The organism is Rhizobium lentis, assembly GCF_014200175.1.
Lineage (GTDB): Bacteria > Pseudomonadota > Alphaproteobacteria > Rhizobiales > Rhizobiaceae > Rhizobium > Rhizobium mulingense.
In genome coordinates this window covers 1-112,738 of sequence record NZ_JACHBD010000007.1, presented here as the reverse complement: position 1 = coordinate 112,738, position 112,738 = coordinate 1, and the positions used below count along the sequence as shown (strand labels likewise).

The window sequence follows — 112,738 nt, the reverse complement described above, 5'->3', positions numbered from 1 at the left end:
CGGCTCGATACTCTGCGCCGCTGAGGCCGTGCGCCGCATGTCGCGCCGATATAGTGGGCAGGGCGGGGCCATCGTCAACCTCTCCTCGATGGCGGCAGTCCTCGGTTCGGCGACGCAGTATGTCGATTATGCGGCATCGAAAGCGGCGATCGACACCTTCACCATCGGACTTGCGCGCGAGGTCGCCGCGGAAGGGATTCGCGTCAATGCCGTCAGGCCCGGCATCATCGAAACCGATCTCCATGCATCCGGTGGGTTGCCGGACCGGGCGCGCGAAATGGCGCCATCGGTCCCGATGCAGCGGGCCGGCATGCCGGAGGAGGTGGCGGACGCAATCCTCTATCTGCTTTCACCATCGGCGTCCTATGTCACCGGATCGATCCTCAATGTGAGCGGCGGCCGTTAGGACAGGGCGAAAACACCATGACTTACATCATCGAATTCCTTGGTCTGATGGCCGTCTTCTCGATCTTCATCGTCGCGCCGGGCGCCGATTTCGCTGTCATCCTGCGCCAGAGCATCGTGCATGGGCGTCGCGCCGCCATAATGACCGGGCTCGGCATGGGCATCTCGCTGCTCTTTCATATCAGCTACACGATCCTTGGCCTCGGTCTGATCGTCTCCAAGTCGCTGATGCTGTTTGCAGCAATCAAATGGGCGGGTGTCGCCTATCTCGTCTATCTCGGCATCAAGTCGTTCCGCGAACCTGGATTCAAGGTGCAGGAGATCGACGTCACGGCCGAAGACCGCAAGTCGGCCCCAATGCTGACATGCCTCGGCATGGGATTCATCACCAACGCGCTGAACCCGAAGCCGGTGCTGTTCTTCCTGTCCTTGTTTTCGACGCTCGTCCATCACGACACGCCCGCACTGATCCAGTTCTCCTACGGCATCGGCATGGCGACGGCGCTGGTCGCCTGGTTTGCCGGCGTTTCCTATTTCTTCACGGTCAAGACGATCCGTGACCGCTTCATCGCCAGCGGCAAATGGTTCAACCGCATCACCGGAGCGGCACTCGTCGGCTTCGGCTTCCGCCTCGCGCTGTCGCGCGCAGCCGACTAATTGAAAAATCCAAAGGGAAAGAAGCAATGTCTTACGATGTGATCGTTATCGGAACCGGCCCGGGCGGCTATGTCTGCGCCGTCAAGGCAGCCCAACTCGGCCTCAAGGTCGCCGTCGTCGAAAAGCGCGCGACCTATGGCGGCACCTGCCTGAACGTCGGTTGCATCCCGTCGAAGGCGCTACTGCATGCCTCCGAAATGTTCCATCAGGCCGGCCACGGCATGAGCGCGCTCGGCATCGACATTCCGGCGCCGACGCTCAACCTCGCTAATATGATGGCGCACAAGGATGCGACGGTGAAGGCAAATGTCGACGGCGTCGCCTTCCTCTTCAAGAAGAACAAGATCGATGCCTTCCAGGGCACCGGCAAGATCGTCTCGGCCGGCAAGGTTGCCGTCACCGCCGAGGATGGCCAGGTGCAGGAGATCGAGGGCAAGAACATTGTCATCGCCACCGGCTCGGATGTCGCTGGCATTCCCGGCGTGCAGGTGGAGATCGATGAAAAGACCGTCATTTCCTCCACCGGCGGCATCGCGCTGGAAAAGGTGCCGGAAACGCTGATCGTCGTCGGCGGCGGTGTCATCGGCCTCGAGCTGGGCTCGGTCTGGGCACGCCTTGGTGCCAAGGTCACGGTCGTCGAATATCTCGACACCATCCTCGGCGGCATGGACGGCGAGGTCTCCAAACAGTTCCAGCGCATGCTTGCCAAGCAGGGCATCGATTTCCATCTCGGCGCCAAAGTCACCGGCGTTGAAAAGGGCGGCACGGGCGCCAAGGTCACCTTCGAACCAGTCAAGGGCGGAGATAAGGTGACGCTCGACGCCGAGATCGTTTTGATCGCGACCGGCCGCAAGCCTTATACGGCAGGTCTCGGCCTCGAAGGGGCCGGCGTTGCGCTCGACAATCGTGGCCGTGTCGAGATCGACGGTCGCTTCAAGACCAATGTCGCAGGCATCTATGCGATCGGCGATGTGGTCAAGGGTCCGATGCTGGCGCACAAGGCGGAAGACGAGGGCGTGGCGCTTGCCGAAATCCTCGCCGGGCAGCATGGCCATGTGAACTATGATGTCATTCCGAGCGTTGTCTACACGCAGCCCGAGATCGCCTCGGTCGGCAAGACCGAGGAAGAGCTGAAGGCGGCGGGTATTGCCTACAAGGTCGGCAAGTTCCCGTTCACTGCGAACGGCCGCGCCCGCGCGATGCTGGCGACCGACGGCTTCGTCAAGATCCTCGCCGACAAGGAAACCGACCGCGTGCTTGGCGGCCATATCGTCGGCTTCGGCGCCGGCGAGATGATCCACGAGATTGCCGTGCTGATGGAGTTCGGCGGTTCGTCGGAAGATCTCGGCCGCAGCTGCCACGCGCATCCGACGATGTCGGAAGCGGTCAAGGAAGCTGCGCTCGCGACCTTCTTCAAGCCGATCCACATGTAATCTTGATCGTCACAAAGCAAACAGCCGCTTGCTGCGAGGCAGGCGGCTGTTTTGGTTCTATTACGGCGCCCGACAAGCTGGCCGCGACAGGCGGAGGGAGGTTCAGTCGAAAAAGCCCGCATCCTCTTCCCTGAGATATCTCCCGGCCGCTTCAGCGTCGATGTCGAGACCCAGCCCGGGTGCTTCCAGTAGGTCCACCATGCTGTCCTTCACGATCTGCGGCGGCAAACCGATAACCAGATCCTCCCACCAGGGGTCCGAAGCAGTCGGATATTCGAACGCGACGTAATTCGCCGGCAATGTCGCGCAGACATTGATCAACGCACCGAGGCCGAGCAGGCCGTTGGCCGTGCCGTGCGGTGCCATCAGGATCGAGTGCATGTAGGCGTGTTCGGCGACCCATTTGAGCTCGGCAATGCCGCCAATATCGGCTGGATCGGGGCCGATGACGCGGACTGCCTGTGTCTCGATCAGTTCCTTGAAATTGTGCCTGAGGTAGATCTGCTCACCAGTGTGGATTGGCGTCGAGGTGGAGGTCGTCAGCTCCCGATAGGCCTGCGGATTGACCCACGGCACGTAGTCGCCAGTCAGCATGTCCTCGAGCCACATCAAGTTGTACTTCTCGACGGCGCGAGCGAACCTGATCGCATCCGGCAGCATCCAGCCCGGGCCGCAGTCGAGCGCCAGGCTGACCCTGTCGCCCAGCACTTCCTTCATCGCGATCACGCAGTCGAGCATGTGGTTGAAACCGCGCTCGCTGATCACGCCCTGATCCATGGCACCGTGATAGCCGGCCTTCTTCTGGGTCACGCCGTAGTGGAAACCCTCGATGGTGTCCTTCATGTTGGAATGGAAGGAGATGCCCTGCTTGATCATGAAGAAGTTCTGCGGCTGCTCCATCATCCATTTGACGTCAGCGGCGTAATCTTCCGGCCGGTCGCCGGTTCGCTTCTGGCGGACCGAGCCGTTGTAGACGCGCACCTTGTCCCGCACCTTGCCGCCGAGGAGTTTATAGACGGGCACGCCCGCGGCCTTGCCGGCAATATCCCAAAGCGCATGCTCGATCGCGCTCACCGCCGCGCCATACGGCTTGAAAGAGCCGCGTTGGCGGATCTTCAGCATCACTCTCTCGACGTCGGTCGGGTCCTCGCCGATCAGCGCCTCGCGGAAATGCAGCACAAAGGGCTTGAGGTAGGATTTGGTGAATTCGACTTCGCCCAGGCCATAAAGGCCCTCGTCGGTAGCGATGCGGACGATCGGGTGTCTGCCGATAACGGCACAGCGCAGGTCGGTGATCTTCATCTTAGGTCCGTCCGTTCAACTCCAGGTGCGATCCCAGGAATACTCATCGTCCCAATGATCCGTAGGCTGCCAGATGCCGGCAACGCCCGGCTGCAGATGCTGCGAGATCACCTCGTCGACCACGTCGTCAATCCCGAGGCCAGGCTTGTCCGGAACAGTGATAAAGCCGTCCTTTACCAGCGGCTTGGGAAGGCCGGTGACAATATCGTCCCACCAGTCCACGTCAGCGGAATGGTATTCGAGCGCCATGAAGTTTTCGGTCGCCGTCGCGACGTGTGCGGCGGCCATCGCGGCGATTGGGCTTTCTGCCATGTGTATGGCCATGGCGACACCATGGTCCTGCGCCATGTCGCCGATCTTCTTGGTCTCGAGGATGCCTCCGGTGGTGAGCAGGTCCGGGTGGATCACGGAGACGCCGCCGCTCTTGAGCAGAGGCTCGAAGCCCTCCTTGAGGTATATGTCCTCGCCGGTGCAGATTGGCACAGTCGTGGAGTCCTGCAGTTGCCGGTACTGCTCGGTGTACTGCCATGGGATGACATCCTCGAGCCAGGCCGGCACGTATTTTTCAATTCGCCTGGCAAAGCGAATGCCATTCTGCATTGAGATATGGCCGATGTGGTCGATCGCCAGCGGCACATCCATGCCGATGACCTCACGGACCTCGGCGATGTATTGCTCAAGCAGATCGAGGCCCTTGTCTGAAAAGTGCAGGCCGGTAAACGGGTGCGGCACGTTATGCAGATCGTACGCAGCGTTGCGCATACGCCGCTCATCTATGGTTTTCAGCGGCCCCCGAACGGGAACGTTTCGGTATCCTTCGAGTGAACCGGCAGGAAAGACGACCGCACCGGGCACATCGGCGATCTGCATCAAACCCAGATCCATCTTGAGGAAGGTGAAGCCGAGCTCCATGCGCTGCTTGAGGCGCTTGCCCGTTGCGGTGCCGCTCGCCACCGCTGCGTCGGTATCGCAATAGACGCGCACTTTCTCTCGAAAACGGCCGCCGAGCATCTGGTAGACGGGGACGCCATAGGCCTTTCCGGCAAGATCCCACAAGGCGATTTCAACCGCCGATACGCCGCCGCCTTGCCGGCCGTGGCCACCGAACTGCTTGATCCGGCGAAACAGGCGGTCGATGTCGCAAGGGTTCTCGCCAAGCAACCGGCTCTTCAGCATCAGCGCGTAGGTGGCGCTGGCACCATCGCGCACTTCCCCAAGCCCGATGATGCCCTGGTTCGTGTAAATCTTCAGCAGCACCGAGGCGAACGGCGCTCCGGTGATTTCGGCCACCCGCATGTCGGTGATGCGAAGGTCTGACGGCTTGGAATGCGTGTTCACCCGATTGAGCGCCTCGTCGGCTCCGTATGCTTCGGGCATGATTTATCCTCGCTTCGGTGGGCGGGCTCGTCAACGCGCACGGGGCGGCAGAGAGCGTTGCTAGTCCAGTTCTATCTCGTGGCTTTGAAGGTACTCGCGGTTCATTTCAACGCCGAGACCGGGCCTCGGTGTAAGCTTTAGGCTGCCGTTCGAAACATCGAGCGGTCTGTCGATCAGGTGATCGTATTTGCCGAGGTTCCACTCTGACGTTTCGAGTCTGTAGAAATTGGGAACGGTCATCATCACCTGGGCTCCGGCAACTACGTTGATCGGCCCTGCGGCGTCATGCGGCGAGACCGGGATGTAGTAGGCTTCGCACAGGGCGGAAATCTTCTTGAGTTCGGTAATGCCGCCGGTCCAGGTGACGTCAGGCATGATATAGTCGGCGAGCCGGTTTTCGAGCACCGGCACGAAATCCCATTTCGTGTGGCCGCGTTCGCCCCAGGAAATAGCGGCGCTGACCTTCTCGCGGACCTGCCTGAGAGCGTTGAGGCTCTCCGGTGGACAGGGCTCCTCGAACCAATCGATCTGGCCGGCTTCGTCGAGGCTTCGGCAAAGGCGAATGGCGGTGGGAACGTCGAACCGGCCATGCGCATCGATGAGGATGTCGACGTCAGCACCCGCCGTTTCGCGGATCAGGGCCGTGAGTTCGGCGGCTTCGCGTTCATCCTTGCGGGTCATGCTGCCATCGAGGTAGCCGTTTCGTTGTTCGCGAGCCTGTCCATCAACGGCGCTGCCCTGGTAGGGGAAAGGATCGAACTTGAGCGCTGTGTGACCGGACTCGACGATGTCTCGAATTTCGCGGACCACCGCCTCCTTGCTGGTAAACTTGGCCTGGTTGGGATGGGTGTAGAGCGCGATTTCATCGCGCACGGGTCCGCCCAACAGCTCGTATATCGGCTTGCCAAGCACTTTGCCTCGGATGTCCCAAAGGGCTATGTCGATGGCGCTGACGCATTCGACGGCGGCGCCGCGGCTGCCCATGTAGGTGAAGCTGCGGAAGATCTTGTGCCACAGATATTCGATACGCGCCGGGTCCTCGCCGGTCAAAGAGGCACCGATCTGCCGCAAGATCGTGCAGAGGGCGCGATTGGCGAGCCTTGTCGTCGTGGTGATCTCTCCCCAGCCGCTCACGCCCTCGTCGGTCGTCACTTCGACAAATAGAAACTCTCCCCAATAAGAAGCATCCGATCTGATGAGCCACGGCCGAACGCTGGTGATTTTCATCTCAACTGCCTTTACCTGAAGTGTTCCGGGTAACGATATTCATGCCCAAGCATTTATCCTGCCCGAGCGGCGTTGCGCGCGCGCATGTGTTCGAGGATGTGCCGCCCCGAGCCTTCGACATGGCGCGCAATAAGTTCGCCTGCCTCGTTCGCCCTTCCGGCTTTGACATGCGCAATGAGCTCGCGATGCTCGCTCAGGATCGCTGCACGCCGGGCAAGCGTAAAATCGAAGCGGCGGCTCACGGCTCGAAGCACTTCGCGATGCTTCCACCAAAGCTCGGCGGCATGGCGATTGTAGTGCTTCCGGTACATGATGGTATGAAAGGCGGTGTCCAGTTCGCTGTGCCTTACCGTGTCGGAAAAGTTGTTCTCTTCAATGAGGCTTTGGATGCGTTCGAGCTCAGCAATGTCCTCCACCGTCGCCATATTCACGAACCAGCGCGTGAGTGACGGCTCGATCAAAACGCCTATTTCGTAAATATCCCGAACAAAGTCCTGATCGATGGGTCGCACGCGCGCTCCGCGGTTGGCAACGAAGGTGACAAAGCCCTCCCCGCGCAACAGTTGCAAAGCTTCCCGCACGGGGTTGGTCGAGGTGCCGTGGCGCCGGGCGAGATCGGTGACGACGAGCCGCTCGTTGGCCGCGAGCCGCCCTTCGATGATGTCGTCCCTGATCAGTTGGTAAACAGACGCACCCTCGCTCGACGCCCCTGTAGCGTCGATCCCCTCGGGCGGCTGCGCTTTGAATTCACTTGTTTCGGTCAAGACCGTCCCCAATCCATACACACATTCAGGGGATATCATGCAAAACCTCTCAAAACAATGTACGATTTTCTTTAGTTGACAGACAATCCTTGACATGAAAACGTACGATAAGGTCGAAGGGATACATTAAGTGGGAGAATCCCACGACCTGGGAGCAAGATCGCCTCAATGCAGAGCGGCTTGGGAAAAACCTGGGAGAATACCTATGATGAGTCTTTCGCTCGGCGGTGTCGTTGTACGCGGCACTGTATCCACTGCTTTGATGGTAACGTTGATGTCCGTGCCTGCGTTCAGCGCGCCGGTCGACTTGAGCCAGTGGTCACCGCAATATGTGCGCTCCATTGCCGGCACGCAGGAGTTCGATACGGCGGCCGATTGCGGCAAGGTCACCCCCCTCGACTATAAGGGGCGGTTGACATTCTGGTATCAGGGCGTGTTCGAGGGCGACCCCGACCTCCTGCGCCAATATTACAAGGAGTTCTTCGAGACCTTCCGCAAAACCTATCCAAACATTCAGCTTGAGGAACAAGCCCTCACCTATAACGACCTGCTGGACAAGTTCCGGACCGCGCTCCTTGGCAATGCAGCGCCCATGGCGGTCCGCCTGCAAATCCTGGGCGGCACCGAGTTCGCCTCAAAGGGTTATTTGGAGCCGCTCAAACCCGAGGATGTTGGATATTCGACCGAGGATTTCTGGCCCGGCGCAATGAAGGCGGTGACTTGGGAGGGGGTGACATACGGCATTCCCACGAACAACGAGACGATGGCGTTCATTTGGAACGCCGACATCTTCAAGCGTGCAGGTCTCGATCCGGACAAGGCACCGGCAACCTGGGACGATGTGGTCAAGTATTCGAAGCAGATCCACGACAAGCTCGGCGTTGCCGGTTACGGCCTCGTGGCTCGCAAGAATGCCGGCAATACACCATACCGCTTCATGCCGCAGCTGTGGGCCTATGGCGGCGGCGTCTTCGACGAAGCGACCGCGAACCCGACCTATAAGGAGGTCCAGCTCAATAGTTCGCAGAGCAAGGCGGCATTGCAAGCCTCCTACGATATGTATGTTCGCGATAAGTCGGTTCCCGTTTCGGCGCTGACCAACCAGCAGGCCGACAACCAGCCGCTCTTCCTCGCTGGCCAGCTCGGCATGATGATCTCGCACCCGTCCGACTACAACGTCATGCTCGACCTGCAAAAGAAGACGACGGGCAGCGATAAGGAAAAAGCGCAGACCGTCATCGACAACATGCGCTACGGCCTGATTCCGACTGGTCCAGACGGCAAGCGTGCCGTCGTGTTTGGCGGCTCCAACATCCACATTCTGAAGCCCGAATATGTCGAAGGCGGCAAGGTAGACGAGCCGGCTGCAAAAGCCATTATCTGCATGTGGACAAGCCCCGAATGGTCGCTGAAGATGGCCTATGCCGGCTCGAACCCCGGCAACCTTAACGGCTTCAAGACCAAGTGGATGAAGGAACGCCTCGATAACATCAAGTTTCTTGATGTCACGACTTCGATGCTGCCCTACGGCATCCCGTTCCCGGCGCTGCCGCAGTCGCCGGAGATCATGAACATCATCGTCCCGGACATGCTGCAGAATGCCCTGACCGGGGCCATGACAGTCGACCAAGCAGCGGACGACGCAGCCAAGAAGGTAAAAGACCTGATGGACGGCGGACTCTAGATCATCCTGACGATCTGACCGGCTGCACCTTTGATTGCAGCCGGTTTGTTCCGAAGAATAAGGGCACCGCACAGTGACGATCTTGACTGGCAAGGCCGAGGCTCACCGAAGACTGCGACCCGACGGGTCAGGCGCACTGCGAAACATCTGGGAGCATCGCGCTGATTATGCGTACGTGCTTCCCGCGATCGCCGTGATGCTCATCGTCATCGCCTACCCGATCTACTACACAATCGAACTGTCGTTCTTCAATACGCCGCCTGGCCTGCAGCTCCGGGACAAGATTTTTGTCGGCCTCGACAACTACACCGCCATCCTGACAAGTCCGGTGTTCTGGAAAGTCACCTCGAACACTCTCATCTGGACACTGGGGTCCACTCTCATTTCATTTGTCCTGGGGTTCGCCTGCGCACTGGCGCTCCATCGCGACTTTGTCGGCCGCGGCATTTTGCGGGCCATCCTGATCATTCCCTGGGTCATCAGCGCGGTCGCTGCGTCCTATATCTGGAAGTGGATCTACCATTCGGACTTTGGGATAATCGGCGCGGTGCTGGTCGGCCTCGGATGGGCCGATCGGCCGCCGAATTTTATCGACAGCGTCAGCACCGTGCTGCCCTCGCTGATCGTCGTCAATATCTGGCGAGAGTTTCCGTTTGCCATGATCATGATGATGGCTGGCCTGCAGACGGTTCCTGACCAGTTGTTGCGCGCCGCAAAAGTCGACGGCGCCAATGCATGGCAGCGGTTCTGGCACGTCACCTTTCCGCACTTGAGAAATGTCTCGACGGTGACAATCCTTCTGCTGGCAGTGGCCAACTTCAATTCTTTCATCATCCCCTGGATCATGACCGGCGGCGGACCGTCGAACGCATCGCATATCTGGATCACCCATATTTATGAGCTCGCCTTCGGCCGCCAGCGCTGGGGGGTAGCATCGGCCTATTCGGTGCTGCTGTTCCTGATCCTGATGTCGCTCGGCTACTTCTACGTTCGTGCGCTCAGCGGCAACGAGCAGAAGGATGGGAGCGCATGAGCACAATTGCCGAGGCCACTCATAGAAGCCGGTCCCATCGCCGTATCCGCATCGATGGATGGCGGTGGGGTGGGCGCATCTTCCTGGTGTTCATGCTGCTTTACACTGCATTGCCGATGGTCTGGATGCTGATCACCTCGATCAAGTCCGGCTTCGCGGCCATGCAATTCCCGCCGCAATGGTGGCCGGACCAACCCACCCTTGCCAGCTACCAGAAGCTGCTCGATCCGCAAAACAGCGTCGGCCAGGACTTCCTACGCTTCTTCTGGAACAGCCTTTTCGTCTCCACCGCCACGACCATTCTTTCGGTGATTGTTGCAGTTCCTGCGGCCTACGCGTTTTCGCGTTTCACCTTCCCTGGCCGCAACTTTCTGTTCTTCACCGTTTTGCTTCGCAATATGTTCCCGGCAGTGATCTTTCTCGTTCCGCTCTTCATCCTGATGCGCGCGATCGGGCTGGTGAACACGCATGGGTCGCTCGTCCTCACCTACCTCACTTTCGGTCTGCCGCTGGCAATCTGGCTCCTCAAGGGCTTCTACGACAACATCCCGGTGCAACTCGAACAGGCGGCGCGCATCGACGGGGCAACGCGGTTCCAGGCTTTTTTCCTGATCGTGATGCCGCTCTCGGCGCCTGGAATCATCGCCACCGCGATCTATTCCTTCATCGGCGCGTGGAACGAGTACATCTACGCCTACACCTTTCTCTCCAAGAACGAACAGTTGACACTGCCGGTCGGCATCCAGCGCTTCTTCTCTGAAAATACAACGGACTTTCCGGGCCTGATGGCGGCCAGCTTCATGATGAGCGTGCCCGTCGTGGTCCTGTTCCTCGTCCTGCAACGATACTTCGTACGGGCGCTTACGGAAGGCGCAGTCAAGCACTAGGGGAGTTGGCGGTGGCCCACGTGGTCCTTAAAGATCTGGTCAAGACTTATGGCAGCTTCAAAGCTGTCAACAATGTTTCGCTGACGGTCAACGACGGCGAATTCGTTGCGCTCGTCGGCCCTTCAGGCTGCGGCAAGACAACCACGCTCAATCTTGTGGCGGGGCTCATCCCCATCACATCTGGCGACATCGTCATCGGCGACCGGGTGGTCAATGACCTCGACCCCAAGGACCGGGACATCGCAATGGTGTTCCAGAACTACGCGCTCTATCCGCAGAAATCGGTTTACAAAAACCTGGCGTTCCCGCTGCAGATGCGCAAACTGCCAAGGGACGAGATCGACAAGAAGGTCAAGGAAGCAGCGCGCGTGCTCGACATGACGCAGCTGCTGGAGCGCAAGCCGCGCGAACTTTCGGGCGGGCAACAACAACGCGTGGCGCTGGGCCGTGCCCTCGTTCGCGATCCGGCGGCATTCCTGATGGATGAACCCCTCTCGAACCTCGACGCAAAGCTGCGCGTCCAGATGCGGTCTGAGATCAAGCGTTTCCATCAGGACCTCAAGGCGACGATCATCTACGTGACGCACGACCAGCTCGAAGCGGTCACCATGGCCGACAGGATGGCCGTGATGAACGGCGGCTACCTGCAGCAATATGATTCACCGGCGCAGGTCTTTGCCCATCCGGTGAACATGTTCGTCGCGAGCTTCGTCGGCAGCCCGGCGATGAGCCTAGTTCCGCTGGAGGCATCAACGGCAGGTGGCAACACCGTGTTGACCAGCGCGGAGGGCTGGCGCCTCGAGCTCTCGCCAACCAACGCCCGGAAGGTCGAGAGGGCGACCACCAGGAAAGTCGTGCTCGGCGCACGTCACTCGACGATCAAGCTGCACAAGAGTGCGATGCCTGGAAGCATCCCCGCCAAGGCCTATACGGTGGAGCCGACCGGCGACGTCACCTTCGTACAGGCGTTCCTGTCAGGCGCCATCGTCAATGTCAGTGTCCCGCCGACCATTGCCGTCGCGCCCGATGAACAGATTTGGCTCGAGTTCGATCAGGAGCGGATGCACCTGTTCGACGGCGAAACAGAAATGGCCCTCAAGACCAACTGAGATCAGGGGTGCATGCGAAAACGAGGCATGAATGACTACGAAGCTTAAAATCACGGCGATCAAACCCTATCCAGTATGGGTCGGAACGCGCAACCAGATGCTGGTCAAGATCGAGACCGACAGCGGCATCTTCGGCTGGGGCGAGAGCGGCTTGAGCGGTCGCGAGAAGGCGGTGGCCGGCGCGATCGAGCACTATCGCGAGTTTCTCATCGGCCGCGACCCGATGCAGATCGGTCGGATCTGGCAGGAGCTTTATCGCAGCCAATATTTCGAAGGCGGGCGCGTTCTGCAGGCGGCGATCTCCGCCATCGATATTGCCCTTCACGACATCAAGGGCAAGGCGCTGGGCGTGCCGGTCTACGACCTGCTGGGCGGCAAGCAGCGCGACCGTATTCCGACCTTCGCCTCGACAGGCGACGAGGCCGAGGGCGATGTTGCCATCGAACGAGCCCGCGAACTGCACGCAGAGGGGTGGCTGGCGATACGATTCTTCCCCATCGGGCAAAGCAGCAACGACATCTTTGAGCCACGAGAGTCGATCGGCGCTACCGCAACTATGTTGAACAAGGCGCGCGAGGCGCTCGGCGACGAGGTCGTCCTCGGCATCGACTACCATCATCGGCTATCGGTGGCAGAGGCGGCGAGCTTCTGCAACAAGCTGAGCCGCGGCGTGCTTGATTTTCTCGAGGAGCCGATAAGAGACGAGACACCCGAGGCTTACGAATCCCTGCGCACGATGACCGACATCCCGTTCGCTGTCGGCGAGGAATTTGCCAGCAAGTGGCAATTCCTGCCCTACATCGAGCGTGGCATCCATCAGTTCAACCGGCTCGATGTGTGCAATGTTGGCGGGCTCACCGAAGCGATGAAGGTCGCCGGTTGGAGCGAGGCGCACTATGTAGACCTGATGCCGCACAATCCTCTCGGCCCAGTCTGCACGGCCGCGACCATCCATCTCGCCGCCGCGGTGCCGAATTTCGCTTGGCTCGAGACCAGGGCGCCCGAAGCGAAGCTCGGCTTCGATAATTCCGACTTCTTCCCCGTGCAACCACGACTCGACGGCCCGAACTATCCGGTCAGCGATCTGCCGGGTCTCGGCGTCGAGGTCAACGAAGAGGCGGTCAAGGCGGAGAGCTTTCGTTTCTGGGAGGCGCCCCACCTGAAACGCCGCGACGGTTCTGTCACAAACTGGTAGTTTCATTTACCGGAGCCCAAAATGACGAATACGCCCGACATTACGCGACCGCCCAAAGAGCTGATCGAAGCACTGAGGGAAATCGGCGCCGCGACGGTTTCCGGCACGCTTGGCCACATGGGCTTCCGCAATCCGCACATGGTCGGTCCCGTGCCGCAGAATCACGGGAAGTCGATCGTCGGACCGGCCCTGACGCTTCAATTCTTGCCGCAGCGGCCGGATCTCTTCACCGAGGGGGAATATGCAGATCCGGAGACGCAGTTACACCGCCATGTGCTTTATCACGTGCAGGAAGGCGATGTGGTTGTGGTCGACGCGCGCGGTGACATGAGCTCGGGTGTCTTCGGCGATATGATGTCGACATATTTCAAGGGCAGAGGCGGCGCCGGCATCGTGATCGATGGGTGCATGCGCGATCGGCCCAATGTCGAGAAGCTAGATCTCCCTTTATGGCTGCGCGGCTGGACGCCCAATTATCATGTGCAGACCGGCATCTTTCCGAACGCCGTCAACGTTCCGATAGCCTGCGGCGGTGTCACGGTAATCCCCGGAGACATCATTATCGCCGACGATGACGGGGTGGTGGTGCTTCCAGTCGCAATGGCCCCGAAGGTGATCGAAGAAGCGCAAAAGCATCACGATTGGGAGGAGTTCTCGCGAGCGAAGCTGATGGAGGGAGGATCGTTGCAGCGCTACTATCCGCTGCATAACGATGCCCACGCAGAGTACGAAGAGTGGCGCAAAACCAACCGCTTGGGAACAACTTAGCCACGGATTACTCTTAGTCCAGTTGTAGGAATCGCAGAGATGAACATTTGAAAACGGTCAAGAGAATGCAGCAGCCGTCCACCATGGCTTACAGTCTCAACCACCCTTCCTTCATTGGATGATCGCGCTGCTGGTTTTCTTCAATCCGTGCGGACGTCCTGAAGATCATTCTCTCGGCGCTGATCATGGTGCATGTCGCGGCCCTCGTCCGTCAGTTCTGTAGGAAAACCAATGTGCTGCGGCGGATGACGCTCGGCTTGGCGCCTACTCGACTCAGTTTACGGCGGTCACCTTAAAACCCTGCTTGCGCAGCAGTTCGATAACGCCGCCCTGGCCGGGCAGGTGCAGGGCGCCGACGGCCATGAAGACGTTGCCGCCGTCGAGAATGGGAGCGGCGCGCTCGGCCATCACCTTGTTGCGATCGAGGATGACGCGCTGTTCGAAGGCGGCGTAGTCGCCGGCCTCGTCTTCATTCGGCGGCGTCACGGTCTTCAGCATCGGCATTGTCATGCCGATATCGCCGGAAAGGTAGAGATCGGTCATCGTTTCGACGACGTCGCTCATCTTGTCGCCGAGTTCCAGCGTCTCGATCAACGACTTCATATGGAATTCGACCGGCAGGTCGGCCATCGCCTGGATCTGTTCGGCGAGGGTCTCCAGCCCCTTGACCTGCTTGCCTTCGGCAACGGCGTCGGTGGCGATCTTCTGGTCGAGGAACTGCACGCCCTTGGCCTTGCGGGCGAGTTCGCAGGCCGGAAGCGCGACGGCGCTTGATATCATCCATGGCCGCATGCGGGAGACGGCGCTGAGCGGGATTCCGCGCTGCTTGAGGCCGGCTTCCAGCCGCTTGTAATCCTCGGTAGACAGCAGCTTGTCGATCGTCGTCCCATCGGTGAACATCGTCAGCTCCGGCCGCGCCAGCAGGGCGGCGGTCGCCTTGCGTTCATCGAGGATTTCGTCGGATTCGATGATGATCGTATCGGCGGCGTCGTGGGCTGCCTTGGCGCGCGGCGGCAGGGCCAGCACGCGAGGATCGGTGACATGCATGCTGCCGAGCAACCATGACGGCGCAAGCCCTGCCTTTTCGATCTTCCAGAAGATGCCCTTGCCGTTCGGCACGGCCTCGGCTTCCTTTACCGCCTCGGCGTAGCGGGTGGGGTCGCTCTGCTGCAGATCGATCATCAGATTGCGGCCGGTGCAGGCACCGTCTTCGGCCGACGCCGGCCGCGCGGCCAGGAAGGCGACGAACAGCGCCGCAAGAAGCAGCATGTGGAAGGCTGCAATCAACCAGAGCAGCAGGTTGCCGGATGCTGCGAGGAAAGAGGTCCGGCGGCCGATTGATGTTGTCATGGTGATGTTCCGGTCACATGCCCTATGCTTCATGCTCTACGCTCGGCTTGCGCATAATCCTTTAAGAGAATGCGTTAACGAAAACTTAGCGCATCGCATTACGTCAGATTCATGGGCGCTGAGCTTGCTGATAGGCCGCGTGCTGCTGTTGCAACCATGAATCAAGCGCGCGGATGGGCCCGATCATACACCTCAAGCAGGCGCGACGCATCGACGCCGGTATAGACCTGTGTCGTCGAGAGGCTGGCATGGCCGAGCAATTCCTGGATGGTGCGCAGATCGCCGCCGCCGGCAAGCAGGTGGGTGGCGAAGGAGTGGCGAAGCGCATGGGGTGTTGCCGTCTCCGGCAGACCGAAGGCACCGCGCAGCTTCTGCATGGCGCGCTGGATGATCGCCGCCTGCAGCTTGCCGCCGCGGGCGCCGCGAAACAGCGGAGCGCCGCTTTCGAGATGATAGGGGCAGAGCGCGCGATATCTCTCGACCGCGTCGAACACAACGGGTAGCAGCGGAACCAGCCGCGTCTTGTTGCCCTTGCCGGTGATGCGCAGCGTCGCCGCACCGTTCGGCAGGTCGGCAGGAACGAGATCCAGCGCCTCGGAGATGCGCAGGCCGCAGCCGTAGAGCAGCGTCATGACAGCCGCATCGCGCGCGGCGATCCAAGGTTCGTCATGCAGCTGGGCCTCGCTGCTGACGACGGTGACCGCCTGCGTGTCCGACAGCGGCTTGGGAAGCGACTTCGGCTGTTTCGGCGAGCGGATCGCGGCAGCACCCGCGGCATTGACCAGGCCCTTCTTTTCGAGATGGCGCAACAGTGAGCGAAGGCCGGCCAGGTTGCGCCCGAGAGAACGGGCGCCGGAGCCCTGCTTGCGCCGCGCGGCAAGGAAGGCGCGGAAGTCGGCAGGACGCAGTTCCCTGATGTCGCCAAGTGTCACCGGGCCGGCGAGATGGCCGGTCAGGAAGGTCAGAAACTGGCGGGTGTCGCGCTCATAAGCATCGAGCGTATGCTCGGAAAGACGGCGTTCACGCGCGAGGTTTTCCAGCCACGCGGCGCGTTCCGCCATCAGGCGCGGGTCGGCGATAACAAGCAGTTCATTCACGTCGCTGGCCTTGAATTTGCCTTCAAGTCCGCCAATTTGAAGCAGGAAGGGTTATGGAATTGCTAATGCCGGCCGAACCTTGTCATCCCTAGATCATATTCTACTGCGATAGCTTTATACCCCATAGACAGGATCTTTCATGGCACGGCGCGATTCCATGACGGCTTTCGGACAACTCGCGGAAGCGATCGCTCTTGTTTCACAGGGAAAGCCCGGTCATATCGTCGACACGCTGATTGCCGAACGCGGCCAGAGGATCGTCAAAAATCCGCTCTGGCCCGTCATGCGGCCGTTCCTCTACACGCTCCTGCGCTACAACAAGGCGATCGAATTTGCCAATGCGGTCGCCAAGATGCCGGGCTTCCAGTCGTTCGAATATCTGAGCGGCGTGCTGAAGCTCGATATCGGCATCGCCAATGGCGAGCGCATCCCCGAGACTGGCGGCTTCATCCTCGTCAGCAACCATCCGACTGGCATTGCTGACGGTGTCGCCGTATTCGACCTCCTGAAAACGCGCCGGCCCGACATGATGTTCTTTGCCAATCGCGATGCGATCCGCGTCAATCCGCGGTTCGCAGAGATGGTCATCCCGGTCGAGTGGCGGGAGGAGCACAAGAGCAAGCTCAAGGCGCGTGAGACGCTGCAATTGACCAACCACGCCGTGAGGGAAGGCAAGGCGACGGTGCTCTTTCCATCAGGGCGTATCGCCTACTGGGCGAACGGTCGGCTGAACGAGCGTCCATGGAAGACGTCGGCGGTCGGGCTGGCGCGCAAATACAATCTGCCGATCCTTCCGGTCCACATGACGGCGCGCAATTCCGGCCTGTTCTACTGGCTGGCGAAATGGTCGACGGAACTGCGCGACATGACGGTCTTTCATGAACTGTTGAACAAGCGCGGCGACCGTTTCGATTTCGTAATCGGTAATCTCATTCCCGCCGAACATCTCGATGGCGATCTCAACGAGGTGACGAAGGCACTGGAGAAACACACGGTGCACGATATGGCGGCGGATGCCGACGCGACCTTCGTGCCGGTCAGCCTTCCGGCTGCGACAACGTCTCGCGAGCTTGCCGTTCCTGCGGTCTAAATAGGTTTTTGCCATGTCGGTCGACATCCGCGTGATCCGAGATCGATTGCCGCGGGAGATCGCCGACCTCGAAAGCGAGGCCCGGCGGGAGGGCCATCTCCATATCGCCCGCCTTATCGACGAATGGTCGGCCGGCGACATCAGATTCGAACGTGACGGCGAAATTCTGCTTGGCGCCTATGTCGGGCAGGCGCTTGCCGGCGTCGGGGGTGTGACCGTCGAACCCGCCCTATCCCAAGCGTTGCGGATGCGGCGTTTCTACGTCAGTCCCGAAATGCGCGGGCACGGCATCGGCCGGCTGCTGGCCCTGGCGCTGCTCAATCACGCGCGGGATTTCTGCAGTGTCGTCATCGTTCATCCGGGTAATCCAGACGCAGCCAAATTCTGGGCGGCTCTCGGGTTTCGACCTTACGCGCCGGACGGCGATACGCTTTATCTCGAAATTGCCCAGATTCCCTCCGGTCAGGATGTTTCAGGCTCGTTCTCTACGCTTTAAGCTTCAGGCCCCGATCTCCTTGAGACGAATGGCCTGGCGGGCCAGCAGCCGCTCGACATCGGCAATATCGAGCGCCGAAAGCCTGGCGCCCGGCTTGCGCAGGGTGGCGGACTTGATGACGCCGCGCTTGGCAAGAACGTATTTGCGGGAGGCAAGCCCGATGCCCTGCTGCTGTTCGTAGCGGGCGAGCGGCAGATAGGCGTCGAAGATCTCGTGGGCGCGATCGAGATTTCCGGCTGCATAGGCGGCGACGACGCCGACCATCATCTCAGGATAACAGAAGCCGGTCATGGCGCCATCGGCGCCCCGGCCCATCTCTTCGGGCAGAAAAAGCCCGCCATTGCCGCAAAGGATGGAGATGCGCCGCATGGCGCCGCTATCGCTGGCGGCGCGGAGCGCAGTGATCTTTAAAAGGCCCGGCCAGTCCTCGTGCTTGAGCATGACGCAATTTTGCACCTCGTTGATGATGCGCTCGATAACCTTGGGCGCAATCGTCACATTGGTGGTGAGCGGATAATCCTGCAGCACGAAAGGTGTCTCGCCGAGGGCTTCGCCGACCGACTGGTAGAAGGCGAAAGCCTGGTCGTCGGTCTTGACGGTCCAGGGCGGCGCGACCATGACACCGGCCGCACCTTCGCCCATGACGGCTTCGGCGAGTTCGCGCATCGGCGCAAGCCCTGGCGCCGACACGCCGACAACGACGGGAAGGCGCCCGTCGAGGCGCTTCAGCACACGCTCGACCACGGTCCGCGATTCCTCAGCGGTCAGCTTCTGGGCCTCGCCGAGCTGACCGAGCACCGTCAGTCCGGTGACGCCGGCGCCCTCATAGAAGTCGACCATGCTGTCGATGCTGTCGAGATCGAGCGTGCCGTCGTCGGTGAATGGGGTTACGGCGATCACATAGACCCCCTTGGCGTCTTCGGTCAGTCTGGCCATTCGCGCGCTCCAATTCAGCGGCCGAAGAACAGCGCTTCGGCATTTCCGATTGAACCTCTCCGGCAATCTATGCGGCCAATCGTTCGTCCGGCAACCTTTTCTTGAGGATACGGGGCGATCCTGGCGAAACCGTCGCAATCCGCATTCCGCGCAAGATGTGCGGTTCCAATTGCATCGATTTGCGGGCATGGTCTCGCCCGATGAGCACAGATTCGTCCGATCTCTTTGGCGCGCTCTTCGAAGCACCCCCCCTGAACCGAACGGTTCCGGTGCTGGTGCCGATGCCGGCGCCGAAACCCTATTCCTACTCGGTGCCGGATGGCATGGCGGTCGAGCCCGGCTCGGTCGTGCAGGTGCCGCTTGGGCCGCGACAGGTGATCGGCGTCGTCTGGGACGGCGGCGAGGATGGCGTCGATCCGAAGAAGCTCCGCCCGATCAGCCATGTCTTCGACTGCCCGCCGCTTTCCAAGGAGATGCGGGATTTCATCGACTGGGTGGCGGCCTATACACTCTCCCCGCCTGGTCTAGTCGCGCGCATGGCGCTGAGGGCGCCGAACGCCTTCGAGCCCGAGCCGATGATCGAGGGGCTGAAGTTCGTCGGCGGCGAGCCGGAGCGGCTGACGCCGGCGCGCGCCCGGGTGCTCGAGACCGCTTCCGACGGCTTGTCCTGGACGCGCAGCGGCCTGGCGCATGCCGCGGGCGTTTCGACCAGCGTCGTCGACGGGCTGATCACGCTCGGTATCTTCGAGACGATATTCCTGCCGCCGCCGCCTGTCGTGGCGATGCCGGATCCCGATTTTGCCGCCGCACGTCTCGAAGGGCCGCAGAAAGAGGCGGCCGCAGAGATCGTCTCCGACGTTCGCAAGGGCGAATTTGCCGTGTCGCTGATCGACGGCGTCACCGGCTCCGGCAAGACCGAGGTCTATTTCGAGGCGATCGCCGAGACGCTGAAACGTGGCAGGCAGGTGCTGATCCTGCTGCCGGAAATCGCGCTGACGGCCAGTTTCATGGAGCGTTTTCAAGATCGCTTCGGGGCAAAACCCGCCGAATGGCATTCTGACCTCGCCCCGCGCATGCGCGAAAAAGTCTGGCGTCAGGCGGTGACCGGCGAAGTGCGCGTCGTGGCCGGCGCCCGCTCGGCGCTCTTCCTGCCTTTCGAGGATCTCGGCCTCATCATCGTCGACGAGGAGCACGATCCCGCCTACAAACAGGAGGATCGGGTGTTCTACAATGCCCGCGACATGGCCGTGGTGCGCGGCCGTATCGGCGATTTTCCGGTTGTGCTGGTGTCAGCGACGCCGTCGGTCGAAAGCCAGGTCAACGGCCAGAACGGGCGCTACACAACCGTGCATCTGCCGACGCGCTTCGGCGATGCGGCGCTGCCCGACCTGCATCTCATCGATATGCGCAGGCACGCGCCGGAGCGGGGCGGCTTCCTGTCGCCGGTGCTGATCCGGGCGATCGGCAAGACAGTGGAGCGGCGCGAACAGGCGCTGCTCTTTCTCAACCGACGCGGTTATGCGCCGCTAACGCTCTGCCGGGTCTGCGGCCACCGCTTCCAATGCCCGCAATGTTCCAGCTGGCTGGTCGAGCATCGTTTCCGCAAGCAGCTGCAGTGCCATCAATGCGGTCATGCCGAGCGCACGCCGGAAGCATGCCCGGAATGCGGCACGCTCGACCATCTCGTTGCCTGCGGGCCTGGCGTCGAGCGGATCGCCGAAGAGGTGGAGCGGCATTTCCCCGAGGCGCGCACGATCGTTCTATCCTCGGATATCATGGGCGGGGTGAAGCGGCTGCGGCTGGAGCTCGATGCCATCGCCAAGGGCGAGGCCGATATCGTCATCGGCACCCAGCTCGTCGCCAAAGGCCATAATTTTCCGCTGATGACTCTCGTCGGCATCATCGATGCCGATCTCGGCCTTGCCAATGGCGATCCGCGCGCGGCCGAGCGTACCTTCCAGCTTCTGTCGCAGGTGACCGGCCGGGCCGGGCGTACCGGCCTCAAGAGCCATGGGCTGCTGCAAACCTACCAGCCGCAGCATCCCGTGATGCAGGCGATCGTATCAGGCGATTCCGATGCCTTTTACGAGCGCGAGATCACCGAGCGCGAACGCGCGGCGCTACCGCCCTTTGGCCGGCTGGCCTCGATCATCGTCTCGGCTGAAACTCGCCACGACGCTGAAAACCATGCGCGCGGCATGCGCAACGCAGCGCCCCAAGTGTCCGGAATCACGGTGCTCGGCCCAGCGGAGGCGCCGCTTGCGCTGGTGCGCGGCCGCCACCGCTTCCGGCTTCTGGTGCACGGACGGCGCAACTCCGACATGCAGGGCTTCCTGCGGACGATGCTGTCGCAATCGCCGAAGGAGCGCGGATCGGTGCAGGTGCAGCTCGATATCGATCCGCAGAGCTTTCTGTAGATCGTTCCGCGCGCCGCGTTTCCGGATCCGGCCGATCATGGCATAAACGCAGAATCAGCGGATGATTTGGGGTCGAGGCATGGAATTTGAGTTTCCGACGGAATTTGGTGAGCAGCTTGCCTTCGGCGCAGCCACTTTTACGGCCTTTGCCGGCTTCGTCATCATGTTTGCGCCGGGTCTTGCGATGAGGGTCTTCGGCCTGGCGCCGCGCGGCGAGCGGCGTGAAGGCTTCAGCGAGGTCCGATCGATGGGCGGCTTCTATCTCGGTCTTGGCCTCGGTGCCGTCGTGCTGGCTCAGCCGCTGATTTATACCGCCTTCGGAGCGGCGTTCGCCATGGCCGCGTTTGCCCGCATCGTCTCCATCCTGTCAGATAAGGGGAGTACGTACCTCAACTATTTACTTCTGGTTGTGCAAGCGATTATCGCGGCACTGCCGCTGCTGTATGTTTTCGGCTTCGTCCAGACGTAAATTTTTCCGGCGATGGCGGCTTGCGCGGCCCGCGTTCAGGCCATTGCGCAATTTTGCGAACAGAAATTCATGCGAAAGGCGTATTCGGCCATTACGCGTGTTGCGAGTCCGAACATCCTATGTTAGACGGACCCCGAATTTCGGAAGAAGCAAGAGGCTTCTCTTGTGATTTCTGGGGGAAATCAAAACGAATTCAAGATCATAGGTTCGGCGCCCGCCGAGAGCCGGATTTTGGATTGAAATCAGGGAAATTTGTGCCAGTGGCAGACACGTCCCAGCTTACTTCTGGTGTTGCCGAGCGCTATGCCTCGTCGCTTTTCGAGCTGGCGCTCGAACAGGGCGTCGTCGACAGCGTCACCGCCGATCTCGACCGTTTCCAGGCGATGCTGGATGAGAGCGCCGAACTGAAGCGCTTCGTCGCAAGCCCGGTTTTTTCCGCTGAGGACCAGTTGAAGGCGATTGTCGCCATCAGCGAGAGGGCCGGCATCAGCGGTTTCTTCGCCAATTTTCTGAAGGTCGTGGCGCGCAACCGCCGCCTGTTCGCCCTGCCGGGCATGATCAGGGCCTTCCGTCTCATCGCCGCGAATCATCGCGGTGAAATCTCCGCCGAGGTCACCTCGGCGCATGCGCTCTCCCAGGCGCAGGAAACCGAATTGAAGGCGGCACTCAAGAGCGTCACCGGCAAAGACGTGACGATCTCAGTCACGGTTGATCCGTCAATTCTTGGTGGTCTGATCGTGAAGGTCGGGTCCCGTCAGATTGATACGTCTCTTCGTACCAAACTCTCTACCCTTAAGCTCGCATTGAAAGAGGTTGGCTGATGGATATCCGCGCCGCGGAAATTTCCGCAATTCTCAAAGACCAGATCAAAAATTTCGGCAAAGAGGCAGAAGTCTCGGAAGTCGGCCAGGTTCTCTCCGTCGGTGACGGTATTGCTCGCGTTTACGGTCTGGACAATGTCCAGGCTGGTGAAATGGTCGAGTTCCCCGGCGGCATCCGCGGCATGGCCCTGAACCTTGAATCCGACAACGTCGGTGTCGTTATTTTCGGCTCCGACCGTGACATCAAGGAAGGCGACACCGTCAAGCGGACTGGCGCCATCGTTGACGTTCCGGTCGGTCCGGAACTACTCGGCCGCGTCGTCGACGCGCTCGGCAACCCGATCGACGGCAAGGGCCCGATCAATGCGACCCGCCGTTCGCGCGTCGACGTCAAGGCACCCGGCATCATTCCGCGCAAGTCGGTTCATGAGCCGATGTCGACCGGCCTCAAGGCCATCGATGCGCTGATCCCGGTCGGCCGCGGCCAGCGCGAGCTCGTCATCGGCGACCGCCAGACCGGCAAGACCGCCATCCTGCTCGACGCCTTCCTCAACCAGAAGGCCATTCACGACAATGGTCCGGAAGGCGAGAAGCTTTACTGCGTTTACGTTGCCGTCGGTCAGAAGCGCTCCACCGTTGCCCAGTTCGTCAAGGTTCTCGAAGAGCGCGGGGCACTGAAGTACTCCATCATCGTTGCCGCCACGGCTTCCGATCCGGCGCCGATGCAGTTCCTGGCTCCGTTCGCCGGCTGCGCCATGGGCGAATATTTCCGCGACAACGGCATGCATGCGCTGATCGGCTATGACGATCTGTCCAAGCAGGCCGTGTCCTACCGCCAGATGTCGCTGCTGCTGCGCCGCCCGCCGGGCCGCGAAGCCTATCCGGGCGACGTTTTCTACCTGCACTCGCGCCTCCTCGAGCGCGCAGCCAAGATGAACGACGACAAGGGCGCCGGTTCGCTGACCGCTCTGCCTGTCATCGAAACGCAGGGCAACGACGTTTCCGCCTTCATTCCGACCAACGTTATCTCCATCACCGACGGCCAGATCTTCCTTGAAACCGACCTATTCTACCAGGGTATCCGTCCGGCCGTTAACGTCGGTCTGTCGGTTTCCCGCGTCGGTTCTTCGGCTCAGATCAAGGCCATGAAGCAGGTTGCCGGCTCGATCAAGGGCGAGCTCGCCCAGTATCGCGAAATGGCCGCCTTCGCCCAGTTCGGTTCGGACCTCGACGCTGCGACGCAGCGCCTGCTGAACCGCGGCGCACGCCTGACCGAGCTCCTGAAGCAGCCGCAGTTCTCGCCGCTGAAGACGGAAGAGCAGGTCGCCGTGATCTTCGCAGGCGTCAACGGTTACCTCGACAAGCTGCCGGTCGCATCGGTCGGCAAGTTCGAACAGGGCCTGTTGTCCTATCTGCGTTCGGAAGGCTCCGCCATCCTCGACGCGATCCGCACGGAAAAGGCTATCAGCGACGATACCAGGGGCAAGCTCACCGCTGCTCTCGATAGCTTCGCAAAGTCTTTCTCGTAATCAGGCCCTAAGTTAGGACGGATCACGGATGCCTTCACTTAAGGATCTGAAAAACCGGATCGCCTCCGTCAAGGCGACGCAGAAGATCACCAAGGCGATGAAAATGGTCGCCGCGGCGAAGCTTCGGCGTGCGCAGGAGGCGGCCGAGGCCGCCCGGCCCTATTCGCAGCGCATGGGTGCGGTTCTGGCGAACATCGCCAAGGCCGTCACCGATGCGGACGGCGCGCCGGCGCTGATGACCGGCACCGGCAAGGACCAGGTCCATCTGCTGGTGGTCTGCACGGCGGAGCGCGGTCTTTGCGGCGGTTTCAACTCGCAGATTGCGCGCTTTGCGCGTGACCATGTCCGCAAGCTGCTGGCCGAAGGCAAGACGGTGAAGATCTTCACCGTCGGCAAGAAGGGCTACGACATCCTGCGCCGTGAATATGCTTCGCTGATCATCGAGCGCAAGGAACTGCGCGAAGTCAAGAAGATCGGTTTCGAAAATGCCGACCAGATCGGCAAGCGCATCATCGACATGTTCGCCGCCGGTGAGTTCGACGTCTGCACGCTGTTCTATTCCGAGTTCAAGTCGGTGATCAGCCAGGTTCCGACCGTGCAGCAGCTCATCCCGGCCAAGGCTCCCGAGGCCGTTGCCGAAGATGCCGCCCATGCCGGTGCCGTCTACGAATACGAGCCGGATCCGGCGTCGATCCTCAACGATCTGATCCCGCGCAACATCTCCGTCCAGATCTTCCGTGCTCTCCTTGAGAACGTCGCGGGCGAGATGGGCGCCAAGATGAGCGCTATGGACAATGCGACGCGCAATGCCGGTGAGATGATCAACAAGCTGACGCTGAGCTACAACCGTCAGCGTCAGGCTCAGATCACCAAGGAACTGATTGAAATCATTTCGGGCGCGGAAGCGCTCTGAGTTAGGGAAAGAGGGTAAGAATATGGCTGAGGCAGCTACCCGCTCTGTCGGCAAAGTCACCCAGGTTATCGGCGCCGTCGTCGACGTCGCTTTCGAAGGCGAACTGCCGGCGATTTTGAACGCGCTTGAAACCGACAACAACGGCAACCGCCTGGTTCTCGAAGTCGCTCAGCATCTGGGCGAAAACGAAGTCCGCACCATCGCCATGGACTCGAGCGAAGGTCTCGTCCGCGGCCAGCAGGTCGTCGATACTGGCGCCCCGATCTCGGTTCCTGTCGGTGATGAAACGCTCGGCCGCATCATGAACGTCATCGGCGAGCCGGTCGACGAAGCAGGTCCGCTGACCACGGCTCACAGGCGCGCCATCCACCAGGACGCTCCGGCTTACGTCGAGCAGTCCACGGAAGCGCAGATCCTCGTCACCGGCATCAAGGTCGTCGACCTTCTTGCGCCTTACGCAAAGGGCGGCAAGATCGGCCTGTTCGGCGGCGCCGGCGTCGGCAAGACCGTTCTGATCATGGAACTGATCAACAACGTCGCCAAGGCGCACGGTGGTTACTCGGTTTTCGCAGGCGTGGGTGAACGTACCCGCGAAGGCAACGACCTCTACCATGAAATGATCGAATCGGGCGTCAACAAGCATGGCGGCGGCGAAGGCTCCAAGGCTGCGCTCGTTTACGGCCAGATGAACGAACCGCCGGGCGCGCGTGCTCGCGTCGCTCTGACCGGTCTGACCGTCGCAGAACATTTCCGCGACCAGGGCCAGGACGTTCTGTTCTTCGTCGACAACATCTTCCGCTTCACGCAGGCAGGTTCGGAAGTGTCGGCTCTGCTCGGCCGTATTCCTTCGGCCGTGGGCTATCAGCCGACGCTGGCAACCGACATGGGCCAGATGCAGGAGCGCATCACCACGACGACCACGGGTTCGATCACCTCGGTGCAGGCCATCTACGTTCCGGCCGACGACTTGACCGACCCGGCGCCGGCAACCTCGTTCGCCCACCTTGACGCAACGACCGTTCTGTCGCGCTCGATCGCCGAAAAGGGCATCTACCCGGCCGTCGACCCGCTCGACTCCACCTCACGCATGCTCGACCCGATGGTCGTCGGCGAAGAGCACTATGAAGTCGCTCGTAAGGTTCAGTCGACGCTGCAGCGCTACAAGGCCCTGCAGGATATCATCGCCATCCTAGGCATGGACGAGCTCTCCGAAGAGGACAAGATCGCCGTTGCCCGCGCCCGCAAGATCGAGCGCTTCCTCTCGCAGCCGTTCTTCGTCGCCGAAGTCTTCACCGGTTCGCCGGGCAAGCTCGTTGCCCTCGAAGACACGATCAAGGGCTTCAAGGGTCTCGTCAACGGCGAATACGACCACCTGCCGGAAGCCGCCTTCTATATGGTCGGCTCGATGGACGAAGCTGTCGAGAAGGCCAAGAAGCTCGCGGCTGCCTGATGAGCGATGCTCAGGACGAGATATTCTGCTGCGACTCCCTGAAAGGGGTCGTGGCGGAACTTCCGGAACCGGCAGCACCCACCGTCTACCGTGCCGATAACGGCGTGATCATGATGGTCGTGGGGTTGGTTCAGACCGAGGAGGGCCTCGAATATCTCGACCAGGCGATACTGCACTGCCCGTTCTGCGGGACCAAATTGCAAGATGCAAAAGCCATAGCCGAGAAGGTAAGTCACTGATGGCTGACAATTTCAACTTTGAGCTCGTTTCGCCGGAGCGTCTGCTGCTGTCGGAGATGGTGACCGAGGTCGTCATTCCCGCGACCGAGGGCGAGATGACCGTCATGGCGCACCACGCGCCGACGATGACGACCATCAAGCCGGGTGTGGTGAGCGTGCGTTCGGCTTCCGGCAAGAAGCAGGACTACGTGGTGTTCGGCGGTTTTGCCGATATCCTGCCGACAGGCTGCACTTTGCTTGCCGAATCCGCCGTTCCGGTCGAGGAACTTCATAAGGACGAGCTCACCCGTCGTATCGAGGCTGCCCGCAAGGAGCTCGAACATGCCGAGCTGCACGAGCACAAGTCGAAGCTCGAGCATTTCATCATGGAACTGACGCATCTGCGCGGCATTGTCCAGCAGGACTGACCGGGTACGACAGCTTCATTGAAAGGCGGCCTCAAAGGCCCGCCTTTTTTGTGTCTGGCTTCTTCCTTGAGTACGGACAACAGCGTTGTCATGCGGCTTCAAACGAACGCGGCCGGCTGTTTCGGTTGGGCAAACAGACGGCTTCAGTCAGCTCAGGGAAAACTCCAAAAGTGGCTACAATCTTTTGCAGCGGCCTGCGCCGCTGACGGATTATGCAGCCGCAGTTTTGCCGCAGCGTCTCAGAAGCCGGTGCCGCCGCGCAGCTCGATGATCAGTGTCTTGAACAGGATCTTCAGGTCGAGCAGCAGGCTGAAATTCCTGACATAATAGATATCACAGGCGATTCGGGCCCGGGCTTCCAGCGGCCTTGTCGTCGGGCCGCGCCAGCCGCGTGTTTGCGCGAGACCGGTGATGCCGGGGCGCATGATGTGTCGATGGTGGTAGTTCGGCACCACTTCCTCGTAGAGCCTGCCGGCTGCGCGCATGTTGATGGCATGGCAGCGTGGGCCAACCAGGGACATCTCGCCCTTGAGGACGTTCAGGAGCTGCGGCAGTTCGTCGATATTGGTCCTGCGGAGCATTGCGCCGATGCCGGTCATCCTGGCGTCGCCCTTGACAGTCTGCTGGACGCCGCTGGGATCGCAAACCTCCGCCCGCATCGAGCGGAATTTGAAGACGTTGATCTTCCGGCCGTTCAGCCCCCAGCGGATCTGGCGGAAGAACACCGGACCGCCATCGTCGAGCTTGATGAAAAGAGCGATCGCCAGAAAAAGCGGCGCCAGCACGAGGAGAGCGTTGGCCGAGATGACGATGTCGATCAGCCGTTTCACGGCCAATCGCAGCGTCGCCTTTTCTTCGCCATTGGAAAAGCTCTCCGGCTGGCGAATGTTGGAGTTCGCTATGACCAGGGTCCTGATTTTGATCTGACGCTGAGACGGATCGAAGCGTGAATTCGTCTTCGAAGTAAAAGCATTCATTACACAAGGCCCGTAAGTTTAGATGCAATACTGAACTGTAGGGAGACAAATACATGCTCACGTAAGGTTTGTCATCGGGTTAAATAAGAAATTGCTAACCCTAAAGACACCAAAAATGGGAGTATTCCCTGTTAACCTTAATGCCTGTAGTTGAAGTGGAAACGAATTTATACTTTAAAAGGAGTAGCCCGATCGGGTGAGTGCGATGTCAGACGGTTTCCCAAGTCGATCGCCGGTCGTTCCAGCAGGTGATGGCTGAGAGTTGCCACCAGAAGGACGAGCACCATTGTCAGCCCGCAGGATTGCAGCCAGCCGGTAACGACATTGTCCGAGGAGGCGCCGAACGAACTGGGGTCGAGTCTCTGGATCAATGTCAGGATGATCTCCTGCCAGATATAAATGCCGAACGAGATCTTGGCGACGTAGCGGACGGGAGCATTGTCGAGCAGCCTGCCCAGGCGATGCGAATGGCAGAGCGATACGAGCGCGGTTGCGATCGCCAGCGGAAAGACGGGAAATCCGTAGGGTATGTCGAGCGAGCCGTACCCCTCGGCCGAACCGCCGGGCGATATGGCGAGGCGGTAGCCGGCAATCGAAAAGGCGAGAAGCGCTGCGGCATCGAACCAGAAGGAGTGCCTTGCAGGCAGCATGACGTCGATGCCGGCGGCAAGCGCGCCGAGCGCGAAGACCGCGAAGAAGCCGATCGGATTGTAGTTGGGCATCCATTCCTTCGCCCCGCCCTGCAGGCCATAGGCCCAGCCGCGCCCGATGTCGTCGAGCGCAAAGAGTTTCAGGATTGCCAGATGGGCAATGAGGACGACGGCAATGACGCAGAGCCAGGCGGAACGGGCCAGCAACCGGCGCTGCCGCACCCGCGGCAGGCGAAACAGGAGGAGAAAGCAGGCCGGCAGGAGCACATAGCTGGTGACCTCGAAGGGGATGGACCAGAGCGGTCCGTCGGCTTCGACAGGAAAAAACGTGCGCCAATGCCATTGGCTCATGAACAGCAGTCCGGCAACGTAGCGAAGCGCAAGCTCTGGTGTCAGCGGCACGGCAAGCAGCGTCAGGCTGACAACGAAGCTGACGGTGGCGGCGACCCAGAAGCCGGGGGCAATGCGTGCGGCCCTGCGGATGGCGTAGGTCCCGAGGCTCGGCATGTCGCTGCCGCCATCGAGCGCGCGCCAGAAGGGACGGGCCAGAAGAAAGCCGCTGAGCACGAAGAAAATGGCGACGCCGAAATTGCCGAAGCGGAGGATGTGCGCCGTCGACGCCAATTCATCGGGAATTCGGCGCATATCCAGCCGGAGCGCGAGATGATGAGCAAGCACCAGCAGGCAGGCTGTCGCGCGCAGAAAGTCCGCTCCGACCAGTCTCTCCTGTGGTCGCATGTTATTCCCCACCCTGCCCGATCAGGCTCAAACCGTCTCGATCCAAAGCTTGCCGTGGAACGCTGCGGCGGGCAAGGCCGGGCGGGTTCAGCCGAGGAGTTCGTTGGTATAATAGGTGGAAAAGTCCGGCTTCTCCTTGAGTGCTGCGCCATTCGCATCGACCAGGATGCCGTTGTCGAGCAGGAAGGCGCCGATGGCATCGGCCTTCGCCGGGTCGATTGTGCCGATCACGCCGGCCTCGGATTTGAGGAAATGCCCGTCGATCAATGCCTTCTGGGACGCCTTTACCAGTTCCGTATTCATCAGAGCACCGTTGCTGTTGGAAATCAGCAGGTCGCAGGCTTCGTCAGGATGATCGACGGAATAGGCATAACCCTGGCGCGTGGCCTGGATGAAGGCGCGGGCGTGTTCCCGGCTCACCGCGAGATAGGCGTCGCTGGAAACGATGACGGTCGTCTGCTCGTCGGGAATGCCATAATCGGAATAGCGGAAGCGGCCGAGCTTGCGGTTTTCCAGCTCGGCGGCGATGCCTTCCCAGGTGTAGATCTCCAGCGTGAAATCGACCGAGCCATTGTCCAGCGCCTCGTAGGCGGAAGTGCCGAGGGTGACGGTCTTGACGTCGCCCGTGCCACCGTCGTTGCGGATCATCGCGGAAATCAGGGCGCTCTCCCAGGTGCCGCCAAAGCCGCCATAGGTCTTGCCATCGAGATCTTTAGGGCTCTTGATGTCGTCGCGTCCGCCCTTGTAGATCAGGCGCGCGGTTTCGGTCTGGACGACGCCGTAGACCATCTTCACGTCACCGCCGCCGGCGCGCTGCGTCATGGCCTCGATCTCGCTGCTGATGCCGAAATCGGCGACCCCGTTCGACACCAGCGTGCCGGCGCTGGTGTCGGTAAAGGGTAGAATTTCGACGTCGAGGCCGGCGGCTGCATAGAAGCCCTTCGCCTTGGCGACATAGATGCCGATATGGTTGGTGTTGGGCGTCCAGTCGAGCGCAATGCGAACCTTTGCCGACGCCGACTGGGCGAGGGCTGTGCGGCCGGCGAGGCTTGTCGCGAGGGCGGCGAGGATCGTCTGTCGACGGGTGAGAAGCAGCATGGTGACCTCCTCAGGTCTTAAGAGCATGGTGCCGAAAAGTGTGAGCGGTCTTCGGACGACATCATGCTTTAACTCTTTAAATTGGAACAGGATTCTGATTTAGGCCGACCGGCCTAAAATCATCCTGTTCTAGCGGATGAAGCAGGGTTTGCAGGATTTCGGTCTCGATCGCCTGGGCCGCCGGCGAGCCGAGATCGGCGATGCTTCTCGGGCGGGGCAGGGGAACGCGGAATTGGCGGATGATACGCGCCGGGCGGGCCGATAGCACGTAGATCCGGTCGGAGAGGAACACCGCCTCGCGAACATCGTGGGTGATCAGCAAGGCCGTCCAGCGATGTTGCGTCCACATGCCCTGCAGCCATTCCTGGATTTGCGTGCGTGTCAACGCATCCAGCGCGCCGAAAGGCTCGTCGAGCAGCAACATGTCCTGGCTCTGGACGACGGTGCGCAACAGCGCGGCGCGCTGGCGCATGCCGCCGGAGAGTTCGGCGGGATAATGGTGTTCGAAGCCGGCAAGGCCGAAATGCTCGAACAGCGGCGCCACGGTGGCGCGGGCGTCGCGGCGGCTCATGCCGCCCACCTCCAAGCCGAGGGCGGCATTGTCGATGATCCGGCGCCAGGGCATCAGCGCATCGCGTTGCGGCATGAAGGCAAAAGAATGCGGCGCCTGTTCCAGCGGGGCGCCCTTGAAGAGCAAGGCGCCTGAATCGGGTCGAAGCGCCTGGGTCAGCAATCGGAGCACCGTCGATTTTCCGGAGCCGGAGGGGCCGACGATCGAGACGAACTCGCCGCTTGCGACAGCGAGCGAAATGTCGCCGAGCACCTGCATGCCGTCGAAGGATTTCGAAATCTTGCGCAGTTCGACCAGTTCAGCGGTCATCGACGGTGCTCCCCGGACGGTTGCCACGGCATGACGAGGCGCTCGATCATCAGCGTCACTCCGAAGAGGCAGAGTGTCAGCACGGCGCTGACAACGACGGCTGCGAGGACCAGATCCGGCCGGAAATTATTCTTGGCGTTGAGGATATAGATGCCGAGGCCGCGCGCGGCTCCCGCATATTCGGCAAAGATCGCGCCAACGACGGCATAGGTGATCGAGATCCTGAGGCCGGCGAAGAAATAGGGTAGCGAGGAGGGAAGCCGGGCCAGGCGGAAAATGCACCAGCGGCTTGCCTTCATCGAGTTCAAGAGTTCAGCGATGTCGCGGTCGGTCGCCTCATAACCCTTCAGCAAAGCGACGAGCAGCGGGAAGAAGGTGACGAGCGCCACCAGCAATATCTTCGGCAACAGGCCGAAACCGAACCAGAGGACGACGAGGGGCGCGATCGCCACCAGCGGCAGGGTCTGGCTGGCAATGAAGATCGGCAGCAATGCCCGGCGCATGAAGGGCATGAAATCCATCAGGATCGACGAGACGAAAGCGAAGGCGAGCGACAGGGCGAAGCCGCCGAGTGTGGCGCCGAGCGTCGGCCAGGTGTTAGACATCAACGCTTCGCGGTTCAGCCAGCCCTGGTTCAGGATGCGCGAAGGCGCCGGCAGGATGGACGGTTTAATGCCGGAGAGATCGACATAAAGTTCCCATGCGGCCAGAAAGGCAAAGCCGGCGAGCAGGGCGGGGATCGCCCGGTACAGGGCGGCACCGAGCGCGGCAAGACGCGAATCCGATGGGGGTGGCGATGTCATCAGCGTCGATTTCAGGCTTTCGTCCGGCTGCATGCTTCTTCAGGTCGGAATCGATCCAAGGATAAAACCACGCAGCAATTCAAGGTGCCGCGGCGCCCTTGGCGCACTTGAAAAATCGCGCGGCGTCGCAGATGCGCAAACCTGTCGAAGACATCGGGAATGGTGCCGGCGAGACTGCCGGATATCGTAAAGGATGACACTTGTGCGCCGGAAAACATCTGAACCTCGCTCCGCTGGCATTACCCAGATCAGCTTTGAAGGGTCCGGAGGCTTGCGCTTCTCATCTCAGCCCCGGCGACACGGAGCTCCCCTGTTATTTCAGCGGAAACTATCATCGGGGTGTTCTTACCGCAACCGCAAAATCACACACCCCGTCCGTCTGGTCGGAACCGAACCGCGAACGCGAAAAAACACCCGGGCGGAGTCCTGCCCGGGTGTTTTCCGAGGTCCCGTACCTGCCGGGAACGGAACCGGAGCTCGTCTCAGGCCGCTATATCGGCAGGACGCGGTCGTCGCGAGAGTGGCAAATGCCGGCGCCATGATTTCAGTCCGTTATCGACCGGGTGATCTCACTGTCGCTCCTTCCTGCACCTGGGCTTTACGCTTGGGGGAGCAGGCGTTATACAACCTCAACTAATATTGAGGTCAAGAGGCGATGGATACGATCACCGTTACGCCGCTCGGCAGGCTTTTGACGGTCGGCGAGGTGGCGGAACGCAGCGGTCTTGCCGTCTCGGCGTTGCATTTCTATGAGGCCAAGGGGTTGATCTCCAGCATCCGAACGCGCGGCAATCAGCGGCGTTACGGACGTGACGTGCTTCGCCGGCTCGGCATCATCAAGGTGGCGCAACGTGTCGGCATTCCGCTTTCGGAAATCCAGACGGCGTTTGCCTCCCTGCCGCAGGGGCGCACACCGACGGTTGCCGACTGGCAGACGCTGTCAGGGCGCTGGAAGAATGAACTCGACGAGCGAATCAGACGCCTCAGCCTGCTGAGAGACCGTCTGACTGGCTGCATCGGCTGCGGCTGTCTGTCGATCGAAAGCTGCCCCTTGCGCAATCCCTGCGATCGGCTTGGCGAGGAAGGGCCGGGTGCGCGGCTTCTGGAGAGCGAGAACGAAAGCTGAGCCTCCCGGAGCTCTCTCCTGCGGCGGAAAGATCGATGCGTGCCTTTCTTTCGGCCGGCGCGTTCATATGTTAAGGGCGAATGACGCAACCGGCGGCATCGTCCGCGAGGAGGACGGCTTCGTGTTCCATCCGAGACTATTTGAAAATCGCAATGTCGTCGTCACCGGCGCCGGGCGGGGCATCGGCCTCGAGGTGGCCCGGCAGTTCCTGGACTGCGGCGCGAAGGTGATCGTCCATACCGGGCGCAAACCGGGACGGGATCTGCCGGATTTCCTGCTTACGGCTGAATCGGAAAGACGGGCGCTGTTGCTGAACGCCGATTTCACCGCCGCCGGCGGCGCTGCGCAATTTGCGGAGGACGCTCTCGCCTTCTTCGACAAGGTGCATGTGCTCGTCAATAATGCCGGCACCATGCTCGGCCGTTTTCCGGCTGCGACGCTGACCGACGCAGACTATGAAGCGATCGTACGGCTGAACCAGACGTCGGTGGTGGCGCTGACCCGGGCGCTGTTGCCGGCATTGAAAGCGGCGGAAGGCGCGGCCATCGTCAACACGGTTTCGATTTCAGCGCTGACCGGCGGCAGTCCCGGTTCTTCGGTCTATTCGGCCTCGAAAGCCTTTGTTTCCACCTATTCCAAGGCGCTTGCCCGTGAGCTGGCGCCGGATGGCATCCGGGTCAATTGCGTCTCGCCGGGAACGATCGAGACGGATTTCCATGAGCGCTATTCCTCCCGCGAAAAGCTGGAGCAGACGAGAAAATCCATTCCCTTGCAACGGCTCGGCACGGCCGAGGATTGCGCTCCCGCCTATCTGTTCCTCGCGGCTCCTTCTCTCTCCGGATACATTACGGGCCAAGTCCTCGAGATCAATGGCGGTCAGCTTATCTGCTGATTTACTTGGACCTTTTTTGGCATTTCATCACATTTGACGAATTCGCTTGTGCGAATATGCTATTGTGCTGATCTACCTTTTGCTTCCCTTCCGAGATGCCGAATGCCGTTGCCTAAACCGGAGCCGGGGATGACCGGCCAGGAATTGCAGAAACTCGCTGCAAAAGCCCATGAAGCGAGCGATCTGCTGAAGGCGCTGGCACATCAGAGCCGACTTCTGATCCTCTGCATCCTCGCGAGTGAGGAGCGGACGGTGGGTGAAATCGAGAGCATTCTCGGCATACAACAGGCAATGGTCTCGCAACAGCTCGCGCGTCTGAGGCTCGAAGGGCTGGTCAATACGCGCCGTCAGGGCAGGCTGGTCTATTACAGTATCGGCAATCTCAGCGTGCCTGCCTTCCTCGAATCGCTGTTCGATCTTTTTCCGGCTGTCGAAAACGGTTAAAGCATGACTGGTCGCACGGTGGCTGCGCAGAAGATGGGCTGGATCCGGATGCTGTCATACCGGGTCGGGAGACCGCATGATCGACAAGCTGGAATTCTTCATCGCGCTTGCCAATGAAAAGCATTTCGGCCGCGCTGCGGAGGAATGCGGGATTTCGCAGCCGACGCTCTCGGCCGCCATCCGCCAGCTGGAGGATCAGCTCGGCGTCATGCTGGTGCAGCGCGGGTCGAGGTTTCAGGGGCTGACGCCGGAGGGGCAGCGTGTGCTCGAATGGGCGCGGCGCATCGTCGGCGATGCCCGCACCATGCGCGAGGAAATGCGCGCGGCGCGGCGCGGTCTTTCCGGCCACATTCGTCTCGCCGCCATTCCGACGGCCCTGGCCATGCTTTCGCGCATCACCACGCCCTTTCAGGAACGACATCCCGGCGTCACCTTCTCGATCGTCTCGCGTAATTCGCTGCAGGTGCTGAGCATGCTCGAAAATCTCGAGATCGACGCCGGTATCACCTATCTTGAAAATGAGCCGCTCGGGCGTGTCACCAGTGTTCCCCTCTATGCCGAGCGCTATCATCTGATCACGGCTGCGGGCAGCCCGCTATCTGATCGCGACAGTGTGACCTGGAAGGAGGTCGGCGATCTTCGGCTTTGTCTATTGACCGCTGACATGCAGAACCGACGCATCATCAACCGCCACTTGACGGAAGCCGGGGCCACGGTGCATCCAACACTCGAATCCAACTCGATGATCGTGCTGTTCTCGCATGTCAGAACCGGACGCTGGGCAAGCATCATGCCGCGCAACGTCGCGAAATCATTTGGATTCCCAATAGAAATCCGAATGATTCCGATCGTTGAGCCGGAGGCCCACCATCTGGTCGGCCTCGTCGCGCCCTACCGCGAGCCTTTCACGCCGCTCGTGTCTGCCTTGCTGCATGAAGCGCGCGTGCTCGTGCGCGATGAAGAGCTCTGATAGAAAAAACCTATCAATCCACGAGATAGCTTTATTGATCGGCAACGGCTTCCCTGAGATGCTGTATGACGAATGGCCTCATGCTGGGGAGGGCGCCATTCCGCAACGAGCCAGCGGCTGGGAGGGCTGCCTTATGACCATCCATATCGCCGAAGGCGATATCGCAGCGCGCACGCGTTCCATTGTCGCCGACCTTCGCTTCCTTGAAGGGCCGCTGCTTCCCATTCTTCATCAAGTTCAGCAGGAATTCGGCTATGTGCCGCAGCAAGCCCTGCCCGTGATCGCGGAGGAACTGAACCTTTCGCGTGCCGAGGTGCATGGCGTGATGACCTTTTATCACGATTATCGCGACCACCCCGCTGGGCGGCATGTGCTGAAGCTCTGTCGCGCCGAGGCCTGTCAGTCGATGGGTGGTGACGCGCTGGCTGAGCGCATCAAGGCGCTGCTCGGCATCGATTTTCACCAGACGACGCTGGACGGCAGCGTGACGCTGGAGGCCGTCTACTGCCTCGGGCTCTGCGCCTGCGCGCCGTCGGCAATGCTCGACGGCGAGGTGTATGGCCGGGTCGACGATCAGATGGCGACAGAACTCGTTGCGGAGGCGCGCCGATGACAGTCAAGATATATGTTCCGCGCGATGCCGCTGCGCTGGCGCTCGGGGCCGAAAAGGTGGCAAAGGCGATTGCCCAGGAGATCGTCGCCCGCGGCCTCGATGCCGAGATCGTGCGCAACGGCTCGCGCGGAATGTTCTGGCTGGAGCCGCTGGTCGAGGTCGAGCTTGCCGGCAAGCGCATCGGCTACGGACCGGTGAAGACAAAGGATGTGTCCGGTCTTTTCGACGCCGGGATCGTCAACGGCGGCGATCACCCCCTCTGTCTCGGGGAGGTTGAAGACCTCCCGTTCCTGAAGCAACAGACCCGCCTGACATTCGCCCGCTGCGGCGTTATCGATCCGCTCTCGCTTTCGGATTATGAGGCGCATGGCGGCCTTGCCGGCCTCCGCCGCGCCGTTTCGATGGCGCCCGCCGAAATCGTCCAGGAAGTCACCGATTCCGGCCTGCGTGGACGCGGCGGCGCGGGTTTCCCCACCGGCATCAAGTGGAAGACCGTTCTCGATGCGGCCGGCGAGCGCAAATATATCGTCTGCAATGCCGATGAGGGCGACAGCGGCACCTTTGCCGACCGGATGATCATGGAGGGTGATCCCTTCGTGCTGATCGAAGGCATGGCGATATCAGGACTTGCGACCGGCGCCACGAAGGGCTTCATCTACACGCGTTCGGAATATCCGCATGCGATTGCTGCGATGAGCGAGGCCGTCGGCATCGCGCGACAGGCTGGGATTCTTGGCCCGTCGGTACTCGGCTCGGGCCGCGCTTTCGATATCGAAGTGCGCACCGGCGCCGGCGCCTATGTTTGCGGCGAGGAGACGGCCCTTTTGAACAGCCTCGAAGGCAAGCGCGGCGTCGTGCGTGCCAAACCGCCACTGCCGGCGCATAAGGGACTGTTCAACTGTCCGACCGTCATCAACAACGTGATCTCGCTCGCTTCCGTGCCGGTAATCATGGAGAAGGGCGCCGCCTTCTATCGCGATTTCGGCATGGGCCGGTCACGCGGCACCATCCCGCTGCAGATCGCCGGCAATATCAGATATGGCGGTCTTTATGAGACAGCCTTCGGTCTTTCGCTCGGCGATATCGTCGACAGGATCGGCGGTGGTACGGCGACGGGACGGCCGGTCAAGGCCGTGCAGGTCGGCGGGCCACTCGGGGCCTATTTCCCGCGGGCGCTGTTCGACACGCCGTTCGATTACGAAGCCTTCGCCGCCAGGGACGGGCTGATCGGCCATGCCGGCATCGTTGTCTTCGACGACACCGCCGATATGCTGAAACAGGCGCGTTTCGCCATGGAATTCTGCGCCGTCGAAAGCTGCGGCAAGTGCACCCCCTGCCGCATCGGCTCGACGCGCGGCGTTGAGACGGCCGACAAGATCGCACATGGCATCGAGCCGGAGAAGAACCGAGCGCTGCTGGCCGATCTCTGCAACACGATGAAATTGGGCTCGCTCTGCGCGCTCGGCGGATTCACGCCCTATCCCGTCATGAGCGCGATGACGCATTTCCCGGAGGATTTTTCGCCGGCGCCGATCGCGGAGGCGGCTGAGTGATGACTTTCCACCCGTTAACTTCCTGCGAATTGCTCATTTCCACGTCCATACAGGAGGCCGACCATGTCTCTCATCCATGAAATCGACTACGGCACTCCCGCTTCGAAATCGGAAACCATGGTGACGCTGACCATCGACGGGCAGCAGATCATCGTGCCGGAGGGCACGTCGATCATGCGCGCCTCGATGGAGGCAGGCATCACCGTGCCGAAGCTCTGCGCCAGCGACATGATGGAAGCCTTCGGCTCCTGCCGGCTCTGTCTCGTCGAGATCGAGGGCCGGGCCGGCCTGCCGGCCTCCTGCACGACGCCGGTGGCGGCCAATATGGTGGTGCACACGCAGACGGATCGGCTGAAGGATGTCCGCCGCGGCGTGATGGAACTCTACATATCCGACCACCCGCTCGACTGTCTGACCTGTGCTGCCAACGGCGATTGCGAATTGCAGGACATGGCAGGCGCCGTCGGCCTGCGCGACGTGCGCTACGGCTATGACGGCGACAACCATGTCAGGGCGCGCAACAATGGCGAGATCAATCTGAAATGGGCGCCGAAGGACGAGTCCAATCCCTATTTCACCTTTGATCCCTCCAAGTGCATCGTCTGTTCGCGCTGCGTGCGCGCCTGCGAGGAGGTGCAAGGCACCTTCGCGCTGACGATCGAGGGGCGCGGTTTCGGCTCCAAGGTTTCCGCGGGTGCGCATGAAGCCTTCATCGATTCCGAATGTGTCTCCTGCGGGGCCTGCGTCCAGGCCTGCCCAACGGCGACGCTGACCGAGAAGTCGGTGATAGCGATCGGCCAGCCCGAGCATTCGGCCATCACCACCTGCGCCTATTGCGGCGTCGGCTGTTCCTTCAAGGCGGAAATGCGCGGCGAGGAGCTGGTGCGCATGGTTCCCTGGAAGGACGGCCAGGCCAATCGCGGGCATTCCTGCGTCAAGGGTCGCTTCGCTTACGGTTATTCCAACCACAAGGAACGCATCCTCAACCCGATGATTCGCGAAAAGGTCAGCGATCCCTGGCGCGAGGTGAGCTGGGACGAGGCCTTCGCGCATGTGGCGTCGGAGTTCCGCCGCATCCAGTACCAGTATGGTCGCGAGGCGATCGGCGGCATCACCTCGTCGCGCTGCACCAACGAGGAAACCTATCTGGTGCAGAAGCTGGTCCGTGCCGGTTTCGGCAACAACAATGTCGATACCTGCGCCCGCGTCTGCCACTCGCCAACCGGCTACGGCCTCGGCCAGACATTCGGCACCTCGGCCGGCACGCAGAATTTCGACAGCGTCGAACAGTCCGATGTCGTCGTCATCATCGGCGCCAACCCGACCGACGGCCATCCGGTGTTCGCTTCACGGCTGAAGAAGCGGCTGCGCCAGGGGGCCAAGCTCATCGTCATCGATCCGCGCCGCACCGATATCGTCCGGTCGCCGCATGTTGAGGCTTCCTATCATCTGCCACTGAAGCCCGGCACCAATGTGGCCGTGATGACGGCGCTTGCACATGTGATCGTCACCGAAGGCCTGTATGACGAGACCTTCATCCGCGAGCGCTGCGATTGGTCGGAATTCGAGGACTGGGCGGCCTTCGTCGCTGAACCGGCGCACAGCCCCGAAGAGACCGAGATCTTCACCGGCGTGCCGGCGGCGGATCTGCGCGGCGCGGCAAGGCTCTATGCCAAGGGCGGCAACGGCGCGATCTATTACGGTCTCGGCGTCACCGAACACAGCCAGGGTTCGACCACGGTCATCGCGATCGCCAATCTGGCGATGGCGACCGGCAACATCGGCCGTCCCGGCGTCGGCGTGAATCCGCTGCGCGGCCAGAACAACGTGCAAGGCTCCTGCGACATGGGTTCTTTCCCGCACGAGCTGCCGGGCTACCGGCACATTTCCGACGATGCGACGCGCGACATCTTCGAAAAGCTCTGGGGTGTGAAGCTCGACAACGAGCCGGGCCTGCGCATTCCCAACATGCTGGATGCGGCGGTCGACGGCTCGTTCAAGGGCCTCTACGTCCAAGGTGAGGACATTCTCCAGTCCGATCCCGATACCAAACATGTCGCGGCCGGGCTGGCGGCGATGGAATGCGTCGTCGTTCAGGACCTGTTCCTCAACGAGACCGCCAACTACGCCCATGTCTTTCTGCCGGGCTCGACCTTCCTCGAGAAGGACGGCACCTTCACCAATGCCGAGCGGCGCATCAATCGCGTGCGTAAGGTGATGTCGCCGCGCAACGGTTATGGCGACTGGGAGGTGACGCAGAAGCTTGCCCAGACGATGGGACTCGGCTGGAACTACAGCCATCCGTCGGAAATCATGGACGAGATTGCCGCGACGACGCCGAGTTTCGCGTTGATCTCCTACGACTATCTCGACAAGCTGGGCTCGGTGCAGTGGCCCTGCAACGAGAAGAACCCGCTCGGCTCGCCGATCATGCATGTCAACGGCTTCGTGCGCGGCAAGGGCAAGTTCATCCGCACCGAATATGTAGCGACCGATGAACGCACCGGCCCGCGCTTCCCGCTACTGCTCACCACCGGCCGCATCCTCAGCCAGTACAATGTCGGGGCGCAAACGCGGCGGACAGAGAATGTCGTCTGGCATGCGGAAGACCGGCTGGAAATCCATCCGCACGATGCCGAACAGCGCGGCGTCCGCGACGGCGACTGGGTGAAGCTCATGAGCCGCTCCGGCGACACGACGCTCCGGGCGCTGATCACCGATCGCGTAGCGCCCGGCGTCGTCTATACGACCTTCCATCATCCCAATACGCAGGCGAACGTCATTACCACCGACTTTTCCGACTGGGCGACGAATTGCCCGGAATATAAGGTGACGGCGGTGCAGGTCTCGCCTTCCAACGGGCCGAGCGACTGGCAGATGGAATATGATGAGCAGGCACGGCAATCGCGCCGCATCGCCGGCAAGCTCGAGGCTGCGGAGTGACGATGGCGGTACGGTTCGGCGTTGTCGGCCGGCGGCTCGAGCCCCGGGTGGTGCCTAAAGGGCGGATGAGGGCGCGTAAGCCATGACTTTCCCCACCACCGCTCACGCCCCCGAAACCGCGCGCCGCAACGGCCTGATGCACAGCGGCTCTCGTATCGTGCCGGAAGAAGTGCCGATCGCCTTTTCCTATGGCGGCAGCTCGCATGCGGTGATGATGGCGACGCCCGCCGATCTCGAAGATTTTGCCGTCGGCTTCAGCCTGACCGAAGGGATCATCGCCGAGCGGGCGGAGATATCGGGCATCGAGGTCGTTGCGGGCGAGCGGGGGATCGACGTGCAGGTCAACCTTGTCGACGACGTCGCCGATCGGCTGCGGGCGCGGCGCCGCAGCATGGCGGGGCCGGTCGGCTGCGGGCTCTGCGGCATCGAATCGATCGAACAGGCAGTGCGGCCGGTGCCGGATGTCTCGACGTCACCGCTGTCGCTCTCGCATGCCAATATCGTGCGCGCCGTTTCGCTTCTGAGCGAGGCACAGCCGCTGCATCGCGAGACACGGGCGGTGCATGGCGCCGCCTTCTATCTTCCCGATAGAGGTCTGATTGCCGTGCGCGAAGATGTCGGCCGGCACAATGCGCTGGACAAACTTTGCGGCGCCGTTATCCGCGCGGGCGAAAACGGCGGGAGCGGCGCCGTCGCCGTTACCAGCCGGCTTTCGGTCGAGATGGTGCAGAAGGCGGCGATCCTCGGCTCCCCCGTGCTCATCGCCATTTCAGCGCCCACGGCTCTTGCCATCCGCACGGCCGAAAAGGCCGGCATGACGCTCGTCGCCCTGGTGCGCGGCGAGGACTTCGAGATTTTCACTCACCCGCACCGCATCTCGCCCGGAAGCATTGCCGATGTCGCATGATACCAAGACCAAACTCGTCTATATGGCAAACCAGATCGCCACCTTCTTCAAGAGCCAGCCGGCCAGCGAGGCCGCTGAGGGGGTCGCCAACCATATCAACAAATTTTGGGAGCCGCGTATGCGGCGGCAATTGTTCGAAATTCTGGAAAAGGAGGAAAACGGCTTGGATGCCCTCGTGCTGCAGGCCGCTCCCCTGATCCGCAAACCGGCGGCGGAAACACACCGGATCCGGTAATCCAACTGGCTCATGCCTGCGGAGGCAGCAGCATGCTGCCTTTCGCATTCCCGCAAAATTTAGATCTCTGGGGTGTATGGGTGACGCTACGGACGATCTTCGCGTTGTTCGGATAACCGATTGAAGCGCGCCGAGGCGGTATGCGCCGGCGCGCTTCATCTTAGGTCCCACGGCGTAATCCCGGAATCGATTCTATAGGATGCGGGTCCGTTCAACGTGATGCAGCTTGGGATCAGAATTGTTCCCAACTGTCGGCGCTTGCCGCGGCAGCGCCGTGCGCCCTGGCGACGCGTGAAACGAGATGCCGCGCCGGTGAGCCCGCTGGAGATGGCGTCAAGAATGTATTGCGGAATCCGAAGATTGGTTGCCGTGCGCAAATAAAAAACCGCCCGGACGGGCGGTTCTCGATGGGCGAATTCTATTGGCGGATCAGGCTGCCAGATCGTCCGTTTCGTTTTCCTTGAACATCTTGGAGAGGTTCAGGAAGCAGATCATGCCGTTTTCCGACGCGATGATGCCTTCGCAATAGGCGCGGTCGAAGGAGGCGGTCACCTCGGGCACCGGCTGGACCTGGCTGGAGGAGATGGTGAGGATATCCGAGACGCGGTCGACCAGCATGCCGATGACCATGCTGTGAACTTCGGCAACGACGATGGCGCTGCGCTCGTTGGCGACGGTGCTCTTCATGCCGAGCTTGTAGGCGAGATCGATAATCGGAATGACCGAGCCGCGCAGGTTCATGACGCCGATGACATCGGCCGGCGCATGCGGGATTGGCGTCGACGGCGCCCAACCGCGGATTTCGCGGATGGTCGTGGTCTTGACGCAGAATTCCTGATCATGCAGGCGGAAGGCAATGATCTCGAGCGTATCGCCGCTGAAGCTAGTGGAATTGATCGTAGCCATTAGAATTCTTCCCAACTGTCGTAAGCCAAAGCAGAAGCGAGTGCGCCCCCATTGGCGCTGACGAGCTTTGCCTTCACACCACGCGATGGCTTTGCGTCCGGCGAAGCATCGTTACGGTTACGACGACATTAGCGAAAGAGTGTTGCCCAAATCTAAATCGGAAACCGGATTACCCAGGTTTTCAGTCTCGATTTCCGTCAGCCGATCGTCTTTTCGATCTGCGAGACTGCCCAGTCGACCTGTTCCCTTGAGATGATCAGCGGCGGGGCAAGGCGGATCGTATGGTCGTGGGTGTCCTTGGCGAGAAGGCCGCGCTCCTTCAGCGCATGGCAATATTGGCGTGCCCCGCCGGCCTCGGGTTCCAGCTCGACGGCCATCATCAGACCGCGGCCGCGCACATCGCGGACGATGTTCGAGCGCATCGACCTCAGGCCTTCGAGGAAATAGTCGCCCATCGCTGCGGCGTTTTCGATCATGCCTTCTTCCGTCAACACCTTCAGCGCGGTGCGCGCAACCGCGCAGGCGAGCGGGTTGCCGCCGAAGGTCGAGCCGTGCTGGCCGGGCTTCAGCACCCCCAGCACCTCGGAATTCGAAAGTACCGCGGATACCGGGTAGAAGCCGCCGGACAACGCCTTGCCGATCAGCGTCACATCGGCCTCGATGCCCTCGTGCTCTTCGGCCAGCAGCTTGCCGGTGCGGCCGAGGCCGGTCTGGATCTCGTCAAGGATGAGGGTGACGTTGTTTGCCGTGCAGAGCTCGCGGATGCGGGAGAAATAACCGGCCGGTGGAATGATGACGCCGGCTTCCCCCTGGATCGGCTCGATCAGCGCCGCCACCGTATTGTCGTTGATGGCGGCGGCGAAAGCCTCGGCATCGCCGAAGGGAATGATGCGGAAGCCCGGCGTGTAGGGGCCGAAGCCGTTGCGAGCGTCGGGGTCTGTGGAGAAGCTGATGATGCTCAGCGTCCGGCCATGGAAATTGTCGGCGCAGACGATGATCTCCGCCTGGCCTTCCGGCACGCCCTTGACCTCGTAGCCCCATTTGCGCACCGCCTTGATGGCGGTCTCCACCGCTTCGGCGCCGGAGTTCATCGGCAGGATCTTGTGCGAGCCGGTCAGCTCCGCGAGCTCCTCATAGAGATGGGCGAGCTGATCGTTGCGGAAGGCGCGGGAGGTGAGGGTTAGCCGGCCGGCCTGCTCCACCATGGCGGCGAGGATCTTCGGATGGCAATGGCCCTGGTTGACGGCGGAATAGGCAGAGAGGCAATCAAGATAACGGTTGCCATCGGTATCCCAGACATACACGCCTTCGCCGCGCGTCAGCACCACGTCGAGCGGCTTGTAATTATTGGCGCCGAGCCGCTGTTCCGTGGCGATCAATTTTTCCGAAGTGGTCATGGCTCTTTTCCCTCTAAGCCTGATCTATGCGGCACGGGTTGGACGATCGAAGATGCGGCGGCCGAAGAGACTGGCCGTCAATTCCACCAATATGCGGGCGCTCTTGCCACGATCGTCGAGAAACGGATTGAGCTCGACGAGATCGAGCGACGAGACGAGACCGCTGTCGGACAGCATCTCCATGACAAGATGGGCCTCGCGGAAGGTCGCGCCGCCCGGCACCGTCGTGCCGACGCCAGGGGCAATATCGGGATCGAGGAAATCGAGATCGAGACTGACATGCAGCAGGCCGTCGGCCTTGGCGACGACATCGAGAATATGGCGCATGATGGCGCCGATGCCCTGTTCGTCGATGGCACGCATATCGAAGACGTTGACACCGTGTTCGTGGATTTCCTCGCGCTCGCGCGCATCGACCGAGCGGATGCCGACCTGGAAAACATGCTTCGGATCGACGAAGGGACGGCCCTTCGGCAGGATCTCGGCGAACTCCGCCTCGCCGCAGAAGAAGGCGACAGGCATGCCGTGAATATTGCCGGAGGGGGAGGTGGCCGGAGAATTGAAATCGGCATGGGCATCGAGCCAGAGAACGAAGAGCGGACGACCCTTGCCGGCGGCATAGCGGGCCATGCCGGAGACGCTGCCCATGGAAAGGCTGTGGTCGCCGCCGAGAATGAGCGGAAAGCGGCCGGAGGCGGCGACATCATAGACGCTGCTTTCGAGTGCGCGGGTGAAGGCGCCGACGATCCTCAGATTATGGGCCTTGGAATGATTTGGCAGGTCCATCGCCGGCACAATCCTGAGGTCGCCATTATCGGCGACATCGTGGCCGAGATCGATCAGTGTCTGGTCGACGCCGGCGATGCGCAGCGCCGCGGGGCCCATGGCAGCACCTCTGCGGCCGGAGCCTTCCTCCAAGGGTGCGCCGATGAGGGTGACAGATCGCGATTGGACATTCATGCGAGGGCTCCGCGTTGAGGCCTGTTTAGGCCGATAGTGGGATAAAGGGCTGCCGGCAAAAAGATGGAAAAGTGTCAGAAATGGAATATGATTGCGCAGAATGATAAAGCTATCTTGACAGAGTGATCAGCGTGGACGATCTCGATACCGAACTCTTGAGCGCGCTTCGCCACAATGCCCGGATGTCCGTTTCCTCGCTTGCGGCTCAGACCGGTGCGTCGCGGGCAACGGTCGCCGCCCGCATCGACCGGCTCGTTGCCAGTGGCACCATTGTCGGCTTCACCATCCGGACCGGTCACGAGACGCGATCCGCCGGCGTGCGCGCCATCGTCATGATCGAGGTGCTCGGCAAACTGGCCGACAGGGTAGCCGATCAGTTGCGGGGTCTGCCGCAGGTCCGCGCCCTTCACAGCACCAACGGCAAATGGGATTTCGTCGCCGAACTCGAGGATCGCGACCTTGCCTCCTTCGACGAGACGCTACGCCGCATTCGGCTGATCAACGGTATTAACTCGACCGAGACCAACATCCTTCTCAAGACGAGCAAGACCGGCTTCTAGGCCGCCTCAATATTCCCGCTCATAAACGATGCCCGCTTCGCCCGCCCCGTTGCCGCCAGCGGCGCCGCGCAATTTGACTCCGCGGCCGACATCGAGATTAATGATTGCCTTGGCGCCGGCCGCGCCGCCCTGTTGCAGTTCGAAATAGGTGCGGTCGTTGAGGTAGCGGCCGACGCTGACGCTCGTTTGGCCCTTCTCATCGGTGCTGACGTCGAAATCGTCGACGCCGAGCTGGTTGCGCAGGCCTTCGAAAAGCGAGGTGGAGCGGTTGCCGGCCAGCTGGCTGACGGCATCGGCGAGCTGGGCGATCTGCACCGGCGAGAGTTTCGACATCGACTGGCCGAAGATCAGCTGCGCCAGCACCTCGTCCTGCGGCAGCTGGGGCGAGGAGGAAAAGGTGATCGAAGGATCGGTGGCGAGGCCGGCCACATCGACCGTCAGGGTCGTCGTGCCGGAGGTTGAGCTAGCTTCCATGTCGAGCGCCGGCGTTAGATCGCCGGCAAAGGTGATCCTGCTCTTGTCGGAGAAATTCAGACGGCGGTTGAGAATGGTCAACCGGCCGCGGCGCATGGTGAACCCGCCGGTGACGACGGGTACTGCCGCCGTTCCGCGGATCGTCACGCGGCCTCCGAGTTCGGCATCGATGCCGCGGCCACGCACGAAGATGTGCGAGGGCGCGTCGAGTTCGAGATCGAGGGTGATCACGGAGGATTTCTCGCCGGTTTTCCGCTCGCCGTCCTCCCGCAGCTGCGCAACTACGGCCCGCGGCGCGTTCTTGTGCCTTATGTCGATTTCGCTGAGCGAAGTCGGCAATTTTTCCGGGACGGTGATCGAGGTCTTGTCCAGCCGCAGCTTGCCGCTCAGTGTCGCGCTCATGATCGGCCCGCGCAGGCTCACGGTGCCGTTGACGGTCGAGACGACGAGGGTTCCGTCGACATAGACTGCCTTGTCGAGCTTGATCGAAATGTTGGCGGGAAAGCCGCCGGCCGGCTGGATACCGATGGTGCCGCTCGCCGAAATCGTGCCGCCGCCGCCAAGATTGCCGCTGAGACGCGATATCACGGCCTGGGTGCCATTGAAGGTCACGGTGGCTGCGAGATTGTTGACAGCAAGATTGCGTCTGACGTCGACGAGCTTGGCGCCATTGGTCGAGACCGTGCCGTTGATGACAGGTGCTGCGGCTGTTCCGCCGATCGCAAGATTGACGGTGGCGACCCCCTCGGCGACCAGGCCCTGCTGCGCAAGCGGGGTGCCGAGCACTGCGAAAGGAACATTGCCGTTGAAGCGCAGGTCGAGAGCCCGATTGCCTGACATCACGACACTGCCGCCGCCCTTCAGCGACATGCCGGCGTCACCGGCAAGACTGGTGTCGACCGTCAGCTTGTTGTCGGCCAGCTTGCCCGATGCGCCGATGGTGAACGGCGAAAGACCGGCGCCCTTTGTCTGGCTCGTCGCGGCGTTCTTCCAATCGACCCTGAAATCGACGGCGGGCGCGGACAGCGTGCCGGTCGCCTTGGCGGTCGCCGAGATCGTACCGTCAGCGCCAATACCCGGAACAAAGCCGTTGGCGAGGGCAGCCGGAACATTGGCGGCATTCGCGGTGACGTCGATCGATCGGATCGAGGTGCCTGCAATGGAAAGATTACCGACGGCTTTCAGCGCAATGCCGCCGCCGCCGCGGAGGTCCGCATCAAAATCGAGCCTGTCGCCGGCATATTTTCCTGTTGCCGCCAGCGCAAGACGGGAGAGGCCGGCAACCTTGGTGTGGCTGGTCGCCGCATCCTTCCAGTCAAGCTTGAAATCGACGACCGGATTGGCCGGCGTTCCCGATGTGACGGCGCTGGCCGATAGCGTGCCTTCGGCCCCGAGCCCGGGAACAAAGGCATTGGCGATATTTGCCGGCAGGGCGGGAATATCGGCATTGACCGAAAGGTCGCGGATGGCCGTTCCGGCAATCGTGACGCCGCCGGTCGCCTTGGCCAGCACGCCGTCCTTGCCGGCGAGACTGGCATCGAAATCGACCCTGTCATTGGCCAATTTACCGGATGCCGCGGCGCTGAGGCCAGAAAGACCACTGCTCCTGGTCTGGGCGGTGGCGGCGCTTTTCCAGTCAAGTTTGAAGTCGACGGCGGGTTTGGGAAGCGCGCCGGAGGCGGATGCCGTTCCCGACACCGTGCCCTCTGCCGCAAGGCCGGGAACGAAGCCGTTGGCAAGGCTCGCGGGCAGATTGGCGAGATCGGCCTTGACGTCAAGGTTGCGGACCGAGGTGCCCGATATCGCGACACTGCCCGCAGCTTTCAGCGAGAGGCCGTCCTTGCCGCCGAGATTGGCGTCGAAATCAAGCTTATTGTCGGCAAGGTGGCCCGATGCGGTAAGCGCGAGGCCGGAAAGTTGGGCGGTCCTGGTGTGGCTGGTTGCGACATCCGTCCAGTCGAGCTTGAAATCGGCCTTCGGTGCGGCGGGTGTGCCGGCCGCAGACATGGTGCCGGATATCGTGCCGCCGGCCGCCAGCCCGGGAACGAAGGCGTTGGCGAGGGCGGCGGGGACCTTGGCGATCTCGGCATCGAGCTTCACGCTGTCGATCGTCGTGCCGGCGAGGGCGACATTGCCCATGGCCCTTAGTGAGAGGCCTTGATCGCCAAGCGCTGCTGCGTTGAAATCGAGCTTGTTCTCGGCATATTTTCCCGATGCGGTAATGCCGAGAGCGGTAAGCCCGGCACGCCTGGTGTGGTTCGTTGCAGCACCTTTCCAACTGAAATCAAAATTGGCGGTCGGCGCGGAAAGTGAGCCTGCCGCCAAGATCTTTCCCGAGACTGAGCCTTCGGCAGCAAGATCGGCGACGAAGCTGTTTGCAATGCTTGCCGGGATATTTGCCAGCGTCGCATCGACCTTGGCGGCACCGAGCGTCTTGCCGGTGATGGCGACATCGCCGTTTGCCTTGAGCGAGAGCCCGTCGGCGCCGCTGACCGCGGCGTCGAAATCGAGATTGTTGTCGGCGAATTTACCGGATGCCGTCACGCCGAGACCGCCGAGGCCGGCGCGTTTCGTCTGGCTTGTGACGGCATTTTGCCAATGGAGATCGAAATCGGCGGTCGGGGCGGCAGGTGATCCGCTCGCCGAGACCGTTCCGGAGACAAGGCCTGCCGCTGCGAGATCGGGGACGAAACCGTTTGCAACAGCTGCGGGGACATTGGTCAGTGTTGCGTCGATCTTGACGCTACCGATCGTCGTCCCTGTCATGCCGACAGCGCCATTTGCCTTAAGAGACAGGCTGTCGGCGCCGTTGACCGCGGCATTGAAATCGAGCGTGTTGTCGGCGAATTTGCCGGACGCGGTCACATCAAGCCCGGTAAGGCCAGCGCGCCTGGTGTGGCTCGTCGCGGCACGCTTCCAGGCGAGATCGAAATTGGCGGTCGGAGCCTTGAGCGAGCCGGCGGCGCTCACCCTTCCCGTAATCGCGCCTTCGGCGGCGAGATCGGGAACAAAACCATTGGCGAAACGGGCGGGCAGGTTGCGGATATCGGCGTCGATATCGAGCACCGGCGCCGTCGGGTCGGCGAGGCCGACATCGCCGGCCGCCTTGAGCGAGAGGCCGTCGGCGCTGCCGATCGTCGTGACGAAATCGAGCTTCTTGTCGGCAAATTTGCCGCCGGCGGCGATCGCGAACGGCGCCAACCCGGCCCCCTTGGTCTGGCCCGTCGTCGCATCCTTCCAGTCAAGCTTGAAGTCGGCGACGGGCGCGGCCGGCGTTCCCGTCACGGCGATCGTTCCGGAGATCGTGCCGCCAGCGGAAAGGTTGGGCACGAAACCGTTGGCGAGCGCTGCCGGCAGCTCCTTGATGACGGCATCGAGCTTCAGCGTCTCGCCAGCCGAACCGGTAACGCTCACCGAGCCGGTGCCTGTTTTCAGCGTCAGTCCGCCCAGACTGGCGGCGCCGCCGGCGATTTTGACCTGCGTCGCTGCGGCAAGCTCGATCGGGATATTGCGCGGGGCTGCCGAGAAACGATCGAGATTGACGTCGACCGTGCCCTCTGTCGTCTGGATATTGCCGGCCGCCAGCACCGGATTGCCATCATAGGCGGCATTGAGATCGAAGTCGGTCTGATTCTGCTGCTTGGTGAAAGCGAGCGAAAGGCCGGCCAGCCTGTTTGCGCCGGCATTCACCTCATCCGCCCGGACCGTGCCGTTTGCCGCAAGGGCGCTGAGATCGCTCACCGTGACATCGATCTCAGGTTTGACGATGGCGAGTGTATCGCGGCGGAGCGAATTGCCGGTCGCTTGCAACTTCAGGGCAATCCTGGCGCCGTCGCCGGCGATGCCGAGCGATCCCTTGAGATCGCCTTCGGCTTTCTGTCCGCCGAGGGCGGCGAGCAGGCCGATATTGGGAAAATCGAAAGTCAATGCGCCCGAGGGTGTCAGGGAGGGCGAAAATTCCAGATTGCCGGTCAGCCGGTTGCCGCCGATGTCGGCGGTCAGCGCTGGAATGCTCATCCTGCCGTCCTCGGAGCGGAAATCGCCATTGACGCCGATCGGATGGCCGTCGATCGTGCCGCTCGCGGCAATCTTACCCTGTGGCGCCTTCGGATCGGCGACGCCGGTGAGATCGATATTGAGGTTGGCAAGCATGCGATCGGCCATCTGCAGGCTGGCAGCCTTGATATTGGCTGTCACGGAGAGGGCCGGCAATTCGCCCCCGATCCGCAACGCGTAAGCGGCCCCGCCGCTTGCGCCCGCCATCAGCTTGCTGACGTCGGGCAGCCGGCCCGAGAGATCGGCGTTCAAGGTCGAGCCGTCGAGCGCGACGTTGCCGGCGGCTTCGAGCGTTCCGGATTTGACGACGAGGTTGGACAGCGCGAATTTCGACGGGATGGCACCCGCGACCTGGCTCTCGAGCGAGATTGGCCCGTCGAACCTGCTTGTCGCCGCGGCCGGCAGAGCCGCCGGTTCGACGACCAGCTTGATATTGCCGGTCAGAGCGCGGTCTGTTAGCTGATAGGAGCCGTTGAGGCTGCCGTTGATATTGGCGCTCTCGACGGTGGTGCCATTGAAACCAATGCCGCCGGCCGTGATCTGCAGCGGCGCGGCGATCGTGACCGGGCCTTTGACCGCACGGTTGAGGTTCGGCTCGGCAAAGGTCACGTCGCCGGCGACAAGGCGCAGTTGGATGCTGCCGGCGCGGGCGGCAAGATTGAAGGCGTCGCTCTTTGCCGTCAGCTTGACGTTGCCGATATCCGCCTGCGGGAGGGTTGCACTGTCCAGCGAGCCACTGACACTTAGTCGCGCCGCCTGCGCATCGCCGGTCAGCGCCAGATTGAGGCCGGATATCAGGAAGCGCGCTTCGCCTTCGGCGAGCGGCCAGCGGAAATCGACAGGTCCGGATGTGCCGAGCAGGTTGGCGTTGAGACTGTTGTTGCCGGCCGGATCAAGCGTGCCCGATGCGGCGATGACGACGCTGCCGGTGGCGATATTGCCCGTCTGGATATCGATCTTGCGATGATCGTCGAAGGTGGCGGCAAGGTCGATATTGGTCTGGCCGGCGAAAAGCGGTCGGAATGCTGCGGGAAGAAGCGAGCTCAGGTCACCGCCACCCTTGAGATCGAGATGGTGCAGCCCGTCTGCGCTAATCGAGTGCCGGCCCTCGATTGCAGCGCGCTGCTGTCCGTCGAGTGCAGCCTGCATTTTGCCTGCCCAGTCGGATATCGGTCCCTGGCCGTCGAGGTCGATGTTAACGGCAGGATTGCCGGGCAGGCCGAGGAAATCCGCCAACAGCCCACCCTTCGGCTCGGCAAGCTGCGCCTTCAGCCGCAGCCGGTTTTCGGCCGGCGCGTAGGCGATATCGGCAGTTAGGCGCGCATCCGGAACCGCGTGGCGGCTGACATTGACCATCGCTTCGCCGCCGTCGCCATCCGCCGAAAGGCTGCCTTCGGCGGCGAGCGCGAAAGCGCGTCCGGCAAAAGCTTCGGCCAGTTTGATATCGGGCAGGGCCACATGGTCGACATCGACCTTGACCGGAAGTGCGAAGCCGCCGGAATTTTCTGCGTTGGGCCGGGAGGGCAGGGTGCGCACCGGCTTGCGCAGCACGCTGATCGTGTCGATCTGGAAACGCTTGGCGTGGAATGTTCCCGTCAGCAGCGCCAGCGGGTTCCAATCGATCGCCACGCCATGAATTTCCGCAAAAACGCCCCGCGTGTCGGACAGGGAGATTTCGGCGGCGCGAAGCCCGCCGGTCAATAGCCCTTCCGGTTCGCGCACCTCGATCGTCATGTCGCGGTTGGAAAGAGTGGAGGCGATCCTTTCGGTGACGATGCGGGCGCCAAAGGAGGTGAAGCCGAAGATCGCAAGTGCCGCGACAGCGAGAATCAAAATGGCGCCGACGGCATAGCCGGTGACCCGCACGACCCAGTTGATGATTTTTGTCAGCGTTTGCATCGGCGCGGACTACCCCGTTTTCATGCGGCCCATCGATCGGAAGGAACCCGAATCGGCAACCCTAGAAGGATTGGCCGATGCCGGCATAAATTCCATAATCTGTGCCATCTTCGTACTTGTTCAGCGGCACGGCAAAATCAAGCCGCAGCGGCCCGAAAGGTGTGGCATATCGTATTCCCGCGCCGGCGCCGGCGCGGATATCGGAAAAACCCGGGAAGGTGCTGTCCGATACGGTCCCGACATCGATGAAGGGCACGAGGCCGATCGTATCGGTGATCTTGAAGCGGGCCTCCAGCGACCCGGTCACATATGAGCGGCCGCCGGTAGCGTCGCCATTATCGTTGTAAGGTGAAATTTCCTGGTAGCTGTATCCGCGCACCGAACCGCCGCCGCCGGCGAAAAAGCGCTGTGTGGCAGGAATATCCTCGATCCCGCCGCCGCCGATCAGCACGCCAGCGGCAAGCTTACCCGCCAGAACCAAGCGGTCCTCGGCGCCGAACGGCAAATAGCCGGAGATCGAACCCTCGAACGCCGCATAGGGGGTGGCGTTGAAGATCTCGTAGCCGGGCTTTGCTGATACTGTGGCCCGATAGCCTTCGGTCGGATTGAACTTGTCGTCGCGAGCGTCACGATCATATTGGAGTGGTAGCGCGATGGTCAGATAGTCATTGGTGCCGAAGGCGTCGTCATCGCGCTCCCAGCTGACTTCGCCGCTCGCCGATACCGTGTCCTTGTCGGTCAATTCGTAGGAAAGGCCGAGCGAGGCGGTGACCAGCGTCGCGTTATACGCATCCGGATTCTGGGTCTTGGCGACGATGCCGGCCTTCAGGGTGGCAGCAGGGAAGAAGGCGCCGGGCTTGGTAAAGAGGATGCCGGCGGAATAGTCGAAGCTGCCGACATCGGTGGCTTCGCCGAGCCGCGAGACTGAGCCTTCAATCCGCAGCGTCTCGGCCTCGCCGAACAGGTTGCGGTGGCCCCAATAGCCCTGGATGCCGAGGCCGTCGGTGGTGGAATATTGGGCGCCGACGCCGAAATAGCGCCTCTTGCCCTCGGAAACCTCGATCGTCATCGGCAGGGTGCCGTCGGGCGCCAGCGCATCGCCCTCATGAATGGTGACGCTCGAAAAGACGCCGAGCGCGCGAAGGCGCTCGCCGGCCTTCTTCAGCCTTTCCGGCGAATAGGCGTCCCCTTTGTTCAGCCGGGAATAACGCTGGATGAAACCTGGCCGCACGGTTTTTTCGCCGGTGACTCCGACATCGCCGATCGGGGCGACAGGTCCGCCTTCGGCTGCGAGCACGATGTCGACCGTATCGCTCCTGTGATCGGCGACGACCTTGCGTTCGGTCAATTTGGCGAAGGGGCGGCCTTCGCTTTTCAACTGCTCGACTATTTTGTCGCCGGCCTTGATGATGGCGAGCGAACCGGCCTCGGCGCCCGGGGAGAGGTCGTAATCGGCAGGATTATGGCCTGCGGCGTCGCCACCGAACTGCACTTCCCTGACCCTGAAAACGGGGCCAGGTGTTATGTCGACAGTGACGGGGATCGGCCCGGAGCGGTCGAAGGTCGGATTGGGCGGCAGGTCGTCGATGTTTTTGCCATCGATGGTGATCGTGACCACGCCGCCGTAGCGGGCCTTTTCATATAGGGCGGCGATCAGCCGCTCACGGTCATCACGCGCCTTGATGACGATGCCGAGGTCACCGGAGACTGGCCGTTTCTGGTCGCTGACAAGGCGGGAGCTGTTTTCCAGCGCTTCCTTAAGATCCGGATCGGCGGTGTCGGCCTTGAGGTCGACGTGATAGCGCACCGGATCGGGCACCTGTTCGCCTTCATCCTCCTCCTTGCCGAATATGGTAATGCCGAAAAGCTTGAAGGCGTAAGCGTCGCCGATCAGGACCGGTGAGAAAGCAGCTGCCGCCGCGACCACCATCATGGTGCCTGTTCGCCGATACGCAGTACCTATTTTCGGACTTGTCCCTCTAATCCGCATCCGCTGCTTTTGGTTACGCCTACATGAAGCTTCGTTGCCCAGCTGTGAACAGCTTAGCGGCAAAATCGCGCAGGGTGTACCATTTTAAATTGCCCACGCGCTAATTCAGCACAAAAAATCCCGGATGTGTGTCCGGGATTTTTTGTTTTTGCCGTTCTGCGTACGCTCAGCGTGGGCAGGCGTCGATGTAGCGGCGGCCGTAGCGGTCGCGATAATAGCACTGGCCAGGCTGTTCCGCGACGCTTCCGATTAGAGCGCCTGATACGCCGCCGATGGCGGCTCCGACGGCCGCGCCGCGGACATTGCCGGTGACCGCACCACCAATGACGGCGCCGGATGCAGCGCCGATACCGGCGCCCTGCTGGGTCGGCGTGCAGCTTGCGATCGACAGGCCGATCAATGCGAGTATGACAGCTTTTTTCATCTCTTTTCTCCGAGGTTGTCGTCCAGTGGGCATAGGCCGTCCCTTTTGTTTTTTTGTCAGGCTAGCTGGAAAACTATGTCGGAAGAAAGGGTTGTCCACTCTTGTCTTGATTTTTTTGCATCAAGGATGTTGTTGCGGGCCGTGCGGATTTTGCGCCTATGTCAGGCGCTTTTGCCGCACCGATCCCACTGATTGTGGTGCAGGCATTTTTTTGTCTGGAATCATTCAAAAATCTGGGCCTTTTGCCGCAGTTGATGTTAAAGCAAAGGGTAAGCATTGACGCGCGGACGTCCGGTCGGCAAGAACGGCCGCGTGATACTGGAGCATAAGATGGACTTCGAAGCATTTTTCAAAAACGAGTTGGACGGGCTTCATGCCGAGGGCCGCTACCGCGTTTTTGCCGATCTCGAGCGTCATCGCGGCAACTTCCCGCGTGCTACGCGTCATACGGCCGATGGCGAGAAGGAAGTCACGGTCTGGTGCTCCAATGACTATCTCGGCATGGGCCAAAACCCGAAGGTGATCGAGGCGATGAAGGCCGCCATCGACCACTGTGGCGCGGGTGCGGGAGGCACGCGGAATATTTCTGGCACCAACCACTATCATGTCCTGCTCGAGCGTGAGCTCGCCGATCTGCACGGCAAGGAATCGGCACTGATCTTCACCTCGGGCTATGTCTCCAACTGGGCAGCACTCGGCACGCTCGGCGCCAAGATCCCCGGCCTGATCATCTTCTCCGATGCGCTGAACCATGCCTCGATGATCGAGGGCATCCGTTACGCCAAATGCGGCAAGGTGATCTGGAAGCACAATGACGTCGCCGATCTCGAAGCCAAGCTGAAAGCCGCCGATCCGAAGGCGCCGAAGCTGATCGCCTTCGAGAGCGTATATTCGATGGATGGCGATATCGCCCCGATCAAGGAGATCTGCGACCTCGCTGACAAATACGGGGCGATGACCTATCTCGACGAAGTGCATGGCGTCGGTATGTACGGCCCGCGCGGCGGCGGCATTGCCGAACGCGAGGGGCTAATGGACCGGCTGACCGTCATCGAGGGCACGCTCGGAAAGGCTTTCGGGGTGATGGGCGGCTATATCGCCGCGTCGGCAGCCCTTTGCGACTTCATCCGCTCCTTTGCCTCCGGCTTCATCTTCACCACGGCGCTGCCGCCGGCGCTAGCCGCCGGTGCGGTCGCCTCGATCCAGCACCTGAAGGTCAGCCAGTTCGAGCGCGCCCGCCATCAGGACCGGGTGCGCAAGCTCAGGGCCATGCTCGACCAGCGCGGCATTCCGCATATGCACAATCCCAGCCACATCGTGCCGGTCATGGTCGGCGATGCCGCCAAGTGCAAGTGGATCTCCGACCTGCTGCTCGACAATTGCGGCGTCTACGTCCAGCCGATCAACTATCCGACCGTGCCGAAGAAGACCGAGCGGCTGCGCATCACCCCGACACCGCTGCATTCCGACGCCGATATCGCGCATCTGGTCGACGCTCTGCATTCGCTCTGGTCGCGCTGCGCGCTGGCAAGGCACGTCGCCTGATTCTCTAAGATTGCCCTTTTGGAATCGCGGCCAGAATCCTCCATCGGAGGTTCTGGCCGCGATTGGTTTTGCGGCCGTTAGACTTCGCCCCTAAACCTTTTCTGGCTAAACAGTACCATCCGGCGCTGGTGCGTTGGGACGCGTGCCTATCGGTCCCAGATCCCGTGCGCTCCCTTTTCGCCGTGCAGCACCTCTTCGACGCCGGCCTTCCGAATTGCATGAGAAAACCTTTTCTCACTTGACAGTGGACTTGGTAAAAGCTTTTCTCAGGCGACTTCAGAAGGAGGAAGCGCTGAACCTAGCGGGAGGAAAAAGAGGCAGGATCACCATCCATGAGGTGGCGTCGGCGGCAGGGGTGAGCATTTCGACGGCGTCGAAGGCGCTCAACGATACGGGTCGGATGGGAGCGGAAACACGCGAGAGAGTGAAACGGATCGCCAGCGAAATCGGCTATCGGCCGAATGCGCTGGCAAGGGGTCTGCTCAGCAAGCGCAGCTTCACCATCGGACTGCTGACGAACGACACTTACGGCCGTTTTACGCTGCCTGTGATGGCAGGCATTTCGGACGCGCTCGTCGATCATGGAGTTTCGGTTTTTCTGTGCGCCATCGAAGACGATCCGGCGCTCGCCCAGACCCATGTCGATGCGATGCTGGACAAGCAGGTCGACGGCATCATTGCGACCGGCAAGCGGCTGGACAGACGTCTGCCCGTCGATCTGTCGAATTTGCATGTGCCCGTCGTCTACGCCTTTACGGAGGGGACGCAGAACAGCGTTACCTTTCGTTCGGACGACGAGCAGGGCGCGAAACTGGCGGTCGAATGGCTCGCGAAGATCGGGCGGCGGCGGATCGCACATATCACCGGGCCGGAGGAGTTTTTTTCGGTGCGGGAACGGGCCGGCGCCTATCATGACGTGGCGGGCCACCGCGAGCCGGTGCTCTATGGCGTCTGGTCGGAAAGCTGGGGCCATGAGGCGATCGAGCAGCTGTGGAAGAGGCCGGGGGAAAAACCGGACGCGCTCTTCTGCGGCAACGACCAGATCGCTCGCGGTGCGGTGGATGCGCTACGCGAGCGCGGCATCAAGGTGCCGCAGGACGTCTCGGTCATCGGCTTCGACAATTGGGAGATCGTCGCGGCTCAGACGCGGCCGCCGCTGACGACGGTGGATATGGAGCTCAAGGAGCTCGGGCGACAGGCCGGATTAACGGTGCTGGAGCTTGCGGAAGGACGGCCTGTCGAGCCGGGCGTGAGGAAATTGCCGTGCCGGCTCGTCGTCCGGCAGTCATGCGGGGGTAAAACCTCGAGGGAATGAGCGAAGGCGCGAGGAGATGCGCCATATTGGGAGGAATGTCATGATCAAGCGTCTATTGGCGGCGACCGGCATCGCTACCTTATGCCTGTTTTCGGCTGCGTCGGCTGCCGAAAATGTCGAAATGTGGGTTCGCTCGGGGATCGGCGACGCCTTCAAGAAGGTTGTCGAAGCCTATAATTCCAGCCATGAGAACAAGGTCGTCATGACCGAAGTGCCGTTCTCCGAACTGGTGCAGAAATATGCGACGGCGATTGCCGGCGGGCAGGCGCCCGATGCGCTGTCGATGGATCTCATCTATAACCCGGCTTTTGCCGCGGCCGGCCAGCTGGAAGACCTAACGGACTGGGCAAAGTCGCTGCCTTATTTCAATTCGCTTTCGCCGTCCCATGTCCGCCTCGGCACCTATCAGGACAAGATCTACGGCCTGCCGCTCTCGGTGGAGACTTCGGTCTTCGCCTGGAACAAGGATCTCTACAAGAAGGCCGGTCTCGACCCGGAGAAAGCGCCGGCGAGCTGGGATGAAATCACCGCCAACGCCGAGAAGATCCGGGCCCTGGGTGACGACACTTACGGCTTCTATTTCTCCGGCGGTGGCTGCGGTGGCTGCATGATCTTCACCTTTACGCCGCTCGTCTGGGGTGCGGGCGCCGACATCCTGTCGGCCGACAGCAAGACGGCGACGCTCGATACGCCTCAGATGCGCAAGGCGGTCGACATCTACCGCAATATGGTCAAGAAAGATCTGGTGCCGGCGGGCGCGGCCAGCGACAACGGCACGAACTTCCTGACCTTCACCAACGGCAAGATCGGGCAGCAGAGCCTCGGCGCCTTTGCAATCGGAACTTTGGTCACCCAGCATCCGGAGATCAATTTCGGCGTAACCCTCATTCCGGGGGTTGACGGCAAACCTTCGTCCTTCGCCGGCGGCGACAACTTCGTCATCACCAAGGGAACGAAGAAGATCGACGCGGTGAAGGAGTTCCTCGAATATATCTATTCGATGGACGGCCAGAAGATCATGGCGAAATATGGCAGCCTGCCGACACGCGGCGATATCGCCGACAAAGTGCTGGAGGGCCTCGATCCGCGCATGCAGGTCGGCCTCAAGGCGATCAGCGTCGCCAAGACGCCCTATACGCTGCAGTTCAACGACCTGATCAACAGCGCCAACGGCCCATGGGCAAGCTTCACCAACGCCGCCATCTTCGGCGACGATGTCGATGGTGCGTTTTCCAGCGCCCAGTCGGAAATGCAATCGATCATCGATAGCGGCCAATAAACTCTCCCACGGCCGCGGCCGGGGAGCGGTGGCAGCTTCCCGGCCAATTCCAATTCAAAGATGCGGAGCGTTTCGATGACCGGTTCCGGCTCAGAGATTCTATTGCCTCGGCGCAGGCGACGGCGCAGATCGAACTGGCGCGGCCTTGCCTATATCGCGCCGGCCATGGCGCTGGTCATCGTCTTCTTCATCATGCCGGTTCTCTTCACGGGATGGATGAGCCTGCATAACTGGCCGCTGATGGGCGCGTCGCGCTGGATCGGCTTCAACAACTATTACCGCATGGTCAACGACACGCGGTTCATGACGGCGCTGAATTTCACCGCCTATTATACTGTCATCGTCACCATCGCGATCTTCGCCGTTGCCTTTCCGCTGGCGATCTTCGTCGAAAAGGAACGGCAGTTCGTCAGCGCCTATCGCACGATCATCTTCCTGCCCGTCGTCGTCGGACTTGCGACGGCCTCGCTGCTCTGGGTCTGGCTTGCCAATGTCGATAGCGGCTTCATCGGCCCAGCCCTGAAAGCGCTCGGCCTCGTCGAAAAGAGCCCGAATCTGCTGGCGACCTTTGACACTGCCTTTCTCACTGTCGTGGTGATGGTCGTCTGGAAGATCGCTGGCTTCACCATGATCATCCTTCTGACCGGGCTGCAGGCCATTCCGTCCGAACTGACGGAGGCGGCCCGCATCGACGGCGCCGGCCGCTGGCAGCGTTTCCGACACCTGACGCTGCCGCTGATGCGCAAAACGATCGCCTTGGCGCTGATCGTCTCGGTCACCGGCTCGATCCTCGCCTTCGACCAGTTCTACATCATGACGTCGGGCGGACCGCAGAACAAGATGATCTCGGTGGTCTACTATATCTTCAACCAGTCCTTCGTGTCGTTCAACCTGGGTTATGGCGCAGCGCTCTCGATCGCCCTTCTCGCCATCCTGGTGGCGATCAGCATCGTGCAGCTCTGGCTGCTGCGCGTCGGGGAGGAGCGTCCATGACGACGTCAAGGGAACGCCGGACGCGCAAGGCGATCCGCGTGAAGTCCGTCTATCATCTCACCGGCATCGCCATTTCGATCTTCTTTCTGGCGCCCTTCGCGATCACGCTGCTCGCCTCCTTCCGGCAGGGCACGGAGGCCAGCCTGCCGCCTCTGCCGCCCTGGCCGACATCGGGCGTCAGCTTCGATGCCTATGCGCTGCTCGATACGTTCGGCGCCGGCATCTGGCGGCATATGATCAATTCGCTGTTCGTGTCGGTCGCCACCGTCGTGCTGACCGTCCTCGTCAGCCTGCTCGCCGGCTACGGCTTCTCCCGATATCGCTTCCCGATGAAGAATGCGCTCTTCGTGCTGATCATCGCCACGCTGATGATCCCGTTCCAGTCGATCCTGACGCCGCTCTTCATCATCCTGGCAAAGCTCGGCCTCAACAATTCGCTCATCGGGCTGACACTCGTCTATGTGACGCTGCAACTGCCCTTCTCGGTCTTCATGATGCGCAACGCCTTCGACGCCGTGCCGAAGGAGATCGAGGAGGCCGCCCGCATCGACGGGGCCCGAGACCTCCGGCTTCTTGCCCGCGTTCTCTTGCCGCTGGTGCTGCCCGGTGTCGCTACGGTGGCGATCTTTGCCTTCCTCAATGCCTGGAACGAGTTTCTCGCCGCTCTCGTGCTGCTCTCCAGCAACGAGAAATACACCCTGCCGGTGCTGATGACGGCGGTCCGCGCCGGGCGCCTCGGCGCCATCAACTGGGGAGCGGTTCAGGCCGGCGTCATCGTCATGACGATCCCATGCCTGATCGTCTTCCTGCTACTGCAACGCTACTACATGCGCGGGCTGATGGCCGGCGCGGTGAAATGAGAGAAAGTCGAGCCCATGACCAAATCAAGCAATGACCGCCAGTTTCGTCCCGTCGCCGTTCCCGATGTCGATCTCGGCGGCTTCTGGGGCAAATGGCAGGATGCCGTCTGCAACTCCACCGCCGAGACGCTGCTCGACCGCTGCGTCGAGGCCGGCATGCTCAAGGCGATCGATGTCAATCAGCCTAGCCCCGGTGTCGTCATTCCCATTCAGCCCTGGGGCGGGACGACGCAGATGTTCTGGGATTCCGACCTCGGCAAGTCGATCGAGACCATCGCCTATTCACTCTACCGCCGGCCGAACCCGAAGCTCGAGGCGCGCGCCGACGAGATCATCGATATGTATGAGCGGATGCAGGACAAGGACGGCTACTTGAACGCCTGGTTCCAGCGCGTCGAACCATCCCGCCGGTGGACCAACCTGCGCGATCATCACGAACTCTATTGCGCCGGACACTTGATGGAGGCGGCGGTCGCTTATTATCAGGCGACCGGCAAGCGCAAGCTACTCGACATCATGTGCCGTTATGCCGATTACATGATCAAGGTTTTCGGCCATGGCGAAGGCCAGATCCCCGGCTATTGCGGCCATGAGGAGATCGAGCTCGCGCTGGTCAAGCTCGCCCGCGTCACGGGCGAGAAGAAGTATCTCGACCTGTCGAAATTCTTCATCGACGAACGCGGCACCGAGCCGCATTTCTTCACGGCGGAGGCCGTTCGCGACGGCCGCAGCGTGTCCGATTACCATCAGAAGACCTATGAATATGGGCAGGCGCACCAGCCGGTGCGCGAGCAGAAAAAGGTCGTCGGCCACGCTGTGCGCGCCATGTATCTTTATTCGGGCATGGCCGATATCGCCACCGAATACAGGGACGACAGCCTGACGGCGGCGCTGGAAACGCTGTGGGACGATCTGACGACCAAGCAGATGTACATCACCGGCGGAATCGGGCCGGCCGCCTCCAATGAAGGCTTCACCGATTACTACGATCTGCCCAATGACACGGCCTATGCGGAAACCTGCGCCTCTGTCGGTCTGGTTTTCTGGGCAAGCCGCATGCTCGGGCGCGGGCCGGATCGGCGCTATGCCGACATCATGGAGCAGGCGCTCTATAACGGCGCGCTGCCCGGCCTTTCCACAGACGGCAAGACCTTCTTCTACGACAATCCGCTTGAAAGCGCCGGCAAGCACCACCGGTGGAAATGGCACCATTGCCCCTGCTGCCCGCCGAACATCGCCCGTCTGGTGACCTCGATCGGCTCGTACATGTATGCGGTTGCCGATGATGAGATCGCCGTGCATCTCTACGGCGAAAGCACCGCTCGGCTGAAGCTCGCCAATGGCGCCGAGGTGGAACTGGAGCAGACCACCAGCTATCCGTGGGACGGTGCGGTGGCCTTTACCACCCGGCTGAAGAAGCCGGCGGCCTTCGCGCTGTCGCTGCGCATTCCCGATTGGGCGGAGGGCGCAACCCTCAGCGTCAACGGGTCGATGCTCGACCTCAGCGACCATATCCGTGACGGATATGCCAGGATCGATCGGCAATGGGCCGACGGCGATCGCGTCGCCCTTCATCTGCCGCTTTCGCTTCGCCCGCAATATGCCAATCCGAAGGTGCGCCAGGATGCCGGCCGGGTCGCCCTGATGCGCGGCCCGCTCGTCTACTGCGTGGAAACGACGGATAATGGCGAGGATCTCAACGCCATCGTCCTGCCACGCACGCTGCCGGCCGCCGAAACCGTCGTGCTGAAGGACCTCAACGATGCCGTCGCCCTTGATCTCAAAGTCGAACGCGAGGAGACATCGAACTGGGGAGCGCCGCTCTACCGCCAGGCGCCGGCCGAAAGGCGGGTCGCCACGGCGCGCTTCGTGCCGTATCATCTGTGGGACAACCGCGCGCCCGGAGAGATGCTCGTCTGGGTCCAGGCGGACAAGTAGGTCGTTTGGGGATGACGAACGGTATGGGCAATAAGAGCGTCGTGCTCCAGGACGTGCGAAAAAGCTATGGCAGTCTGCCGGTGGTCCACGGGATCGATCTGACGATCGATGAGGGCGAATTCGTCGTTTTCGTCGGACCGTCCGGCTGCGGAAAATCGACGCTGCTTCGAATGATCGCCGGCCTCGAGGACGTTACCGACGGCGAGATCGAGATCAAGGGACGTCTCGTCACCGATCTCGATCCATCCGAACGCGGCATTGCGATGGTCTTTCAGTCCTACGCGCTCTACCCGCATATGAGCGTGCGGGACAATCTCGCCTTCGGCTTGAAGATGGCGCGCACGAGCGCCGCCGAGATCGAGGCGCGCGTCAAGGCGGCCTCCGCGATCCTGAAGATCGACCACCTGCTCGACCGCCGGCCCGGACAGCTTTCCGGCGGCCAGCGCCAGCGCGTGGCGATCGGCCGGGCGATCGTGCGCAAGCCCGATGTCTTCCTGTTCGACGAGCCGCTCTCCAATCTCGATGCGGAGCTGCGCGTTTCCATGCGCATCGAGATTGCCCGCCTGCACCGCGATCTCGGCAACACGATGATTTATGTCACCCACGATCAGACCGAGGCGATGACGCTTGCCGACAAGATCGTCGTGTTGCGCGACGGCCGGGTCGAGCAGGCCGGAACGCCGCGGCAGATCTACGAAGATCCCGCCAATACCTTCGTGGCGGGCTTCATCGGTTCGCCGAGGATGAACCTCCTAACCGCTCGCTCGGCCGAGCAAGGCCTGGTTGAAGTTGCCGGCGTCCGCATCGAAACCGCCCTGTCCTGCACGGGCCGACTGGCCGGCGGCGCCGTGACGCTCGGTCTGCGGCCGGAGCATCTGAAGGTGGCGCCCGATCGGTCGGGCAGGCTGATGGCCACGGTCGATTTCTCGGAATATCTCGGGGGAACGCAATATCTCTACTGTCAGCTTGGCGACGGCCAATCGCTGACTGTCGAGCATCGTTCGCCGGTCAGCATCGCGGCCGGCGATCAGGTCAGCCTGCTATTTGAGCCGGCTGATTGCCGGTTGTTCGACGAGGGCGGCAACCGGTTGCGGTAATTGCAGCCGCTACAGCGCTTAAGGAATTATGCGGTAGGCTCAGCCGACGAGATCCAGTTTCATCAATTCCGAAGCTCGCTGCCGGGCCTGGCTGTCGGCGCTGAAAACATCGTCCATCCCGGCAGCCGGCGGCAGGTGGGCCAGATCGTCCATGACCCTCTCGGTGATGTCGGCCATGGCGAGGAAGGACAGGCGTCCTTCGATGAAGGCTTGCAGGGCCACTTCCTTGGCGCCGTTCAGCACGGCGCCCTGGACACCGCCGCGGGTCATCGCAAGACGCGCCAGCCGCAGCGCCGGGAACCGCACCTCGTCAGGCGCTTCGAAATCCAGCCTCGCGAGCCTAGCGAAATCCAAGCGCTCGATCGGCAGGTTCGGCCTGCGCGGAAAGGACAGGGCATAACCGATGGCAGTGCGCATATCGGGCGCGCCGAGCTGGGCTAGGACAGAGCCATCGGTATAGCCGACCATCGAATGAATGATCGATTGCGGGTGAAGGATGACCTCGATCTGTTCGGGCGCCAGGCCGAACAAATGCCGGGCTTCGATCATTTCCAGCGCCTTGTTGAACATCGAGGCACTGTCGATCGAAATCTTCAAGCCCATCGACCAGTTCGGGTGAGCGCGCGCGGTTTCCACCGTCACATCGGCCATTTCCTTGAGCGAGGCGGTGCGGAAGGGGCCGCCCGACGCCGTCAGGATGACGCGTTCGACAGCGTGGCGTTGGCTTTCTTCCAGCACCTGGAAAATCGCATTGTGCTCGCTGTCGACTGGAAGCAGCTTGCCGCCGCCTTCACGAATCGACTTGAGGAAGAGATCGCCGGCCGAGACCAGGCATTCCTTGTTGGCAAGGGCGATATCGGCGCCGCGGCGTGCGGCGGCGAGCGTCGGCGCGAGACCCGCCGTGCCGACGATTGCAGCCATGACCCAGTCGGCTTCGCGATCGGCGGCTTCCATAAGGCCTGATTTTCCCGAGGCGACCGCGATGCCGCTGCCGGAAAGCGCGCTCTTCAGCGATTCGTAATGCCGGTCGCTCGCCGTCACCGCCAGCCGCGCGCCCGATGCTTTTGCCTGCCGGGCCAGCAATTCGACGTTACCGTTGCCGGTCAGCACCGAAATTTCGAAGTTGTCCCGTCCGCCCAGGTGTTCGACGACATTGAGCGTGTTGCGGCCGATCGAGCCGGTCGAACCGAAGATGCTGAGGCGCCGCGGCGCCGTTTTGCCGGTCGTCATGTGGAATTTCGCGAAAATTTGTCTCGTAGGCTCAGGCTCTACTAGGGTTTGGAGGGTGCGGCAAGTGTGCGGTGCAGCAGATTTCGGCCCTCAAGGGCTTTACAGAGCGGCGGCGAGATGTGATCCTGGCAATATTCCTGAGGGAATCGTGAATCTCAGGCGGCCGCTCATGGCCGCATGGGTATCAAAGGGCGCAGCGGCGTCCATTTGACGGGCACCTAGCTGCCGCCGGCCGTTCGGCCACATATTAAATCGAGGATGACATTGGGATGGACGGCTTGGCCGCGCTGCTTCCTTGCGGGTTTTCAGTGCGCACTTTTGTTGCGGCGTCGCGCCGTTCGGTGAGCAAGCTTGCCAAACGATTGGGTCACATGACGATATTCAAGATAGCCTGCGTTCTTTTCACCGTGCTGCTTCTTTCGCTTCCCGCGGCGGCAAAGGCAGACGACCTGCTGATCTGGTCGCCCGCCAAGCTTTCGGACCGGTCGTACAAGGCGACGATGGGTTTTCGTCTGCCGGCGGAATGGGAAACAAGCGCCGGCGCCGACATTGCGCTGGCAGCGACGAAAGGAGGCGCGCCGCTGCCCGATTCCGAACAGGCGATGCTCTGGGGTAGAATCGTGAGAACGAACGTCACACCGGCAGGCCAATCACAGCGGGGCGTGAAGGTCAGCGTCGATACGCTGCGCGGCAGCGGCGCGCTGACGCTCAGTCGTTCGCGCAGCTGGATCCTGTCGGATTCGCTCGACATGCAATCGAGCCGCTCCGTCAGCGTCGGTTACGATCCGGTCGATGCCCGGCAGGCCTCGGTGACGGCGTCGCAGGCGCTGAAACTCATCCACCCCTGGACAGGGACCGCGCTTTCGGCTGGCGCCGGCCTCAGCAATGCCAGCGGCGATTTCTCCAGTTCGGTGGCTGTCAGCCAGACGATCCTGCCGAACCTCAATCTCGATGCGTCGATGAACAACCCGTTTTCCGAGGACGAGGCCGGCAGTCTCAATCTGCGCTATCGCCTCAACTGGTAACACGCTGAAACCAAAACCAACCGGCGGGCGTTTCCTTTCAAGGTTTCACAGAGGAACGGGTCATGGTTTTCAAGGAGCAGACATTTCACGGGCTGGAGCCTGAAATGGAAGCGGAAATCGCCAATCGCGCGTCTGTCGAGGCGGCCGTCGCCAATGCACTGGCGATTGCCGGCGGTATCGATGCGTCCGACGTCGAGGTGACGATGGAAAAAGACCAGATCGTGCTCAGCGGCACGGTCGGCACAGTCGGGGAGATCGAACGGGCGACCGCGGTCGCCATGGCCGTCGAGGGCGTGCATAACGTTCAGAACCGGATCCTCCTTGGCGGGTTCTCCCTGGACGGCACGCATTGATGGTGAGGGGCGCTCCACCGCATTGGAAGGAGCGCAGGTCGATAGGCCGCGGCCGTGGCTCGACGGCGAGCCGCGCTGCCTTCTCGGTCGCCTTTCTCGGGCCGGCGTTCAGCTGATCAACCGGCGAAGCGCTCGATCAGAAAAGACGAGCCGGCCGGCCGATCGGTCTTCGCCGTGGCCACCGGTCCCTGCAACTGATAGGCGATAGTGAGAAGCAGAGCGCAGACCGCAACATACGCGATTGCCAGAACAGTCATCTTGATAAGCATCGCGAATACTCCCATTTCGCCCTAAACGCGGCGGGATTTGCGAAGTTCCTTGCCGGAGGATACCAGATGAAAAGCCCGGCCGAAAGGATCGGCCGGGCTTTGCCTTAGCGGCAGATTCGGGTTTCCTTGATGACCGTATGGCCGTGGCGGCGGATCTTTTCCGTCTTGGTGAAGCAATCGCGGGAAACGTAGCGCCGCCGCATGTCGTGGCGATAGGGACTGTGGTGGCGGTAATAGGGGCGCTCCGAATCACGATAGTAGGGGCGCGCGTCATCCGTGGTGATGGTCACGCTTGCCGCCTGGGACGGCATGGCTGACAAAACGGACGCCGCGGCGAGCGTGCAGGCGAGGACGAACTGTTTCATGACGAGCCTCTCTTTCTCAGTTGCTCACGGGGAGCAACTCGGTTGTCATGGTGTCAACTCGCCAGAAGCGTCGCCGGTTCAATCACATAGCGTTACCGATTGTGTCGAAAGCAGAAACCTTTGCGGCCGCGGATCGTTAGCGCAGGGATAGCCGGAGGCATCGATCATGGGACCGATTGCAAGAATCATCGCCATCGTCGCCGGGCTTGCCGGTGGCACGGTGCTTTCGCAGGCGCCTGAATTTGCCCAGCAATATCGCCAGCGAATCGGCGGAGCGATAGACGAATTGCGCGTCATCGTCGAGGATTTCAACAGGCAGGCGACCGAGCACCACCTCAATCGCCAGCAGGCGCTGAAAACCTACGCGCAATCTTCCGACGACTTCCTGCGCGATCGCGGCGCCTCCATGCAAAGCACGATCGCACGCTACGAAACGCTGCTGTCGCAGCAGCTGAAACTCGGCGCCGCCGCCCCCGTGACCAAGCCGTTCGTGCTCATCGGGGAACCGGATGATGTCGTTTTCGCCAATACATTGCGGGATTTCGTGCCCGGCGTGCCGGTCAGCTTCGCAGGCCTCGTCTGGGCTGCGATTGGTTTTATCAGCGCTTGGGTGATTGCGGCGCTGCTGGGATTTAGCGTGCGGCGGGTTGTGCGCGGCCGACGAACCTCTCCTCACGCACATTGAACCGATTGGGAAGCAATGCGGTCGGTGCTGATTTGCAAGACGAGATCGATCAGTCTAACTACTCCCACAGCACCCAAGGAAGGCCAAAGAGAATGCAGACCATTTGGACGAAGCCGGTGACGATCGCCCTTGAAGGACCGGATCAATGGGTAGTGATCCAGACCACGCAGGCTGCGACATGGGCATTGATTGAAGACTGGCCCACAGACGAGGGCCCCGCCCTGGATCGGGCTTGCGCCGTGTGCGCAGATGTCATCTCCGGAAAGCGAAGCCGGGAGGACGCGCGACAGGCTTTCATCGAGGCTGCGATTGAGGCAGGGATTCCAATCAAGGTGTGAGGCAATACGCGATCTGCTCATCGCTTAAAGACTGGTGATCCCGGCGCGATTCGAACGCGCGACCCCCAGATTAGGAATCTGGTGCTCTATCCTGCTGAGCTACGGGACCACTTGCACGCCATGCATACAAAAGGCTTGGCGTGAAGCCAAGCCTTAATTGTTGCCGAAGCATGTCGCGCAAAACTGTGCGGCGATTTTGCGATGACGACATGCGTAAAAAGAACCTAAAGCGCGACGCCGAATTGAAAGATCGCGACGCTCTTTAGAGACCCAAGCGCTGTTCGGCGAGGCGGACCCAATAGGAGATGCCGTGGGCGATAGCTTCGTCGTTGAAGTCGTAGGCCGGGTTGTGCAGGCCGGCGCTGTCGCCGTTGCCGATGAAGATGAAGGCGCCGGGGCGGGCGTTCAGCATGTAGGAGAAGTCCTCGCCGCCCATCATCGGATCGATTTCGGCGTTGACGTTGTCCTCGCCGGCAATGGCGCTGGCGGTGGCGACCGCGTGCTCCGTCTCATCAGGATGATTGACGGTGACGGGATAGTTGCGGTTGAAGCTGATCTCGGCTTCGGCACCGTGGGCTGCGACCACACCCTCGACGATCTGCCGGAAGCGCGTCTCGGCAAGCGTGCGCATCTTGTCGTCCAGGGTGCGGACAGTGCCTGCGAAGGTCGCATCGTTCGGAATGACGTTATGGGCGAAACCGGCGTTGAACTTGGTCACCGAGACGACGACCGAGCTGATCGGATCGGCGGTGCGCGAAGCGATCATCTGTAAGTTGGCGACGATCTGAGCGCCGATAGCGATCGGGTCGATCGTCCGGTGCGGCTGGGCGGCGTGGCCGCCGCGACCCTTGATGGTGACGGTGAACTCGTCAGTCGCCGCCATGATCGCGCCCTTGCGGGTGGCGAACTGGCCGATGGGCAGGCCCGGCAGATTGTGCATGCCGTAGACTTCTTCGATCTCGAAGCGCTCCATCATGCCGTCCTTGACCATCAGGTTGCCGCCGCCGCCGCCTTCTTCGGCGGGCTGGAAGATGACGGCGATGTTGCCGTTGAAATTGCGGGTCTCGGCCAGATATTTCGCGGCGCCGAGCAGCATGGCGGTATGGCCGTCATGGCCGCAGGCATGCATCTTGCCCGGCGTCTTCGAGGCCCAGGGCTTGCCTGATATCTCGGTCAGCGGCAAGGCGTCCATGTCGGCGCGCAGGCCGATAGTGCGGCGGCCTTCGCCCTTGCCTTTGATCAGCCCGACGACCCCGGTGCGCCCGATGCCGGTGACGATCTCGTCGACACCGAATTCCTTAAGCTTTTCGGCGACGAAAGCGGCCGTGTTTTCCACCGCGAAGAGGAGCTCGGGGCGGGCATGAATGTGGCGGCGCCATTCGGCGACTTCATCCTGCAATTCGGCGGCTCTGTTCAAAATCGGCATGTTGGCGTTCCTGTTATGAAATCCCGACAATCTTTGATCGCATCACAAGGGTGTGAGGCTTTTGGAAATTACTTCGTCAATGACCTTTGCCATGTCATAGCCATATAGGCTAGATAGGGGAAGGTTGCGAGATTTCCTGATATCTGAAGGATGAGCCGTGTCGACGAGCCACTTCCGTTTGTTTGCCGCCAAGCGGCCGTTGCGTTTCACCGCCGCTGCGACTGCCGCTTTTCTCGCCTCCGTTTCGCTCGCTCAGGCCAATCCGCATATTCTCGTCGACGTCCAGACCGGCCGCGTGCTCGAGCACGAGGAAGCCTTCCGCAAGTGGTATCCGGCCTCGCTGACCAAGCTGATGACCGTCTATACCATCTTCGATGCGATCCGGGCCGGTCAGATCAGTCTCGATACGCCCATCGTCATCAGCAAACGCGCCGCCGCGCAGCCGGCCGCGAAGATGTATTTCAAGCCAGGCCAGAAGCTGACGCTCGACAGTGCCTTGAAGATACTGATGGTCAAATCGGCCAACGACATTGCGGTTGCGGTCGCAGAAGCCGTCGGCGGTACGCAGGAAGGTTTCGTGACTCGGATGAACGGCGAAGCGCTGAAGCTCGGCATGACGGATTCGCATTTCGTCAATCCGAACGGCTTGCCGGGCAAGGGGCAGTATACCACGGCGCGCGACCTGGCGGTGCTGACGGTGGCGCTGCGCCGTGACTTTCCGCAATATGCCGGCTATTTCGCGCTCGAGGGCTTCACCACCGGCCAGCAGAACGTGCCGAACCTCAATATGCTGATCGGCCGCTTCGCCGGCGCCGACGGCATGAAGACGGGTTTCATCTGCGCCTCGGGCTTCAACCAGATCGGTTCGGCGACGCGCAACGGCCGTACGCTTGTTTCCGTGGTGCTCGGCACTGACAGTCTCGCGGCGCGTGCCGATGCGACGGCGAACCTGTTGCAGAAGGGCTTTACGACGCAGTTTCCCGGGAGCGACACGCTCGGCTCGCTGAAGCCCTACGGGCCGGGACAAGACCAGGTGACCGACATCACCGCCGATATCTGCAGCGCCAAGGGCGCCAAGATACGCAGCGAAACGCGAGACGAGGTCGGCCGCATGAAGGTGCACTCGCCCTATATTCTGGAAATGGACCACGACCCGCAATTCGTCTTCGCCGGCCTCATTCCGGGGCAGGATCCGCAGCCGTCTCAGCAGCCGGAAAAAGTAGCGACCGGCGATACGGCCGGAGGCATTGCCAATGTGCCGGTGCCGATGCCACGTCCGACCTCGTTTTAAGGCAAGATCGTTTTCAAGGTAAAATGACATGAGCGCGCTCAACGACAGGATTCCGGTCACCATCCTGACCGGCTTTCTCGGCGCCGGCAAATCGACGCTGCTCAACCGCATCCTCAAAGACCCCGAGATGAAGGACGCGGCCGTCATCATCAACGAGTTCGGCGATGTCGGCATCGATCATCTGCTGGTCGAAAGCTCCGGCGATTCGATCATCGAGCTCTCAGACGGCTGCCTGTGCTGCACCGTGCGCGGCGAGCTGGTCGATACGCTGGCGAACCTGATGGATGCCGTGCAGACCGGCCGCGTCAAGCCGGTGAAGCGCGTCGTCATCGAAACGACCGGCCTTGCCGATCCGGCGCCGGTCATGCAGGCGATCATGGGCAATCCTGTTATTGCCGCCAATTTCGAGCTCGACGGTGTCGTGACCGTCGTCGATGCGGTCAACGGGCTGCAGACGCTCGACAATCACGAGGAAGCGCGCAAACAGGCGGCCGTCGCCGACCGGCTGATCGTCTCGAAGACATCGCTGGCCGGCGCCACGGCCGGGCTGGAACAGCGCCTGCGGGCGCTCAATCCGCGCGCGGCGATGATGGATGCCGACAGCACCGACGCCAGCAGCGCCGCGGTGCTGGTGAACGGGCTCTACGATCCGGCGACGAAGATCGCCGATGTCGGCCGCTGGCTGCGGGATGAGGATGGCCACGAGGCGCATCACCATCATGATCACGCTGGCGGTCACCACAGCTACCTCCATGATCATCACGATCATGACGGCGCTCACGCGCACCAGCACGCCCACGACGTCAACCGGCACGATGCCTCGATCCGGTCGTTCTCGATCATCGAGGGAAAACCGATCGATCCGATGGCGCTCGAGATGTTCATCGATCTCCTGCGGTCTGCCCATGGCGAGAACCTGCTCAGGATGAAGGCGATCGTTTCCGTCTCCGACCGGCCGGAACGGCCGCTGGTGCTGCACGGCGTCCAGAGCATCTTCCACCCGCCGGTGCGGCTTGCCGCCTGGCCGGATCCCAGCGACCGGCGCACGCGCATGGTGCTGATCACCAAGGGCCTGCCGGAAGCCTTCGTGAAGGAACTGTTCGACGCCTTCCTCGGCAAGCCGCGCATCGACAGGCCCGACCGCGCGGCGCTGTCCGACAATCCGCTCGCCATTCCCGGCATGCGGATGTAACCGCTCCCACGTTTCGCTGTGATGCGATCGTCTTCAGCCGTTGTGTTTACGGGTGCCCGAAAGCCACCTTGCCTGCTGGCCGCTCAGCAGCGTGCGATAGCGCTCCTGGCTTGCGGTCAGGTGAGCCCGCATGGCGGCGCGGGCGGCTTCCGGGTCACCGGCCGAAATCGCTTTCAGGATTGCCAGATGCTCGCGCTGTAGGCCTTCCTGATAATCGCGCGACAGCGTGCTGTCCGTGCCCCAGGGTGAGGCGATATCGCAGGGGATCGCCCGCATGCCGAGCGCATCGAGAACTTCCACATAATAGGAATTGTTCGTGGCAGCCGCGATTTCTCGGTGAAAGGCGAAGTCGCTCTTGCCGGTCGCCTCGCCGCGCTCGAGCAGCCGGTCGAACTCGAAGAAGGCTTCGTGGATCTGCGCTTCCTGAGCTGCATTGCGTCGCAGCGCAGCAAGTCCAGCGCTTTCGATCTCCAGTCCCATGCGCACTTCGATGACGTTGAGTGCATGGGAAATCTTGTTGCCGACATCGAGGCTGATCGAGCCGAAGGCAATCGTTGGATGGTTCATGACGAAGACACCAGCCCCTTGCCGCGCCTCGACGAGGCCGTCGGCGGCGAGGGTTGCAATCGCTTCGCGGACGACAGTGCGGCTGACGCCGAAAAGCTCGCCCATCCGGGTCTCCGTCGGCAGCTTTTGCCCGGGCGCATAATCCCCGGACAGAACCTGGGCGCGGATGGCCGAAACCACGCCTTCGGAGAGTTTCGGCCTTCGCTCGATCCTTGATTCAACGGCTGTATCGGCCGCCATGTCGCTCTCCTATTTGAACACAGCCGGCAGCCACAGCGAAATTGCCGGGATGTAGGTGACCAGACCGAGAACCACGAGGCCGGCGCCGTAGAACGGCCAGATCGAGCGCATAGCCTCCCAGACCGAAATCTTGCCGACTGCACAGGCCACGAATTGCACAGCCCCGACGGGAGGTGTGTTCAGCCCGATGCCGAAATTCAGGATCATGATCACGCCGAAGTGCACCGGATCGACGCCGTAGGCCTGTGCCACCGGCAGGAAGATCGGCGTGCAGATGATGATGGTCGGTCCCATGTCCATGAAGGTGCCGAGCACCAGCATCAGCACATTGAGCAGGAGCAGCACCGTCAGCGGATCGTCGGCGACGCTCTTCATCCAGATAACCAGCGAGGCGGGCACTTTGAGAAAGGCCATCAGCCAGGAAAAGGCGGCGGCGGTGCCAATGATCAGGAGCACCATTGCGGTGGTGCGCACGGCGCCCTGCGTGGCGTGGACGAAGTCTTTCCAGCTCATCTGCCGGTAGACGAAGAGGGTTACCAGCAGCGCGTAGAGCACAGCGATGCAGGAGCTTTCCGTCGCTGTGAAAATGCCGGACCTCACCCCGCCGAAGATGATGGCGATCAGCAGAAGCCCGGGCACCGCGACGGCGAGCAGGTGAGCCACCATGACAAAGCCGGGAAACGGCTCCGTCGGATAACCGCGCGAGCGTGCGACGATGTAGGCGGTCACCATCAGCGCGGCTGCGAGCAACAGGCCAGGCAGGACGCCGGCGGTGAACAGATCGGCGATCGATATCTTGCCGCCGGCGGAGATCGAATAGATGATCATATTGTGGGACGGCGGCAGGAGCAGCGCGATCAGGGCCGCCATCGAGGTGACGTTGACCGCGTAGTCGGCACCATAGCCGCGTTGCTTCATCTGCGGGATCATCAGGCCGCCGACGGCAGCGGCCTCTGCCACCGCCGAACCCGAAATGCCGCCGAACAGTGTGGCGGTGACGATATTGACCTGGCCGAGGCCGCCGCGCACATGGCCGACCAGGGAGGCTGCGAAGGCGACGATGCGGCTCGCGATGCCGCCGCGCACCATCAGGTCGCCGGCATAGATGAAGAAGGGAATGGCGAGCAGCGAAAACACGCTCATGCCGGAATTGAGCCGCTGAAAGATGACCAGCGGCGGCAGGCCCATATAGGCCACGGTGGCGAAGCTGGCGACGCCGAGACAGAAGGCGATCGGCGTGCCGATCAGCATCAGGGTGGTGAAAACACCGAACAGAATCCAGAGTTCCATCGCGCTATACCTTCAAATTGGCGTTCGGGTCGGCATTGATGTTTTCGATCTCGACGGCGATCTCCGCCGGCAGAATTTCATCCAGCACGTCGTCGATCGGTTCACCGGCGAGGCGGAGTACAATGCGCTCCAGCGAGAAGATCACCGCGAGGACACCGCCGCCGGCGAGCGGCAGATAATCGAACGCGCCTGAGATGCCCAGCGACGGCAGGGTGGTGTTCCAGGTCAGGCTCATGAGCGCGCCGCCGTACCAGATCATGCCGGCGCCGAAGGCGAGGATGACCACATCCGAAATCATGCGCAGGACACGCTTTCCGGATTTCGGCAGCACGTAGAGCAGCACGTCGAAACCGAGATGATTGTTCTCCCGGATGCCGACGGCGGCGCCGAGGAAGATGAACCAGCTCATCAGCATGACCGAGCCCGGCTCCGTCCAACTCGGCGAGTCGTTCAATACGTAGCGGCAGAATACCTGCCAGGCGACAAAGACCGTCATCAGGATCAGGCCGGAGCCGGCGAGCCACAGGGCGGCGTTGCTCAGGCGGGCCAGGACGTTGGTGACGGGTGTCAGGTTATTCGACATGAGGGCCTCGTCGAAATCGGGCGGGCAGTCTCCCTGTCGGGAGATGGATGAAGATGCGTGCGAAGCGTGAGCGTGAAACGGGGTGGAGAAACCGTCCACCCCGCTAAGTCACGCCGTCCTGCGCAAGGAGGCAGGCGAAGGCTACTGCACAGCCTTTACGTCCTCGACCATCTTCTTCAGCACGTCGTCTTTGACGTGCTTTTCGTAAACCGGAGCCATGGCGTCGATGAAGCCCTGCTTGTCCGGTGTGGTGATCTGCGCGCCGAGCTTTTCGACATTGGCGCGCGATTCAGCGACCTTGGCCGCCCAGAGTTCGCGCTGCTTGCCGACGCTGTCCTTGGCTGCCTGCTTGAAGATCTCCTGATCCTCGGGCTTCAGCTTGTCGAACGCCGCCTTGTTCATGACGAACACCTCCGGCAGGATCGTGTGCTCGTCGAGCGAGTAGTTCTTCGCCACTTCCGCATGCTTGGCGGTGTCGTAGCTCGGGAAGTTGTTTTCCGCGCCGTCGATGACGCCAGTTTCGATCCCCGAATAGACTTCGCCATAGGGCATCGGCGTGGCATTGGCGCCGAGGGCCGCCACCATGTCAACGAAGATGTCGGACTGGATGACGCGGAACTTCAGGCCTTTCATATCGGCAACCGCGTTGATCGGCTTCGTCTTGTTGTAGAACGAGCGTGCGCCGGCATCGTAGAAGGCGAGCACGACGAGGCCGGCCGGTTCGAACGCCTTCTTGATCTGATCGCCGATGGCGCCGTCCATGACCTTGTGCATGTGCTCTTCGGAACGGAAGATATAGGGCAGGGCCGGAACGATCGATTCCTTCACCGTGCCGTTGAAGGGCGCCATCGACACGCGATTGAGCTCGATCACGCCGGAGCGCACCTGTTCGATCGTGTCCTTCTCTTCGCCGAGCTGGGCGGAATGGTACACTTCGACCGAATAGCGGCCCTGCGTGCGCTCCTTCACCAGTTCACCGAAATATTTGACGCCCTCAACAGTCGGATAGCCGTCCGGATGCGTATCGGACGATTTCAGCACCGTTTGGGCGCTGGCGGCGCTGCTCATGAATGAAGCGGCAACCATAAGACCGGCCGCCAGTGTAACAAAGTTTTTCATGCTCTCCTCCCAATTTGCATGACGATTATTCTCAGAAGTCCGTATCCCAGCTTTGCTGAAGATCCCTGCACGCTTCGCCTGCGATTTCCAAGGCCGGTCACGGATGGGCACGATGGAAACGTCACGCGAAAGAGGCTCACGGCGACGCAGCAAAGTGCTCGGCGTGCTCATCGGATCTGATGGCGCACGCTTACCTTTTCTCGTGGAAACAGAAGATGTGGATCAGTCAGCCTCCGCTATTCTCGCCGTTCCTCCGACCGGCTCACTATGGCTAGAACCAGCCAAGTATAATGTCAACATACAAAAGCTGTGTAGTTGTATGATGAATTTTGGGCGCGGGAGTGGCTTCGAGCGCCAGCCGCGAGAACATGGGCAGGGTAAATTGGAGATGCGCCGGCAGCTGTGATGATGCCGCTTAGGACGGCATCTGCTCTGACTATTTAATGCAGAACAGTTTTAGCGCTTGCGGATCAGGAAGCGATGGCCGTTTTCGGTCTTTTCCGTTTCGACCAGCTCGTGACCGTCCTCATTGCAGAAATGCGGCATGTCGATCACCGCCATCGGATCGCTGGTATCGACGAGGATGAGCGCGCCGCTTGCCATGGTGTCAAGCTTCCTGCGTGTCTTCATCACAGGGAGTGGGCATTTCAGGCCGCGAAGATCGTAGAGAACGGGGTTCAAGCCGTTCAGTTCCGCGCCCAGAATTTCCAGAACGGCTTCTTTGCCGCGGCTTCTGCCGTCTCCTGTGGTTCGGGCGCGGGCGCGGTATAGGCCAGCGGATTCTGCATCGGCACCGGCACGACCGCAGGCGCCGCGGCGGCAACGGTCGTTGCCTGCGGCTGGGCCGGCGTTGTCGGCATAGCGCCGGCCGCGGAGTTGGCGGTGAGGCTCTGCGTCGTGCGCTTGGCCATCAGGTCTTCGAGTTCGGCGACCTTGACCATGCGGCCGGCTTCGAGAGAGGTGCCGGTCGGCGCGAAGGCGAGTTCGCGGCCCTTGCGCAGCTTGGCGACCACGGCTTTGCGCTCGGCTTCGGAAGGGTCGTACCAGGCCATGCCGTCATATTTGCTCATCGCCTTGGCATACTCGGCATCATAGGTCTTGCCGTAGGAGGCAAGGGCGGCCGTCAGCGCCGGCGGCGTCGACATGGCAGGGCATTTGCCGGCGGCGTTGAAGGCGCCGCCATCGGTTGCCTGCTGGTTGAAGACATATTTCTTCTCGCAGACGTTCACCTCGGGCGGGCGCTTCGTCACTTCGAAATTGTCGTAGCCGACCTTCAGCATCTTCCAGAAGTCGTAGTTCGGGTCAAGCCGATGCTTGACCATGTTTTCCGCCGTCATGCGGAAGGGGAAGGCCTGCAGCTGCACCGTCGATTGGCCGCCCTTGAAGGCGTCGCGGGCAAAGGCATAGATCTCCAGCACCTGCTGGTCGGTCATCGAATAGCAGCCGGAGGACGAGCAGGCGCCGTGGATCATCAGATCGGAGCCGGTGCGGCCGTTCACCGCGTCGTAGCGGTTCGGGAAGCCGGTGTTGATCGCCAGATAATATTTGGAATTCGGGTTCAGGTTGGCGCGTGTCAGCTCGTAGAAGCCTTCCGGCGCCTGCCGGTCGCCGGTCTTGACCTTCGGACCGAGGCGGCCGGACCAGGCGCAGATCTTGTAATCGGCGATCTTGTCGAAACGGTTGTCGGTCTTCGCTTTCCAGATCTCCATTGCACCTTCTTCCTTGAAGATGCGGATCATGATAGGCGAATTGCGGTCCATGCCCTTGGCGGCCATGGCGTTGAGGATATGGGGAGGGAGCGGCTGCTCGACCTTGTTCTTGACCTTGGAGAGATCAACCTGCGCGGTTTCCAGCGTATCGTTGCAGCCGGCGAGAGCCAGCGCGATGAGGGAAACATAGGCAAAATGACGTATGCGCATCCAAATTAGCCCATAAAGATAGTGCGACCCGGTCCGCCTATGGAGTTCGGGCACTGGAAGGAATCATAGGCGGCTTATACTTTATAAAACCTTATCAGCCTATGACGTGCCCCGAACATCCCCGCAAGCGCGAATGTTACAGATAATATCAATGTGGCCAAGATTTGGCCTCAATCGCTGAAAAGCGCAACTTGTCTTAGAGGTTGCGGCCCATATTGAGGAATTTCTGGCGCCGTTCGTTGCGCAGCTGTTCGCCGGAACGCGATGCCATTTCGCCGAGCGCATTGGCGATGACATCGCCGGTTGCGGCTATGACGCTGTCGGGATCGCGATGGGCGCCGCCGAGCGGCTCGGAAATGATGCCATCGATGACGCCAAGCGACTTCAGGTCTTCGGCGGTGATCTTCATGTTGGTCGCCGCTTCCCGGGCGCGGGTCGAATCGCGCCAGAGAATGGACGCGGCGCCCTCCGGCGAGATGACGCTGTAGATCGAATGCTCGAGCATATAGACCCTGTTGCCGGTGGCGATCGCGATCGCGCCGCCAGAGCCGCCTTCGCCGATGACGACGGAAACGAGGGGAACCTTGACGCCGAGGCACATTTCCGTCGAGCGGGCGATCGCCTCGGCCTGGCCGCGCTCTTCGGCGCCGACGCCGGGATAGGCGCCGGCCGTATCCACCAGCGAAATCACCGGCAGGCCGAAACGATCAGCCATTTCAAGGATGCGGATCGCCTTGCGGTAGCCTTCCGGGCGGGGGCTGCCGAAATTGTGTTTCAGTCGCGACTTGGTGTCGTTGCCCTTTTCCTGGCCGATGACGGCGACAGGCTGACCGCGGAAGCGGGCAAGGCCCGCCTGGATGGCGGCATCCTCGGAAAACTTGCGGTCGCCGGCCAGCGGCGTGAATTCCTGAAACAGCGTCTTGGCGTAATCGACGAAGTGCGGGCGCTGCGGATGGCGGGCGACCTGCGTCTTCTGCCAGGCGTTGAGCTTGGAATAGATTTCGACGATCGCCTCACGGACGCGAACCTCCAGCCGGCTGATCTCGTCGGTGGTGTCGATGCTCTCGTCTTCCGTCGCGAGCTTCTTCAGCTCGATGATCTTGCCTTCGAGGTCGGAGATCGGCTTTTCGAAGTCGAGATAATTGTGCATGAGGTGCGTTTCCGTTCCTTGTGCCCGGGGCGTTTTCCTGGCTCCGCCCCTTGTCGCCGGTCCTATTCGTGCTTTTTCGCCTGTTTGGCAAGGGGGTGATGCGTCTGGACGAGCTGCTGCAGCCTCTCTTCGAGCACATGTGTGTAGATCTGTGTGGTCGAAATGTCCGAATGGCCGAGCAGTTCCTGCACGACGCGTAGATCGGCGCCGTTGGCGAGCAGATGGCTGGCAAAGGCGTGGCGCATGACATGCGGCGAGATCAGCGACGGCGTCAGACCGGCGCGGATCGCTAGGTTCTTCAGGTCGCGCGCAAAGACCTGACGCGGCAGGTAGCCCTCCTTCGAGGCGGCCGGAAACAGCCAGGGGCTTTCCTGCGGCTCCTTCGCCACGGCATTTTCGGTCGTCAGCAGCCGCCCGTAGGATTTCAGCGCCCTGATCGCCGATTGCGACAACGGCACTAGCCGCTCCTTGTTGCCCTTGCCGCGGATCATCAGGAAGCGGCCCTCCTGGTCGAGGACGCGGGCGGGAAGCGAGACGAGCTCGCTGACGCGCATGCCGGTGGCATAGAGCAACTCCAGCAGCGCCAGCATGCGCAGGCGCTGCAACTGGCCCGGGGCCGGATCCTCGGCCTCGGTCTGCGCCTGGAATAGCAGCCTGCCGACCTCCTCGACCCCCATCGTCTTCGGCAGCGGCCGGCCTTTCTTCGGCGCGTCGAGCACGCCGGTGGGGTCGTCGGTGCGAATGCCTTCTGCGTAGAGGAACTTGTAGAACTGCCGCATGGCCGCAAGCCGGCGCGCCTGCGAGGAGGGCTTGAAACCCTGGCTGGCGAGCGAGGCGAGATAGGCGGAAAGATCGGCGGAGGCGGCTTCGGTCAACCTGATGCTGCGGCCGTTCAGGAAGGACCTCATGTCATCGAGATCGCGCTCATAGGATTGCAGCGTGTTGGCGGCGGCGCCTCGTTCGGCGCTCATCATTTCCAGGAAGGATTCCACATGGACGCGGCCGAGATCCACCATGCCGGTCACTTCCTGGTCGTGCCGATCGCGCCCGTCGCCGGCGGATTGACCCGTTCGGACGGAATGCGGATTGTCACGTCGCGCGGCTCGGGCTCCACGAAGGTCGCAAGCCCCCACATCGCTCCGTAAACCGTCCCGGCGAGGATCGCGCAGACGAACAGAAAACGGAACAGGGTCGGCATCCGGCAACTCCTTCATGCTCTGCTTCTGTTATAAGAAGCGTATCTGCAAGTGCAAGAAGCGGTATTCAAGCCATGATTCCCTTGTCCGCGACTTGACGCTCCATCTGCATTTGTCGATACGGTTTGCAAACAAAGTGTGAATGGACCGATGAGTGAACCACTGCTGACCGTTGCTGACAGCCTGAAAGACAGAGCTCGCGCCGCGCTCGGTTCACGCAATCTGATCCTTGTCGGCCTGATGGGGGCGGGAAAATCCTCGGTCGGGCGGATTGTCGCCAGCCAGCTCGGCATTCCCTTCATCGACAGCGACCACGAAATCGAGCGAGTGTCGCGCATGACGATCGCCGAACTTTTCGCGGCCTATGGCGAGGACGAATTCCGGGCGCTGGAAACGCGGGTCATGAAGCGTCTGCTGAAGAGCGGTCCGCGCGTCGTCTCCACCGGCGGCGGCGCCTTCGTCAACGAGCGGACGCGCAGGCATATCAAGAGGGGCGGCCTTTCGGTCTGGCTGAAGGCGGATCTCGACGTGCTCTGGGAACGGGTCAACAAACGCGACACGCGGCCGCTGCTCAAGACCGAAAATCCGAAGCAGACGCTCGAAAACCTGATGAACGCACGGTATCCGATCTACGCCCAGGCCGATCTGACCGTGCTCTCGCGCGATGTGCGCAAGGAAATCATGGCCGACGAGGTGCTGAAGGCGGTGATCGAAGCTCAGAAGGAAAATGCAGCGTCATGAATGCGATAAGCTCCGCGCCGGCCGTCCAGACCGTGCATGTGCCGCTCGGCGAGCGCGCCTACGACATCCTGATCGGGCCGGGGCTGATTGCGCGGGCCGGTGCCGAGATCGCTTCGCGCCTCAAGGGCCGCAAGGCGGCTGTCATCACCGACGAACATGTCGCGCCGCTCTATCTCGACGCCCTCGTTGCCAGCCTCGATGCGGCGGGCATTGCCTCGGCTGCGGTCGTGCTGCCGGCCGGCGAGAAGACGAAGAGTTTCGAACATCTGATGACGGCTTGCGATAAGGTGCTGGAAGCCCGCGTCGAGCGCAACGACTGCGTCATCGCGCTCGGCGGCGGCGTCATTGGCGACCTTTCGGGGTTTGCGGCCGGAATTGTGCGTCGCGGCGTGCGCTTCGTGCAGGTGCCGACCTCGCTGCTGGCGCAGGTCGATTCCTCCGTCGGCGGCAAGACCGGCATCAATTCCCGCCACGGCAAAAACCTGATCGGCGTCTTCCATCAGCCGGACCTGGTCCTCGCCGACACCGACGTATTGAATACGCTGAGCGAGCGGGAATTCCGCGCCGGTTACGCCGAGGTCGCGAAATACGGTCTGATCGACAAGCCGGATTTCTTCGCCTGGCTGGAAGCGAACTGGAAGGCCGTGTTTGCCGGGGGCGCCGCCCGCATCGCAGCGATCGCCGCCAGCTGCCAGGCAAAAGCCGATGTCGTCGTCGCCGACGAGCGCGAGACCGGTCAGCGGGCGTTGCTCAATCTCGGCCACACCTTCGGCCATGCGCTGGAAGCGGCCACCACCTATGACAGCCGCCGCCTTGTGCACGGCGAAGGAGTTTCGATCGGCATGGTGCTGGCCCATGAATTCTCCGCACGGATGAACCTTGCCAGCCCCGACGATGCGCGCCGCGTCGAGCGGCATCTGCAGGCGGTCGGCCTGCCGACCCGGATGTCCGACATTCCGGGCGAGCTGCCGCCGGCCGAGGTGCTGATGGATGCGATCGCGCAGGACAAGAAGGTCAAGCGCGGCAAGCTCACCTTCATCCTGACGCGCGGCATCGGCCAGTCCTTCGTCGCCGACGACGTCCCGGCCTCCGAGGTGATCAGCTTTCTCCGGGAAAAACACCCCTGATGACGGTCGAAGGCGCTCTGGCATTTCTCGCGACATATTGGCCGGAGATCCTTTCGATCACGGCCCTCGTGCTGATGTCCGCCTTCTTTTCCGGCTCGGAAACCGCGCTGACCGCCGTTTCGCGCAGCCGCATCCATACGCTTGAGGTCAACGGCGACGAGCGCGCCGGCCTCGTCCGCCAGCTGATCGAACGGCGCGACCGGCTAATCGGCGCGTTGTTGATCGGCAACAATCTCGCCAATATCCTGTCGTCGTCGATCGCCACTAGCGTGTTTCTCGGGTTGTTCGGCAGTTCCGGCGTGGCGCTGGCGACGCTGGCGATGACCGTCATCCTCGTCATCTTCGCGGAAGTGCTGCCGAAGAGCTGGGCGATCTCGACGCCGGAGCGCTTCGCGCTTGCGGTGGCGCTTCCAGCCAGGCTTTTCGTCGCCGTCGTCGGACCGGCCTCCTCCTTCGTCAATGCGGTCGTGCGGCAGATTTTGGCACTGTTCGGCATCAATCTCTCACGGGAGGTGTCGATGCTGACGGCGCATGAGGAACTGCGCGGCGCCGTCGATCTGCTCCACCGTGAGGGATCGGTGGTAAAGGCCGATCGCGACCGGCTCGGCGGCGTGCTCGACCTCGGTGAGCTGGAATTGTCAGACATCATGGTCCACCGCACCGCGATGCGGGCAATCAATGCCGACGATCCGCCGGAAACGGTGGTGCGCGCCATCCTTGAAAGCCCCTATACGCGCATGCCGCTCTGGCGCGGCACGATCGACAACATCATCGGCGTCGTCCATGCCAAGGATCTGCTGCGCGCACTGGCCGAGCCGAACATGGAGCCGCAGAACCTGGATATCGTCAAGATCGCGCAGAAGCCGTGGTTCGTGCCCGACAGCACCAACCTCGAAGACCAGCTCAATGCGTTCCTGCGCCGCAAACAGCATTTCGCCGTCGTCGTCGACGAATATGGCGAGGTGCAGGGCATCGTCACGCTCGAGGATATTCTCGAGGAAATCGTCGGCGACATTTCCGACGAGCACGACATCGAGATTCAGGGCGTGCGCCAGGAGGCGGATGGTTCGGTCGTCGTCGATGGCGGCGTGCCGATCCGCGACCTGAACCGTGCGCTCGACTGGAACCTGCCCGACGAGGAGGCAACGACGATCGCCGGCCTCGTCATCCATGAATCGATGACCATTCCGGAAGAGCGCCAGGCCTTCACCTTTTACGGCAAACGTTTCGTCGTCATGAAGCGGGAGAAGAACCGCATTACCAAGCTGCGCATCCGTCCGGCCGGGGAAGACGGCGCGAAATCCGCCTGATCCCGCTTGGATCGCCGGCGGTCATTCCCCATATAGACGCTGCTACCATCGCGTCGCCTCGCCGGGTGCCGCCGGTTCGACGGCCAGCGCGTGCAGGCCGGCATCGAGTTCCGGTTTCAACAGATCCGTGATGGCGCGGTGGCGCGCCAGCCGCGACAGGCCGGCGAATTTCGCCGAAACGATCCTCACCCGCATGTGGGTTTCGCCGGTGCCTGTGATATCGGGCTGATGGCCGGCATGCAGGTGGCTTTCGTCGATGACGCTTAGGCGTTCGGGCGCGAAGGCTTCGACAAGTTTTTCTTCGATGCGGGTCCTGAGGGTCATCATCCGGTCTTGCTGTTGCGCGAAAGGGGTTCCCACCAAGCCAGCAACATTCCCATTTGTCAATTCTTGTTGTCGCCTTGCGACAGCCCCATAATTAGCGCCGCCATGAGACTTGATTCCAAATATTTCGATCGCATCCGAACACGCCGCAAACGCGAGCAGGAGACAGAGCAGGCGCCGCCTACCTGTCAATGGGACGGCTGCGACAAGAAAGGTGCGCATCGCGCTCCCGTCGGACGCAATGCCGAAGGCCAGTTCTTTTTGTTCTGTTTCGAACACGTCAAGGAATACAACAAGGGCTACAACTATTTCTCCGGTCTTTCGGACGGCGAGATCGCGCGATACCAGAAAGAGGCGATCACCGGCCACCGGCCGACATGGACCGTCGGCGTCAACAAATCGGCGAAGGACAGTCCGCTGCATTCGGAAGTCCGCTCCGGCGCTTATACGCGCGTTCGCGATCCCTTCGGCTTCGTCAAGGAAGGCGGCAAGGGCAGCGGGCCGCGTTTTCCCCAGGCGCGCAAGCTGAAATCGCTGGAAAGCAAGGCCTTCGATACGATGGGGCTGCATGCCAATGCGACGTCGGCGGAGATCAAGAGCCGCTACAAAGAACTGGTCAAGAAGCACCATCCGGATGCCAATGGCGGTGACCGCGGTTCGGAGGAGCGTTTCCGCGCCGTCATCCAGGCCTATCAATTGTTGAAGCAGAATGGTTTTTGTTAATTCCCGTCCTTGCTCTTAGGCATCAATCGGGTATGGTCCAAATCGGCTGAGGCCGCAGGCAAACGCGGCTCCTATTTGCGTGTTTACCCATCGCCTCCGCCGACCTTCCGGACGCGGCGTTTCTTGTCCGGGACTCTTTCAAGAATGCTCGCACGCGGTCATCATCCCGCCGAGGTTTCGTTTCAGTCCCGGAGAAGTATCGCCGACGTTCCGACCTGGACGGGCGCGGAGATAATCGCGGCGTCACGGTTGCGACATGGCCTGAGACAGTATGGCCGGGTGGCATCACCCGCCTTGGAGACATGATGAGCAAGATCGACCTGGATATATCTGAACTGCCCGATACCACCGTTTCGGTCCGCGAGACCTTTGGCATCGATTCGGACATCCGCGTTCCCGCCTACAGCAAGGGCGACGCCTATGTGCCGGACCTCGATCCCGACTATCTGTTCGACCGCGACACGACGCTCGCCATTCTCGCAGGCTTTGCCCATAACCGCCGCGTGATGATCTCCGGCTATCACGGCACCGGCAAGTCCTCGCACATCGAACAGGTGGCGGCACGGCTCAACTGGCCCTGCGTGCGCATCAACCTCGACAGCCATGTCAGCCGTATCGATCTCGTCGGCAAGGACGCGATCGTCGTCAAGGACGGCCTCCAGGTCACCGAATTCAAGGACGGCATTCTGCCCTGGGCCTATCAGCACAATGTCGCCCTCGTCTTCGACGAATATGATGCCGGTCGTCCCGACGTGATGTTCGTCATCCAGCGCGTACTCGAATCCTCCGGCCGCCTGACGCTGCTCGATCAGAGCCGCGTCATCCGGCCGCACCCGGCTTTCCGCCTGTTTGCGACCGCCAATACGATCGGCCTCGGTGACACCACAGGCCTTTATCACGGCACGCAGCAGATCAACCAGGCGCAGATGGACCGCTGGTCGATCGTCACGACGCTGAACTACCTGCCGCATGACCACGAAGCGAATATTGTCGCCGCCAAGGTGAAGAGCTTCGGCAAGGACAGGGAAGGCCGCGAGATCGTGTCAAAGATGGTGCGTGTCGCAGATCTGACCCGCGCTGCCTTCATGAACGGCGACCTGTCGACCGTCATGAGCCCGCGTACCGTCATCACCTGGGCCGAAAACGCCGAAATCTTCGGCGATCTCGCCTTCGCCTTCCGCGTCACCTTCCTCAACAAGTGCGACGAGCTGGAGCGCCCGCTGGTTGCCGAGCATTATCAGCGCGCCTTCGGCGTCGAGCTGAAGGAAAGTGCCGCCAACATCGTTCTCGGAGCCTGAGACCGACCGATCATGGCAGCTCGCGGTGACAATTCGAAAGCAAAGCCCGGTGCGCCCGTCGACGTCGAGCCGTTGCGCCGGGCGATATCCGGCTGCGTACGCTCGATCGCCGGCGACGGCGATGTCGAGGTAACCTTCGCCAACGAACGGCCTGGAATGACCGGCGAACGCATCCGGCTGCCGGAGCTTTCCAAGCGGCCGACGGCGCACGAGCTCGCGGTCACCCGCGGGCTCGGCGATTCCATGGCGCTGCGGCTCGCCTGCCATGACGAGAAGGTGCACACGACGATGGCGCCGCAGGGCTCGGACGCCCGGGTGATCTTCGATGCTGTCGAGCAGGCGCGTGTCGAATCGATCGGTGCGTTGCGCATGGAGGGCGTGGCGGCGAACCTGCGCTCCATGACGGAAGAGAAATATTCCAAGGCGAATTTCACCGGCATTGAGCGCCAGGAAGATGCGCCGATCGGCGAAGCCGTTGCGATGATGGTGCGTGAGAAGCTGACCGGTCAGCGGCCGCCCGCTTCCGCCGGCAAGGTGCTCGACCTCTGGCGCGGCTTCATCGAGGACAAGGCGGGCTCCGAGCTCGACAACCTGTCGGAGGCGATCAACGACCAGCAGGCCTTCGCCAAGGTCATCCGCAACATGCTGTCGGCCATGGAAATGGCGGAGGAATACGGCGACGACGACAGCCAGGCCGACAATGAGGACCAGTCGGAGCAGGAAGATCAGCCGAGCGGCGACGAGCAGGACCAGGACGAGGTCGACGAGGATGCCGGCACCGATGCCGCCCCCGTGGAAGACAGCGAGGTCGCCGACGAGCAGATGGAGGACGGCGAGACCGAAGGCGCCGAAATCTCTGACGACGATATGATGGAAGAGGGCGAGGACGATTCGGAAACGCCGGGCGAGACCCGCCGTCCGAACACGCCTTTCGCCGATTTCAACGAAAAGGTCGATTATCACGTCTATACCGAAGAGTTCGACGAGATCATCACCGCCGAGGAACTCTGCGACGCCGCCGAGCTGGAGCGCCTGCGCGCCTTTCTGGACAAGCAGCTGGCGCATCTGCAAGGCGCGGTCGGGCGTCTGGCCAACCGACTGCAGCGCCGTTTGATGGCGCAGCAGAACCGCTCCTGGGATTTCGACCTGGAGGAAGGGTATCTCGATCCGGCCCGGCTGCAGCGCATCATCATCGATCCGATGCAGGCGCTCTCCTTCAAAATGGAGCGCGACACGCAGTTCCGCGACACGGTCGTCACTCTGCTCATCGACAATTCCGGTTCGATGCGCGGCCGGCCGATCACGGTGGCCGCCACCTGCGCCGACATTCTCGCCCGCACGCTGGAGCGCTGCGGCGTCAAGGTCGAGATCCTCGGCTTCACCACAAAGGCCTGGAAGGGCGGGCAGGCGCGCGAAACCTGGCTGGCCGGCGGCAAGCCGCAGACGCCGGGCCGCCTTAACGATCTGCGCCACATCGTCTACAAATCCGCCGACGCGCCGTGGCGGCGGGCACGCTCCAATCTCGGGCTGATGATGCGCGAGGGCCTGCTCAAGGAAAATATCGACGGCGAGGCGCTGATCTGGGCGCATAATCGCCTGCTCGCCCGCCGCGAACAGCGCCGTATCCTGATGATGATCTCGGACGGGGCGCCGGTCGACGACTCGACGCTATCGGTCAATCCCGGCAATTATCTGGAACGGCACCTGCGCGCCGTCATCGAGCAGATCGAGACGCGTTCGCCTGTGGAACTGCTGGCGATCGGTATCGGTCACGACGTGACGCGTTACTATCGCCGCGCCGTGACGATCGTCGATGCCGACGAGCTTGCCGGGGCGATGACCGAGCAGCTTGCGTCGCTCTTTGAAGATCAATCCGTCCAGCCGCGCGGCGGCCGGCTGCGCCGTGCCGGCTGACGCCGCTTCAGGGAAATGTCGGGAATGACAGGTAAGCGCCTCCGCCGTGCGGCGTCGATCGCTCTCTGCATCGCAACAGGCGCTTGCCCCTCATGGGCCGGCGGCGAAGTGCCGGTTATTAGCCGGCAAATATCGGAATTCAGGATCGGCTCTTCGGAGACGAAATTCGGACCGCTGGAATTTCTCGGCGGCCTGGAGATGGTTTCCGGCAAGGCGCTGTTCGGCTCGCTTTCCTCTATCCGTTTCCGGCCGGACCAAAAGCATTTCGTGGTCGTGCTCGATACCGGCCAGTGGCTGACCGGCAGCATCGAGCGCGACGCCAAGGGAAAGCTTTCGGGCCTTTCGGATGTCGAGATCACCCCGATGAAGAACCGTGCGGGCCTGAGTTTGGAAGGCAAGGGATATATGGATGCCGAGGGCTTGGCGCTCGACGGCGACCGGGTCCTGGTCTCCTTCGAGCAGGATCATCGCGTCGATATCTATCCCGATCCCGGCTTTGCCGAATCGCGGGCGATCGGCACCCTTCCGCTGCTCATTCCGCGCAAGATGCTGAAGGACAATCGCGGCATCGAGACGATTGCTGTTGCGCCCGCATCGAGCCCGCTCAAGGGCGGTGTGGTTGTGGTCTCGGAGCGCGGCCTCGACAGCGAGGGCAACCGGGTGGCGGCGATTCTCAGCGGGCCGCTGAAAGGGCGTTTTGCGGTGGCGCGGGACGGGAGCTTCGACGCCACCGACGGGACCTTCCTGCCGAACGGCGACCTGCTGCTGCTCGAACGCCGCTTCAACATGGCCGAGGGCATCGGCATGCGGCTTCGCCGCATCAAGGGCGCCGATATCAGGCCGGGGGCCGTGGTCGAGGGCGAATTGCTGCTCGAAGGCAATTTCAATTCGCAGATCGACAATATGGAAGGTCTCGATGCTTTTCAGGCGGCCGACGGCACGACCCATATCGTTCTGGTGTCGGATGACAACCATTCCATTCTGCAGCGTAATCTGATGCTGGAATTCCGGCTCGCCGAAGAGCCGCAATTGCTCGGATCGTCAGATTGACGTCACATGCCTCGGTTATCCCGCTCGCGGTATCGCAAGCGGCGGTTTCGGAGGAAAATCATGGTGCATATTCATGTCATGGGTGCGTCCGGTTCCGGCACCACGTCGCTCGGTCACGCGCTTGCGGCACGGCTGGATATCGCCCATCTCGACACCGACGACTTCTTCTGGCTGCCGACTGATCCACCGTTCACGACGCCGCGGGATGCCGGCGAGCGCATAAGGCTGCTGCTCGAGGAGACGCGGCGGCCCGGCGGCTGGGTTCTTTCCGGGTCGGCGCTGAAATGGGGAAGGCCGCTCGAGCCGCTCTACGATCTGATCGTGTTCCTCAGGATCGAACCGGAGCTTCGAATGGCGCGAATCTGTGCGCGCGAGGCGGCTCGATACGGAAATAGGATCGGGCCTGGCGGCGACATGGAAACCAAAAGCGGAGAATTCCTGGAATGGGCGGCAAGCTATGACACGGCCGGCCCGGAACGCCGTAGTCTTGCGGCGCATGAGCAATGGCTGGAAACGCAGACGGCGCCCGTCCTCAGGCTCGATTCATCGCGGGAACTAGACGATCTAGCTGCGGAGGTACTGCTGCACCCGGCAATCGCCGCCGGTGCGGTCCGGCGGCGGCGGTGACTTGCTCAGACTTAGCCGGCGCGGACGGGCTGCATCGGCCGCAGCACGTTCATCAGTGCGCCATAAGGCAGCAGCATGACGAGGCCGACGATCATCTTGACGGCGAAATCGCCGATCGCCCAGGAAATCCAGCGCGGCGCCTCGCCAGCGAAAACGCCAAGGATGGGAGCCCCCTCCAGCGCAAAGGGCTCGTTCGGGCCGAGGAAGACGAAAAACGCGGCGAAAGAAAGCGAAAAGAACATCACCGTGTCGAGCGCCGAGCCGATCAGCGAGCCGAGGAGCGGCGCGCGCCACCAAGCCTGGCGGCGCAGGCGGTTGAAGACGGCGATATCGAGCAGCTGGCCGGCGAGATAGGCCGAGCCGGAGGCGATGGCAATGCGCGGGGCCGAGGTGAAGAAGGAGAGCGTCACGCCGACGACGAAACCGGCAAAGACAACCTTGCGGGCCGCCTGCGGGCCGAACTGGCGATTGGTCAGGTCGGTGATCAGGAAGGCGACCGGATAGGAGAAGGCGCCCCATGTCAGAATGTCGGCAAGGTTGATGCCGGCAACTTCGGCGTTCAGCGGAAACTGGACGAGGAAGTTGGAGGCGACGACGATCAGCGTCATCAGCGCGACATAGGCGATGGTATAGCGCGTCTTCAGCATTTTTTTATCCTGGGTGATGCCACCAGTTGGAGAGACGGGCCGGCAAAGCAAAAGGCTTGTCCGGTATCACCCGTTCAAGCCTTTGAAGCCGTATGCAAGAAGGGCGGAAGCTTAGGCGGCAACAGCCGCTTCGGCGGTCTTCTTGACGATCTGGCGGCGCAGCAGACGTGCGCGCATCGACAGTTCGTTTTCGCTGGCCTTCAGCAGGAAGGCATCGAGGCCGCCACGATGCTCGACGGAACGAAGAGCAGCAGCCGAAACGCGAAGACGATAACGCTGGTTGAGAGCGTCGGAAATCAGCGTTACCTGGCACAGGTTCGGCAGGAACCGGCGCTTGGTCTTGTTGTTGGCATGGCTGACATTGTTACCAGTCAGGACGGCCTTGCCGGTCAATTCGCACACGCGGGACATGGAACACCTATTCTTGTTTTTTCTCGGGCCATCGAATTGCCATCCCCGGCAAAACCGGGCTCGCAATCCAACAGGCATGATTGGAAAGTTGCGGTTCTATAGTCAGAGAGCCCGCTCGCGTCAAGCCAAACCTTGGCCTTTCCCGCAATTCTGTCAAAAAGCTGCTGTTTTCTTCCCGGCATGGCGGGAGTATAGAGCGTTTCGGCAAGGGCTGCCGCGCGCGGTGCAAGACAAGGCTTCACACATGGCTCATTCGGGCAGACGCATTTTCATTTCGGTCATCGCCGCGCTTCTTGCCATACCGGCATCGGCGGCCGAGATCCAGCACCGGACGGTATACCGGGTGACGCTTGCGGGCCTGCCGATCGCGCGCGCCGCGTTCCTGACGCAGATCGAGGACGATCACAGCTACACGATCGCCGGCGATATCAAATCCGCCGGCCTTGCCGATCTCGTCACGACCATTTCGGCAAAGACCAGCGTCAGCGGCGTCGTCCGTAACGACCGACTGCAGGCGCTGAAATATTCGCTCTACTACAAGAAAGGCAAGAAAGCCCGCGTCTACGAGGTCAGCTATCGCAACGGCGACATCATCTCGGCGACGACGACCCCGCCGCCGAAGCGGCCGAAGAACTGGATCGACGTTACGCCGCGCGACATGCGCTCCGTGCTCGATCCTATCTCCGGCCTGGTCTTCACCGGCGACACCAAAATCTGCCCGCAGACGCTGCCGATCTTCGATGGCGAGACGCGCATGGATCTCGTGCTCTCTCCGAAGGGCGACGAGGATTTTTCGACCGACGGCTTCAAGGGCAAGGCGGTCGTCTGCGGCGTCCGCTTTGTGCCGCGCTCGGGCTACAAGAAGGGCCGCAAGGATATCGACTATCTGAGTAAGAGCGACCGCATGGAAATCTGGTTTGCCAAGTCGGACGCGGCAAATGTATATGCTCCCGTCTATGTGCGCATTCCAACCGAATATGGGATGGTGACGATCACTGCCGTCAAATATGGCAGCGTCAGCTGACGGAGAGCTTTCGCCTCCGTGAAGGGGGGACAGGTGAAGCTTCGCGCGACGTTTATCGGTTTTACGGCCATTCTGATGTGGTCGTTCCTGGCGCTGTTTACGGCTGCTTCGGGCAAGATGCCGCCGTTCCAGCTTTCGGCCATGTGCTTTGCGATCGGCAGCGTCCCCGGCCTCGTCGTGCTTATTCTCAAGCCGTCGCGGCTGACGCTGTTGAAGCAGCCGGCAAAGGTGTGGCTGACCGGCATTGCCGGGCTCTTCGGCTACCATTTCCTCTATTTCACCGCGCTCAGGAACGCGCCGGCGGTGGAGGCGGGGCTGATCGCCTATCTCTGGCCGTTGCTGATCGTCGTCGGCTCGGCGTTGCTGCCGGGCGAACGGCTGCGCTGGTATCACGTGGCGGGCGCGCTGGCCGGCCTTTGCGGCACCTTCCTGATCGTCGGCCGCAATGGCATTGATTTCGACGGCGCCTATGCCGTCGGTTACGGTGCCGCCTTCCTCTGCGCCTTCACCTGGTCGGGCTATTCGTTGTTGACGCGGCGCTTCGAGGCGGTCTCCACCGACGTCGTCACCGGCTTCTGCCTTGCGACGTCAATCCTGTCGTTCTTCTGCCATCTCGGCCTCGAGACGACCGTCTGGCCGGCAACGGGCTTCGAATGGATCGCCGTCATCGGGCTCGGACTTTTGCCCGTCGGCGCTGCTTTCTACGCCTGGGATTACGGCGTCAAGAACGGCGATATCCAGATCCTCGGCGCGGCAAGTTATGCAGCCCCGCTGCTTTCGACGCTGATCTTGACGTTGTTCGGATTTGCCGAACCGAGCTGGCGGATCGCGCTCGCCTGCCTGCTCGTCACCGGCGGGGCGGTGCTGGCCGCTCAGGAGATGTTCCGTCGCAAGTCCGGGCTGCGGCCGGCCGCGGCGGAATAGGTCTTAGAGCCTTTCCTGGTTAGATTGAAGCATTTTGTTGGCTCAAACGGAATCGGATGGTCGACCGGCCGGCGCGCGTCGTAGCCCAGCTATACGGGCCAAGCCGGCCGGTCGAGCAGCCGGCCCGTTTCAGCCAACCCTCCCGCAGATTTGCCTGGCAAATCTGCGAGACTCAGAATCGCCGGACGCACTGATCGCTTCACCACGGCGAAGCGGTGCGGCCGGTGGGCCGGGCATCTTTCCGCCAGGACCAGAGGCGATCGGCTCGGACGTACCTTGGGGTATGCCCGTCGCCAATCGCCTCTGCCCTGACGAAAACCTGCCCCGGCAGAATGCTTCAATCTAACCAGGAAAGGCTCTAGCCGCCGGGCGTCCAGCCGGGCGGGGCCATTTCGAAGCTTGAAAATAGGAAACCGGGCGAAACGGTACAGCCGACCAGGGTGAAATCGCCAAGGGTCTCGGCCGATTGCCACCAATTGGCGGGAATGATCGCCTGCGGCCGCTCGCCTGCGATCAGATTCGGTCCGAGCGTCAGGGTCTCGCTTGCCGCCCCGTCCTGGGAGCGGTGCAGCGCCAGCGGCGCGCCGGTGTAGTAATGCCAGATTTCGGCGGCGTCGTGGACGCGATGCCAGTGCGAGCGCTGCCCGCTGGTCAGGAGGTAATAGATCGCGGTGGAATGTCCGCGCTCTCCGCCTGCCGTATCGCGGAATGTCTCGACGTACCAGCCGCCTTCCGGATGCGGCTGCATGCCAAGTTGCCGGACGATATCCTCGGGCGACATCAGAAATTGTCCTTGCGCTTGCGGATCTCGGCGAAGACTTCCTCGTTCGTCTTGCCTTCCATGATCAGGTTGCGGCGGATCGCCGGATCGCCGGCGCGCAGGAACGGATTGGTTTCCTTTTCCAGTCCAAGCGTCGTCGGGATGGTGAACTTGCCCTCGGCGCGCAAAGCTTCGATCTCGGCGGCGCGGCTCTTCAGGCGTTCATTGTCGGGATCGACCGTCAGCGCGAAGCGGGCGTTGGAGAGCGTATATTCGTGGCCGAAATAGATGGCCGTCTCATCCGGCAGCACGGCAAGTTTCTGCAGCGAATGCCACATGTCGGCCGCGGGGCGCTCGAACAGGCGGCCGCAGCCGAGCGCAAACAGCGTGTCGGCGGCAAAAAGCAGCTTGTCGTCGACGAAGTGATAGCAGATGTGGCCGGCGGTGTGGCCCGGCGTCTCGATCACGTTGACCGTGTGGTTGCCGAAGAGGAACCTGTCGCCATCCGCCATCGTCCGGTCAAGGCCGGGAATGGCGACGGCCTCGTTGATCGGGCCGATGATTTCACAGCCGAACTGCTCCTTCAGCGCCAGATTTGCGGCGACGTGATCGGTGTGATGATGGGTGGTGAAGATGTGCGTGATCTTCCAGCCGCGCCGTGTCGCCGCTTCCAGGATCGGGGCTTCCTCCGGCGCGTCGATCGCCGCGGTAAATCCCGTCTCCGGATCATGCACGAGAACGCCGAAATTATCGGTGCGGCAGAGAAAAACGTCTAATTCCAAAGGTTTCATCGTTCAATAATCCTTTGTCCTGCGAGTCTCGCGGGAATGTAGAGGTTCCGGCCTTGAAGTCCAACCGCCCGCTGATAACATTTATCGCAATGCACGCCGATATCGTCGACCTACGTCAGTTCTATCATTCCGACCTCGGGCGTTTTGCCGAGCAGTCGATCGCCATGGCGCTAGCCTCGCTCTGGGTGCGCCTGCCGCAGGAGCGTCTGGTCGGTCTCGGTTATGCCGTGCCCTTCCTCGATCGGTTCCAGGCCGATACCGAGCGCACCTTTGCCTTCATGCCGGCCGGGCAGGGCGCGGTGAACTGGCCGATGGGCTCGCTGTCGTCGACGACGCTGATTTTCGATGAGGAACTGCCGCTGCCCGATTCCTCGATCGACCGGGTGTTGATGGTGCATTCGCTGGAATTTGCGGAAAGCCCGCGCGAGACGCTGAAGGAACTCTGGCGGGTGCTGGCACCGGGCGGACGGCTGGTCATCGTCGTGCCGAACCGGCGCGGCGTCTGGGCCCGCATGGAGCATACGCCCTTCGGTTCGGGCCGGCCCTATTCGCGCGGTCAGTTGACGCATCTGCTGCGCGAGACGAATTTCACGCCGGGCGCGACGGCCGAAGCGCTGTTCTTTCCGCCCTCGAAGCTCAGGACCATCCTGCGGCTTCGCCGCGCCTTCGAGCGGATCGGCCGGACGCTGTGGCCGGCTTTTTCGGGCGTGATCATCGTCGAGGCGCAGAAGCGGCTCTATCAGGGACTGCCGGTAGCGGCACGCGCCTCCCGCCGCGTCTTCGTGCCGGTTCTCGCACCCCACGGCGTGCCGACGACGCGCAACCGGTAAGCCCGTTCCCGGCTCTCGACAAGAACCGCATTCCGCTTTAATGCCACTGGGTCATTTTCCGGAAAATCCAAGGTCGACCCATGAGCGTTGAGATCAGCAAGCCCGTTCCGCGTCCCGGTATTCTCGATATCGCATCCTATGTTCCGGGCAAAGAACATGCGCCGGGTGTTGCCCGCGTTTACAAGCTCTCTTCCAACGAAACGCCGCTCGGCGCCAGCCCGAAAGCGATCGAGGCGGTCAAGACCGCTGCCGATAATCTGGGACGTTATCCCGACGGGCAGGCGATCGAACTGCGCGAGGCGATCGCCGCCGTGCATGGCCTCAATCCGGCAAACATCCTCTGCGGCAATGGTTCGGACGAACTGCTCGGCCTGCTCTGCCATGTCTATCTCGGCGCCGGCGACGAGGGCATCATCACCGAGCACGGATTCCTGGTCTACAAGATCCAGATCATGGGCGCGGGCGCCACGCCTGTCGTCGTGAAGGAAAAGGACTATACCGTCGATGTCGACGCGATCCTTGCCGCTGTGACGGAAAGGACGAAGATCGTCTTCATCGCCAATCCCGGCAATCCCACCGGCACCTATGTTCCGGTGAGCGAAATCCGCCGCCTGCAGGCGGGCCTGCCGAAACACGTCGTCCTCGTGCTCGATGCGGCTTACGCCGAATATGTGCGCCGCAACGACTACGAAGCCGGCATCGAGGTCGTGTCTTCCAGCTCCAACGTGGTGATGACCCGCACCTTTTCGAAGGCCTACGGTCTGGCGGCGTTGCGCGTCGGTTGGATGTATGCGCCGGCCGAGGTCGTCGATGCGGTGAACCGCGTCCGTGCGCCGTTCAACATGAATGCGGCGGCGATCGCTGCCGGTGCCGCGGCCATCCGCGACCAGGCTTTCGTCCAGCAGGCCGTCTCCTACAACCAGATGTGGGTGGAAACGCTAACGGCGGCGCTGGAAGCGATCGGGCTTAAAGTCACGCCTTCGGTCGCCAATTTCGTCCTCATCCATTTCCCTGAGATGGACGGCAAGCGTGCCGCCGATGCGGACGAACTTCTGACTAGCCGCGGTTACATTCTGCGCGCGGTGCGCAGCTACGGCTTTTCCAATGCGCTGCGGATGAGCATCGGTCCCGAAGAGGCCAATCGCGGCGTCATTGCAGCACTCCGCGAATTCATGGGACGTAAGGCATGAGCGTGCTGTTTGACCGGATCGCGCTGATCGGCATCGGCTTGATCGGCTCTTCGCTCGCCCACGACGTTCGCCGGCTCGGGCTGACGAAGCAGATCGTCGTTGCCACACGCAGCGCCGATACGCTGAAGCGTGCGGAGGAGCTTGGCCTCGGCGATCGCTATACGACCTCTTCGGCAGAGGCCGTCAAGGATGCCGACCTCATCATCGTTTCGGTGCCGGTCGGCGCTTCGGAAAGTGTGGCGAAGGAAATCGCTGGCAACCTGAAGTCAGGGGCGATCGTCACCGATGTCGGCTCGACCAAAGCGTCGGTCATCGCGCAGATGCAGCCGCATATGCCTGACAATGTGCATTTCATCCCTGGCCATCCGCTGGCTGGCACGGAAAAATCCGGCCCCGATGCCGGCTTCCCCGGCCTTTTCGAAGGCCGCTGGTGCATCTTCACGCCGGTCGCGGGCACCGACGAGACGGCGCTGAAGCGGCTGCGCGGCTTTTGGGAGGCGCTCGGCTCAAAGGTCGACGAGATGGATGCGGAACACCACGACAAGGTGCTCGCGATCGTTTCGCACCTGCCGCATATCATCGCCTATAATATCGTCGGAACGGCCGACGATCTGGAGACGGTGACGGAATCGGAAGTCATCAAATATTCGGCTTCAGGTTTTCGCGATTTCACCCGCCTCGCCGCCTCCGACCCGACCATGTGGCGCGACGTCTGCCTGCACAATCGCGATGCGATCCTCGAAATGCTGGCGCGGTTCTCTGAAGATCTCGCCTATCTGCAGCGGGCGATCCGTTGGGGTGAAGGCGATAAGATTTTCGAGCTCTTCACCCGTACGCGCGCCATCCGCCGCTCGATCGTCCAGGCCGGTCAGGACGTCGACGCGCCGGATTTCGGCCGCCCTCACCTGCTGGACAAGAAGTAGCCGAGCGATGGTGGAGGTGGCGAGCGCCAGCCAGACGGATATCGCTTGGCTTGTGCGCGAAGATGCCAACCTCGGTCAGCCATGGATATCGCGATGTGTGGCGCTCGGCGAATATCTCGTCGCCCGGGAGGACGGCGAGATGGTCGGTTTCCTGCGGTTCTCACGCTTCTGGGGCAGAGTTCCCTATATGGAAATGATCCGCGTCCTTCCCGGTCATCGCCGGTCGGGTGTCGGGACGACGCTGTTTCTCGCCTGGGAAGCGGCGATGCGCGGCGAAGGCGCCCGCCTGCTGATGACCTCGAGCGAATGCGACGAGAGCCGGCCGCAGGACTGGCATCGCCGCAACGGATTTATCGAAACCGGCGCAATCGAGCTGCCCGGTCTGCAATCGGTGCCCGAGGTTTTTTTCATCAAGCACATAGCCTGAGAAACGGGCTGGTCAGATCGGCGGTATCCGGCCGAGCGGGATGAAGCCGCTGACGGTGGCGTTGCCATGATCGACAATGAGATCTACCGACACCTTATCCTTGCCGCCGGCAAGTGATTTCAAGAGCTTGGTCGCCGTGTTGACGGTCGAGGCGATGTCGGGGAAGGTCTGCTTCAGGCTCTCGCCCCATGGTTCGAGCCGTTCGATCTCCAACTTGAATTTTCCCGACAGTAAACCCTGTTCGTCGAAGGAGAAGGGACCGGTCAGCGTCATGACCTTGCCGTCGCCGATGTCGGCAACGATGCGGCGCAGCTCGCCGGCAGAACCGTTGAGGCCATTCGGGTCGCTGCCGTCGATCAGGCCGGCCTTGCCGGCAACGGTCACATCGATGCTGGCGGAGAGTTTCGGGAAGACCTGGGGCCAGTCGGTGATTGCCGTATTCGCATCCTTTACGGAGATCGCGCCGTCGAGATCGGCGCCGTTCTGGCGCAGATGAATTTCCGTACGGGCGGCATCGAAGCTCACCGTCTGGCCGGTGAAGGAAGAGACCGCCGTCGCCTTCAGCCCCTCGATGAGGATCGAGCTGCGGTCGATGCCCTTCAGTCTGGTCGCCAGGCTCGACTGCAGGTTCGCCCACTGAGCTGAGATCGAAAGGCCGTTGCTGGTGCGGATCTCGGCCGGCGAATCGAGTTCCCAGACGATATGGCCGGGCGCATAAACCTGGGCTGCCGAGCGCAGGGCGCCGAAGGTGGCGGAGACGCCGTTGACACTGTCGTCGACATCGACCTTGGAGCAGAACAGGCCGATGCGGAAGGGATAGCCGCGGAATTCGATATCGGAGCATTCGCCGCTGACGCCCGCTTGATCGCGCGGCGCGATCGCTTTCAGCACCGTGGTCTTCAGCGCCGATGCTGCATAGAACCAGCCGCCGGTATAAAGCGTGATCGCCAGGAGAATACCTCCGCCCAGCAACCAGAATTTCTTGCCGCTGCTGGATTGACCGCTGCCGGATCGGCTTGACGCTGCCATGATGTTCTCCAATGGTGAATCGCAAAGTGATTCCGGTCTGGCGTGCGATATGGACGAATTTTGGGTGTTTGGCTACGGCTCGCTGATGTGGAATCCGGGCTTCGAGTTCCTTGAACGGGCAGAAGCCCTGGTGCATGGTTACAGGCGTTCGCTCTGTGTCCGTTCCTTCGTTCATCGCGGCACACGCGACAATCCGGGCCTCGTTCTCGGCCTCGACAGGGGCGGCGCCTGCCGCGGCATGGCTTTCCGTATTTCGCCGGACAGATGGGATGAGGTGATCGAGTATCTCCGCGCCCGCGAACTTGTCACCAATGTCTATCTGGAGCGCCGGGTTCGGCTGCAGTTTGCCGGCGGTCGGCGGATGGAGGCGGTGACTTACGTCGCCGATCGTGACCACGAGCAATATGCCGGTACGCTCGATACGCTCGCGGCAGCACGGGTAGTGAACGAGGCCAGGGGCCAGTCCGGTCCGAATGATGCCTATGTCTTTAACACGCTTGCGCACCTGAGACAGATGGGCATTCGCGACCCGTGGCTGGAGCAGGTCGGCAACGAGGTGGAGCGGCTGCGGGCCGGCTGATCAGGCCGTTGCCGCCTTCATTTTGCGCAGCTCTGTCAGCCTGGCGATCGCTGTCGGCGGCAACGGCAGATGCGGATTGCGTTCGATGGTGTCGAGCAAGAGCTCGTCGCTTGCTCGTTCGGTCACCTCGATCAGGTGCGCGAAGAAGGTGTCGGGATCCATTCCCGGCATGATCGGCGGCAGGATCCGTACCTTGAAATGGCCGGGATAACGGCGGATGCTCCGCCGCGGCCAGAAGAGGCCGGGATGCATCGCGACCGGCACGACGGGAATGCCAAGATCGCGGTACATGCGGGCGATGCCGTATTTATAGACCGGTTCCGCGCCCGGTGGGCGGCGGGTGCCCTCGGGATAGATGATGAGCTGGCGGCCAGTCGAAAGCTCTTCCCTCGTGCGTTTCAGCACATCCACCATCACCTTGCCGCGGGCGCCGCGATCGACCGGGATCATGCGCTGCTTTTTCGCATACCAGCCGAAGAGCGGAATCCACATGAGCTCGCGCTTCAGGATGTAGACCGGGTCCTTGAGTCTGGGCAGCAGCGCGTAGGTGTCCCAGAAGGACTGGTGCTTCGGCGCCAGGATATAGCTGCCGTCAGGCAGGTTCTCCAGCCCCTCGATCTCAAAGGTCGTTCCGACGATCACGCGCATCAGCCAGTGATTGGAGCGCGCCCAGTTCTTCGGGATTTCATAGGCGGTTAGCCGCGGCACCACGAAATAATAGGGCGAGAGCACGATCATCCGGATGATGAGGTTGGCGTAGAAGATCGTGTTGAAGAGGACGGAACGCAGCGCGATCATGAAATTTTCCCGAGGCATGCTCACGCGACCGGCCTACACGATATTGCCCGTCATAAAAAGCATTTGATGGTGCCCCAGAACAGGATTCAGATTTTGAGCCGGACCTACAATCTGAATCCTGTTCTGGATTAAAGAGTTAGAACATGACGTCGTCCGAAAACCGCTCACACTTTTCGGCATCATGCTCAAGCAAAACCTCAGTCCGCGGCGGACACGCTGGCCGAGCGTAGCCCGGTGTGGCGGCCGAAGCCGGTGATGTTGCGGGCGCCGGCCAGCAGCACCTTCAGATATTCGGCCAGCATGACGCGCATCGCGTTCGGATCGGTGAACCAGTTGCGGGTCTTCAGATCTGAGTTGACGACGGGATAGGGGATGAACTCGATGTCGGGATCGACATAGGAAAGTTCGGCGAGGCTGCGCGGCATATGATAATTGTTGGTGACGACGAGCACGCTTCTGTATCCCTTGGCATGGATCCAGTTGGAGGTTTCCTCGGCATTGCCGATCGTGTCTATCGCGTCATGACCGATATCGACGCAGCAGGAGAAGAGATCGGCCGAGCCCTGTGTCATCTTGCGGATCTGAGCCGGCGTCGTCGTCGGGTGGACGCCGGAGATCAGGAGCCGCTTGCCGGCACCCTTCTGCAGCAGTTCCACGGCCTGGTCGATGCGCTGGTAGCCCCCTGTCAGCACGACGATCGCGTCCGCCTTCGGCTCGACCGGGGGCTTAAGCGTCGTCACGGAATCGGCAAAGCGCAGGAAGCCGCCGAACACCAGGGCGATCGCCAGAACGCAACCAAAGCCGGCCCAGCGCAGCAGGCGGCGAATCGGCCCGCGTCGCGGCGGCAGGCCCGCCGGGCGATCAAGCTCTGGATCCTGCCGAATCGGGTTGGGTGTCGTATGGCCCATGGTCATGAATCGTGATTATACGCTGATTACGGCGTGGAACAGACGCTACAATGACAAAACGACACGGTCACGATCAACTTGCGATGCCGTCGGTGCGCGTCGGGTCCGAGCGCAATGTATCGATTTCATAGATCGTCCGCATGACGGTCAACCGCGCCGTGACGGTCGTCAGCAGCGCGATGACGATCATGGTCGCGAAGATGCCGGCATAACCGAGTACGCCGACCGAAAAAGTGCCGAACAGCGCGGTTGCCTGATCCGTTTCCGGCGTCGCCAGGGTGCGGCTTTGCCAGAAGCCGGCCGTAGCGAAGAAGAGAGCGGCAAGCGCGCTGCCGATCGCCGAGCCCTTGAGGCTGATCTTGAGGAAATGCTTCTGGAATTCGGTGGCGACGAAAGAGCTTTCGGCGCCGACGAAATGCAGCACTTCGACGATGTGTCGATTGCCCGACAGCGCGCCGCGCGTGGCAAAGACGACGGTGAGCACCATGGCCGAAAAGACCAGGAGCAGAACGCCGGTGCCGATCAGCACCGTCGTGTGCGCCATGGACACCAGCCGGTCGACCCAGGTGCGATGATCGTCGAGGCTCGCCTGCGGGATGCTGTCCTTCAGGAGGCCGCGCATCGCCTCGAAATCCGGCGGGTTGCTCTCGTCGATGGTGATGACGACGAGGCGGGGGACGGGCAGATCCTTGAGGTCGAGGCCGGGGCCAAGCCAGGGTTCGAGCAGACGGGCGGTGGCCGCCTCGTCGACGATCTGGCCGCTTTTGGTGCCGACGAAGGTGAGCGCCAGGTCGCGCGCCTGCGTCAGCGCCTTTTCCATGTCGAGATTGTCGTCCGGCTTGATCTGGATGGTGATCTCGCGGGAGATCTGACTCTCCCAACTCGCCGCCGTCGAACGCACCATGCTGACGCCGCCGAGCGTCAGGCAGGCGAGAAAGGCCATGATCGATATCACCACCATCAGGGCATTGCCCTGGATGTTGGAGGGCGGCAGGATCGGCGCGGTCGGGCGCACGCGCATTTCCGGCCGCTTCTGCTGGGCCTGGGCCGGCGCCTTGTCTCGGTTTTTGGACGGGGGCTCAGTCATAGAGATCGAGATGCCCCTCCGAGAGGATCATGCGGCGGGCTTCCACCTGTTCCATCAACGCCAGGTCATGGGTGGCGATTACCACCGCCGTGCCGAGCCGGTTGAGCTCGAGGAAAAGATTGAGCAGGCGCCTGGCCATCGGCGGGTCGACATTGCCCGTGGGTTCGTCGGCCAGCAGGACTTCCGGCCGGTCCATCAGCGCCCGGGCGATGGCGGCGCGCTGTTTCTCGCCGCCGGAGAGCACCGGCGGCAGCACGTTGATGCGTTCGCCAAGGCCGACCCATTTCAACAGTTCCAGAACGTCTGTCTTGTAGGAACTCTCCTCCTTGCCGCGCACCCGTAAGGGCAAAGCAACATTCTCATAGGTGGTGAGATGATCGAGCAGGCGAAAATCCTGGAAGACGATGCCGACGCGCCGGCGCAGCAGCGGCAGCTCCGGGCGGGGGATTTCGGAAATATCGCGCCCGAACATGCGGATCAGGCCGCGCGTCGGCTGCAGCGACATGAAGAGCAGCCGCAGCAGCGATGTCTTGCCCGCGCCCGACGGGCCCGTCAGGAACTGAAAGGATTTCTTCGGAATGTCGAAGGTCAGGTCCCGGAGGATTTCCGGGCCCATGCCGTAGCGCAAACCGACATTCTCGAAGTGGATCAACGGGCAGCCCAGTCTGTTGTGGGTTTCACGGTGCGACTTGTTAACCAACACCGTTAACAGCCGGTAAATTTTGCCGGAAAGACGCCCGTTTGATGGCGACCTTTGCGAAGCATTAACCATTAAAATTTACGACTGAGCAGGATTCGTTTCAATGCCAAGATTACCGCTGGCAGCGAAACCATGTGGACATCTGCGAGGCAGTCACCATGGAAGCATCCTTCTTCAGCCGCCGGACACCGGGCCAGGCCTATGATTTCCTGCCGCCTGAACCCGCAAGCCGCCAGTACCGCAATCCGCGTCCTGCCGATATTGCCGACGCCGAATTCGTCACGCTCGGTAAGGCGCGGCCGCGGGAATTCACCGCGAGGACCCATAACGACAACCGCAAGCGGGCAGGCGCCGCACAGCCGCCGCTTCTGCCGGCGATGGCCGCTTCTCTTCTGCGGGAGGCGGAAACCTGGCTGCAGCGCGCGTCGATCCGTAGTTTCGCCCTACTGGTGCTGGCGCTTGCCGTGCTCGTCTTCGGCCTTGCGGGTGGCTTCTCCGGCCTGTCGGGCGGTCGAGCTTATTCCGGAGCGCCGCTGCATTTCACCCATGTGACGGTGACGCCGCGTGACGCGAACGGAATGCGCGTGCTCGTCATCAACGGCATCATCGAAAACGACAGCGGCACGACGCAGACGCTGCAGCCGATTCGCGCCGATCTCGTGACTGACGAGCGGCTGACCGCGAGCATCGTCATCAACCCACCTGTTGATGTCATCTATGGCGGCCAGAGCCGAGGCTTTTCGGCGCGCGTCCAGCATGCCGGCGGAAAATTGCCAGAGGTCCGGCTTTCGTTCCTGCCATAGAAGCAACACGGGCACGCCACGGCCAATTCCTGCCGTAGGTCGTGCCAATTTCTAGCCGGCGAGGCTGTTTCAGGCGCGCATATGTGCTAACGGCTTACCCTTCTTTTCATGGAGCAAGTCTTATGCCTGTCGTGCGCGGAAAAAATATCGAGCCGCTCTTCACCGCCGAACAGATTGCCGAACGCAATCGTGCCATGGCGCGGGAGATCGCCAACGGTCCGACCAAGGATCTGCTCGTCATCGCCGTGCTCAAAGGCTCCTTCATCTTCGCCGCTGACCTGATCCGCGCCCTGCACGACACCGGGCTTGCCCCGGAGGTCGAGTTCATCACGTTGTCGAGCTATGGAAGCGGCACGGTCTCCCAGGGCGTGCGCATCGTCAAGGATATCGACAGCGATGTGCATGGCCGCGACGTCCTGTTGATCGACGATATTCTCGAATCCGGCCGGACGCTGCTTTTTGCCAAGGAACTGCTGTTCGAGCGTGGCGCACGCAACGTCACGATCGCCGTGCTGCTCGACAAGCGCGTCAAGCGCAAGGAAAAGCTGGAGGCCGATTACGTCGGCTTCGAATGCCCTGACTATTTCGTCGTTGGCTACGGCATGGATGTCGCGTATGCCTTTCGTGAACTGCCCTTCGTCGGCGTGGTGACCGGCGACGCCTGAATGATCGGGAGTATTGCAGCGCCTTCGCACGTCTGAAAGAGGCGCCGCGCTGCGCTGCCGCTCGAGACGGGTTGTTAACCATCCCGCCCATCGCTTCGCCATCTTTACCGATCGAAAAGGAAAGTCTGGTGATTTCCGTCGCGGGGCTGAAGACGGAGCAATGCACATATGGCAAGAATTCTGATTACGGAAGACGAGGACTCCCTGCGGTCTTTCGTAGCCCGGGCGCTCAGGCTCGACGGTCACGAGACGGATGAAGCGGCCGATGGCGCCGAGGGGCTGGAGAAGCTCAAGGATGGGGCCTACGACCTGCTGCTTTCTGATATCCGCATGCCTGTGATGGATGGCATCGAGCTCGCCCACCAGGCCAAGGATGCCTTTCCTGCTTTGAAGATCCTGCTGATGACCGGCTATGCCGAGCAGCGCGAACGAGCCGACGATCTTGCCGAAAAGATCATCGACGTCGTCGCCAAACCATTCGCGCTTCCCGATATCCGCAAGGCGATTGCGCGGGCGCTGGTCGCCTAACGCTTGTTCGGAATTTCACGCATAACCCCGAAAATCGATTGCGATTTTCGGGGTTATGCGCTTGAGCGCCTATTGGATATCCAGTAGCCGTTCGAGATATCGCCGTTCCATTTCCTGCGGCGGATTGTTGCCGAGCTTTTCGCGGATCGCATCGAGGATTTCCCGCGCCCGCTGAACGTCGATTTCGTCAGGCACCTTCACGCCGTCGTCCTCGATATATCTCTCGCTCATGCGCGGCCGGCCGAGCGGATCGCGGCCGTTCTGCTCGCCCTGGCCGACCTGGCCGTTCGGGCCTTGCCCCTGCTGGCCCTGCTGCGCCTGCATCATCTGGTTCATCATGTCACGGGCGCCCTGGCGAAGCGCTTCCAGCGCGCGACCCTGGTTTTCGATGGCAGGTTGGCCGCGGCCCTGGCCGAGTTCGCGGCCGGCGCCTTCCATCTCGCGTTGCGCCTGGCCGAAGCCGGGGCCGGGCTTCATGCCCATCTCGCCCAGCTTTTTCTGCAATTCACCCAGCTGCTTGCCGAGCCCATCCTGCTGGGCGCGCAGCTGTTTTAGCGCCTCGCGCAGTTGTTCGGCCGTCATCTGGTCGGAGGGCTGCTGGCCTTCATTGCCTTGCTGGCCCTGTTGCTGCTGCGGCTCGCCGTTTTCGCCGGGGGCCATCTCGTCGAGCAGCGGATCGTTTTCGCCCATATCGGGTTCGCCGCGCTGCATGCGGTCCTTGAGCTGCTGATCGAGTCGGAAGGTCTGTTCCATCAGCTTCTGTTGGTCGCGCAGGATTTGGCCAAGCTTGTCGATCTGCTTGCGGGCCTCACTGTTCTCCTGGCTCTGCTGGCCGCGCTGCGGCCGGCCGGCCTGTAGATTGTTCATCATGCGCTGCAATTCCGACAGCATCTGCTGGGCCGCGTCGCGGTTGCCGGAGCGGGCGAGATTTTCGATCTGGTCCATCATCCGTTCCAGGTCCTGCTGGCGCAGGATGTTCTGGGCATTCTGGTTCGGCTGCATAGGCGCATTCTGCATGCGCTCGGCAAGCTCGCTCAGATAGTCCTGCATCGCCTTGCGCAGTTCGTCCATAAGCTTCTTGATCTCTTCATCCGGCGCGTTGCGGTTCAATGCATCCGCAAGATTCTGCTGGGCCTGGCGCAGCTTGCGCTCAGCAAGGGAAAGATCGCCGTCCTCCATGCCGAGCGCGATTTCCCAGAGATATTGGGCCGTATCCTTCAGCGCCTCCTCGCTCTTTGCGAGCTTCATGCGCGCCAAGGCGGATTCCAGCAACAGGTAGTTGGTGAGGTTGGGGATGGTCTCCTCGGGACGGATGGTCAGCGCTTCGTTCAGCGCGATCGCTTGCGGCATCTTGCGGGTGTCGAGGGCGAAAACCTGCCGTTCCTCGGCGACGGCTGCGGCAAGCGGCTCATTGAAGGGCCGCGACGGCAGCGTCATCTCATGCGGCGGGCTGCGGCCGGTCTGGCCAGCTCCGTCCTTGGCAACAAGCGTCACGCGCACGCGTTTGCCGGCGAGCGGATGTTCGGTCAGGTTCCGACTGGTCACACCCTTGGCGTCACGGGCGTTGCGGCGGGGGATATCCAGCCTGTACTCCGGCAACGGGTAAAGAGGCGTTGCTTTCGGATCGGTTTCGAGCGGTACGATCTCCGCATGAGCCTCTTGGACGCCGTAGTCGTCCTTGACGGTGAAACCAATTTCAAGCGCGCCGTTGACGCTGCGCTTCGGCAAGCCGTCAAAGGCAATTTCCGGCGCCTTGTCGGGAAGGATGTCGAAGCTCCAGCGGCGGCCGTTGACTTCGAGCGTGCCGTTCTCCTCGAGCTTCATCACATGCGTCTGCGCGATGGCGGCCTGGCCGGCCGGTGCGGCATCCGGCTGGTTGCCGGCCGTCGCAGCTGTCTGGCCCGGGCTTGCGTCCGCCTGCGCGGCGATCTCCAGCGTCTGACCGTTCGCTTTGCGGAACACGACCTTTTCGGCCGTCTTTCCACCGCTGACGCGCACGGTAAGAGCGGAAAACTTCGGAATGTCGATCGGCGCCTGTTCACTGCCGTCGGCGGTAAGGTAGACGGGCGCGCGGCCGGTATAGGAAGGCGGCGTCACCCAAGCGTCGATGCGCACCGCCGGGTCGACCGTCACCTGTTCGGGTGCTGCCTGCAATGCGTCACTGACTGAACCGCCATTGATCGACAGCGAGTAAGCAAAGGCCGTGACGACAAGCAGCGCCGGAATGGCGCGAAGGGCGAAACGGTCATGCCCGGCAATGTCAGGCCTCGGCATGCCGGCGTCGAGCGCTGCGATCTTTTCGGCCATGCGCAGCTGGTGCTCGCGCCAAAGCGCCAGGGCGAAGGGCGCATCGAAGGCCGGTTCGTCTTCCTGGACGGTGACCGGCTGGTGCGGCAAGCCGTTGCGCTCTTCCAACATGCGGTCGGCTTCGGCAATCCTCGGCCAGCGCAGATTGCGGAAGGGAAGGAGCGCTACGAGCAAAGCGAGAGCGAAAGCGATCAGCAGAAGGATGCGCAACCAGTCTGGCACGCTGCGGAAGACGCCGAACCAGGAGGCGGAAAGATAAAGCGCGGCGACCGACAGGACCGGCAACAGAGGCGGCAGCAGCTGCTCGCAAAAAAGCACGATGCGCGCCAGCAGACGTTTCGTCGTTACCAGCCGGGCGAGGGCAGGGCGGAGCGCAAATGCACCTTTCTTCTGCCTGAAGGGGCTTGTCATCGGTCCGGTCTCCGCGATCTCACGTGGAACAGAGGGCGCTTCCGGCGATTGCGGGGCAATACGCTCATGGCTGGCAAGGATAACACTCTTTGTGGCGAAGGCGAGGGCGAGCCGCCGGCAATACCGGCTTTTCACGTTTATTCGCCAAAAAGTGATGGTCTACCTGAAGCGCGTCGCGATTTTTCAGGTCGCTTCCGGCGCTTTGGGTCTTTGTTTTGCGCACGCGGTGATCGTAAAACCGCCGCACACGTTACGTGACATGCTTTAGTCGAGCCAGGCGGGAACGGAGTCGAGGCTGATCAGCTCGGCATAGGTTCTACGCGGTCGTATCGCATGGAAATCGCTGCCCTTGACCAGAACTTCGGGGACGAGCAGGCGGCTGTTATAGGTGCCGGCCTGGACCGCGCCATAAGCGCCGGCAGTGCTTACGGCCAGCAGATCACCGGGTTTCGGCATTGCCATTTCGCGGTCGAGCGCCAGATAGTCGCCGGTCTCGCAGACGGGGCCGACGACGTCGGCGCGGATGCGCGGCGCATTAGCCGCCGAAATCGTCACCGGGCGGATTTCGTGATAGGCCTCGTAGAGCGTCGGGCGAATGAGATCATTCATCGCGCCGTCGACGATGACGAAGGTCTTCTCGCCGCCGTCCTTCACATAAAGCACCTCGGTCACCAGAATACCGGCATTGCCGACGATCAGGCGGCCGGGCTCGGTGATAACCTTGCAGTCCAGATCGCGCAGCTGGTTCTTGACAATCGCTGCGTAGGCATCCGGCAGCGGCGGCGGATTGTTGTCGTCCTTATAGGGGACGCCCAGGCCGCCGCCGATATCGACATGATCGATCGTGTGGCCGTCGGAGCGGAGCGTCGCGACAAGGTCGCGCAGCAGCTTGAATGCGTCGTCGAAAGGTTGCAGCTCGGTGATCTGACTGCCGATATGCATGTCGATGCCGGTGACCTCGATGCCGGGCAGCTTGGCGGCATGGGCGTAGATCGCGCGGGCGCGCTCCCAGGAGATGCCGAACTTGTTTTCCTTCTTGCCGGTCGAGATCTTCGAATGCGTCTTGGCGTCGACATCCGGGTTGATGCGGAAAGAGACGGGGGCCTTCTTTCCGGCGCTGACGGCGCGCTGGTTGAGGATTTCGAGCTCGGGTTCGGACTCGACGTTGAAGCAGTAGATGCCGGCCTCGAGAGCGAAATCCATCTCGGATGGGGTCTTGCCGACCCCTGAAAACATGATGCGACTTGCCGGAATGTCGGCCGCGAGCGCGCGACGCAATTCCCCTTCCGAGACGACGTCGATGCCTGCGCCGAGGCGGCCCAGCGTCTTCAGCACTGCCTGGTTCGAATTCGCCTTCATCGCGTAGCAGACCATCGAGTCCATATCGGCGAAGGCTTCGGAGAAGACCCGGTAATGGCGTTCCAGGGTGGCGGTGGAATAGACGTAGAACGGCGTGCCGACCGCCTTGGCGATCTCGGGAACGGGAACGTTCTCGGCGTGAAGGATGCCGTCGCGGTGCTCGAAATGGTTCACGGGCTTATGCCTTAAAGAAGAGGATCAAGAAGGAAGGGCTTGTCAACGGTTCCCGGCTGTTTCGTCGGCTTGGAAACGTCGCCTTCTTTCGTTGCCGCAGCACTCGGCGGGTCGAGATCGCCCTTACGCCCGCATCCGGCAACGGCAAGGCCGATGACGGCGATGACTGCCGTCAAGCGAATGAGGTGCGGCAAGCTCTTCTGCATGGATATCCTCTTGGACGAGATATGACAGACATCGTTCCTTCCGAACGACGCACATCTTCATAGCGAAGTTTCTCCGCCTTGTGCACCCTGATTGTTGCACGGTCATCCCGTGCGGGGGAAGGGCGAAGCGGCGTTTCGCTTCGCCTTTCTTTCAGTTGCGGGCGCGCCAGAAGGCGATCTGCTTGCGCACTTCGGAGGGGGCCGTGCCGCCGAAGCTCTTGCGGCTGGCGACCGAGGCTTCGACCGTCAGAACGTCATAGACCGTGTCGGTGATTGCGGAATGGATCGCCTGTAGGTCGACGAGCGGCAGCTCGGCCAGGTCGCAGCCCTTGCTTTCGGCCAGCGCGACGGCGCGGCCGGTGACGTGATGGGCATCGCGGAAGGGCAGGCCGGCTTCGCGCACCAGCCAGTCGGCAAGATCGGTCGCCGTCGAGAAGCCGGAGCCGGCCGCCGCCTTCATGCGCGCGGTGTTGACGGTCATGTCGCGCACCATGCCGGTCATGGCGGCGATGGCCAGCTCCAGGCTCTCGGCTGCGTCGAAGACCTGTTCCTTGTCCTCCTGCATGTCCTTGGAATAGGCGAGCGGTAGGCCCTTCATGATCGTCAGCAGCGCGATCAGCGAGCCGTTGATGCGGCCGGTCTTGGCGCGCACCAGTTCGGCCGCATCCGGGTTCTTCTTCTGCGGCATGATCGAGGAACCGGTCGAGAAAGCGTCGGAGAGGCGCACGAAGCCGAACTGCGGCGTCGACCAGATGACGATCTCTTCGGCCAGGCGCGACAGATGCATGCCCGTGATCGCGGCGATCGCCAGGAACTCGATGGCGAAATCGCGGTCCGAGACCGTGTCGATGGAATTGCGGGTGGGCTCGCGGAAACCGAGCGCCTTGGCCGTCATGTGGCGGTCGATGGGATAACCGGTGCCGGCAAGGGCGGCAGCACCGATCGGGCTTTCGTCCAGATGTTCGATGGCATGACGCACGCGCGAGCGGTCACGGCCGAACATTTCGACATAGGCCATGCAGTGATGACCGAAGGTGACGGGCTGGGCGGTCTGCAAATGGGTGAAGCCCGGCATGACGCTTTCGGCATGTTCCTCGGCGCGATCGAGGAAGGCAGCAATCAGGCCGGTCAGCATCTTCTCGGTCTTCTCGAGCTCTTCTTTCACCCAGAGGCGGAAGTCGAGCGCCACCTGGTCGTTGCGCGAGCGGGCGGTATGCAGCCGGCCGGCAGCCGGTCCGATCAGCGTCGCCAGGCGCGCCTCGATATTCATGTGGATGTCTTCGAGCCGGCGCGAGAATTCGAAATTGCCGCTTTCGATTTCTGACAGGATCGTGTTTAGCCCGTGAACGATCTTGTCCTTATCCTCGGCCGAAATGATCCCCTGATGGGCGAGCATTGTCGCGTGGGCGATGGAACCGCGGATGTCCTGCGCGAATAGCTTCTTGTCGAAACCGATCGAGGCATTTATCTCCTCCATGATCGCGTCCGGGCCGGAGGCGAAGCGCCCACCCCACATCTGGTTGGAGGATTTGGTGTCCGTGTTGCTCTCGGCCATGGATGCCCGTCCTGGAGAATGAAATGACGACAAAAAAACCCTTCGGTCTGCCGTCCGTAAAACTGATCGCAATCGCCGCCGTTGCAGGCGTTATTGCCGGTGCGGCAGCGGTATACGTGAAGGAGACGGGGATTGGCAATGGCATCGGCGATACGGCTTCGGCCGAATGCCCGCTGGCGCGGGAGCGCGCCGCCACTTTGGCGCCGCTGATGAAGGGGCAGGTTGCCGCGATGGTCGCCGCCAGCGAGCCGCGCAAGCTGACCGCGGTGTCCTTCAACGGCCCCGACGGCAAGCCGCTGACGCTCGACCATTTCGCCGGCAAGACCGTGCTGCTCAATCTCTGGGCCACGTGGTGCGTGCCCTGCCGCGAAGAGATGCCGGCGCTGAACGCACTGGAAAAGCAAATGGGCGGCGACAAATTCCAGGTCGTGCCGGTTAATATCGATACCGGTGATGACGAAAAGCCGAAGACTTTCCTGGCCGAGACGGGCGTCGATGCGCTGCAGCTTTATCGCGACAATACGATCGGCGTCTTCAATAGCCTGAAGAAGGAAGGTCTCGCCTTCGGCCTGCCGGTGACGCTGCTGCTCGACGACAAGGGCTGCCTGATCTCCGCCATGAACGGACCCGCCGCCTGGGACAGCGAGGACGCCAAGACTTTGATCAAGGGTGCGATCGGATCGTGAGGATAGCGGTCAGGAGTCGCCATTTCCTCTGATCAGGAAAACGCCGGCAATTCCGATAAGGACGCAGCATTGCAGCAGGAACATCGGTGTTTCGGTCGACATGGCGTTTCCCCCCATTCGCGGCAAGGAAAGCATTTCGCGGGCGTCCGGTCCATTCGCCCTTTTTGGTGATGCCCCGCTTACCGCGTCGGGACAGGCACTTCGCCGCGATAGTCATAAAAGCCGCGGCCGGATTTGCGTCCGAGCCAGCCGGCTTCGACATATTTCACCAGCAACGGGCAGGGGCGATATTTCGAGTCCGCCAAGCCGTCATGCAGCACCTGCATGATCGACAGGCAGGTGTCGAGGCCGATGAAATCGGCAAGCTGCAGCGGCCCCATCGGATGGTTGGCGCCGAGCTTCATCGCCGTATCGATGGCGTCGACCGTGCCGACACCTTCATAGAGCGTGTAGATCGCTTCGTTGATCATCGGCAGCAGGATGCGGTTGACGATGAAGGCAGGGAAGTCCTCGGCGACGGTAATGGTCTTTTCCAGCGTGCCGACGAATTCCTTGGCGGCGGAGAAGGTCTTCTCATCGGTGGCGATGCCGCGCACCAGTTCGACCAGCTTCATGACCGGCACCGGGTTCATGAAATGAATGCCCATGAAGCGTTCGGGGCGGTCGGTGGCGGCGGCAAGCCGGGTAATCGAAAGCGAGGAGGTGTTGGTGGCCAGCAGCGCTTCCGGCTTCATCACCGGACAAACCTGACTATAAATCTTGCGCTTGACGCTTTCGTCCTCGGTGGCCGCCTCGATGACGAGATCGGACGGGGCGAGGTCGTTGACATCGGCGGAGCCTGATATGCGCGACAAGGTGGATTTACGTTCCTCATCCGTCATCTTGCCGTTCGTCACCAGGCGGGCAAGATTGCCGTTGATGGTGGCAAGGCCGGATTCGATGCGGTCCTGCGAGAGATCGTAGATGTGGACCCTGTACCCTGCGGCGGCCGAAACATGCGCGATGCCGCAGCCCATCTGGCCGGCACCGATGATCCCAATATTCTTCAACACCGCACTCATCTCCAAACCCCCGCTCGGCAGTCGCCCCCGCGTTGCCGCATTATTTTAGCATTACTGCCGGACGAAAGATCGCCCGGCAGCAGATAAAAGACAATTTTCCAGTCATTCGCAAGTGCGAAAGAAAAAAGCACTTTCTCTCGTTAGAGCGCCTTCTGTAATTCCGGCAGGGCGTCGAAGAGATCGGCGACGAGGCCGTAGTCGGCGACTTGGAAGATCGGCGCCTCCTCGTCCTTGTTGATGGCGACGATCACCTTACTGTCCTTCATGCCGGCCAGATGCTGGATGGCGCCGGAGATGCCGGCGGCGATATAGAGATCGGGCGCCACCACCTTGCCGGTCTGGCCGACCTGCCAGTCGTTCGGGGCATAACCGGCATCGACGGCGGCGCGGCTGGCGCCGACGGCAGCCCCGAGCTTGTCGGCAACCGGCAAGATGACCTCCTTGAACTTCTCGGCCGAGCCGAGCGCCCGGCCGCCGGAGATGATGATCTTGGCCGAGGTCAGTTCCGGACGGTCGGAGGCCGACAGCGCATCGGCGACGAAGTGCGACAGACCCGGATCGGAGATCGCTGCGATCGTCTCGACCGTTGCCGAACCACCTTCGGCGGCGGAAGCAAACGAGGCGGTGCGCACGGTGACGACCTTCTTGGCATCGCTTGCCTGCACCGTCTGGATGGCATTGCCGGCATAGATCGGCCGCTTGAAGGTATCGGGGCTGACGACTTCGATGATCTCCGAGACCTGGGCGACATCAAGCAGGGCAGCGACGCGCGGCAGCACCGTCTTGCCGACCGAGGTGGCGGCAGACAGGATCGTGTCGTAGGAACCGGCGAGCGAGACGATCAGATCGGCCAGCGGTTCGGCGAGATTGTTGGCAAGCGCGTCGCTCTCAGCGAGCAGCACTTTCGAGACGCCGGAGAGCTTGGCGGCCTGATCGGCGACCGCCTTGGCGGCCTTGCCGGCGACCAGCACATGAATATCGCCGCCGATCTGGGAAGCTGCCGTCAGCGCCTTGGCGGTCTGGTC

108 protein-coding genes, 1 tRNA gene, 1 pseudogene and 1 riboswitch (1 of these 111 cut by a window edge) are annotated in these 112,738 nt (G+C 61.8%); of the genes and pseudogenes, 62 read left to right on the top strand and 48 right to left on the bottom strand.

All coding sequences use genetic code 11. From position 1 onward, the window contains the following. The 3 genes in view from GGI60_RS17750 to lpdA are tightly spaced (at most 26 nt apart) and all read left to right on the top strand, a layout consistent with a single transcriptional unit that may run on beyond the window. Positions 1-406, top strand: the 3' portion of a protein-coding gene (locus GGI60_RS17750) for an SDR family oxidoreductase (RefSeq protein WP_183917291.1). It extends 347 nt beyond the left edge of the window; 406 of the gene's 753 nt are visible here — the last part of the coding sequence; the start codon falls outside the window, past its left edge; its stop codon occupies positions 404-406. A gap of 17 nt (positions 407-423) precedes the next feature. Continuing rightward, positions 424-1,062, top strand: a complete 639-nt coding sequence (locus tag GGI60_RS17745) for a LysE family transporter (RefSeq protein WP_183917289.1) — start codon at positions 424-426, stop codon at positions 1,060-1,062. 26 nt (positions 1,063-1,088) lie between these two features. After that, positions 1,089-2,495 carry a dihydrolipoyl dehydrogenase gene (lpdA, locus tag GGI60_RS17740; RefSeq protein WP_183917287.1) on the top strand — a complete coding sequence of 469 codons (1,407 nt, stop codon included), beginning with the start codon at positions 1,089-1,091 and terminating at the stop codon, positions 2,493-2,495. Between the two features lie 102 nt (positions 2,496-2,597). On the opposite strand, the gene GGI60_RS17735 is transcribed toward lpdA, so the two are convergent. The 4 genes from GGI60_RS17735 to GGI60_RS17720 are packed head-to-tail and all read right to left on the bottom strand — an operon-like array spanning position 2,598 to position 7,165. After that, a complete protein-coding gene (locus GGI60_RS17735) occupies positions 2,598-3,797 on the bottom strand; it encodes a mandelate racemase/muconate lactonizing enzyme family protein (protein WP_183917285.1) in 1,200 nt (399 codons plus the stop codon). A 15-nt stretch (positions 3,798-3,812) separates the two neighbouring features. Continuing rightward, a complete protein-coding gene (locus GGI60_RS17730) occupies positions 3,813-5,174 on the bottom strand; it encodes a mandelate racemase/muconate lactonizing enzyme family protein (RefSeq protein WP_183917283.1) in 1,362 nt (453 codons plus the stop codon). Positions 5,175-5,234: 60 nt separating this feature from the next. Beyond that, positions 5,235-6,401: a mandelate racemase/muconate lactonizing enzyme family protein gene (locus GGI60_RS17725; protein ID WP_183917281.1), complete on the bottom strand. Its 1,167-nt coding sequence runs from the start codon at positions 6,399-6,401 to the stop codon at positions 5,235-5,237. A 53-nt stretch (positions 6,402-6,454) separates the two neighbouring features. Next, positions 6,455-7,165: a GntR family transcriptional regulator gene (locus GGI60_RS17720; protein ID WP_183917279.1), complete on the bottom strand. Its 711-nt coding sequence runs from the start codon at positions 7,163-7,165 to the stop codon at positions 6,455-6,457. Between the two features lie 205 nt (positions 7,166-7,370). Between GGI60_RS17720 and GGI60_RS17715 the strand changes: the two genes are divergently transcribed. The 6 genes from GGI60_RS17715 (at position 7,371) to GGI60_RS17690 (ending at position 13,841) form a co-directional block, all read left to right on the top strand. After that, positions 7,371-8,849: a sugar ABC transporter substrate-binding protein gene (locus GGI60_RS17715; protein WP_183917277.1), complete on the top strand. Its 1,479-nt coding sequence runs from the start codon at positions 7,371-7,373 to the stop codon at positions 8,847-8,849. Between the two features lie 73 nt (positions 8,850-8,922). Beyond that, the gene (locus GGI60_RS17710; RefSeq protein ID WP_183917275.1) at positions 8,923-9,882 is read left to right on the top strand and encodes a carbohydrate ABC transporter permease; all 960 of its coding nucleotides are present in this window, start codon (positions 8,923-8,925) and stop codon (positions 9,880-9,882) included. Next, positions 9,879-10,769, top strand: coding sequence for a carbohydrate ABC transporter permease (locus GGI60_RS17705; protein ID WP_183917273.1), 891 nt, complete (start codon positions 9,879-9,881; stop codon positions 10,767-10,769). Before GGI60_RS17710 ends, GGI60_RS17705 begins: the two co-directional genes overlap by 4 nt. A gap of 11 nt (positions 10,770-10,780) precedes the next feature. Further along, a complete protein-coding gene (locus GGI60_RS17700) occupies positions 10,781-11,878 on the top strand; it encodes an ABC transporter ATP-binding protein (RefSeq protein WP_183917704.1) in 1,098 nt (365 codons plus the stop codon). Positions 11,879-11,909: 31 nt separating this feature from the next. After that, positions 11,910-13,073: a mandelate racemase/muconate lactonizing enzyme family protein gene (locus GGI60_RS17695; protein ID WP_183917271.1), complete on the top strand. Its 1,164-nt coding sequence runs from the start codon at positions 11,910-11,912 to the stop codon at positions 13,071-13,073. 21 nt (positions 13,074-13,094) lie between these two features. Beyond that, positions 13,095-13,841, top strand: a complete 747-nt coding sequence (locus tag GGI60_RS17690) for a ribonuclease activity regulator RraA (protein WP_183917270.1) — start codon at positions 13,095-13,097, stop codon at positions 13,839-13,841. Positions 13,842-14,114: 273 nt separating this feature from the next. Here the strand turns inward: GGI60_RS17690 and GGI60_RS17685 are convergent, their stop codons facing one another. Continuing rightward, positions 14,115-15,191: a TraB/GumN family protein gene (locus tag GGI60_RS17685; RefSeq protein WP_183917268.1), complete on the bottom strand. Its 1,077-nt coding sequence runs from the start codon at positions 15,189-15,191 to the stop codon at positions 14,115-14,117. A 161-nt stretch (positions 15,192-15,352) separates the two neighbouring features. Next, positions 15,353-16,288, bottom strand: coding sequence for a tyrosine recombinase XerC (locus tag GGI60_RS17680; RefSeq protein ID WP_183917266.1), 936 nt, complete (start codon positions 16,286-16,288; stop codon positions 15,353-15,355). Between the two features lie 139 nt (positions 16,289-16,427). Here GGI60_RS17680 and GGI60_RS17675 point away from each other — a divergent pair, with 139 nt between their 5' ends. After that, entirely contained in the window at positions 16,428-17,378 is a 951-nt protein-coding gene (locus GGI60_RS17675; RefSeq protein ID WP_183917264.1) for a GNAT family N-acetyltransferase, read from the top strand. Between the two features lie 13 nt (positions 17,379-17,391). Continuing rightward, positions 17,392-17,874, top strand: a complete 483-nt coding sequence (locus GGI60_RS17670) for a GNAT family N-acetyltransferase (protein ID WP_183917262.1) — start codon at positions 17,392-17,394, stop codon at positions 17,872-17,874. 3 nt (positions 17,875-17,877) lie between these two features. Here GGI60_RS17670 and GGI60_RS17665 read toward each other — a convergent pair whose 3' ends face one another. Continuing rightward, positions 17,878-18,810, bottom strand: a complete 933-nt coding sequence (locus GGI60_RS17665) for a dihydrodipicolinate synthase family protein (protein WP_183917260.1) — start codon at positions 18,808-18,810, stop codon at positions 17,878-17,880. Positions 18,811-19,010: 200 nt separating this feature from the next. Between GGI60_RS17665 and GGI60_RS17660 the strand changes: the two genes are divergently transcribed. The 8 genes from GGI60_RS17660 (at position 19,011) to GGI60_RS17625 (ending at position 27,055) form a co-directional block, all read left to right on the top strand. After that, the gene (locus GGI60_RS17660) at positions 19,011-21,227 is read left to right on the top strand and encodes a primosomal protein N' (protein WP_183917258.1); all 2,217 of its coding nucleotides are present in this window, start codon (positions 19,011-19,013) and stop codon (positions 21,225-21,227) included. Between the two features lie 79 nt (positions 21,228-21,306). Continuing rightward, on the top strand, positions 21,307-21,696 hold the full coding sequence (locus tag GGI60_RS17655) for a DUF4345 domain-containing protein (RefSeq protein WP_183917256.1): 390 nt from the start codon (positions 21,307-21,309) through the stop codon (positions 21,694-21,696). 254 nt (positions 21,697-21,950) lie between these two features. Then, positions 21,951-22,517 carry a F0F1 ATP synthase subunit delta gene (locus GGI60_RS17650; protein WP_183917702.1) on the top strand — a complete coding sequence of 189 codons (567 nt, stop codon included), beginning with the start codon at positions 21,951-21,953 and terminating at the stop codon, positions 22,515-22,517. After that, complete coding sequence (gene atpA / locus GGI60_RS17645) at positions 22,517-24,046, top strand: F0F1 ATP synthase subunit alpha (protein ID WP_183934842.1); 1,530 nt, start codon at positions 22,517-22,519, stop codon at positions 24,044-24,046. Before GGI60_RS17650 ends, atpA begins: the two co-directional genes overlap by 1 nt. 28 nt (positions 24,047-24,074) lie before the next feature. Next, a complete protein-coding gene (locus GGI60_RS17640) occupies positions 24,075-24,959 on the top strand; it encodes a F0F1 ATP synthase subunit gamma (protein ID WP_183917252.1) in 885 nt (294 codons plus the stop codon). A gap of 22 nt (positions 24,960-24,981) precedes the next feature. After that, positions 24,982-26,409 (top strand): F0F1 ATP synthase subunit beta, encoded by a 1,428-nt coding sequence (gene atpD / locus GGI60_RS17635; protein WP_183917250.1) that lies wholly within the window; start codon positions 24,982-24,984, stop codon positions 26,407-26,409. Next, a complete protein-coding gene (locus GGI60_RS17630) occupies positions 26,409-26,648 on the top strand; it encodes a hypothetical protein (protein ID WP_183917248.1) in 240 nt (79 codons plus the stop codon). Before atpD ends, GGI60_RS17630 begins: the two co-directional genes overlap by 1 nt. Beyond that, positions 26,648-27,055 carry a F0F1 ATP synthase subunit epsilon gene (locus GGI60_RS17625; protein ID WP_010053653.1) on the top strand — a complete coding sequence of 136 codons (408 nt, stop codon included), beginning with the start codon at positions 26,648-26,650 and terminating at the stop codon, positions 27,053-27,055. Before GGI60_RS17630 ends, GGI60_RS17625 begins: the two co-directional genes overlap by 1 nt. Before the next feature lie 239 nt (positions 27,056-27,294). Here GGI60_RS17625 and GGI60_RS17620 read toward each other — a convergent pair whose 3' ends face one another. The 5 genes and pseudogenes from GGI60_RS17620 to GGI60_RS17600 all read right to left on the bottom strand — a co-directional run bounded on the left by GGI60_RS17620 (position 27,295) and on the right by GGI60_RS17600 (position 32,201). Continuing rightward, a complete protein-coding gene (locus GGI60_RS17620) occupies positions 27,295-28,032 on the bottom strand; it encodes a sugar transferase (RefSeq protein ID WP_183917246.1) in 738 nt (245 codons plus the stop codon). 167 nt (positions 28,033-28,199) lie between these two features. Next, positions 28,200-29,420 (bottom strand): acyltransferase, encoded by a 1,221-nt coding sequence (locus GGI60_RS17615; protein ID WP_183917244.1) that lies wholly within the window; start codon positions 29,418-29,420, stop codon positions 28,200-28,202. 87 nt (positions 29,421-29,507) lie between these two features. Continuing rightward, positions 29,508-30,518 (bottom strand): ABC transporter substrate-binding protein, encoded by a 1,011-nt coding sequence (locus GGI60_RS17610; protein WP_183917242.1) that lies wholly within the window; start codon positions 30,516-30,518, stop codon positions 29,508-29,510. Positions 30,519-30,586: 68 nt separating this feature from the next. Further along, positions 30,587-31,398: pseudogene (locus GGI60_RS17605) on the bottom strand (ABC transporter ATP-binding protein). After that, entirely contained in the window at positions 31,395-32,201 is an 807-nt protein-coding gene (locus GGI60_RS17600) for an ABC transporter permease (RefSeq protein ID WP_183917700.1), read from the bottom strand. The pseudogene GGI60_RS17605 and the gene GGI60_RS17600 overlap by 4 nt, the downstream one beginning before the upstream one ends. A 208-nt stretch (positions 32,202-32,409) precedes the next feature. Further along, positions 32,410-32,523, bottom strand: a riboswitch (TPP riboswitch). 333 nt (positions 32,524-32,856) lie between these two features. On the opposite strand from GGI60_RS17600, the gene soxR reads away from it, so the two are divergent. The 9 genes from soxR to GGI60_RS17555 all read left to right on the top strand — a co-directional run bounded on the left by soxR (position 32,857) and on the right by GGI60_RS17555 (position 41,884). Beyond that, positions 32,857-33,327 carry a redox-sensitive transcriptional activator SoxR gene (soxR, locus tag GGI60_RS17595; RefSeq protein ID WP_183917238.1) on the top strand — a complete coding sequence of 157 codons (471 nt, stop codon included), beginning with the start codon at positions 32,857-32,859 and terminating at the stop codon, positions 33,325-33,327. Positions 33,328-33,448: 121 nt separating this feature from the next. Continuing rightward, complete coding sequence (locus GGI60_RS17590) at positions 33,449-34,219, top strand: SDR family NAD(P)-dependent oxidoreductase (RefSeq protein WP_183917698.1); 771 nt, start codon at positions 33,449-33,451, stop codon at positions 34,217-34,219. A gap of 102 nt (positions 34,220-34,321) precedes the next feature. Beyond that, entirely contained in the window at positions 34,322-34,663 is a 342-nt protein-coding gene (locus tag GGI60_RS17585; RefSeq protein WP_183917236.1) for a helix-turn-helix transcriptional regulator, read from the top strand. A 76-nt stretch (positions 34,664-34,739) separates the two neighbouring features. After that, positions 34,740-35,633, top strand: a complete 894-nt coding sequence (locus GGI60_RS17580) for a LysR family transcriptional regulator (protein WP_012485454.1) — start codon at positions 34,740-34,742, stop codon at positions 35,631-35,633. A 133-nt stretch (positions 35,634-35,766) separates the two neighbouring features. Next, the gene (locus GGI60_RS17575) at positions 35,767-36,246 is read left to right on the top strand and encodes a formate dehydrogenase subunit gamma (RefSeq protein ID WP_183917696.1); all 480 of its coding nucleotides are present in this window, start codon (positions 35,767-35,769) and stop codon (positions 36,244-36,246) included. Next, entirely contained in the window at positions 36,243-37,799 is a 1,557-nt protein-coding gene (locus GGI60_RS17570; RefSeq protein WP_183917234.1) for an NADH-quinone oxidoreductase subunit NuoF, read from the top strand. The genes GGI60_RS17575 and GGI60_RS17570 overlap by 4 nt, the downstream gene beginning before the upstream one ends. Positions 37,800-37,862: 63 nt before the next feature. Continuing rightward, a complete protein-coding gene (gene fdhF, locus GGI60_RS17565; protein WP_183917232.1) occupies positions 37,863-40,742 on the top strand; it encodes a formate dehydrogenase subunit alpha in 2,880 nt (959 codons plus the stop codon). A gap of 82 nt (positions 40,743-40,824) precedes the next feature. Further along, positions 40,825-41,649 (top strand): formate dehydrogenase accessory sulfurtransferase FdhD, encoded by an 825-nt coding sequence (fdhD, locus tag GGI60_RS17560; protein WP_183917230.1) that lies wholly within the window; start codon positions 40,825-40,827, stop codon positions 41,647-41,649. Beyond that, positions 41,639-41,884, top strand: a complete 246-nt coding sequence (locus GGI60_RS17555) for a formate dehydrogenase subunit delta (protein WP_183917228.1) — start codon at positions 41,639-41,641, stop codon at positions 41,882-41,884. Before fdhD ends, GGI60_RS17555 begins: the two co-directional genes overlap by 11 nt. Before the next feature lie 429 nt (positions 41,885-42,313). Here the strand turns inward: GGI60_RS17555 and GGI60_RS17550 are convergent, their stop codons facing one another. The 3 genes from GGI60_RS17550 to rocF all read right to left on the bottom strand — a co-directional run bounded on the left by GGI60_RS17550 (position 42,314) and on the right by rocF (position 45,147). Beyond that, the gene (locus GGI60_RS17550; RefSeq protein WP_011427049.1) at positions 42,314-42,790 is read right to left on the bottom strand and encodes a chemotaxis protein CheW; all 477 of its coding nucleotides are present in this window, start codon (positions 42,788-42,790) and stop codon (positions 42,314-42,316) included. Between the two features lie 197 nt (positions 42,791-42,987). Beyond that, complete coding sequence (gene rocD, locus GGI60_RS17545; RefSeq protein WP_183917226.1) at positions 42,988-44,187, bottom strand: ornithine--oxo-acid transaminase; 1,200 nt, start codon at positions 44,185-44,187, stop codon at positions 42,988-42,990. Between the two features lie 24 nt (positions 44,188-44,211). After that, positions 44,212-45,147 carry an arginase gene (rocF, locus tag GGI60_RS17540; RefSeq protein ID WP_183917224.1) on the bottom strand — a complete coding sequence of 312 codons (936 nt, stop codon included), beginning with the start codon at positions 45,145-45,147 and terminating at the stop codon, positions 44,212-44,214. Positions 45,148-45,269: 122 nt separating this feature from the next. Between rocF and GGI60_RS17535 the strand changes: the two genes are divergently transcribed. Next, positions 45,270-45,707 (top strand): Lrp/AsnC family transcriptional regulator, encoded by a 438-nt coding sequence (locus GGI60_RS17535; RefSeq protein ID WP_183917223.1) that lies wholly within the window; start codon positions 45,270-45,272, stop codon positions 45,705-45,707. 6 nt (positions 45,708-45,713) lie between these two features. Here the strand turns inward: GGI60_RS17535 and GGI60_RS17530 are convergent, their stop codons facing one another. The 3 genes from GGI60_RS17530 to GGI60_RS17520 form a co-directional block, all read right to left on the bottom strand. Continuing rightward, positions 45,714-52,136: a translocation/assembly module TamB domain-containing protein gene (locus GGI60_RS17530; RefSeq protein WP_183917220.1), complete on the bottom strand. Its 6,423-nt coding sequence runs from the start codon at positions 52,134-52,136 to the stop codon at positions 45,714-45,716. 61 nt (positions 52,137-52,197) lie between these two features. Continuing rightward, positions 52,198-54,126 carry an autotransporter assembly complex protein TamA gene (locus tag GGI60_RS17525; RefSeq protein WP_183917219.1) on the bottom strand — a complete coding sequence of 643 codons (1,929 nt, stop codon included), beginning with the start codon at positions 54,124-54,126 and terminating at the stop codon, positions 52,198-52,200. A gap of 166 nt (positions 54,127-54,292) precedes the next feature. Further along, a complete protein-coding gene (locus GGI60_RS17520) occupies positions 54,293-54,550 on the bottom strand; it encodes a YMGG-like glycine zipper-containing protein (RefSeq protein WP_004679653.1) in 258 nt (85 codons plus the stop codon). A gap of 330 nt (positions 54,551-54,880) precedes the next feature. Here GGI60_RS17520 and hemA point away from each other — a divergent pair, with 330 nt between their 5' ends. The 7 genes from hemA to GGI60_RS17485 all read left to right on the top strand — a co-directional run bounded on the left by hemA (position 54,881) and on the right by GGI60_RS17485 (position 63,577). Next, on the top strand, positions 54,881-56,095 hold the full coding sequence (hemA, locus tag GGI60_RS17515) for a 5-aminolevulinate synthase (protein ID WP_183917217.1): 1,215 nt from the start codon (positions 54,881-54,883) through the stop codon (positions 56,093-56,095). Between the two features lie 337 nt (positions 56,096-56,432). Then, the gene (locus GGI60_RS17510; RefSeq protein WP_183917694.1) at positions 56,433-57,410 is read left to right on the top strand and encodes a LacI family DNA-binding transcriptional regulator; all 978 of its coding nucleotides are present in this window, start codon (positions 56,433-56,435) and stop codon (positions 57,408-57,410) included. A gap of 40 nt (positions 57,411-57,450) precedes the next feature. Continuing rightward, positions 57,451-58,689: a sugar ABC transporter substrate-binding protein gene (locus tag GGI60_RS17505; protein WP_183917215.1), complete on the top strand. Its 1,239-nt coding sequence runs from the start codon at positions 57,451-57,453 to the stop codon at positions 58,687-58,689. 75 nt (positions 58,690-58,764) lie between these two features. Further along, the gene (locus tag GGI60_RS17500) at positions 58,765-59,682 is read left to right on the top strand and encodes a carbohydrate ABC transporter permease (protein ID WP_183917213.1); all 918 of its coding nucleotides are present in this window, start codon (positions 58,765-58,767) and stop codon (positions 59,680-59,682) included. Further along, entirely contained in the window at positions 59,679-60,542 is an 864-nt protein-coding gene (locus GGI60_RS17495; protein ID WP_097608910.1) for a carbohydrate ABC transporter permease, read from the top strand. Before GGI60_RS17500 ends, GGI60_RS17495 begins: the two co-directional genes overlap by 4 nt. A 15-nt stretch (positions 60,543-60,557) precedes the next feature. Continuing rightward, complete coding sequence (locus tag GGI60_RS17490; RefSeq protein ID WP_183917211.1) at positions 60,558-62,480, top strand: glycoside hydrolase family 127 protein; 1,923 nt, start codon at positions 60,558-60,560, stop codon at positions 62,478-62,480. An 11-nt stretch (positions 62,481-62,491) separates the two neighbouring features. Then, the gene (locus GGI60_RS17485; protein ID WP_183917209.1) at positions 62,492-63,577 is read left to right on the top strand and encodes an ABC transporter ATP-binding protein; all 1,086 of its coding nucleotides are present in this window, start codon (positions 62,492-62,494) and stop codon (positions 63,575-63,577) included. 39 nt (positions 63,578-63,616) lie between these two features. On the opposite strand, the gene dxr is transcribed toward GGI60_RS17485, so the two are convergent. After that, positions 63,617-64,807, bottom strand: coding sequence for a 1-deoxy-D-xylulose-5-phosphate reductoisomerase (gene dxr, locus GGI60_RS17480; RefSeq protein ID WP_183917207.1), 1,191 nt, complete (start codon positions 64,805-64,807; stop codon positions 63,617-63,619). A 371-nt stretch (positions 64,808-65,178) separates the two neighbouring features. Here dxr and GGI60_RS17475 point away from each other — a divergent pair, with 371 nt between their 5' ends. After that, positions 65,179-65,832 (top strand): hypothetical protein, encoded by a 654-nt coding sequence (locus tag GGI60_RS17475; RefSeq protein WP_183917205.1) that lies wholly within the window; start codon positions 65,179-65,181, stop codon positions 65,830-65,832. Positions 65,833-65,894: 62 nt separating this feature from the next. Continuing rightward, positions 65,895-66,185 (top strand): BON domain-containing protein, encoded by a 291-nt coding sequence (locus GGI60_RS17470; RefSeq protein ID WP_010034950.1) that lies wholly within the window; start codon positions 65,895-65,897, stop codon positions 66,183-66,185. 116 nt (positions 66,186-66,301) lie between these two features. Here GGI60_RS17470 and GGI60_RS17465 read toward each other — a convergent pair whose 3' ends face one another. Together GGI60_RS17465 and GGI60_RS17460 are read right to left on the bottom strand one after the other, a co-directional pair. Further along, positions 66,302-66,454 carry a hypothetical protein gene (locus GGI60_RS17465; RefSeq protein WP_010034942.1) on the bottom strand — a complete coding sequence of 51 codons (153 nt, stop codon included), beginning with the start codon at positions 66,452-66,454 and terminating at the stop codon, positions 66,302-66,304. 104 nt (positions 66,455-66,558) lie between these two features. Further along, positions 66,559-66,819, bottom strand: coding sequence for a hypothetical protein (locus GGI60_RS17460; protein ID WP_183917203.1), 261 nt, complete (start codon positions 66,817-66,819; stop codon positions 66,559-66,561). 166 nt (positions 66,820-66,985) lie between these two features. Between GGI60_RS17460 and GGI60_RS17455 the strand changes: the two genes are divergently transcribed. After that, positions 66,986-67,504 (top strand): DUF2937 family protein, encoded by a 519-nt coding sequence (locus GGI60_RS17455; protein ID WP_183917201.1) that lies wholly within the window; start codon positions 66,986-66,988, stop codon positions 67,502-67,504. A 92-nt stretch (positions 67,505-67,596) separates the two neighbouring features. Beyond that, on the top strand, positions 67,597-67,842 hold the full coding sequence (locus tag GGI60_RS17450; RefSeq protein ID WP_183917200.1) for a DUF982 domain-containing protein: 246 nt from the start codon (positions 67,597-67,599) through the stop codon (positions 67,840-67,842). Positions 67,843-67,874: 32 nt separating this feature from the next. On the opposite strand, the gene GGI60_RS17445 is transcribed toward GGI60_RS17450, so the two are convergent. Together GGI60_RS17445 and GGI60_RS17440 are read right to left on the bottom strand one after the other, a co-directional pair. After that, positions 67,875-67,951, bottom strand: a tRNA-Arg gene (locus GGI60_RS17445). Between the two features lie 153 nt (positions 67,952-68,104). Further along, on the bottom strand, positions 68,105-69,268 hold the full coding sequence (locus tag GGI60_RS17440; RefSeq protein ID WP_183917198.1) for a M20 aminoacylase family protein: 1,164 nt from the start codon (positions 69,266-69,268) through the stop codon (positions 68,105-68,107). A gap of 157 nt (positions 69,269-69,425) precedes the next feature. Between GGI60_RS17440 and GGI60_RS17435 the strand changes: the two genes are divergently transcribed. Then, positions 69,426-70,559: a D-alanyl-D-alanine carboxypeptidase family protein gene (locus GGI60_RS17435; RefSeq protein ID WP_183917196.1), complete on the top strand. Its 1,134-nt coding sequence runs from the start codon at positions 69,426-69,428 to the stop codon at positions 70,557-70,559. Positions 70,560-70,587: 28 nt separating this feature from the next. After that, positions 70,588-71,751: a CobW family GTP-binding protein gene (locus tag GGI60_RS17430; RefSeq protein WP_183917194.1), complete on the top strand. Its 1,164-nt coding sequence runs from the start codon at positions 70,588-70,590 to the stop codon at positions 71,749-71,751. Positions 71,752-71,784: 33 nt separating this feature from the next. Here the strand turns inward: GGI60_RS17430 and GGI60_RS17425 are convergent, their stop codons facing one another. The 9 genes from GGI60_RS17425 to GGI60_RS17385 all read right to left on the bottom strand — a co-directional run bounded on the left by GGI60_RS17425 (position 71,785) and on the right by GGI60_RS17385 (position 79,817). Then, the gene (locus tag GGI60_RS17425; protein WP_183917193.1) at positions 71,785-72,558 is read right to left on the bottom strand and encodes a FadR/GntR family transcriptional regulator; all 774 of its coding nucleotides are present in this window, start codon (positions 72,556-72,558) and stop codon (positions 71,785-71,787) included. Between the two features lie 9 nt (positions 72,559-72,567). Further along, positions 72,568-73,848: a TRAP transporter large permease gene (locus GGI60_RS17420; RefSeq protein ID WP_183839886.1), complete on the bottom strand. Its 1,281-nt coding sequence runs from the start codon at positions 73,846-73,848 to the stop codon at positions 72,568-72,570. A 4-nt stretch (positions 73,849-73,852) separates the two neighbouring features. After that, complete coding sequence (locus tag GGI60_RS17415) at positions 73,853-74,431, bottom strand: TRAP transporter small permease (protein ID WP_097608897.1); 579 nt, start codon at positions 74,429-74,431, stop codon at positions 73,853-73,855. A 141-nt stretch (positions 74,432-74,572) separates the two neighbouring features. Beyond that, entirely contained in the window at positions 74,573-75,550 is a 978-nt protein-coding gene (locus GGI60_RS17410) for a TRAP transporter substrate-binding protein (protein WP_183917191.1), read from the bottom strand. A 456-nt stretch (positions 75,551-76,006) separates the two neighbouring features. Beyond that, the gene (locus GGI60_RS17405; protein ID WP_183917189.1) at positions 76,007-76,231 is read right to left on the bottom strand and encodes a sulfurtransferase TusA family protein; all 225 of its coding nucleotides are present in this window, start codon (positions 76,229-76,231) and stop codon (positions 76,007-76,009) included. Positions 76,232-76,236: 5 nt separating this feature from the next. Then, positions 76,237-77,469: a murein L,D-transpeptidase family protein gene (locus GGI60_RS17400; protein WP_183917187.1), complete on the bottom strand. Its 1,233-nt coding sequence runs from the start codon at positions 77,467-77,469 to the stop codon at positions 76,237-76,239. A gap of 196 nt (positions 77,470-77,665) precedes the next feature. Further along, entirely contained in the window at positions 77,666-78,619 is a 954-nt protein-coding gene (locus tag GGI60_RS17395) for an acetyl-CoA carboxylase carboxyltransferase subunit alpha (protein ID WP_183917185.1), read from the bottom strand. Between the two features lie 62 nt (positions 78,620-78,681). Beyond that, positions 78,682-79,635: a site-specific tyrosine recombinase XerD gene (gene xerD / locus GGI60_RS17390; RefSeq protein WP_183917183.1), complete on the bottom strand. Its 954-nt coding sequence runs from the start codon at positions 79,633-79,635 to the stop codon at positions 78,682-78,684. Positions 79,636-79,640: 5 nt separating this feature from the next. Next, positions 79,641-79,817, bottom strand: a complete 177-nt coding sequence (locus tag GGI60_RS17385) for a hypothetical protein (RefSeq protein ID WP_183917181.1) — start codon at positions 79,815-79,817, stop codon at positions 79,641-79,643. A gap of 148 nt (positions 79,818-79,965) precedes the next feature. On the opposite strand from GGI60_RS17385, the gene GGI60_RS17380 reads away from it, so the two are divergent. Genes GGI60_RS17380 through GGI60_RS17370 form a run of 3 tightly spaced genes read left to right on the top strand, consistent with a single transcriptional unit; the run spans position 79,966 to position 82,993 of the window. After that, positions 79,966-80,556, top strand: a complete 591-nt coding sequence (locus GGI60_RS17380; RefSeq protein ID WP_183917179.1) for a shikimate kinase — start codon at positions 79,966-79,968, stop codon at positions 80,554-80,556. Continuing rightward, positions 80,553-81,683, top strand: coding sequence for a 3-dehydroquinate synthase (aroB, locus tag GGI60_RS17375; RefSeq protein WP_183917176.1), 1,131 nt, complete (start codon positions 80,553-80,555; stop codon positions 81,681-81,683). The genes GGI60_RS17380 and aroB overlap by 4 nt, the downstream gene beginning before the upstream one ends. Further along, on the top strand, positions 81,683-82,993 hold the full coding sequence (locus GGI60_RS17370) for an HlyC/CorC family transporter (RefSeq protein ID WP_183917174.1): 1,311 nt from the start codon (positions 81,683-81,685) through the stop codon (positions 82,991-82,993). The genes aroB and GGI60_RS17370 overlap by 1 nt, the downstream gene beginning before the upstream one ends. Before the next feature lie 42 nt (positions 82,994-83,035). Here GGI60_RS17370 and GGI60_RS17365 read toward each other — a convergent pair whose 3' ends face one another. Continuing rightward, a complete protein-coding gene (locus GGI60_RS17365; RefSeq protein ID WP_170961494.1) occupies positions 83,036-83,320 on the bottom strand; it encodes a BolA family protein in 285 nt (94 codons plus the stop codon). A 102-nt stretch (positions 83,321-83,422) separates the two neighbouring features. Here GGI60_RS17365 and GGI60_RS17360 point away from each other — a divergent pair, with 102 nt between their 5' ends. The 5 genes from GGI60_RS17360 to GGI60_RS17340 all read left to right on the top strand — a co-directional run bounded on the left by GGI60_RS17360 (position 83,423) and on the right by GGI60_RS17340 (position 88,929). Further along, positions 83,423-84,040, top strand: coding sequence for a J domain-containing protein (locus GGI60_RS17360; RefSeq protein ID WP_183917172.1), 618 nt, complete (start codon positions 83,423-83,425; stop codon positions 84,038-84,040). A gap of 305 nt (positions 84,041-84,345) precedes the next feature. Continuing rightward, entirely contained in the window at positions 84,346-85,338 is a 993-nt protein-coding gene (gene cobS / locus GGI60_RS17355; RefSeq protein WP_183917170.1) for a cobaltochelatase subunit CobS, read from the top strand. A gap of 12 nt (positions 85,339-85,350) precedes the next feature. Next, complete coding sequence (cobT, locus tag GGI60_RS17350) at positions 85,351-87,252, top strand: cobaltochelatase subunit CobT (protein WP_183917168.1); 1,902 nt, start codon at positions 85,351-85,353, stop codon at positions 87,250-87,252. A 24-nt stretch (positions 87,253-87,276) separates the two neighbouring features. Next, positions 87,277-88,302, top strand: coding sequence for an esterase-like activity of phytase family protein (locus tag GGI60_RS17345; protein WP_183917166.1), 1,026 nt, complete (start codon positions 87,277-87,279; stop codon positions 88,300-88,302). A gap of 60 nt (positions 88,303-88,362) precedes the next feature. Then, complete coding sequence (locus GGI60_RS17340) at positions 88,363-88,929, top strand: adenylate kinase (protein ID WP_183917164.1); 567 nt, start codon at positions 88,363-88,365, stop codon at positions 88,927-88,929. An 11-nt stretch (positions 88,930-88,940) separates the two neighbouring features. On the opposite strand, the gene GGI60_RS17335 is transcribed toward GGI60_RS17340, so the two are convergent. Both GGI60_RS17335 and rpmB read right to left on the bottom strand, forming a co-directional pair. Beyond that, positions 88,941-89,576 carry a VUT family protein gene (locus tag GGI60_RS17335; RefSeq protein WP_183917162.1) on the bottom strand — a complete coding sequence of 212 codons (636 nt, stop codon included), beginning with the start codon at positions 89,574-89,576 and terminating at the stop codon, positions 88,941-88,943. A 111-nt stretch (positions 89,577-89,687) separates the two neighbouring features. After that, positions 89,688-89,987: a 50S ribosomal protein L28 gene (gene rpmB / locus GGI60_RS17330; protein ID WP_004679586.1), complete on the bottom strand. Its 300-nt coding sequence runs from the start codon at positions 89,985-89,987 to the stop codon at positions 89,688-89,690. A gap of 244 nt (positions 89,988-90,231) precedes the next feature. Here rpmB and GGI60_RS17325 point away from each other — a divergent pair, with 244 nt between their 5' ends. After that, positions 90,232-91,011, top strand: a complete 780-nt coding sequence (locus GGI60_RS17325; RefSeq protein ID WP_183917160.1) for a DUF3108 domain-containing protein — start codon at positions 90,232-90,234, stop codon at positions 91,009-91,011. A 33-nt stretch (positions 91,012-91,044) separates the two neighbouring features. Beyond that, on the top strand, positions 91,045-91,935 hold the full coding sequence (locus GGI60_RS17320) for a DMT family transporter (protein WP_183917158.1): 891 nt from the start codon (positions 91,045-91,047) through the stop codon (positions 91,933-91,935). A gap of 358 nt (positions 91,936-92,293) precedes the next feature. Here the strand turns inward: GGI60_RS17320 and GGI60_RS17315 are convergent, their stop codons facing one another. Continuing rightward, entirely contained in the window at positions 92,294-92,716 is a 423-nt protein-coding gene (locus GGI60_RS17315) for a cupin domain-containing protein (RefSeq protein ID WP_183917156.1), read from the bottom strand. After that, positions 92,716-93,486 carry a hydroxyacylglutathione hydrolase gene (gene gloB, locus GGI60_RS17310; RefSeq protein ID WP_038691617.1) on the bottom strand — a complete coding sequence of 257 codons (771 nt, stop codon included), beginning with the start codon at positions 93,484-93,486 and terminating at the stop codon, positions 92,716-92,718. Before gloB ends, GGI60_RS17315 begins: the two co-directional genes overlap by 1 nt. A 53-nt stretch (positions 93,487-93,539) precedes the next feature. Here gloB and GGI60_RS17305 point away from each other — a divergent pair, with 53 nt between their 5' ends. The 4 genes from GGI60_RS17305 (at position 93,540) to GGI60_RS17290 (ending at position 96,856) form a co-directional block, all read left to right on the top strand. Beyond that, on the top strand, positions 93,540-94,316 hold the full coding sequence (locus tag GGI60_RS17305) for a class I SAM-dependent methyltransferase (protein WP_183917154.1): 777 nt from the start codon (positions 93,540-93,542) through the stop codon (positions 94,314-94,316). Positions 94,317-94,396: 80 nt separating this feature from the next. Next, the gene (gene hisC, locus GGI60_RS17300; RefSeq protein ID WP_183917152.1) at positions 94,397-95,506 is read left to right on the top strand and encodes a histidinol-phosphate transaminase; all 1,110 of its coding nucleotides are present in this window, start codon (positions 94,397-94,399) and stop codon (positions 95,504-95,506) included. Then, the gene (locus GGI60_RS17295; RefSeq protein WP_183917150.1) at positions 95,503-96,429 is read left to right on the top strand and encodes a prephenate/arogenate dehydrogenase family protein; all 927 of its coding nucleotides are present in this window, start codon (positions 95,503-95,505) and stop codon (positions 96,427-96,429) included. The genes hisC and GGI60_RS17295 overlap by 4 nt, the downstream gene beginning before the upstream one ends. Before the next feature lie 7 nt (positions 96,430-96,436). Further along, complete coding sequence (locus GGI60_RS17290) at positions 96,437-96,856, top strand: GNAT family N-acetyltransferase (protein ID WP_183917148.1); 420 nt, start codon at positions 96,437-96,439, stop codon at positions 96,854-96,856. 12 nt (positions 96,857-96,868) lie between these two features. Here the strand turns inward: GGI60_RS17290 and GGI60_RS17285 are convergent, their stop codons facing one another. Further along, positions 96,869-97,885, bottom strand: a complete 1,017-nt coding sequence (locus GGI60_RS17285; protein ID WP_183917146.1) for a DUF2125 domain-containing protein — start codon at positions 97,883-97,885, stop codon at positions 96,869-96,871. 49 nt (positions 97,886-97,934) lie between these two features. On the opposite strand from GGI60_RS17285, the gene GGI60_RS17280 reads away from it, so the two are divergent. Further along, the gene (locus GGI60_RS17280) at positions 97,935-98,465 is read left to right on the top strand and encodes a gamma-glutamylcyclotransferase (RefSeq protein ID WP_183917144.1); all 531 of its coding nucleotides are present in this window, start codon (positions 97,935-97,937) and stop codon (positions 98,463-98,465) included. On the opposite strand, the gene GGI60_RS17275 is transcribed toward GGI60_RS17280, so the two are convergent. The 4 genes from GGI60_RS17275 to ftsE form a co-directional block, all read right to left on the bottom strand. Then, positions 98,466-99,263: a 1-acyl-sn-glycerol-3-phosphate acyltransferase gene (locus GGI60_RS17275; RefSeq protein ID WP_183917143.1), complete on the bottom strand. Its 798-nt coding sequence runs from the start codon at positions 99,261-99,263 to the stop codon at positions 98,466-98,468. Positions 99,264-99,460: 197 nt separating this feature from the next. Beyond that, the gene (locus GGI60_RS17270) at positions 99,461-100,177 is read right to left on the bottom strand and encodes a YdcF family protein (RefSeq protein WP_183917140.1); all 717 of its coding nucleotides are present in this window, start codon (positions 100,175-100,177) and stop codon (positions 99,461-99,463) included. Between the two features lie 67 nt (positions 100,178-100,244). Then, positions 100,245-101,258 carry a cell division protein FtsX gene (locus GGI60_RS17265; protein WP_064686330.1) on the bottom strand — a complete coding sequence of 338 codons (1,014 nt, stop codon included), beginning with the start codon at positions 101,256-101,258 and terminating at the stop codon, positions 100,245-100,247. Beyond that, positions 101,251-101,910 (bottom strand): cell division ATP-binding protein FtsE, encoded by a 660-nt coding sequence (gene ftsE, locus GGI60_RS17260; RefSeq protein WP_183917138.1) that lies wholly within the window; start codon positions 101,908-101,910, stop codon positions 101,251-101,253. Before ftsE ends, GGI60_RS17265 begins: the two co-directional genes overlap by 8 nt. Positions 101,911-102,116: 206 nt before the next feature. On the opposite strand from ftsE, the gene GGI60_RS17255 reads away from it, so the two are divergent. From GGI60_RS17255 to GGI60_RS17245, 3 genes are all read left to right on the top strand, one after another. Further along, positions 102,117-102,761, top strand: coding sequence for a hypothetical protein (locus GGI60_RS17255; protein ID WP_183917136.1), 645 nt, complete (start codon positions 102,117-102,119; stop codon positions 102,759-102,761). 122 nt (positions 102,762-102,883) lie between these two features. Further along, on the top strand, positions 102,884-103,426 hold the full coding sequence (gene hpt, locus GGI60_RS17250; RefSeq protein ID WP_183917134.1) for a hypoxanthine phosphoribosyltransferase: 543 nt from the start codon (positions 102,884-102,886) through the stop codon (positions 103,424-103,426). Between the two features lie 168 nt (positions 103,427-103,594). Then, on the top strand, positions 103,595-103,954 hold the full coding sequence (locus GGI60_RS17245; RefSeq protein WP_183917132.1) for a response regulator: 360 nt from the start codon (positions 103,595-103,597) through the stop codon (positions 103,952-103,954). A 69-nt stretch (positions 103,955-104,023) separates the two neighbouring features. Here GGI60_RS17245 and GGI60_RS17240 read toward each other — a convergent pair whose 3' ends face one another. Continuing rightward, positions 104,024-106,672, bottom strand: coding sequence for a TIGR02302 family protein (locus GGI60_RS17240; RefSeq protein WP_183917130.1), 2,649 nt, complete (start codon positions 106,670-106,672; stop codon positions 104,024-104,026). Between the two features lie 91 nt (positions 106,673-106,763). Here GGI60_RS17240 and GGI60_RS17235 point away from each other — a divergent pair, with 91 nt between their 5' ends. Next, a complete protein-coding gene (locus tag GGI60_RS17235) occupies positions 106,764-106,940 on the top strand; it encodes a hypothetical protein (protein ID WP_183917128.1) in 177 nt (58 codons plus the stop codon). Here the strand turns inward: GGI60_RS17235 and lysA are convergent. The 3 genes from lysA to argH form a co-directional block, all read right to left on the bottom strand. Further along, positions 106,937-108,205, bottom strand: coding sequence for a diaminopimelate decarboxylase (lysA, locus tag GGI60_RS17230; RefSeq protein ID WP_183917126.1), 1,269 nt, complete (start codon positions 108,203-108,205; stop codon positions 106,937-106,939). The genes GGI60_RS17235 and lysA overlap by 4 nt on opposite strands. An 11-nt stretch (positions 108,206-108,216) precedes the next feature. Further along, entirely contained in the window at positions 108,217-108,411 is a 195-nt protein-coding gene (gene lptM / locus GGI60_RS17225) for an LPS translocon maturation chaperone LptM (protein WP_004671378.1), read from the bottom strand. Positions 108,412-108,562: 151 nt separating this feature from the next. After that, entirely contained in the window at positions 108,563-109,966 is a 1,404-nt protein-coding gene (gene argH / locus GGI60_RS17220; protein WP_183917124.1) for an argininosuccinate lyase, read from the bottom strand. A gap of 23 nt (positions 109,967-109,989) precedes the next feature. On the opposite strand from argH, the gene tlpA reads away from it, so the two are divergent. Beyond that, positions 109,990-110,652, top strand: coding sequence for a thiol:disulfide interchange protein TlpA (tlpA, locus tag GGI60_RS17215; RefSeq protein ID WP_183917122.1), 663 nt, complete (start codon positions 109,990-109,992; stop codon positions 110,650-110,652). 179 nt (positions 110,653-110,831) lie between these two features. Here the strand turns inward: tlpA and GGI60_RS17210 are convergent, their stop codons facing one another. Together GGI60_RS17210 and GGI60_RS17205 are read right to left on the bottom strand one after the other, a co-directional pair. After that, a complete protein-coding gene (locus GGI60_RS17210; protein ID WP_004671370.1) occupies positions 110,832-111,713 on the bottom strand; it encodes a 3-hydroxybutyryl-CoA dehydrogenase in 882 nt (293 codons plus the stop codon). A 140-nt stretch (positions 111,714-111,853) separates the two neighbouring features. Beyond that, positions 111,854-112,738, bottom strand: an 885-nt coding sequence (locus GGI60_RS17205) for an electron transfer flavoprotein subunit alpha/FixB family protein (protein WP_183934841.1), incomplete at its 5' end; no start/stop codon positions are given.

Excerpts from the sequence above, each read along its gene's own strand:
- GGI60_RS17465 (WP_010034942.1), bottom strand. The coding sequence starts at position 66,454 with ATGCTTATCAAGATGACTGTTCTGGCAATCGCGTATGTTGCGGTCTGC.
- GGI60_RS17655 (WP_183917256.1), top strand. The coding sequence starts at position 21,307 with ATGGAATTTGAGTTTCCGACGGAATTTGGTGAGCAGCTTGCCTTCGGC.
- tlpA (WP_183917122.1), top strand. The coding sequence starts at position 109,990 with ATGACGACAAAAAAACCCTTCGGTCTGCCGTCCGTAAAACTGATCGCA.
- soxR (WP_183917238.1), top strand. The coding sequence starts at position 32,857 with ATGGATACGATCACCGTTACGCCGCTCGGCAGGCTTTTGACGGTCGGC.
- GGI60_RS17670 (WP_183917262.1), top strand. The coding sequence starts at position 17,392 with ATGTCGGTCGACATCCGCGTGATCCGAGATCGATTGCCGCGGGAGATC.
- GGI60_RS17615 (WP_183917244.1), bottom strand. The coding sequence starts at position 29,420 with ATGCGACCACAGGAGAGACTGGTCGGAGCGGACTTTCTGCGCGCGACA.
- GGI60_RS17400 (WP_183917187.1), bottom strand. The coding sequence starts at position 77,469 with ATGCGCATACGTCATTTTGCCTATGTTTCCCTCATCGCGCTGGCTCTC.
- GGI60_RS17440 (WP_183917198.1), bottom strand. The coding sequence starts at position 69,268 with ATGCCGATTTTGAACAGAGCCGCCGAATTGCAGGATGAAGTCGCCGAA.
- GGI60_RS17395 (WP_183917185.1), bottom strand. The coding sequence starts at position 78,619 with ATGCACAATTATCTCGACTTCGAAAAGCCGATCTCCGACCTCGAAGGC.
- rpmB (WP_004679586.1), bottom strand. The coding sequence starts at position 89,987 with ATGTCCCGCGTGTGCGAATTGACCGGCAAGGCCGTCCTGACTGGTAAC.
- GGI60_RS17315 (WP_183917156.1), bottom strand. The coding sequence starts at position 92,716 with ATGTCGCCCGAGGATATCGTCCGGCAACTTGGCATGCAGCCGCATCCG.
- argH (WP_183917124.1), bottom strand. The coding sequence starts at position 109,966 with ATGGCCGAGAGCAACACGGACACCAAATCCTCCAACCAGATGTGGGGT.
- dxr (WP_183917207.1), bottom strand. The coding sequence starts at position 64,807 with ATGACGACCGGCAAAACGGCGCCGCGGCGCCTCAGCATCTTCGGTTCG.
- GGI60_RS17415 (WP_097608897.1), bottom strand. The coding sequence starts at position 74,431 with ATGTCGAATAACCTGACACCCGTCACCAACGTCCTGGCCCGCCTGAGC.
- hemA (WP_183917217.1), top strand. The coding sequence starts at position 54,881 with ATGGACTTCGAAGCATTTTTCAAAAACGAGTTGGACGGGCTTCATGCC.
- GGI60_RS17660 (WP_183917258.1), top strand. The coding sequence starts at position 19,011 with ATGAGCACAGATTCGTCCGATCTCTTTGGCGCGCTCTTCGAAGCACCC.
- GGI60_RS17290 (WP_183917148.1), top strand. The coding sequence starts at position 96,437 with ATGGTGGAGGTGGCGAGCGCCAGCCAGACGGATATCGCTTGGCTTGTG.
- GGI60_RS17340 (WP_183917164.1), top strand. The coding sequence starts at position 88,363 with ATGGTGCATATTCATGTCATGGGTGCGTCCGGTTCCGGCACCACGTCG.
- GGI60_RS17690 (WP_183917270.1), top strand. The coding sequence starts at position 13,095 with ATGACGAATACGCCCGACATTACGCGACCGCCCAAAGAGCTGATCGAA.
- GGI60_RS17665 (WP_183917260.1), bottom strand. The coding sequence starts at position 18,810 with ATGGCCAGACTGACCGAAGACGCCAAGGGGGTCTATGTGATCGCCGTA.
- GGI60_RS17630 (WP_183917248.1), top strand. The coding sequence starts at position 26,409 with ATGAGCGATGCTCAGGACGAGATATTCTGCTGCGACTCCCTGAAAGGG.
- atpA (WP_183934842.1), top strand. The coding sequence starts at position 22,517 with ATGGATATCCGCGCCGCGGAAATTTCCGCAATTCTCAAAGACCAGATC.
- GGI60_RS17345 (WP_183917166.1), top strand. The coding sequence starts at position 87,277 with ATGACAGGTAAGCGCCTCCGCCGTGCGGCGTCGATCGCTCTCTGCATC.
- GGI60_RS17365 (WP_170961494.1), bottom strand. The coding sequence starts at position 83,320 with ATGATGACCCTCAGGACCCGCATCGAAGAAAAACTTGTCGAAGCCTTC.
- GGI60_RS17695 (WP_183917271.1), top strand. The coding sequence starts at position 11,910 with ATGACTACGAAGCTTAAAATCACGGCGATCAAACCCTATCCAGTATGG.
- GGI60_RS17460 (WP_183917203.1), bottom strand. The coding sequence starts at position 66,819 with ATGAAACAGTTCGTCCTCGCCTGCACGCTCGCCGCGGCGTCCGTTTTG.
- GGI60_RS17685 (WP_183917268.1), bottom strand. The coding sequence starts at position 15,191 with ATGACAACATCAATCGGCCGCCGGACCTCTTTCCTCGCAGCATCCGGC.
- fdhD (WP_183917230.1), top strand. The coding sequence starts at position 40,825 with ATGACTTTCCCCACCACCGCTCACGCCCCCGAAACCGCGCGCCGCAAC.
- GGI60_RS17625 (WP_010053653.1), top strand. The coding sequence starts at position 26,648 with ATGGCTGACAATTTCAACTTTGAGCTCGTTTCGCCGGAGCGTCTGCTG.
- GGI60_RS17530 (WP_183917220.1), bottom strand. The coding sequence starts at position 52,136 with ATGCAAACGCTGACAAAAATCATCAACTGGGTCGTGCGGGTCACCGGC.
- GGI60_RS17495 (WP_097608910.1), top strand. The coding sequence starts at position 59,679 with ATGACGACGTCAAGGGAACGCCGGACGCGCAAGGCGATCCGCGTGAAG.
- GGI60_RS17550 (WP_011427049.1), bottom strand. The coding sequence starts at position 42,790 with ATGGCTACGATCAATTCCACTAGCTTCAGCGGCGATACGCTCGAGATC.
- GGI60_RS17255 (WP_183917136.1), top strand. The coding sequence starts at position 102,117 with ATGGAAGCATCCTTCTTCAGCCGCCGGACACCGGGCCAGGCCTATGAT.
- GGI60_RS17295 (WP_183917150.1), top strand. The coding sequence starts at position 95,503 with ATGAGCGTGCTGTTTGACCGGATCGCGCTGATCGGCATCGGCTTGATC.
- GGI60_RS17570 (WP_183917234.1), top strand. The coding sequence starts at position 36,243 with ATGACAGTCAAGATATATGTTCCGCGCGATGCCGCTGCGCTGGCGCTC.
- GGI60_RS17265 (WP_064686330.1), bottom strand. The coding sequence starts at position 101,258 with ATGACTGAGCCCCCGTCCAAAAACCGAGACAAGGCGCCGGCCCAGGCC.
- GGI60_RS17580 (WP_012485454.1), top strand. The coding sequence starts at position 34,740 with ATGATCGACAAGCTGGAATTCTTCATCGCGCTTGCCAATGAAAAGCAT.
- GGI60_RS17575 (WP_183917696.1), top strand. The coding sequence starts at position 35,767 with ATGACCATCCATATCGCCGAAGGCGATATCGCAGCGCGCACGCGTTCC.
- GGI60_RS17715 (WP_183917277.1), top strand. The coding sequence starts at position 7,371 with ATGATGAGTCTTTCGCTCGGCGGTGTCGTTGTACGCGGCACTGTATCC.
- lptM (WP_004671378.1), bottom strand. The coding sequence starts at position 108,411 with ATGCAGAAGAGCTTGCCGCACCTCATTCGCTTGACGGCAGTCATCGCC.
- GGI60_RS17745 (WP_183917289.1), top strand. The coding sequence starts at position 424 with ATGACTTACATCATCGAATTCCTTGGTCTGATGGCCGTCTTCTCGATC.
- GGI60_RS17735 (WP_183917285.1), bottom strand. The coding sequence starts at position 3,797 with ATGAAGATCACCGACCTGCGCTGTGCCGTTATCGGCAGACACCCGATC.
- GGI60_RS17370 (WP_183917174.1), top strand. The coding sequence starts at position 81,683 with ATGACGGTCGAAGGCGCTCTGGCATTTCTCGCGACATATTGGCCGGAG.
- rocF (WP_183917224.1), bottom strand. The coding sequence starts at position 45,147 with ATGAATGTCCAATCGCGATCTGTCACCCTCATCGGCGCACCCTTGGAG.
- GGI60_RS17420 (WP_183839886.1), bottom strand. The coding sequence starts at position 73,848 with ATGGAACTCTGGATTCTGTTCGGTGTTTTCACCACCCTGATGCTGATC.
- GGI60_RS17360 (WP_183917172.1), top strand. The coding sequence starts at position 83,423 with ATGAGACTTGATTCCAAATATTTCGATCGCATCCGAACACGCCGCAAA.
- GGI60_RS17675 (WP_183917264.1), top strand. The coding sequence starts at position 16,428 with ATGGCACGGCGCGATTCCATGACGGCTTTCGGACAACTCGCGGAAGCG.
- GGI60_RS17505 (WP_183917215.1), top strand. The coding sequence starts at position 57,451 with ATGATCAAGCGTCTATTGGCGGCGACCGGCATCGCTACCTTATGCCTG.
- GGI60_RS17240 (WP_183917130.1), bottom strand. The coding sequence starts at position 106,672 with ATGACAAGCCCCTTCAGGCAGAAGAAAGGTGCATTTGCGCTCCGCCCT.
- GGI60_RS17500 (WP_183917213.1), top strand. The coding sequence starts at position 58,765 with ATGACCGGTTCCGGCTCAGAGATTCTATTGCCTCGGCGCAGGCGACGG.
- GGI60_RS17640 (WP_183917252.1), top strand. The coding sequence starts at position 24,075 with ATGCCTTCACTTAAGGATCTGAAAAACCGGATCGCCTCCGTCAAGGCG.
- GGI60_RS17430 (WP_183917194.1), top strand. The coding sequence starts at position 70,588 with ATGAGCGCGCTCAACGACAGGATTCCGGTCACCATCCTGACCGGCTTT.
- GGI60_RS17410 (WP_183917191.1), bottom strand. The coding sequence starts at position 75,550 with ATGAAAAACTTTGTTACACTGGCGGCCGGTCTTATGGTTGCCGCTTCA.
- GGI60_RS17455 (WP_183917201.1), top strand. The coding sequence starts at position 66,986 with ATGGGACCGATTGCAAGAATCATCGCCATCGTCGCCGGGCTTGCCGGT.
- GGI60_RS17275 (WP_183917143.1), bottom strand. The coding sequence starts at position 99,263 with ATGATCGCGCTGCGTTCCGTCCTCTTCAACACGATCTTCTACGCCAAC.
- rocD (WP_183917226.1), bottom strand. The coding sequence starts at position 44,187 with ATGACCACTTCGGAAAAATTGATCGCCACGGAACAGCGGCTCGGCGCC.
- GGI60_RS17585 (WP_183917236.1), top strand. The coding sequence starts at position 34,322 with ATGCCGTTGCCTAAACCGGAGCCGGGGATGACCGGCCAGGAATTGCAG.
- GGI60_RS17245 (WP_183917132.1), top strand. The coding sequence starts at position 103,595 with ATGGCAAGAATTCTGATTACGGAAGACGAGGACTCCCTGCGGTCTTTC.
- GGI60_RS17525 (WP_183917219.1), bottom strand. The coding sequence starts at position 54,126 with ATGCGGATTAGAGGGACAAGTCCGAAAATAGGTACTGCGTATCGGCGA.
- GGI60_RS17475 (WP_183917205.1), top strand. The coding sequence starts at position 65,179 with ATGACGATATTCAAGATAGCCTGCGTTCTTTTCACCGTGCTGCTTCTT.
- GGI60_RS17210 (WP_004671370.1), bottom strand. The coding sequence starts at position 111,713 with ATGAGTGCGGTGTTGAAGAATATTGGGATCATCGGTGCCGGCCAGATG.
- gloB (WP_038691617.1), bottom strand. The coding sequence starts at position 93,486 with ATGAAACCTTTGGAATTAGACGTTTTTCTCTGCCGCACCGATAATTTC.
- GGI60_RS17705 (WP_183917273.1), top strand. The coding sequence starts at position 9,879 with ATGAGCACAATTGCCGAGGCCACTCATAGAAGCCGGTCCCATCGCCGT.
- cobS (WP_183917170.1), top strand. The coding sequence starts at position 84,346 with ATGAGCAAGATCGACCTGGATATATCTGAACTGCCCGATACCACCGTT.
- GGI60_RS17385 (WP_183917181.1), bottom strand. The coding sequence starts at position 79,817 with ATGCCGACCCTGTTCCGTTTTCTGTTCGTCTGCGCGATCCTCGCCGGG.
- atpD (WP_183917250.1), top strand. The coding sequence starts at position 24,982 with ATGGCTGAGGCAGCTACCCGCTCTGTCGGCAAAGTCACCCAGGTTATC.
- GGI60_RS17285 (WP_183917146.1), bottom strand. The coding sequence starts at position 97,885 with ATGGCAGCGTCAAGCCGATCCGGCAGCGGTCAATCCAGCAGCGGCAAG.
- GGI60_RS17730 (WP_183917283.1), bottom strand. The coding sequence starts at position 5,174 with ATGCCCGAAGCATACGGAGCCGACGAGGCGCTCAATCGGGTGAACACG.
- GGI60_RS17485 (WP_183917209.1), top strand. The coding sequence starts at position 62,492 with ATGACGAACGGTATGGGCAATAAGAGCGTCGTGCTCCAGGACGTGCGA.
- lpdA (WP_183917287.1), top strand. The coding sequence starts at position 1,089 with ATGTCTTACGATGTGATCGTTATCGGAACCGGCCCGGGCGGCTATGTC.
- aroB (WP_183917176.1), top strand. The coding sequence starts at position 80,553 with ATGAATGCGATAAGCTCCGCGCCGGCCGTCCAGACCGTGCATGTGCCG.
- xerD (WP_183917183.1), bottom strand. The coding sequence starts at position 79,635 with ATGGTGGATCTCGGCCGCGTCCATGTGGAATCCTTCCTGGAAATGATG.
- GGI60_RS17335 (WP_183917162.1), bottom strand. The coding sequence starts at position 89,576 with ATGCTGAAGACGCGCTATACCATCGCCTATGTCGCGCTGATGACGCTG.
- GGI60_RS17280 (WP_183917144.1), top strand. The coding sequence starts at position 97,935 with ATGGACGAATTTTGGGTGTTTGGCTACGGCTCGCTGATGTGGAATCCG.
- GGI60_RS17610 (WP_183917242.1), bottom strand. The coding sequence starts at position 30,518 with ATGCTGCTTCTCACCCGTCGACAGACGATCCTCGCCGCCCTCGCGACA.
- GGI60_RS17470 (WP_010034950.1), top strand. The coding sequence starts at position 65,895 with ATGGTTTTCAAGGAGCAGACATTTCACGGGCTGGAGCCTGAAATGGAA.
- GGI60_RS17490 (WP_183917211.1), top strand. The coding sequence starts at position 60,558 with ATGACCAAATCAAGCAATGACCGCCAGTTTCGTCCCGTCGCCGTTCCC.
- GGI60_RS17600 (WP_183917700.1), bottom strand. The coding sequence starts at position 32,201 with ATGACATCGCCACCCCCATCGGATTCGCGTCTTGCCGCGCTCGGTGCC.
- fdhF (WP_183917232.1), top strand. The coding sequence starts at position 37,863 with ATGTCTCTCATCCATGAAATCGACTACGGCACTCCCGCTTCGAAATCG.
- GGI60_RS17520 (WP_004679653.1), bottom strand. The coding sequence starts at position 54,550 with ATGAAAAAAGCTGTCATACTCGCATTGATCGGCCTGTCGATCGCAAGC.
- cobT (WP_183917168.1), top strand. The coding sequence starts at position 85,351 with ATGGCAGCTCGCGGTGACAATTCGAAAGCAAAGCCCGGTGCGCCCGTC.
- hpt (WP_183917134.1), top strand. The coding sequence starts at position 102,884 with ATGCCTGTCGTGCGCGGAAAAAATATCGAGCCGCTCTTCACCGCCGAA.
- GGI60_RS17620 (WP_183917246.1), bottom strand. The coding sequence starts at position 28,032 with ATGAATGCTTTTACTTCGAAGACGAATTCACGCTTCGATCCGTCTCAG.
- GGI60_RS17270 (WP_183917140.1), bottom strand. The coding sequence starts at position 100,177 with ATGACCATGGGCCATACGACACCCAACCCGATTCGGCAGGATCCAGAG.
- GGI60_RS17555 (WP_183917228.1), top strand. The coding sequence starts at position 41,639 with ATGTCGCATGATACCAAGACCAAACTCGTCTATATGGCAAACCAGATC.
- GGI60_RS17380 (WP_183917179.1), top strand. The coding sequence starts at position 79,966 with ATGAGTGAACCACTGCTGACCGTTGCTGACAGCCTGAAAGACAGAGCT.
- GGI60_RS17325 (WP_183917160.1), top strand. The coding sequence starts at position 90,232 with ATGGCTCATTCGGGCAGACGCATTTTCATTTCGGTCATCGCCGCGCTT.
- hisC (WP_183917152.1), top strand. The coding sequence starts at position 94,397 with ATGAGCGTTGAGATCAGCAAGCCCGTTCCGCGTCCCGGTATTCTCGAT.
- GGI60_RS17450 (WP_183917200.1), top strand. The coding sequence starts at position 67,597 with ATGCAGACCATTTGGACGAAGCCGGTGACGATCGCCCTTGAAGGACCG.
- GGI60_RS17425 (WP_183917193.1), bottom strand. The coding sequence starts at position 72,558 with ATGGCGGCCGATACAGCCGTTGAATCAAGGATCGAGCGAAGGCCGAAA.
- GGI60_RS17725 (WP_183917281.1), bottom strand. The coding sequence starts at position 6,401 with ATGAAAATCACCAGCGTTCGGCCGTGGCTCATCAGATCGGATGCTTCT.